106 protein-coding genes and 16 pseudogenes (2 of these 122 cut by a window edge) are annotated in these 115,343 nt (G+C 39.7%); 78 read left to right on the forward strand and 44 right to left on the reverse strand.

Annotation, left to right across the window (positions count from 1 at the left end):
• Both A3K93_RS13395 and A3K93_RS13400 read left to right on the forward strand, forming a co-directional pair.
• A protein-coding gene (locus A3K93_RS13395) for a hypothetical protein (protein WP_067731792.1) crosses the window boundary here: on the forward strand, nt 1-600 show its final stretch. 5,640 nt of this gene lie to the left of the window's left edge; 600 of the gene's 6,240 nt are visible here — the last part of the coding sequence; its start codon lies off the left edge, out of view; its stop codon occupies nt 598-600.
• On the forward strand, nt 590-1,279 hold the full coding sequence (locus tag A3K93_RS13400) for a hypothetical protein (RefSeq protein WP_067731793.1): 690 nt from the start codon (nt 590-592) through the stop codon (nt 1,277-1,279). Before A3K93_RS13395 ends, A3K93_RS13400 begins: the two co-directional genes overlap by 11 nt.
• 179 nt (nt 1,280-1,458) lie before the next feature.
• On the opposite strand, the gene A3K93_RS13405 is transcribed toward A3K93_RS13400, so the two are convergent.
• A protein-coding gene (locus tag A3K93_RS13405) for an IS3 family transposase (RefSeq protein ID WP_101494814.1) occupies nt 1,459-2,618 on the reverse strand; the annotation gives its coding sequence in 2 pieces (ribosomal slippage) (nt 1,459-2,384 and nt 2,384-2,618; 1,161 coding nt in all).
• Between the two features lie 76 nt (nt 2,619-2,694).
• Here A3K93_RS13405 and A3K93_RS13415 point away from each other — a divergent pair.
• Nucleotides 2,695-3,276, forward strand: a pseudogene (locus tag A3K93_RS13415) (TauD/TfdA dioxygenase family protein); the annotation flags it as partial.
• Nucleotides 3,277-3,360: 84 nt separating this feature from the next.
• Here the strand turns inward: A3K93_RS13415 and A3K93_RS13420 are convergent.
• The 7 genes from A3K93_RS13420 to A3K93_RS13450 form a co-directional block, all read right to left on the reverse strand.
• Complete coding sequence (locus tag A3K93_RS13420; protein ID WP_067731794.1) at nt 3,361-5,163, reverse strand: ABC transporter ATP-binding protein; 1,803 nt, start codon at nt 5,161-5,163, stop codon at nt 3,361-3,363.
• Nucleotides 5,164-5,225: 62 nt separating this feature from the next.
• Nucleotides 5,226-5,726 carry a DOPA 4,5-dioxygenase family protein gene (locus A3K93_RS13425; RefSeq protein WP_067731795.1) on the reverse strand — a complete coding sequence of 167 codons (501 nt, stop codon included), beginning with the start codon at nt 5,724-5,726 and terminating at the stop codon, nt 5,226-5,228.
• A 13-nt stretch (nt 5,727-5,739) separates the two neighbouring features.
• Nucleotides 5,740-6,804 carry an amidohydrolase family protein gene (locus A3K93_RS13430; protein ID WP_067731796.1) on the reverse strand — a complete coding sequence of 355 codons (1,065 nt, stop codon included), beginning with the start codon at nt 6,802-6,804 and terminating at the stop codon, nt 5,740-5,742.
• Between the two features lie 10 nt (nt 6,805-6,814).
• A complete protein-coding gene (locus A3K93_RS13435; RefSeq protein WP_067731797.1) occupies nt 6,815-7,927 on the reverse strand; it encodes an ABC transporter substrate-binding protein in 1,113 nt (370 codons plus the stop codon).
• Complete coding sequence (locus A3K93_RS13440; protein ID WP_067731798.1) at nt 7,927-9,123, reverse strand: ABC transporter ATP-binding protein; 1,197 nt, start codon at nt 9,121-9,123, stop codon at nt 7,927-7,929. Before A3K93_RS13440 ends, A3K93_RS13435 begins: the two co-directional genes overlap by 1 nt.
• The gene (locus A3K93_RS13445) at nt 9,120-10,922 is read right to left on the reverse strand and encodes an ABC transporter permease (protein WP_067731799.1); all 1,803 of its coding nucleotides are present in this window, start codon (nt 10,920-10,922) and stop codon (nt 9,120-9,122) included. The genes A3K93_RS13440 and A3K93_RS13445 overlap by 4 nt, the downstream gene beginning before the upstream one ends.
• A gap of 12 nt (nt 10,923-10,934) precedes the next feature.
• Nucleotides 10,935-13,391 (reverse strand): TonB-dependent receptor plug domain-containing protein, encoded by a 2,457-nt coding sequence (locus A3K93_RS13450; RefSeq protein WP_067731800.1) that lies wholly within the window; start codon nt 13,389-13,391, stop codon nt 10,935-10,937.
• 348 nt (nt 13,392-13,739) lie between these two features.
• On the opposite strand from A3K93_RS13450, the gene A3K93_RS13455 reads away from it, so the two are divergent.
• From A3K93_RS13455 to A3K93_RS13470, 4 genes are all read left to right on the forward strand, one after another.
• Nucleotides 13,740-14,549: an energy transducer TonB gene (locus tag A3K93_RS13455; RefSeq protein ID WP_067731801.1), complete on the forward strand. Its 810-nt coding sequence runs from the start codon at nt 13,740-13,742 to the stop codon at nt 14,547-14,549.
• A gap of 10 nt (nt 14,550-14,559) precedes the next feature.
• Nucleotides 14,560-15,288 (forward strand): MotA/TolQ/ExbB proton channel family protein, encoded by a 729-nt coding sequence (locus A3K93_RS13460; RefSeq protein ID WP_442855661.1) that lies wholly within the window; start codon nt 14,560-14,562, stop codon nt 15,286-15,288.
• A complete protein-coding gene (locus A3K93_RS13465) occupies nt 15,288-15,695 on the forward strand; it encodes an ExbD/TolR family protein (protein ID WP_067731803.1) in 408 nt (135 codons plus the stop codon). Before A3K93_RS13460 ends, A3K93_RS13465 begins: the two co-directional genes overlap by 1 nt.
• A 199-nt stretch (nt 15,696-15,894) precedes the next feature.
• Entirely contained in the window at nt 15,895-17,304 is a 1,410-nt protein-coding gene (locus tag A3K93_RS13470) for a methylenetetrahydrofolate reductase C-terminal domain-containing protein (RefSeq protein ID WP_067731804.1), read from the forward strand.
• Nucleotides 17,305-17,450: 146 nt separating this feature from the next.
• Here A3K93_RS13470 and tnpA (A3K93_RS13475) read toward each other — a convergent pair whose 3' ends face one another.
• A complete protein-coding gene (tnpA, locus tag A3K93_RS13475) occupies nt 17,451-17,849 on the reverse strand; it encodes an IS200/IS605 family transposase (RefSeq protein ID WP_067731805.1) in 399 nt (132 codons plus the stop codon).
• 58 nt (nt 17,850-17,907) lie between these two features.
• Here tnpA (A3K93_RS13475) and A3K93_RS13480 point away from each other — a divergent pair, with 58 nt between their 5' ends.
• Nucleotides 17,908-19,212 carry an RNA-guided endonuclease InsQ/TnpB family protein gene (locus A3K93_RS13480; RefSeq protein ID WP_067731806.1) on the forward strand — a complete coding sequence of 435 codons (1,305 nt, stop codon included), beginning with the start codon at nt 17,908-17,910 and terminating at the stop codon, nt 19,210-19,212.
• 214 nt (nt 19,213-19,426) lie between these two features.
• Here A3K93_RS13480 and A3K93_RS13485 read toward each other — a convergent pair whose 3' ends face one another.
• Entirely contained in the window at nt 19,427-20,362 is a 936-nt protein-coding gene (locus A3K93_RS13485) for an alpha/beta hydrolase (protein WP_067731807.1), read from the reverse strand.
• 164 nt (nt 20,363-20,526) lie between these two features.
• Here A3K93_RS13485 and A3K93_RS13490 point away from each other — a divergent pair, with 164 nt between their 5' ends.
• The 6 genes and pseudogenes from A3K93_RS13490 to A3K93_RS13515 all read left to right on the forward strand — a co-directional run bounded on the left by A3K93_RS13490 (nt 20,527) and on the right by A3K93_RS13515 (nt 26,476).
• On the forward strand, nt 20,527-21,063 hold the full coding sequence (locus A3K93_RS13490) for a TetR/AcrR family transcriptional regulator (protein ID WP_067731808.1): 537 nt from the start codon (nt 20,527-20,529) through the stop codon (nt 21,061-21,063).
• A gap of 328 nt (nt 21,064-21,391) precedes the next feature.
• A complete protein-coding gene (locus A3K93_RS13495) occupies nt 21,392-22,390 on the forward strand; it encodes a putative oxygenase MesX (RefSeq protein ID WP_067731809.1) in 999 nt (332 codons plus the stop codon).
• 35 nt (nt 22,391-22,425) lie between these two features.
• On the forward strand, nt 22,426-23,469 hold the full coding sequence (locus tag A3K93_RS13500; RefSeq protein ID WP_067731810.1) for a methionine synthase: 1,044 nt from the start codon (nt 22,426-22,428) through the stop codon (nt 23,467-23,469).
• Between the two features lie 85 nt (nt 23,470-23,554).
• On the forward strand, nt 23,555-24,049 hold the full coding sequence (locus tag A3K93_RS13505) for a flavin reductase (protein WP_067731811.1): 495 nt from the start codon (nt 23,555-23,557) through the stop codon (nt 24,047-24,049).
• Between the two features lie 262 nt (nt 24,050-24,311).
• Nucleotides 24,312-25,229 carry a LysR family transcriptional regulator gene (locus A3K93_RS13510; protein ID WP_067731812.1) on the forward strand — a complete coding sequence of 306 codons (918 nt, stop codon included), beginning with the start codon at nt 24,312-24,314 and terminating at the stop codon, nt 25,227-25,229.
• A 91-nt stretch (nt 25,230-25,320) separates the two neighbouring features.
• Nucleotides 25,321-26,476 (forward strand): annotated as a pseudogene (locus A3K93_RS13515) (LuxR C-terminal-related transcriptional regulator).
• Between the two features lie 39 nt (nt 26,477-26,515).
• Here A3K93_RS13515 and A3K93_RS13520 read toward each other — a convergent pair.
• Nucleotides 26,516-27,703 carry a hypothetical protein gene (locus A3K93_RS13520; RefSeq protein WP_067731813.1) on the reverse strand — a complete coding sequence of 396 codons (1,188 nt, stop codon included), beginning with the start codon at nt 27,701-27,703 and terminating at the stop codon, nt 26,516-26,518.
• A 283-nt stretch (nt 27,704-27,986) separates the two neighbouring features.
• Between A3K93_RS13520 and A3K93_RS13525 the strand changes: the two are divergent.
• The 9 genes and pseudogenes from A3K93_RS13525 to A3K93_RS14765 form a co-directional block, all read left to right on the forward strand.
• Nucleotides 27,987-28,244 (forward strand): annotated as a pseudogene (locus tag A3K93_RS13525) (efflux RND transporter permease subunit); the annotation flags it as partial.
• Between the two features lie 86 nt (nt 28,245-28,330).
• Nucleotides 28,331-28,714: an IS66-like element accessory protein TnpA gene (tnpA, locus tag A3K93_RS13530; protein WP_067731815.1), complete on the forward strand. Its 384-nt coding sequence runs from the start codon at nt 28,331-28,333 to the stop codon at nt 28,712-28,714.
• On the forward strand, nt 28,711-29,046 hold the full coding sequence (gene tnpB / locus A3K93_RS13535) for an IS66 family insertion sequence element accessory protein TnpB (protein ID WP_067728626.1): 336 nt from the start codon (nt 28,711-28,713) through the stop codon (nt 29,044-29,046). Before tnpA (A3K93_RS13530) ends, tnpB (A3K93_RS13535) begins: the two co-directional genes overlap by 4 nt.
• Before the next feature lie 74 nt (nt 29,047-29,120).
• Nucleotides 29,121-30,740 (forward strand): IS66 family transposase, encoded by a 1,620-nt coding sequence (gene tnpC, locus A3K93_RS13540; protein ID WP_067731816.1) that lies wholly within the window; start codon nt 29,121-29,123, stop codon nt 30,738-30,740.
• Nucleotides 30,741-31,100: 360 nt separating this feature from the next.
• Nucleotides 31,101-32,534 carry an amino acid permease gene (locus tag A3K93_RS13545; protein WP_067731818.1) on the forward strand — a complete coding sequence of 478 codons (1,434 nt, stop codon included), beginning with the start codon at nt 31,101-31,103 and terminating at the stop codon, nt 32,532-32,534.
• A gap of 115 nt (nt 32,535-32,649) precedes the next feature.
• Entirely contained in the window at nt 32,650-33,063 is a 414-nt protein-coding gene (locus A3K93_RS13550) for a GNAT family N-acetyltransferase (protein ID WP_067731820.1), read from the forward strand.
• Between the two features lie 162 nt (nt 33,064-33,225).
• Entirely contained in the window at nt 33,226-34,671 is a 1,446-nt protein-coding gene (locus A3K93_RS13555; RefSeq protein WP_067731822.1) for a cytochrome ubiquinol oxidase subunit I, read from the forward strand.
• Entirely contained in the window at nt 34,664-35,668 is a 1,005-nt protein-coding gene (gene cydB, locus A3K93_RS13560) for a cytochrome d ubiquinol oxidase subunit II (protein WP_067731824.1), read from the forward strand. Before A3K93_RS13555 ends, cydB begins: the two co-directional genes overlap by 8 nt.
• Nucleotides 35,669-35,678: 10 nt before the next feature.
• Nucleotides 35,679-35,786, forward strand: coding sequence for a DUF2474 family protein (locus A3K93_RS14765; protein ID WP_081408567.1), 108 nt, complete (start codon nt 35,679-35,681; stop codon nt 35,784-35,786).
• A 153-nt stretch (nt 35,787-35,939) separates the two neighbouring features.
• On the opposite strand, the gene A3K93_RS13565 is transcribed toward A3K93_RS14765, so the two are convergent.
• Both A3K93_RS13565 and A3K93_RS13570 read right to left on the reverse strand, forming a co-directional pair.
• Nucleotides 35,940-36,269, reverse strand: coding sequence for a hypothetical protein (locus A3K93_RS13565; protein ID WP_335622353.1), 330 nt, complete (start codon nt 36,267-36,269; stop codon nt 35,940-35,942).
• A gap of 205 nt (nt 36,270-36,474) precedes the next feature.
• The gene (locus A3K93_RS13570; RefSeq protein ID WP_067731826.1) at nt 36,475-37,197 is read right to left on the reverse strand and encodes a GntR family transcriptional regulator; all 723 of its coding nucleotides are present in this window, start codon (nt 37,195-37,197) and stop codon (nt 36,475-36,477) included.
• A gap of 294 nt (nt 37,198-37,491) precedes the next feature.
• On the opposite strand from A3K93_RS13570, the gene A3K93_RS13575 reads away from it, so the two are divergent.
• From A3K93_RS13575 to A3K93_RS13595, 5 genes and pseudogenes are all read left to right on the forward strand, one after another.
• On the forward strand, nt 37,492-38,580 hold the full coding sequence (locus A3K93_RS13575) for a porin (RefSeq protein ID WP_227509909.1): 1,089 nt from the start codon (nt 37,492-37,494) through the stop codon (nt 38,578-38,580).
• Nucleotides 38,581-38,658: 78 nt separating this feature from the next.
• Nucleotides 38,659-40,119, forward strand: coding sequence for an NCS1 family nucleobase:cation symporter-1 (locus tag A3K93_RS13580; protein ID WP_067731830.1), 1,461 nt, complete (start codon nt 38,659-38,661; stop codon nt 40,117-40,119).
• A gap of 66 nt (nt 40,120-40,185) precedes the next feature.
• Nucleotides 40,186-40,884 (forward strand): aspartate/glutamate racemase family protein, encoded by a 699-nt coding sequence (locus A3K93_RS13585; RefSeq protein ID WP_067731832.1) that lies wholly within the window; start codon nt 40,186-40,188, stop codon nt 40,882-40,884.
• 213 nt (nt 40,885-41,097) lie between these two features.
• Nucleotides 41,098-42,060 (forward strand): allantoinase PuuE, encoded by a 963-nt coding sequence (puuE, locus tag A3K93_RS13590; protein WP_067731834.1) that lies wholly within the window; start codon nt 41,098-41,100, stop codon nt 42,058-42,060.
• 131 nt (nt 42,061-42,191) lie between these two features.
• Nucleotides 42,192-43,338 (forward strand): annotated as a pseudogene (locus A3K93_RS13595) (IS4 family transposase).
• 71 nt (nt 43,339-43,409) lie between these two features.
• Here the strand turns inward: A3K93_RS13595 and A3K93_RS13600 are convergent.
• Nucleotides 43,410-44,468 (reverse strand): RNA-guided endonuclease InsQ/TnpB family protein, encoded by a 1,059-nt coding sequence (locus tag A3K93_RS13600; protein WP_067731836.1) that lies wholly within the window; start codon nt 44,466-44,468, stop codon nt 43,410-43,412.
• A 222-nt stretch (nt 44,469-44,690) separates the two neighbouring features.
• Here A3K93_RS13600 and uraD point away from each other — a divergent pair, with 222 nt between their 5' ends.
• From uraD to A3K93_RS13615, 3 genes and pseudogenes are all read left to right on the forward strand, one after another.
• Nucleotides 44,691-45,194, forward strand: a complete 504-nt coding sequence (gene uraD, locus A3K93_RS13605; protein ID WP_067731838.1) for a 2-oxo-4-hydroxy-4-carboxy-5-ureidoimidazoline decarboxylase — start codon at nt 44,691-44,693, stop codon at nt 45,192-45,194.
• Complete coding sequence (gene uraH, locus A3K93_RS13610) at nt 45,191-45,511, forward strand: hydroxyisourate hydrolase (protein ID WP_067731839.1); 321 nt, start codon at nt 45,191-45,193, stop codon at nt 45,509-45,511. The genes uraD and uraH overlap by 4 nt, the downstream gene beginning before the upstream one ends.
• Before the next feature lie 30 nt (nt 45,512-45,541).
• A pseudogene (locus tag A3K93_RS13615) lies at nt 45,542-46,558 on the forward strand (nucleobase:cation symporter-2 family protein); the annotation flags it as partial.
• A gap of 53 nt (nt 46,559-46,611) precedes the next feature.
• Here A3K93_RS13615 and tnpA (A3K93_RS13620) read toward each other — a convergent pair.
• The gene (gene tnpA, locus A3K93_RS13620; RefSeq protein WP_067731805.1) at nt 46,612-47,010 is read right to left on the reverse strand and encodes an IS200/IS605 family transposase; all 399 of its coding nucleotides are present in this window, start codon (nt 47,008-47,010) and stop codon (nt 46,612-46,614) included.
• Nucleotides 47,011-47,068: 58 nt separating this feature from the next.
• Here tnpA (A3K93_RS13620) and A3K93_RS13625 point away from each other — a divergent pair, with 58 nt between their 5' ends.
• From A3K93_RS13625 to A3K93_RS13635, 3 genes and pseudogenes are all read left to right on the forward strand, one after another.
• Entirely contained in the window at nt 47,069-48,373 is a 1,305-nt protein-coding gene (locus A3K93_RS13625) for an RNA-guided endonuclease InsQ/TnpB family protein (protein ID WP_067731309.1), read from the forward strand.
• A gap of 60 nt (nt 48,374-48,433) precedes the next feature.
• A pseudogene (locus A3K93_RS13630) lies at nt 48,434-48,777 on the forward strand (solute carrier family 23 protein); the annotation flags it as partial.
• A gap of 123 nt (nt 48,778-48,900) precedes the next feature.
• Entirely contained in the window at nt 48,901-49,614 is a 714-nt protein-coding gene (locus A3K93_RS13635) for an outer membrane protein OmpK (protein ID WP_067732186.1), read from the forward strand.
• 52 nt (nt 49,615-49,666) lie between these two features.
• On the opposite strand, the gene A3K93_RS13640 is transcribed toward A3K93_RS13635, so the two are convergent.
• Both A3K93_RS13640 and alc read right to left on the reverse strand, forming a co-directional pair.
• Nucleotides 49,667-50,164: an ureidoglycolate lyase gene (locus A3K93_RS13640; protein WP_067731842.1), complete on the reverse strand. Its 498-nt coding sequence runs from the start codon at nt 50,162-50,164 to the stop codon at nt 49,667-49,669.
• A gap of 15 nt (nt 50,165-50,179) precedes the next feature.
• Nucleotides 50,180-51,184, reverse strand: coding sequence for an allantoicase (alc, locus tag A3K93_RS13645; protein ID WP_067731844.1), 1,005 nt, complete (start codon nt 51,182-51,184; stop codon nt 50,180-50,182).
• A gap of 207 nt (nt 51,185-51,391) precedes the next feature.
• Here alc and hpxO point away from each other — a divergent pair, with 207 nt between their 5' ends.
• Nucleotides 51,392-52,549, forward strand: a complete 1,158-nt coding sequence (gene hpxO / locus A3K93_RS13650; RefSeq protein WP_067731846.1) for an FAD-dependent urate hydroxylase HpxO — start codon at nt 51,392-51,394, stop codon at nt 52,547-52,549.
• 51 nt (nt 52,550-52,600) lie between these two features.
• Here hpxO and A3K93_RS13655 read toward each other — a convergent pair whose 3' ends face one another.
• Both A3K93_RS13655 and A3K93_RS13660 read right to left on the reverse strand, forming a co-directional pair.
• Nucleotides 52,601-53,653 (reverse strand): Rieske 2Fe-2S domain-containing protein, encoded by a 1,053-nt coding sequence (locus A3K93_RS13655; protein WP_067731848.1) that lies wholly within the window; start codon nt 53,651-53,653, stop codon nt 52,601-52,603.
• Nucleotides 53,654-53,828: 175 nt separating this feature from the next.
• Nucleotides 53,829-54,758, reverse strand: a complete 930-nt coding sequence (locus tag A3K93_RS13660) for a LysR family transcriptional regulator (protein ID WP_067732188.1) — start codon at nt 54,756-54,758, stop codon at nt 53,829-53,831.
• Nucleotides 54,759-55,025: 267 nt separating this feature from the next.
• On the opposite strand from A3K93_RS13660, the gene A3K93_RS13665 reads away from it, so the two are divergent.
• The 15 genes from A3K93_RS13665 to A3K93_RS13735 all read left to right on the forward strand — a co-directional run bounded on the left by A3K93_RS13665 (nt 55,026) and on the right by A3K93_RS13735 (nt 71,353).
• Entirely contained in the window at nt 55,026-56,081 is a 1,056-nt protein-coding gene (locus A3K93_RS13665) for an aromatic ring-hydroxylating oxygenase subunit alpha (protein WP_067731850.1), read from the forward strand.
• A gap of 119 nt (nt 56,082-56,200) precedes the next feature.
• Complete coding sequence (locus tag A3K93_RS13670) at nt 56,201-56,686, forward strand: nucleoside deaminase (protein ID WP_067731852.1); 486 nt, start codon at nt 56,201-56,203, stop codon at nt 56,684-56,686.
• A gap of 328 nt (nt 56,687-57,014) precedes the next feature.
• A complete protein-coding gene (locus A3K93_RS13675) occupies nt 57,015-58,106 on the forward strand; it encodes a BMP family ABC transporter substrate-binding protein (protein ID WP_067731854.1) in 1,092 nt (363 codons plus the stop codon).
• 102 nt (nt 58,107-58,208) lie between these two features.
• Nucleotides 58,209-59,810: an ABC transporter ATP-binding protein gene (locus A3K93_RS13680; RefSeq protein ID WP_067731856.1), complete on the forward strand. Its 1,602-nt coding sequence runs from the start codon at nt 58,209-58,211 to the stop codon at nt 59,808-59,810.
• A 41-nt stretch (nt 59,811-59,851) separates the two neighbouring features.
• Nucleotides 59,852-60,949, forward strand: coding sequence for an ABC transporter permease (locus tag A3K93_RS13685; RefSeq protein ID WP_067731858.1), 1,098 nt, complete (start codon nt 59,852-59,854; stop codon nt 60,947-60,949).
• 21 nt (nt 60,950-60,970) lie between these two features.
• Nucleotides 60,971-61,891: an ABC transporter permease gene (locus tag A3K93_RS13690; RefSeq protein ID WP_067731860.1), complete on the forward strand. Its 921-nt coding sequence runs from the start codon at nt 60,971-60,973 to the stop codon at nt 61,889-61,891.
• A 31-nt stretch (nt 61,892-61,922) separates the two neighbouring features.
• Nucleotides 61,923-63,302, forward strand: a complete 1,380-nt coding sequence (locus A3K93_RS13695) for an amidohydrolase family protein (RefSeq protein ID WP_067731862.1) — start codon at nt 61,923-61,925, stop codon at nt 63,300-63,302.
• 255 nt (nt 63,303-63,557) lie between these two features.
• The gene (locus A3K93_RS13700; protein WP_067731864.1) at nt 63,558-63,827 is read left to right on the forward strand and encodes a hypothetical protein; all 270 of its coding nucleotides are present in this window, start codon (nt 63,558-63,560) and stop codon (nt 63,825-63,827) included.
• A gap of 176 nt (nt 63,828-64,003) precedes the next feature.
• Nucleotides 64,004-64,684 carry a GntR family transcriptional regulator gene (locus A3K93_RS13705; RefSeq protein ID WP_067731866.1) on the forward strand — a complete coding sequence of 227 codons (681 nt, stop codon included), beginning with the start codon at nt 64,004-64,006 and terminating at the stop codon, nt 64,682-64,684.
• Between the two features lie 218 nt (nt 64,685-64,902).
• On the forward strand, nt 64,903-66,996 hold the full coding sequence (locus A3K93_RS13710; RefSeq protein ID WP_442855662.1) for a TonB-dependent siderophore receptor: 2,094 nt from the start codon (nt 64,903-64,905) through the stop codon (nt 66,994-66,996).
• The gene (locus A3K93_RS13715; protein WP_067731868.1) at nt 66,996-68,006 is read left to right on the forward strand and encodes an ABC transporter substrate-binding protein; all 1,011 of its coding nucleotides are present in this window, start codon (nt 66,996-66,998) and stop codon (nt 68,004-68,006) included. Before A3K93_RS13710 ends, A3K93_RS13715 begins: the two co-directional genes overlap by 1 nt.
• Nucleotides 68,003-69,019 (forward strand): FecCD family ABC transporter permease, encoded by a 1,017-nt coding sequence (locus A3K93_RS13720; protein WP_067731870.1) that lies wholly within the window; start codon nt 68,003-68,005, stop codon nt 69,017-69,019. Before A3K93_RS13715 ends, A3K93_RS13720 begins: the two co-directional genes overlap by 4 nt.
• A complete protein-coding gene (locus A3K93_RS13725) occupies nt 69,016-69,780 on the forward strand; it encodes an ABC transporter ATP-binding protein (protein WP_067731872.1) in 765 nt (254 codons plus the stop codon). The genes A3K93_RS13720 and A3K93_RS13725 overlap by 4 nt, the downstream gene beginning before the upstream one ends.
• A 2-nt stretch (nt 69,781-69,782) precedes the next feature.
• A complete protein-coding gene (locus A3K93_RS13730) occupies nt 69,783-70,271 on the forward strand; it encodes a GNAT family N-acetyltransferase (RefSeq protein WP_067731874.1) in 489 nt (162 codons plus the stop codon).
• Between the two features lie 119 nt (nt 70,272-70,390).
• Nucleotides 70,391-71,353 (forward strand): IS30 family transposase, encoded by a 963-nt coding sequence (locus A3K93_RS13735; protein WP_067728081.1) that lies wholly within the window; start codon nt 70,391-70,393, stop codon nt 71,351-71,353.
• Between the two features lie 81 nt (nt 71,354-71,434).
• On the opposite strand, the gene A3K93_RS13740 is transcribed toward A3K93_RS13735, so the two are convergent.
• On the reverse strand, nt 71,435-73,003 hold the full coding sequence (locus A3K93_RS13740) for a sigma-54 interaction domain-containing protein (RefSeq protein WP_227509910.1): 1,569 nt from the start codon (nt 73,001-73,003) through the stop codon (nt 71,435-71,437).
• A 4-nt stretch (nt 73,004-73,007) separates the two neighbouring features.
• On the opposite strand from A3K93_RS13740, the pseudogene A3K93_RS13745 reads away from it, so the two are divergent.
• From A3K93_RS13745 to A3K93_RS13760, 5 genes and pseudogenes are all read left to right on the forward strand, one after another.
• Nucleotides 73,008-73,621: pseudogene (locus A3K93_RS13745) on the forward strand (MSMEG_0568 family radical SAM protein); the annotation flags it as partial.
• Nucleotides 73,622-73,632: 11 nt separating this feature from the next.
• Entirely contained in the window at nt 73,633-74,232 is a 600-nt protein-coding gene (locus tag A3K93_RS13750) for an MSMEG_0567/Sll0786 family nitrogen starvation N-acetyltransferase (RefSeq protein WP_067731876.1), read from the forward strand.
• Nucleotides 74,233-75,240: pseudogene (locus A3K93_RS13755) on the forward strand (sll0787 family AIR synthase-like protein); the annotation flags it as partial. It abuts the gene before it with no gap.
• 30 nt (nt 75,241-75,270) lie between these two features.
• Nucleotides 75,271-75,564, forward strand: a complete 294-nt coding sequence (locus tag A3K93_RS15105; RefSeq protein WP_236761095.1) for an MSMEG_0570 family nitrogen starvation response protein — start codon at nt 75,271-75,273, stop codon at nt 75,562-75,564.
• Between the two features lie 10 nt (nt 75,565-75,574).
• Nucleotides 75,575-76,861, forward strand: a complete 1,287-nt coding sequence (locus A3K93_RS13760; RefSeq protein ID WP_067731880.1) for an MSMEG_0569 family flavin-dependent oxidoreductase — start codon at nt 75,575-75,577, stop codon at nt 76,859-76,861.
• Between the two features lie 79 nt (nt 76,862-76,940).
• Here A3K93_RS13760 and A3K93_RS13765 read toward each other — a convergent pair whose 3' ends face one another.
• On the reverse strand, nt 76,941-77,252 hold the full coding sequence (locus tag A3K93_RS13765; protein WP_067731882.1) for an ArsR/SmtB family transcription factor: 312 nt from the start codon (nt 77,250-77,252) through the stop codon (nt 76,941-76,943).
• A 124-nt stretch (nt 77,253-77,376) separates the two neighbouring features.
• Between A3K93_RS13765 and A3K93_RS13770 the strand changes: the two genes are divergently transcribed.
• The 3 genes from A3K93_RS13770 to A3K93_RS13780 are packed head-to-tail and all read left to right on the forward strand — an operon-like array spanning nt 77,377 to nt 79,086.
• Nucleotides 77,377-77,793, forward strand: a complete 417-nt coding sequence (locus A3K93_RS13770) for a YeeE/YedE family protein (protein ID WP_067731884.1) — start codon at nt 77,377-77,379, stop codon at nt 77,791-77,793.
• Between the two features lies 1 nt (nt 77,794).
• A complete protein-coding gene (locus tag A3K93_RS13775; RefSeq protein WP_067731886.1) occupies nt 77,795-78,211 on the forward strand; it encodes a DUF6691 family protein in 417 nt (138 codons plus the stop codon).
• Between the two features lie 2 nt (nt 78,212-78,213).
• Nucleotides 78,214-79,086: an MBL fold metallo-hydrolase gene (locus A3K93_RS13780; protein ID WP_067731887.1), complete on the forward strand. Its 873-nt coding sequence runs from the start codon at nt 78,214-78,216 to the stop codon at nt 79,084-79,086.
• A 233-nt stretch (nt 79,087-79,319) separates the two neighbouring features.
• Here A3K93_RS13780 and A3K93_RS13785 read toward each other — a convergent pair.
• Nucleotides 79,320-79,526: pseudogene (locus tag A3K93_RS13785) on the reverse strand (zinc ribbon domain-containing protein); the annotation flags it as partial.
• Between the two features lie 53 nt (nt 79,527-79,579).
• Nucleotides 79,580-80,512 carry an IS5-like element IS17 family transposase gene (locus tag A3K93_RS13790; RefSeq protein ID WP_081408561.1) on the reverse strand — a complete coding sequence of 311 codons (933 nt, stop codon included), beginning with the start codon at nt 80,510-80,512 and terminating at the stop codon, nt 79,580-79,582.
• Between the two features lie 218 nt (nt 80,513-80,730).
• Between A3K93_RS13790 and A3K93_RS13795 the strand changes: the two genes are divergently transcribed.
• Complete coding sequence (locus tag A3K93_RS13795; RefSeq protein ID WP_067731893.1) at nt 80,731-88,599, forward strand: Ig-like domain-containing protein; 7,869 nt, start codon at nt 80,731-80,733, stop codon at nt 88,597-88,599.
• 123 nt (nt 88,600-88,722) lie between these two features.
• Here the strand turns inward: A3K93_RS13795 and tnpC (A3K93_RS13800) are convergent, their stop codons facing one another.
• From tnpC (A3K93_RS13800) to tnpA (A3K93_RS13810), 3 genes are read right to left on the reverse strand one after another with little or no spacing between them, the layout of a single operon-like run.
• A complete protein-coding gene (tnpC, locus tag A3K93_RS13800) occupies nt 88,723-90,327 on the reverse strand; it encodes an IS66 family transposase (protein WP_067731895.1) in 1,605 nt (534 codons plus the stop codon).
• Nucleotides 90,324-90,551 (reverse strand): IS66 family insertion sequence element accessory protein TnpB, encoded by a 228-nt coding sequence (tnpB, locus tag A3K93_RS14770; RefSeq protein ID WP_157883285.1) that lies wholly within the window; start codon nt 90,549-90,551, stop codon nt 90,324-90,326. Before tnpB (A3K93_RS14770) ends, tnpC (A3K93_RS13800) begins: the two co-directional genes overlap by 4 nt.
• Complete coding sequence (gene tnpA, locus A3K93_RS13810) at nt 90,548-90,931, reverse strand: IS66-like element accessory protein TnpA (protein ID WP_067731815.1); 384 nt, start codon at nt 90,929-90,931, stop codon at nt 90,548-90,550. The genes tnpB (A3K93_RS14770) and tnpA (A3K93_RS13810) overlap by 4 nt, the downstream gene beginning before the upstream one ends.
• Before the next feature lie 99 nt (nt 90,932-91,030).
• Between tnpA (A3K93_RS13810) and A3K93_RS13815 the strand changes: the two genes are divergently transcribed.
• The 3 genes and pseudogenes from A3K93_RS13815 (at nt 91,031) to A3K93_RS13825 (ending at nt 94,085) form a co-directional block, all read left to right on the forward strand.
• Entirely contained in the window at nt 91,031-91,393 is a 363-nt protein-coding gene (locus tag A3K93_RS13815; protein ID WP_067731897.1) for a phenol hydroxylase subunit P4, read from the forward strand.
• A gap of 11 nt (nt 91,394-91,404) precedes the next feature.
• A pseudogene (locus A3K93_RS13820) lies at nt 91,405-92,465 on the forward strand (NADH:ubiquinone reductase (Na(+)-transporting) subunit F).
• Between the two features lie 294 nt (nt 92,466-92,759).
• Nucleotides 92,760-94,085, forward strand: a pseudogene (locus A3K93_RS13825) (ISNCY family transposase).
• Between the two features lie 302 nt (nt 94,086-94,387).
• Here the strand turns inward: A3K93_RS13825 and A3K93_RS13830 are convergent.
• A complete protein-coding gene (locus A3K93_RS13830; RefSeq protein WP_004668302.1) occupies nt 94,388-95,668 on the reverse strand; it encodes a cation transporter in 1,281 nt (426 codons plus the stop codon).
• 89 nt (nt 95,669-95,757) lie between these two features.
• On the opposite strand from A3K93_RS13830, the pseudogene A3K93_RS14775 reads away from it, so the two are divergent.
• Nucleotides 95,758-95,847 (forward strand): annotated as a pseudogene (locus A3K93_RS14775) (MerR family DNA-binding transcriptional regulator); the annotation flags it as partial.
• A 52-nt stretch (nt 95,848-95,899) separates the two neighbouring features.
• Here the strand turns inward: A3K93_RS14775 and A3K93_RS13835 are convergent.
• The 4 genes and pseudogenes from A3K93_RS13835 to arsC all read right to left on the reverse strand — a co-directional run bounded on the left by A3K93_RS13835 (nt 95,900) and on the right by arsC (nt 97,746).
• The gene (locus tag A3K93_RS13835; protein ID WP_081408502.1) at nt 95,900-96,832 is read right to left on the reverse strand and encodes an IS5-like element IS17 family transposase; all 933 of its coding nucleotides are present in this window, start codon (nt 96,830-96,832) and stop codon (nt 95,900-95,902) included.
• Nucleotides 96,833-96,887: 55 nt separating this feature from the next.
• Nucleotides 96,888-96,974: pseudogene (locus A3K93_RS15090) on the reverse strand (type II toxin-antitoxin system YafQ family toxin); the annotation flags it as partial.
• Nucleotides 96,961-97,221, reverse strand: a complete 261-nt coding sequence (locus tag A3K93_RS13840; RefSeq protein ID WP_005265047.1) for a type II toxin-antitoxin system RelB/DinJ family antitoxin — start codon at nt 97,219-97,221, stop codon at nt 96,961-96,963. The gene A3K93_RS13840 and the pseudogene A3K93_RS15090, both read right to left, overlap by 14 nt.
• Before the next feature lie 96 nt (nt 97,222-97,317).
• Nucleotides 97,318-97,746, reverse strand: coding sequence for an arsenate reductase (glutaredoxin) (gene arsC / locus A3K93_RS13845; protein WP_067731899.1), 429 nt, complete (start codon nt 97,744-97,746; stop codon nt 97,318-97,320).
• A gap of 82 nt (nt 97,747-97,828) precedes the next feature.
• Between arsC and A3K93_RS13850 the strand changes: the two genes are divergently transcribed.
• The 3 genes from A3K93_RS13850 to arsH are packed head-to-tail and all read left to right on the forward strand — an operon-like array spanning nt 97,829 to nt 99,898.
• Entirely contained in the window at nt 97,829-98,143 is a 315-nt protein-coding gene (locus tag A3K93_RS13850) for an ArsR/SmtB family transcription factor (RefSeq protein WP_067731901.1), read from the forward strand.
• Nucleotides 98,144-98,147: 4 nt separating this feature from the next.
• Entirely contained in the window at nt 98,148-99,188 is a 1,041-nt protein-coding gene (arsB, locus tag A3K93_RS13855; protein ID WP_067731906.1) for an ACR3 family arsenite efflux transporter, read from the forward strand.
• A gap of 5 nt (nt 99,189-99,193) precedes the next feature.
• A complete protein-coding gene (arsH, locus tag A3K93_RS13860) occupies nt 99,194-99,898 on the forward strand; it encodes an arsenical resistance protein ArsH (protein ID WP_034583466.1) in 705 nt (234 codons plus the stop codon).
• A 107-nt stretch (nt 99,899-100,005) separates the two neighbouring features.
• On the opposite strand, the gene A3K93_RS13865 is transcribed toward arsH, so the two are convergent.
• The 4 genes and pseudogenes from A3K93_RS13865 to A3K93_RS13880 form a co-directional block, all read right to left on the reverse strand.
• Nucleotides 100,006-100,296: a type II toxin-antitoxin system YafQ family toxin gene (locus A3K93_RS13865; protein WP_004676242.1), complete on the reverse strand. Its 291-nt coding sequence runs from the start codon at nt 100,294-100,296 to the stop codon at nt 100,006-100,008.
• Nucleotides 100,283-100,543: a type II toxin-antitoxin system RelB/DinJ family antitoxin gene (locus A3K93_RS13870; RefSeq protein ID WP_005265047.1), complete on the reverse strand. Its 261-nt coding sequence runs from the start codon at nt 100,541-100,543 to the stop codon at nt 100,283-100,285. Before A3K93_RS13870 ends, A3K93_RS13865 begins: the two co-directional genes overlap by 14 nt.
• A gap of 81 nt (nt 100,544-100,624) precedes the next feature.
• On the reverse strand, nt 100,625-101,134 hold the full coding sequence (locus tag A3K93_RS13875) for a DinB family protein (RefSeq protein WP_067731907.1): 510 nt from the start codon (nt 101,132-101,134) through the stop codon (nt 100,625-100,627).
• Nucleotides 101,135-101,157: 23 nt separating this feature from the next.
• Nucleotides 101,158-101,377, reverse strand: a pseudogene (locus A3K93_RS13880) (DUF6500 family protein).
• A 119-nt stretch (nt 101,378-101,496) separates the two neighbouring features.
• Here A3K93_RS13880 and A3K93_RS13885 point away from each other — a divergent pair.
• The 5 genes from A3K93_RS13885 to A3K93_RS13905 all read left to right on the forward strand — a co-directional run bounded on the left by A3K93_RS13885 (nt 101,497) and on the right by A3K93_RS13905 (nt 103,810).
• A complete protein-coding gene (locus tag A3K93_RS13885) occupies nt 101,497-101,817 on the forward strand; it encodes a type II toxin-antitoxin system RelE/ParE family toxin (RefSeq protein WP_067731908.1) in 321 nt (106 codons plus the stop codon).
• Nucleotides 101,810-102,082 carry a NadS family protein gene (gene nadS / locus A3K93_RS13890; protein ID WP_004641921.1) on the forward strand — a complete coding sequence of 91 codons (273 nt, stop codon included), beginning with the start codon at nt 101,810-101,812 and terminating at the stop codon, nt 102,080-102,082. The genes A3K93_RS13885 and nadS overlap by 8 nt, the downstream gene beginning before the upstream one ends.
• A gap of 920 nt (nt 102,083-103,002) precedes the next feature.
• Entirely contained in the window at nt 103,003-103,218 is a 216-nt protein-coding gene (locus tag A3K93_RS13895) for a cold-shock protein (protein ID WP_005237341.1), read from the forward strand.
• A 98-nt stretch (nt 103,219-103,316) separates the two neighbouring features.
• Complete coding sequence (locus A3K93_RS13900) at nt 103,317-103,544, forward strand: hypothetical protein (protein ID WP_067731910.1); 228 nt, start codon at nt 103,317-103,319, stop codon at nt 103,542-103,544.
• 68 nt (nt 103,545-103,612) lie between these two features.
• Complete coding sequence (locus A3K93_RS13905) at nt 103,613-103,810, forward strand: hypothetical protein (protein ID WP_005237334.1); 198 nt, start codon at nt 103,613-103,615, stop codon at nt 103,808-103,810.
• Between the two features lie 262 nt (nt 103,811-104,072).
• On the opposite strand, the gene A3K93_RS13910 is transcribed toward A3K93_RS13905, so the two are convergent.
• Nucleotides 104,073-104,618 (reverse strand): helix-turn-helix domain-containing protein, encoded by a 546-nt coding sequence (locus A3K93_RS13910; RefSeq protein WP_005176794.1) that lies wholly within the window; start codon nt 104,616-104,618, stop codon nt 104,073-104,075.
• 92 nt (nt 104,619-104,710) lie between these two features.
• On the opposite strand from A3K93_RS13910, the gene A3K93_RS13915 reads away from it, so the two are divergent.
• Nucleotides 104,711-105,589, forward strand: coding sequence for a DMT family transporter (locus A3K93_RS13915; protein WP_067732190.1), 879 nt, complete (start codon nt 104,711-104,713; stop codon nt 105,587-105,589).
• A gap of 78 nt (nt 105,590-105,667) precedes the next feature.
• Here the strand turns inward: A3K93_RS13915 and A3K93_RS13920 are convergent, their stop codons facing one another.
• The 5 genes from A3K93_RS13920 to A3K93_RS13940 form a co-directional block, all read right to left on the reverse strand.
• Nucleotides 105,668-105,961: a type II toxin-antitoxin system RelE family toxin gene (locus A3K93_RS13920; RefSeq protein ID WP_067731912.1), complete on the reverse strand. Its 294-nt coding sequence runs from the start codon at nt 105,959-105,961 to the stop codon at nt 105,668-105,670.
• The gene (locus A3K93_RS13925) at nt 105,951-106,196 is read right to left on the reverse strand and encodes a type II toxin-antitoxin system RelB/DinJ family antitoxin (RefSeq protein ID WP_000246756.1); all 246 of its coding nucleotides are present in this window, start codon (nt 106,194-106,196) and stop codon (nt 105,951-105,953) included. The genes A3K93_RS13920 and A3K93_RS13925 overlap by 11 nt, the downstream gene beginning before the upstream one ends.
• A 93-nt stretch (nt 106,197-106,289) precedes the next feature.
• Nucleotides 106,290-106,817 carry a plasmid pRiA4b ORF-3 family protein gene (locus A3K93_RS13930; RefSeq protein ID WP_000537572.1) on the reverse strand — a complete coding sequence of 176 codons (528 nt, stop codon included), beginning with the start codon at nt 106,815-106,817 and terminating at the stop codon, nt 106,290-106,292.
• 108 nt (nt 106,818-106,925) lie between these two features.
• Nucleotides 106,926-107,207 (reverse strand): addiction module antidote protein, encoded by a 282-nt coding sequence (locus A3K93_RS13935; RefSeq protein WP_000985610.1) that lies wholly within the window; start codon nt 107,205-107,207, stop codon nt 106,926-106,928.
• Nucleotides 107,208-107,510 (reverse strand): type II toxin-antitoxin system RelE/ParE family toxin, encoded by a 303-nt coding sequence (locus A3K93_RS13940; protein ID WP_000286964.1) that lies wholly within the window; start codon nt 107,508-107,510, stop codon nt 107,208-107,210.
• Nucleotides 107,511-107,757: 247 nt separating this feature from the next.
• On the opposite strand from A3K93_RS13940, the gene A3K93_RS13945 reads away from it, so the two are divergent.
• Nucleotides 107,758-107,961 carry a hypothetical protein gene (locus A3K93_RS13945; RefSeq protein WP_067731914.1) on the forward strand — a complete coding sequence of 68 codons (204 nt, stop codon included), beginning with the start codon at nt 107,758-107,760 and terminating at the stop codon, nt 107,959-107,961.
• A gap of 264 nt (nt 107,962-108,225) precedes the next feature.
• Entirely contained in the window at nt 108,226-110,196 is a 1,971-nt protein-coding gene (locus A3K93_RS13950) for a BCCT family transporter (protein ID WP_067731915.1), read from the forward strand.
• Between the two features lie 154 nt (nt 110,197-110,350).
• Here the strand turns inward: A3K93_RS13950 and A3K93_RS14780 are convergent.
• Nucleotides 110,351-110,479 (reverse strand): annotated as a pseudogene (locus A3K93_RS14780) (IS3 family transposase); the annotation flags it as partial.
• 380 nt (nt 110,480-110,859) lie between these two features.
• On the opposite strand from A3K93_RS14780, the gene A3K93_RS13955 reads away from it, so the two are divergent.
• Complete coding sequence (locus A3K93_RS13955) at nt 110,860-111,792, forward strand: IS5-like element IS17 family transposase (protein WP_081408502.1); 933 nt, start codon at nt 110,860-110,862, stop codon at nt 111,790-111,792.
• Nucleotides 111,793-111,845: 53 nt separating this feature from the next.
• Here A3K93_RS13955 and A3K93_RS13960 read toward each other — a convergent pair.
• Nucleotides 111,846-112,169 (reverse strand): annotated as a pseudogene (locus A3K93_RS13960) (NAD(P)-binding protein); the annotation flags it as partial.
• Nucleotides 112,170-112,557: 388 nt separating this feature from the next.
• Between A3K93_RS13960 and A3K93_RS13965 the strand changes: the two are divergent.
• The 3 genes from A3K93_RS13965 to A3K93_RS14860 all read left to right on the forward strand — a co-directional run bounded on the left by A3K93_RS13965 (nt 112,558) and on the right by A3K93_RS14860 (nt 114,982).
• Nucleotides 112,558-113,253, forward strand: coding sequence for a DUF1826 domain-containing protein (locus A3K93_RS13965; protein WP_067731917.1), 696 nt, complete (start codon nt 112,558-112,560; stop codon nt 113,251-113,253).
• Nucleotides 113,254-113,337: 84 nt separating this feature from the next.
• The gene (locus A3K93_RS13970) at nt 113,338-114,756 is read left to right on the forward strand and encodes an aminotransferase-like domain-containing protein (RefSeq protein ID WP_067731919.1); all 1,419 of its coding nucleotides are present in this window, start codon (nt 113,338-113,340) and stop codon (nt 114,754-114,756) included.
• 112 nt (nt 114,757-114,868) lie between these two features.
• The gene (locus A3K93_RS14860; RefSeq protein WP_101494839.1) at nt 114,869-114,982 is read left to right on the forward strand and encodes a hypothetical protein; all 114 of its coding nucleotides are present in this window, start codon (nt 114,869-114,871) and stop codon (nt 114,980-114,982) included.
• 93 nt (nt 114,983-115,075) lie between these two features.
• Here the strand turns inward: A3K93_RS14860 and A3K93_RS13975 are convergent, their stop codons facing one another.
• On the reverse strand, nt 115,076-115,343 hold the end of the coding sequence (locus A3K93_RS13975) for a TorF family putative porin (RefSeq protein WP_081408569.1). Its footprint extends 437 nt past the window's final position; 268 of the gene's 705 nt are visible here — the last part of the coding sequence; its start codon lies off the right edge, out of view — the gene reads right to left on this strand; its stop codon occupies nt 115,076-115,078.

Consider the following 115,343-nt stretch of genomic DNA (forward strand, 5'->3'; position numbering starts at 1 on the left):
GTACATAACTATGATCAAGCAAAAGACATTCGTATCCGCTCAAGTTTAGTGAATCCAAAAACATCTGAGGCTCTTTGGAGAAGTTTACAAAGTGCCGAGTCAAGCTACTCTTATCATTTACCTAGTGCTAATAATGAACAGTTTGAAATTGATGAAGATAATTTCAAATTAAAAGGATGGATTACTGAGACAGAAATTGATCTATCAAATTTTGATGATGATTTATGGGGGGCTTCATTAAGATATGAGATGACCCAACCATCTAAAGAGATTATTGCTTTAATGAACCTATCCTCCGATTCATTAGGAAAAAATTGGTTTCATGAAAATGAAAAAGTTATGAATCTTAAAATTTGGGGGCAGTATAAAAATGAACACTATGAGTACTCCAATGGTTATAAGCTAAAAGTAGATAGAAAATTTATTCTTGAACTTCTTGAGAAACTTGATATGGATATGATTATTTCTGTAGATATTGATCGTAGATATAAATATGGTAGTTATCAATCAAAACAAGATTCAAAGGGACTAGATGAGTATTTACCAAGCAGTAAAAGAATTTATTTAATGAAAAAGAATGGAGATATGTATGTCTACTGAAAATCTGATCGGACTAGGGAAAAGACTAGTAGAAGAATTTAAGTTAGAGGATAAAACCGATACATTATCTCAATGGATGCTTCACTATTTAGCAGAATTATTTGAACGATATAACGTACCTATTTCTCCTGAAGAAAAGCGTATAGCAGCTTTAGAAATCAAAGATACAATTTTTAAGTTATGGGAATTTCGTTATCAGCAGTCCCATTCCCAGAGTAGTTTGAAAAATATAGAGTCTTTAATTTCAACATTAAAGAAATTGAATTTAGATAATGACGATGTTTTCTACTCAGGATTAAGGGATTTTAGAAATGTAGAAAGTACTTTAGATCAGAGTAGTCCTGACTATTGGTACAGATATGCACTAGAGCTCGATAAAGCATCACACATCTTGATAAGAAACTGTATCCTCAAAGGCTATGCTATCACTGAAGCTGATAACCAAGAAATTGCTAATCTCATTAAGGAGTTTGAGACATTAGACTCGTATGAGAATTTACTGAGCCGTTTTTATAATGATCAATCCAGTGAAGATAAAGAAATTAGAAATATTAAAAATAACATTTCTAAAATAGAGGAATTGATGGATGGTTTAGCAGAGTTAAAAAAGGATTATGAGGAACAGCTAAAATCCTCTTCTGAAGCAGTCCAAGCAAGACAAGAACAGATGTCCAAGTAACTACAAGACTACCTGTTCAAATTAATAAGAATATTTATATTGGTACATTAGGAACAGGAATAGGTGGTGCAGTTGGAATAAGAATGAGTAGTACATTAATATAAGAATATGCAGCATACCGATGTGACCTTTGTCGATGCCTATCCAAAAATCAGTATTTTAAGAAGTGTGACCTGATCCTAGACAGTATCGTGGACAATCGATCCCTCTAAACTTTTAATATATTTCTGTTCAAAAGCTTCTGGACTTAACCAACCGTTTGCAGAATGCCTTCTGACCCGATTGTAATAAATCTCAATATAGTCAAACAAGACCGCATTCGCCTCTTTTCGAGTGACAAACACACTGCCATGCACCACATGGCCTTTCAATGTATGAAAGAAGCTTTCAGTCACGGCATTATCCCAACAGTTTCCTCGTCTAGACATACTTTGAATACAATCATTTGTCAGCAAGAGTGCTCTAAAATCACGACTACAGTACTGACTGCCTTGGTCCGAATGAACCATAACACCTGTTGGATAGCCCTGACGAGCCATTGAATAATGAAACGCATCACACACCAATTGGCGGTCTATTCGATGGCTGGTTTGCCATCCCACGATACGACGACTAAATAGATCCAGCATCACACATAAATACAGCCAACCTTGCTTGGTACGGATATAGGTAATATCCGTTGTCCAAACCTTGTTAGGCTGCATGACTGTAAATTGGCGATCTAACAAGTTTGGTGCTGTAGGCAAACGATGCTTTGAATCAGTCGTATACTTGTATTTACGTGCAATCTTGCTCCGTAGACCAAGTTTTTTTAGCATTCTTCCAACGGTTCGTTCGCTCATGGTGTACCCTAAATCATGCATGTCATGTACTAATGAAGGTGCACCCAATCGTGCATGATGCTGCCAATATACGGCTTTTAAATCATTATATTTCTGCGCTGGATTGGCCTGGCGTTTTCGCCAGGCATAATAGCCTGAAGTGCTGACACCCAGGCATTTACAGGCAGAAGATACAGTGACTTCATTCACATCCAGATCTTGAATTACCGTGTACTTTTCTTGGCATGATCTGTCAGAAAGTACACATGCGCTTTTTTTAAGATGTCATTGGCTTCCCTGAGCTGTTTGACTTCTTTCTCTAATTCTAAAATCCGCTGTTGTTCTGGTGAAAGTTGGCGTTTGCTTGAACCCGCCGGATTGATTTCACGAATCCATTTATCCAATGTTGAATAACCAACACCTAATTTCTGGGCGATTGCAGCTAAAGATTCGTGCGAGTTTGAAAGTGCATAATCAATTGCTTGCTGTTTAAATTCAGGACTAAAACGTTTAGCCATTTCTTGAATCTCCAAAGATTAAAGTTACGTTATCTTTAGAGGGACGTGCTGTCCATTATTTTGTCTAGGATCAACCATTCCTGAGCTCGGTGGTGATACCACCTGGGCCAATACTGAAGCGGCGTATGAAAAATTACCTGAAGGATTAAAACAATTTGCTGAAACATTAACAGCAACTCATTCCAATGAATATGACTACGCGGCGCATAAACAAGATCTTTCCCCAGAATTACTGACACAGTTTAGAAAAACCTTTGTTTCAACTAAATATGAAACCCAACACGCTGTGGTGGTCATCCATCCTGAAACAGGCAAGAAAAGTCTGCTACTTGGGCATTTCTTCACTGGTCTAGTCGGATATAGCCAGAAAGACGCTCAACGTATATTCAATATATTACAAGATAAAGTCACTGAGCCCGAAAATACAGTGCGTTGGCGCTGGCAGGAAGGTGATGTTGTAATTTGGGATAACCGCTCTACCCAACATTATGCAGTCAATGATTATGGCAATGAGCATCGTGTGGTAAGACGCGTCACTTTAGCAGGGGAAGTGAGTGTGGGTGCCAATAGTCAAAAAGGCACGATCATTGAACCGAAAGGTTTGACTGAGGAAGAATGGCAAACAGCTAAAATTAATGCAGTACTGAATTCTAACTAAGCTATTTTACTTATTCATCAGAAAAGCCAGGATTTCTCCTGGCTTTGATTTTTAATAGATAAATACTTATGAGGTAATCTAAACTTATGCTGCCGCACTTTGGTGATCCCAAAGGTTTTTAAACGCACCATTCGGACGATTCAGCAGCTCATACGGTGAACCATCTTCAATGACTTTGCCATCTTTTAAGTAGATAATACGATCGAGATTCATCACTGTCGAAAGTCGATGTGCAATGACAATACAGGTACGATTTTGCATTAAGTAAGATAAACTCTTTTGGATTTCAGTTTCTGTAATTGAGTCTAGACTGGCAGTAGCTTCATCCATAATCAGAATAGGGGCATCATGTATAAGTGCACGTGCAATGGCGATTCGCTGACGCTGACCACCTGATAAATTCACCCCACGTTCACCCGCAATAGTTGCATAGCCTTTATCAAGTTTAGAAATAAATTCATGCGCACAGGCTTGACGGGAGAAATGTTCAATTTCTTCTTGTGTCGCATCTAAACGCCCGTAGCGAATATTATCAGCCAGACTGCGATGGAACAGGCTTGAATCTTGCGGAATATAGCTAATGTGCTGATGCAAACTATTTAAAGTCACTTTATCAATAGCTTGACCATCAATCAGGATTTCACCTTGATTGACGTCATACATGCGCATAATCAGATTGATAAAGGTCGATTTACCAGATCCTGAAAAACCCACCAAGCCGACACGTTCACCTGCTTTAATTTTCAAGTTGAAATGGTCAAAAATATTTTTACCATTGTCATAACTAAAGCTGACATCACGAAATTCAATAGAAGGCTGCTCTACAACCAGTGCTTTTGCTGAAGGATGATCGACTAAATCATGCGGATGAATAATCGAGCGTACGCCATTTTCCACATTACCGATAAACTCAAAAATATCGAGAAAACGGCGACTGATATTCTTGGCTTCTGAAATAATGGCAAATGCCAGCGTAATACACATCACAAATTGACCTACACCAATTTTTTGATGTGACCACAGCCAAATTGCAATACTGAGAATACCAACTTTTAAAACCACGGCTGCAGTAAACTGGAATAACTGCAGTTTTTCGTTATAAGTAAAAGCTTTACGTGCAGCCCCCACTTCTTTGACTAAGTATTGGTGTAAAAAATGGCGCTCGAAGGCATTACGCGCAAAGTATTTCACCAATGATAAATTGGTCACGACATCGACAATACGTCCCACTGTTTCACTGCGTGCAGATGCAAACTGTCTGGAGTAAATTTGGCTTTTACGAGCCAGCTTATACGAAATAAATAGGAACAAGACACTCCATACACAGCTAAATAATGCCAATTCCACACTTACAAAATAGAGCAAAATTGTGGAGAACAGCATGGTCAAAACGACTGGGATAAAATCAAAAATGATCGCCCAGGTCACCATGTTGCATCCCATTGCGGTTTCAGAGATACGTGTCGCCAATGAACCAGCAAAATTCTGATTTAAAAAGCGTTGTGAGTGATGTTGTAAATAGGCAAACATCTCAGAAGATACCCATGACCGCTGAAAAGGTGCGACGTAGACACGCATAAAACCTGCAATACGGCCAAAGACCACTTCAGCAATATTGACACCAATAAATAAAAATAAAGGCGCCCATAGGGTAGACATTTCAAATTGATTAAAATCACTTTGAGTAATGATTGAAATAATTTTACCTAAGCTATAAGGGATGAGTACCGCACTAAAAGTGGCAATGATTTGCAAGGCCAAAATAATGACCAACCACCATTTGATACGTTGTAAAGTAAATAAAATAAACCGCCAAGGTGTATTTGGCAGTTCAGGGATTTGATGCAATTGATTTGGATTTAAATTTAAATGCGCAGCAAGATTCATAGTGTGTTACAGACAAATAGGCTGTGTCATACCTCCTATTTGTCTTATCCCAATATATAGAATTAAGGGTTTACGGGTGTAATACCACGGGTTTTATAAGAGTCATCGCCCGCTTTATAGCGGATTTTCCCTGCTTGACTAATATCGATCCCTGTCAGGAAAACATTTGATTTATGGTCAGTCACACCTTTGGCTTTTAATTCTTCAGAACGTTTACGCATAGGTTCTAAACCCAGTTCTAATTTTTCTCCTAACCAGAGCGTTAAATATGAGTGATCAACATAGTCATCACCTGTAATGGCATGCACAAGCACGTTAAGTCCTTGGCGACGCCTTAAAATCCATTCAACATAACGAGAAAAATCTTCTTTCAGAATTGCAAAACGGAACATTGGGGTTGGGTGTAGGCCATTGGCATAGTCTAACCAGCGGTAATCCCAAATCTTAAATAAATCTTGTAATTCTTCATTCAGTTCAACCGCGATATCTCGGGTTTCTTCAGTGAAGTAAATATGACTGTGATAAGCAACGATTGGGCTAATGTTTTCTGGAATTTCGCTCATGTAATCTCTCCGATTAAGCATTTTCAAGTTGTAAAGTGGGCACGTGAATGCCTTTTTGTTTTAAAAGATGAGCAGGGGTATCGAAATACAACTGCTGTTTTTCGTTTTCAGTTAAGTCTGTTTGTTCAATATGTTGAATAACGGTATTCACACTCGCTTGTGGCGCATAGTCGGTACCAAAAACCAGACGTTCAATGCCAAAAATATGGCGCATGGCTTCTATGGCATGTATGCCATCTCCAGCAGCACCGGTATCAAAGGTAATTTGACTTAAACGTTGTTGATACTGCTGTGGTAATGGATAACGCTGTTGTTTTTGCAGGATCTGTTCGATCAATAAGGCACTTATGCCACTGCCACCTAGCATTGCAATCTGAACGGTGACATTTGGATAAGCATCCAAGAAATCGGTAAATAACAACGTGAAGACAGCAGAGCTAAACACGTAACTGGTATTTAAAATTTGAAGTTGGACGGGAGTCGCCAATAACTCAGAGGATTTAACCTGTTGTTGCACTGTGTCATGTGCGCTACCGGTATGTAAGTAGATATGGCTACCCAGTTCATTCGCAGCTTTAAATAAATCGGCAAAATGTTGTGCTGAGGCATAACTGGAAAGTGCACCTACGGGTAGAACCCCACCAATAAAGCCTAATTCTTCATGCCCCCGTTTTAATTCATCGGTCGCGAATTCAATATCGCTGGTCGATAAATAACTTAAGGCAGAGAATTTTGCTGGATAAAGACTGAGTAACTCGCCTAGATCATTGTTATATAAACGACTGATATAACGTGACTCAGATACATCGATATTGCTATCAATCTCTAATGTGGTTGGCCAAGAAAGTAGTTGATGTACGACTTGGTGATGTTCAAGATGATCTAAACGTAAATCGATATCAAACCATTGAACGCCTAACTCAAACAGTTGAGGGAGTGCATCAATTTTTTGGCGATCTAATAAAATCTTGCCATTTTGTTCTATGAAGCGAATACCCGTCTTTTTACTCAGCAGGTATTGCGTAATCTTGGGTGAAAACCAATGACTATGTAAATCCACTTTAGCTAAACTTGTCATATGAATATCCTTATTGAGTCCACAGATCACGGAACTTCGGTACCCAGACTTTGAGTTGAGCTGAAAGCGCTTCTGGATAGAGTGCAGGATCGGTAATAGTGTTTTTAACACTCACAGGTACGCCTGCTGGACGAGGGGCGCCTGTCGTTGTGCCATACGAGAAAGTCTTCTCTGCAAAAAGCTGCTGAACATCGGGTGTCAGTAACCAGGTCACCAATAATTTAGCGGCTTCAGGATTGGCAGGCTGTTTAACGATAGCTTGCCCAAAAGGAACCAACAGGGTGAAGTCTTCTGGATAGACGATATCGATCGGAACCCCTAAAGCTTTTTGACGTGCCAAGGGTGGTAAATACACCCAAGGACTTACTGCAGTACGTGCTTGCGCAAGTGCAATGGTGCCCATTTCTTGGGTTGCACCTGAACCGCCATTATTTTTAATGGTTTCTAAGTCTGCTTCAGTCATCGCTTTACGATGCAAAAGCTGAATAAACGCTAAATCTGCAGTGCCTGCACCGCCGCCTGGTGCGCCATATTCAAACTTTTTCTTCCATTCATCTTTTAATAAGCTCTGAATATCTAAAGGAAGTTGTTCGGCTGAAATACGGTTTTTATTAAACCCAAGCCCAAACACTTTCAAAAATGAAAAATGGATGCTGTGATCAGGGCTTTGATAATAGTCAGGTAAACGTGATGCATTGACTGGCGTGAATTCACTCAGATAACCTTTATCACGCATGTCATAGATGTTATTGACAGGGTATGAAATTACATCTGCGTAGTGAGATTTCGTGACACGCTCAGTATCTAAACGATTAAAGACTTCAGCAGGTGACAGGTGCATATAATTAATTTTCAAGCCTGGGAATGCCTGTTCAAATGCCTGCCATAATGGCTGCCATTCATAGTCCATTGCGGCTTGATACACCACCACTTCATGCTGACCTTTTTGCAGCGCGGCTTGATAAAGCTTTTCTAACTCAGCAACTTCAGTTGGTGAACCTGTTAAAGCACGCTCACGCTTTTGAATACTAATGCCGAAGCTTTGTTGTGTACCCAACACAATCACTACAATCAGTGTAATGAGCGTACCGAGTATGGCAAAAGGATAGTGTTGACGTCTCATTAAGCCACCTGCGCTGTGGCTTCAGTTTGAACGGCTGTATTGACCACATCATCTAGAATTACCATGGCACCTTTTTGGATACTAAGTTCTAAATGTTGATGAATAAATGATGATACATACTGAATATCGCTGCCCCAGTATGACAACGGCAAATGCACTTGTAATACGGTATCTAGGGTATTGATCCCCCCTTTTTGATCATGCTGAACCAGCTTAACTTCTGCCAAGTAATAATCACCCGCATAACTCACGGCTTGCAGTTCACCAATGAGATAGTCATAAGCGGGATCATGCACATCTAAGCGCAGAGGTTTGCCAATAATCTGACTAGAGCGTAAAGCCACGTAAACCGACTGATTGAATGGCAAATTTGGAATATTATCGACTTCAATATCTGTCGCATGTTGTGCCAAATGCACAATGGTCTTTTCTGCTTTGGCTATAATTTTCGCTTCTAGAATATTTTCAAAGCCAACAAATTCGGCAACATATTTACTTTTAGGTTTTAAGAAAATCTCACTCGGTGTGCCGATCTGTTCTAAATAACCTGAACGCATAATGGCAATGCGGTCTGCAAGCGCTAATGCTTCAGAATGGTCATGCGTCACATAGATCGCGGTATAACCCACTTCTTTTTGCAAGTGACGTAATTGCATCCTTAATTTAATACGCAGACTTGCATCCAAATTGGATAATGGTTCATCAAAGAGTAAAACCCGTGGTTCATTGACCAAAGCACGGGCCAATGCAACGCGTTGTTGTTGACCACCCGATAACTCTGACGGGTAACGCTGAATAAAATCTTCTAAGCCGACCAGTTGTAAGGTTTTAAAAATCTGCTGCTTTTCTTTTTCAGCAATTTTGCGTCTGGTTTTAATTGGGTAAGCAACATTATCCCAAACCGTCATATGGGGCCATAAGGCATAGCTTTGAAAAACCATGCCCATTTCACGTTTTTCCGGCGGTACAAAGATACCTTGTTGAGGCGCTAGAACCAGATCATCAGCAATACGAATTTCACCAGCATCAGGATCTTCTAGACCCGCAATGCAACGTAAAGTCGTGGTTTTACCACAGCCACTTGGTCCGAGCAGGACAAAGAATTCTCCATCCTTTATCTGTAAACTGAGGTCTTTGATGGCATTGACACGACCATCAAATGCTTTATTAAGATGTTTTATGCTCACGCTACTCATGATAAATCCTGTTTAAAAAATTGTGCTGTTTTGCTTTTCTTATGTTGTTCTAAGAGGTATTGCAGACCTTTAGACAGTGCAAACAAGGTGAGACAGAACAACAGCGTTAAGATCAGTAGTGCTGAAGCCATACTGTAGTCACCAGCACTTTGTATGTTGTAGCTGACCATAGCGAGTGTGCTTAGACCTGGTGCTTTAAGGAGAAGAGGGACTTCTAAATTCCCTGCCACCATAATTGCAGTCATAAACCACCCCGCAACGAAGCTGGGTAAAACCAGACGTAAGCTAATTTCAAAGAAGCTTTGCACCCCCGATGCACCACAAATTCGTGCTGCTTCTGTGAGGGAAGGAGAAAGCTGACCATAAATGGCATTCATGAGTTGGCTTGCGAGTGGCATTCCCGTCACGATCAATGCCAAAATCACCAGCCAAATGGTGCCGTACATTTGTGTGAATCCAGGAATACTTAAATAAGCCCATGTCACTGCAACTGTAGAGACAATGCCAGGCATCGCCAGAGGAATCAGGGTAGAAAATTTCACTGCAGCCCAAGTTTTTGGTTTTAATTTTTGTCCAATCACTATGACACTTAACGCCAGAATCATGACCGCAAATCCCACTACAGTTCCCAGTGTGATAGTCACTTTAAAGGCAGACAAAATACGTGGCTGATCAAACAGGGCGATATAACGGTCAAATGAGAATCCTGTATATATCCCTGGGTAGGGCTGCACTGATGAAAATAGCAGTGCCCCGAGTGGTAAAATTAAAGCCAAGATCAAATAGGCAAATAGCAGAGATGACACTAACCATTTAATTGGTGAAGGTAACCGGATCAGACGAGATCGAGCACCTTTACCGCTGATGCTATAGAATTTTTTACGTCCTAAGGCTTTAATCTGTAGCAGATAAATCAGCGTGACAATCGCAACAAAAATGGTGGATAGAATGCTGGCTTCGGCATAGCTCGGCATACCACGTGCACCACTGACCAAATTCATTAAATGTGTTGAAATCACAACAATATTGTCTGCTGAGCCTAAAATCAGCACGGGTTCAAACACTTGCAAACCGCTAATCAAACCTAATAAGGCAATACTGGTTAAAGCAGGCAATAAGCTAGGTAAATTGATATAGAAAAATGTCTTTAGCTGTCCTGCGCCTGCAACATAGGAAGCTTCGTCTTGAGTAGCATCCAAAGCTTTAAAAGCACCGACAATAAATAAGTAGCTAAACGCGACTTTCTTTAAAATAATCACGCTGTAGATACCCAACCAACCTTTAGCATCCAGCCATGTCGTTTCAATACCAAAACTAAACGCTAAGAAATCATTAATTAGTCCCGTATATGGATTGGCTAATTGCGTGAAGGCAATGGTGTAAAACAACATTGGGATCACAAAGATCAGTGCCATGGTCGGCAGAATGACTTTTTTAATTTTTAAATCGGTACGCTCGGTAATAAAGGCAAAAATTGATGCAATAAAAAGTGCTGAAAGGGTGGTGATAAACGCCAGTTTGGTGGATGTCCAAACCGCTTTAATCAATCCTGGGTTGTCAAAGACCGTTGACCAAGCTGCAAGTGTCCAATGACCTTCCAAAAAAGGTGCAGTATCTTTAAACCCACCTGCAACCATCATGATTAATGGCCACACAAACAAAATAGCAATTAATAAGAAGAAAGGAATCAGCCACCACTTACGTGAATAAGTGCGTACAAATGCAATGAGTTGACTCATTGCACCCGTACTTGCCGTAGCTGAGTAATTATGAAGAATGACATCATTATTTTTACTCATGACGGCAACCTCTTAGAACTTATAGTTCAAGCTGGTGTAATAAAACGCACCAGATGCACCTGCAGGATGGATGAAGCCATAACGGTTAATCCCGTTAATTTGATTATATGATTCGTACTGTTCTGGGTAGCTGTTGAATAAGTTATTTGCACCTAGACCGAGTGTCAGTGCTCTATTCACTGCATATTTCACATCAAGATCAAGTACCCATTGAGGATCATAAGTTTGATCACGCTCAGGCAAAGTCGAATGGTTAAACTTATACTCGCCATAACGAGTAAGGTTTAAATACACATTCCATTGATTGAGCTGGTAGTTTGCAGAAAGATTGACTTTATTTTCTGGAATTGAATTTTCGATGCCTAAAGCCACATCACGGTTAAACAGCGTAGTACCTGTACGGGTCTCAACCTGACCTTGTTTTAAATTAGAAACTTTGGTGTCAAGTACACTTAGGCCTAGACCAAGGTTTAAACGACCATAATCATTCAGATCAAGGTTATATTTACCGACTAAATCAATACCTTTCGTTGTTGTGTCATAACCATTTACGAAGAATGACGCGCCTGTGTAATTGCTATAGCCAGCGGCCTCAAGGATATCTCGAACATTCGTTGAGCCAGATGCAGGATCTTGCAGCGTTGACGTTTGAACAATATTGCCATCTACTTTAATTTGATACGCATCCACCGTTAAAGAGGCATTTTTTAAAGGTTGCCATACAAATCCAGCTGAAATATTTTGCGACTTGGCAGGATCTAACTCTTTCGCACCAAAAGCAGCAACGGCTGGATCATTAGGTCTAAATAAGCCCGTACGTCCAGGTGCTGCAGAACCTCCGTCAGTTGACCAAGTCCCAGTATAAGTTGTACGTTGTTGGCCGAGCTGAGCCAAACTAGGTGCACGGTACCCTGTACTAAAAGTTGCACGCGTTGCAAATTCAGGGGTGAATTCATAGCGTGTAGAAATTTTACCGTTAAATGTGTCGCCAAAGTCTGAATAGTTTTCACCGCGAAGAGCGAGACCCAGTTCTAATTGATCAGTGACTTGACCTTCTAGACCGACGTATAAACCAAATACATCACGAGATACACTGCCTAAATCTTTAGGATTAATCCCGCCAATATCCACGGAGCCAAAACGCGCGGGTTGTCCGGCATTTAGTTGACCAGTAGGAATATTTTCACCACCAAAGTTCCATGACTGTTCTTCACCAGCTTTGACTGAACCATAACTTTCATGACGATAGTTCAAACCTGAAGAAAGTGTCCAATCTTTGGGTGCAAAAGCGAAGCTTAAGCCTCGGCTCCAGTCTAAATTGATATTTGTTGATTCGCTTTCTGTTGCACCCTGATAGAAAGAACGTTTACTGTTGAGACCGTAACTTGGTGACAAAGAATTAAATAAGCGATTTTCAACTGTGCTTTTACCCCAGGAAACGGAAGCGTCAAAGTTACCAATGTTTTCTTTATTCAATTTCAAACCTGCAACTACTGAAGTGTCAACACGATCTTCAAAGGTGCGTGGCTGATAGCCATTCGGATAAATCGCGATAATATTATCTTTAGACTGCGAATAGTTCGGGTTTACGTTGTTATAGTTTTCAATATCGGAATAATTAACATTTGCGTAAGCTTTTAACTCATCAGTTAAAGGCAATTCACCGTTCACAAGGAAGCTTAAGTGGTCACGTCCACCTTGCCCCCATTTCCCACGACGTAAATCACCAGCAGGACCCGCATTGACATACTGTAAATCTGGACCACTCCGGTCAACAGGCTCACTATCTAACCATTCTGCGCTAACTGTTAAGAAACCTTCTTCACCGAGTTGAAAACCAGCCCAAGCATTTGCAGTTTTCGTTTCACCATCACCTTTTTTGTATTCACCAAAACGTGCATTCACTTCACCGCCATTGTCTTTTTTCTTTAATACAATGTTGATGACACCTGCAATCGCATCTGAACCATATTGTGCTGATGCACCATCACGCAGGACTTCGACGCGCTCAATTGCACTTAGAGGGATGGTATTAATTTCAACATATTGATCACCCCCAAATGGGTCGGCACTCGTTAGCTTACCTGTCAGATTACGACGTTTTCCATCAACGAGAATGAGCGTATAGGCAGGACTTAAACCGCGTAATGATGCTGAACGTACCGCACCTGTACCTTTTGCTGCATTTTGTCCTTGCGGGAAGTTAAATGATGGTACCAATTGGCTGAGCGCCTGGTTTAGCGTTGCGGCACCACTTTGCTCTAAAATTTTATTACTAATGACTTCAATAGGTGCCAAGGATTCTAGTGCTTTGACATTGCTACGATTTGTACCAAGTACAACAACTTCACTTAATGTTTGTGCTTCTACTTGGGTTGCTACAGCTTGTGCCTGCGCAATGCCTAAAGGTAACGCTAAAGAAATTGCAGCAGATAACTGTGACAATTTAAAAAATTTGTTATGTGACATGGATGCCCTAAATTACGAAAAATTAAATTTGGAGCGATTCTAGTCACCTAAAAATGATGAAAATAAATACAAAAACGTTCTGAGCATATTCATTTTTATCTTTATGAAAAACCCGTTTATTTATTACGTATAGACAGATAAAGAATGTGCATTTATTCCAAAAAACACCCTTATTCGACTCATTTTATGCATTGTAAAGTCTATTTTTAAGCATATTTTTTCATATCTTTATAAAGAACTGATGTTTTTCTAAGCATTTGAAATATTAAAGATAAAGATATGGTAATTCTTCATTTATCAAACAAATGTGATCGGTTTAAAGTTTCCTCACTTTGTAGGAGTCTGGTCATGTCATCTATCAGTCGAAATAGAACAGCCCATATATTTTTTCAACATGCAGATCAAGCTGTGTCTGCTCATAGCACTTTGTATTCGCCACACCATATGAGCGCGACTGATACTCTATTACCAGTACCAACGCCTCGTAAACAATTATGGATCATCATTAGTGGATTAGTCGTTTTGCACGGTGCTGTCTATTACTGGTTTAACAACCAAGAGCCAACAAAACTTCCTGTGATCGACACGCCTGTTGTGGTTGAAATTACCAAACCTGAGCCACCTAAACCGATAGAACCGCCGAAACCCGTTGAACCACCTAGGCCTCTTGAACAGAAGGTCGCACCAGAACAACCGAAACCTTTGCCGCAACAACCTGTGGTACAGAATAAGCCTGAGCCAAAGCCAGTGACACCTAAAATGGTGACGCCAGCAATTAAAGCACCCGCAACACCTGTTCAACAAACGGTTGAAACACCAAAAATCAGTGAACCTGTACAACCTGCACCGGCACCAGCCCCAGTAGAGGAAAAAGTTACTGGCGCGAAAGGGTATATCGGCTACTTAAATAATCCAGCACCGACTTATCCTGAAGAAGCGATAGATCGTGGTTGGGAAGGCACTGTTCTGATGAGTGTGCGCGTTTCACCAGAAGGGAAAGCTTTAGACGTTCAAGTGAAAAAAAGTAGCGGCAAAAAATTATTAGACACAACTGCAGTCAACACCGTCAAACGATGGGCCTTTGTACCTGCAAAACAAGGCAGCCAGAACATCGAAGGTGTTGTAGACGTGCCTCTCACATTCAAATTACCAAATTGAGGAAATGACCATGGATCTTAATCACTTAATTCACAACTTTACCCTAATTACCCTCGTTGCATTATCAATTACAACTTGGGCTGTCATTGTCTGGAAACTTATACAGCTTAATAAAGCTAAAAAAGCGGGCGAAACATTTGTTGAAGGCTTTTGGAAAACTAAAGATTTAACAGATGCAGCTCGATACAGTAAAACAGCTGCACAAAGTGCTCAGCAGCGTATCGCATATCAACATTTTGCAACACTGTCAGAACTCAATGACAATGTGCACCAAGATTTAAATCACACATGGTCACGTCAGGATCTTTTAGAGCGTGTTCTAACGAAACAAGTTAAAAATGAACGTCATATCTTCGATAAAGGTTTAGCTCTTTTAGCTTCCATTGGTAACTCGGCACCATTCATTGGTTTATTCGGTACTGTATTTGGGATTATCGGTGCATTATCTGCCATTGCTGCTTCTGGTTCAGCAAGCATGGACGTGGTTGCAGGACCAATTGGTGCAGCTTTAGTTGCGACAGGGATTGGTATTGCTGTTGCTGTACCAGCAGTGCTTGCCTATAACTTCTTTATTCGTAGGACAAAAATCTTAGGTTCTGAACTCGATGATTTTGCCACAGATCTTGTTAATTTTGCACAAAAAACTGGTTTTCACGTTACATCGAATGTTACAGCCGTAAGTCCTGCAAAAACTGAACAAGCCGTTATTTCTTCGGCATCTAAAGGAGTGGCTGCATAATGGCGATTTCTACAGGACGAGAAGACGATGTCGTCAGCGAGATCAATGTGACACCATTGGTGGATGTGATGTTAGTGCTGTTGATTGTATTCATTGTCACTGCACCGCTTATGACCAACAGTGTCAAAGTAAATCTACCAAAAGCTGCACCAACACAGTCATCTCAGGAAAATAAGGCAGTTGTATTAAGTGTCAAACCTACAGGTGAGGTTTTTTTAGATAAGCAAAAAGTTGTTTTAGAGAATTTTGAAAATGATTTAAAACAGCTGAAAGCCACTAAGCAAGATCTAAGCTTAAGTCTGAATGCTGATGAAGGGGTGAACTATGGTACTGTCGCTAAATTATTAGCAAGTATTGAACGCGTCGGGGTTGATAAATTGTCAATTATCACTGTCCCGCAATCATAACTTTTGAAAACTAAGACTGATCTTATATACCTCAAGACAATACGGGTATATCTTCAGTCTTACCACCTAAGAGATATTGGAAGTTATATCGTCCGGTGTTTCAATTATTCATGGGCTACAAGCCTTATAACATGAAGTTTGAGCTTAACTTGTCTATAATATGGCACCTTAATTTTTAGTTGTTCTTCAAAATCTCCTTATGTCACAGTTATCACAATATTTAAACCAAGGCCAATTTTGTGTTTTAGTCGAATACTTGTGTACAAATAACTCTTTACCTGTAGCTCAGGAATTAGCAGGATTTCCTGCATTGATGACACTGGCTGACCGTGTCCATGCTGATGACGATATTTCCCCACTTGAAGCCAGCCGTTGCTATTCAAAATCGATCGATAAAATTTTACATTTTGCAGGTAAAGATCGTGATATTCAGGATTTTGAAAAATTCTTAGCACAAGCTCAAAATGAAAAAATCGAAAATCTCTTGTTACTGACTGGAGATAAACTTAAAAATCACCATACTGGTCATGACAAATATCCGCGTACACGTTATTTAGAGTCTGTGAATGCTGTGCTTGCAGCAAAGCAAAAAGGGCATTTTTATATAGGTGTTGCCTTTAACCCTTTTAAATATGCCGAGGCTGAACGCGATGCCCAGTATTTAAAATTACATAAAAAACTCAAAGTAGGCGCTGACTTTATCATCACGCAATTGGGTTATGATTTAACTGCACTGAAAAAAGCGGTGTCATTTTTGAAAGAAAATCACTATTCTCAACATATTCTTGCATGTGTAATGCCTTTAAATTTGGCACGTGCAAATTATATGGTGAAGCACAAAGTCGCTGGCATCGTCATTACGCCACATATGCTTAAAATTTTATCGCAGGAAAAAGAGCTCGGACTTAAAGAGAGAAGCTACCAACGCTGTGCGCTCCAAATTCTTATTTGTAAAAAAATGGGCTTTTCAGGCATTCATTTGTCTGCATGCCACAAACCTGAAGATCAGGCACTTCTAGCTCAATTTATAGAGCAATATCGTTCATATGATTTACCAAGTTTAGAAAAGTTGTGGGCGAGTTTATGGCAACTAAAAACGGGGAAAGAATTTATCCCTGAATTGAGCTACTTTTCAAAACCAGCACCTTCATCACAAATTATTAAATATCAACAGCTACATCTGCTGCATGACACTCTATTTGATTCAAAACTTGGGAAAGGTATCGGCCAAATTATTTTTAAAGCGCCTTTTTGGAATCAGAAGCTAGCACAGAAAACATTAATGGCAACTGAATACTTGAGTAAACATTCAGTGGTCGGTTGTGAAAGCTGTGGTGAATGTCGTTTAAGCGATACTTTATATATTTGTCCTGAGACTTGTCCTAAAGGCTTGGCCAATGGACCGTGTGGCGGAACACAACTTGACCGATGTGAGTTTGGCGAACGTGAATGTATTCATTCTATAAAAGCGAGACTAGCAAAGTCAGTCGATCAAACTGAAATACTTAAAACGAAGATCATCCCTACAGTTTCTATTGAAATCAGAGGAACCAGCTCGTGGCAACGTTGGTTCACCGATGATTATGAGGAAAGTAAGAATATAAATTAATTATATTTTTTTAAAATTTCTAAAAATTTGGTCAGCTCTTCTTGGTTATATTCACCTTGCAACACATGGCTTTTTAAATGTTCTTCTATCTTAAAGTGAAAGAGGACTCCACCCGACAGTCAGGGTGGAGGTGAATTTCAAGGATTTTAACCTTGTTGGTTTTCAATGTATTTTTTAATAATATCCAAAGGTGCGCCACCACAAGACCCTGCAAAATATGAGCGTGACCACAAAACAGGTTTTGCATAACTACTACGTAAATCCAAAAACTCATTTCTCATTCTTCTGCTTGTTACTGATTTTAAGTTATTTACCAATTTACTGAGTTGAACTGTCGGTGGGTACTGAATAAGCATGTGAACATGGTCAGCTTCACCATTACACTCCTTTAATTCCGCATCAAACTCTTTGCAGATTTCAGATGCACACTCAATAAAATACTTATGATGCAACTCACCTAGAATTTTCTTTCTGTACTTAGTAATAAACACTAAATGTACATGCAAATTAAAGGCTGAATGTCGGTTTTTATATATTTCTGTCATTGGTGAATGGCTTAATTAGTGGTAGTATTTATACATATTAACACATACACACTCATTTATGAAAATCAACAAAGCGTACAAATTTAGGCTTGAGCCTAATGCAGAACAGGAGCTTGTTTTAAACAAGTTGCTTGGTTCTGCACGTTTTGTTTGGAATCAGATATTGGCTGCATCATTCGAGATGCTTGCTAATAATGAGCGAATTAACAAAGTTAATTTAGTTAATAAAATCCCTGAATTGCGCAAAAAGCCTGAGTGTGCTTTTTTAGAAAACAGTTCAAATGGTGTCTCACTTCAACAAAAAGTTCGTGATCTTGGTGATGCTTGGGGTAAATTCTTCGATAAAAAAGAACAAGCCAAGCTAAAGCAAAAACCATTCAAAGCTAAGAAGCCAAAATTTTTTAAATTACCCGATGGTAATGAAATTCAACTTAGACCACTCATGCCACGATTCAAGAAAAAATCAGATGGTTATGATTCAATTCGTATTGTTCAATTTAATAGGTATTGTTGGGTTAAAGGCAACCAAGTTAAATTGCCTAGTGATATTGGCGTTGTAAAATTTAGAAAATCACAAGATATTTTAGGCGAGATTAAGAACGTCACAATCTCAAAGCATGTTGGCAAGTGGTATATCTCTTTTGGTGTTGAAAACACAATTGAAACACCAATTCACCCATCTAAATCAGCTATTGGTGTTGATCTTGGCATCAAGAAATTGGTCACAACCTCTAATGGTCAGGTATTCAACCCGATCAATAGTTTTAAAGCCAATCAAGTGAAATTAGCTAGACTTCAACGCAAGTTGAAAAAGAAAACCAAGTTCAGTGAAAATTGGAAAAAACTTAATTTAAAAGTTAACAAACTACATCATCATATTGCCAATATTCGGCATGACTACTTGCACAAAGTCACTACAACTCTCAGCAAAAACCACGCAATGATCGTAGTTGAGGACTTAAAAGTAGCTAATATGTCGAAGTCTGCAAAAGGCTCAATTGAGAAAAAAGGAAAGAATGTTAAAGCCAAAACAGGCTTAAACAAATCAATCCTAGATCAAGGGTGGTCAATGCTTGTTGATATGTTGGAGTATAAGCAACAATGGCGAGGTGGCTTACTTGTTAAAGTTGACCCTAAATATACAAGTCAGACTTGTAGTTCATGTGGTCATGTTGCAAAAGAAAATAGGCTCACTCAGGCAAACTTTAACTGTATTGAGTGTGGTTTTAGCGAGAATGCGGATATAAATGCTTCTCGCAATATTTTGGCGGTGGGACACACCGTTTTGTCTGTGGAGGGTGGATGCGGTAAAGGTCGCCTTGTGAAGCAGAAAGCAAGCGAAATCCGTGAGGGAGTCGCCTAAGAGCTTTTGCTTTTAGAATCCTCCACTTGAGCTAGTCGAAAGTGGTGGGAGTGTGTCAAGCTTCAGCAATGAAAACATCAGCTCAATCATCAGTGATAAACGGTAGGTCGTCCTAAAAACAGATCTAAACCTTTGCTTTAATAAATGCATATTTTAAAGACAAAAAGCCCCATCATTTGATGGGGCTTTTGAATATATTAGATTTAACAATTACTTAAGCACATGCACTTAAATGCTCTAAGCGATTTAAGAATGCTAATTGATAAGCCAAATTCTTAGAAAAAAACGGCTCAAAATAAGGATCAAAATGATCTGCATCAATCGTCTTTACTTCTATCAATGAATTATTAACTCGTTTTATTTTCTCAGCCACAAATGGTGCGACTGTATCTTGCGTTGCTCCTACGATTAACATCGGGATTTTTACGTGTTTTAGACGTTTCCATGGGCGGTAAAAACCCATGGTTAATAATGAGCGCGCTGTCACACGGTTATCGTAATCTATTTTGAGCGTGTCCTTAGCGAGTTGCATCGCATCCCAAGCACGATCACGATCCATCGCACCTAATTCACCTGGTTTTGCAACTGTTGGAATACAAATACGAGCACCTGGTTTAAGACGATCTACCATTCCATAGCCAAAAAATTTCATCATTTGAGGGAGGGGAACTGAACGTACAGTGCTGATACCGTCTAGCATAGGGACTTGAATAATTGCACCTTTAAGTTCCGGATGATCAACAACCAGATCTACAACATGCCCACCACCAAAAGAAGTTCCCCATACAATAATTTGATGAGCATTCACCTGCTGCTGATTTTTTAGATGTGCAAGTGCATTATGGGCAGTTTTAACGCGTTTCCATGGGTTAATGTCCTGACGTGGAAAACCACCGCTTAAACCCCAACCCGGATAATCAAATTCCATCACAGCATACCCTTGGGCAATAAAGTGGTTGATAAAGGAGTCAGTCAGCGCACCTTGAACACTTCCCCAGCCACCCACCATTAAAATCGCAGGTAATTGTTTTTTTTGTTGAGTGACAGGCACATGTAAAGTCGCTGAGCATTCAACGCCATCACTCAAAAAATTTGATTTACTGACATTTTTATCGATATGTGAAGTTTCAGGATATTGACGTACTGACATATTTTGACCTGCGTTTTTAATCTCGTTAATTTTTTTGCATCTATTTATTTTATGTATCTTGAATGTCATTCAAGATAGAGTTATTAAACTGCATTCTTGAATAGTATTCAAGAAAAATTTAAGATAGAAATATATGATTTCAAATAGATTAAATCGAGAAACCTATGGCACGTAATAAACGTGTACAAGACCGCGAAGAAAAAAGACAAGAAATTTTGCAGGCGGCCCGCCATTTATTTCTTACAGAAGGATATGACTCAACTTCTATCAGCCGCATTGCATCTGACGCTCAAGTGGCAGCAAATACCATCTATTGGTATTTCAAAAATAAAGATGAGCTTCTTGTGAGTATTTTAAATGATGATCTGAATAAACAAGTTCATGCTTATACCTCGCAATCATCAAAAAGTTTGGCTGAACGCTTGATATGGGTTGTAGATCAATTAATGCAAGTAAATCAGTTGGTCAGTACAGTCCATTCTCGAATCAAAGTATCACATGAAATTGCAGCTTGGCACGAACAGTTTCACATCATGGTTGAAGCAATGCTTCGATTAGAATTAAAGAATATCGGTTTTTCAGAACAACAGCTTGATGCCCGGGTGAAAATCGCAATTTTCACCATTGAAGGACTATTAACCCATCCATTAGCTGATGCAGAAAAATCTGAAATTTGTCACGCGTTAGTGAATCCAATTTAAATACAAAAGATTATGATCAATTCGTACAACACTCATGGCAGTTGTATAACTTACACATTTATATTTTTAAAATTGACTAATACATTGTTTTTATAAGTTATTTAATATCTTTGAAATTATTCTAGATCAATATTTTTTTTATTATTTGCCACCATTTTTTAATCGAAAGATAATTTTTCAATATTTCTGTTCCCATTATGAAAATCCACACAAGATGAATATTACTCATCTTTAATTGAAATTATATCGTTTTACTCATGTTCTGATTCACGTTTAAATAAAGTCATACAGAAATTGAAAACTTTATAAATTTTAGGTGGCAATCTCCATGAGCACAGCATTTCAATGTTCAATTCAACGTATTCGTTTTGACGAAAACTACGAGCCGGCAAATAACACACGTTTAACCACCAACTTTGCCAACTTGGCACGCGGTGAAAGCCGTCAGGAAAATCTGCGTCGTACATTGGCCATGATTAACAATCGTTTCAATAGCTTAGCAACTGTAGATAATCCAAAAGGTGATCGTTATTCACTTGAGATTGATATCATCTCAGCATCCATTGATATTGAAGGCAACGGTCAAACTTTCCCATTCATCGAAACCTTGAAAAGTACCATCATTGATCATCAAACAGGTGAACGTATAGAAGGCATGATTGGCAATAGCTTCTCATCTTATGTGCGTGATTATGACTTTAGCGTGGTACTGCCAGCACATGGTTGTAAATTCAATGAACAACCTGAAGGTTTTGGTGATCTACACGGTAAATTATATCTACACTTGATCAATTCAGATGTATTTAAAGCACAATTTAAAAAGAATCCTGTGATTTGTTTAAGTATTTCGACTACAAAGACCTATTACCAAACAGCGAATGTACATCCTGTACTCGGCGTTGAATACACCAATGACGACTACTCACGTACCGATGCTTATTTTGCCAAAATGGGTTTAAGCGTTCGCTACTTTAAACCACAAGGTGCCAATGCACCACTGGCATTCTACTGTGCAGGCGATTTACTGCGTGATTACACCGATTTTGAGCTGATCAGTGCCATCGCGACTATGGAAAGTTTCCAAAAAATCTATCGTCCTGAAATTTACAACACCAATTCACCAGCAGGCGTGGAATATCAGCCAAGCTTGAGTTATGGCGATTACTCTTTAACACGTATTGTCTACGACCGTGTTGAACGCGGCGAATTGGCGGTAAAACAAGGTAAATGGACCGAAGAACACTTCATCAAGCCCTATAAAGACATTTTGGATGAATGGGCTGTCAACTTTAAAGTGGAAACAGTAGCGCAAGACCACGCTGCTTAACACGATGAATTAATTAAAGAGAAAGAAGATTAGACATGGCACATACACAAGCAAAATTACTCCTTCCAACGTCAACAGCAGGTAGCTTACCCAAACCATCTTGGCTTGCTGAACCTGAAAAATTATGGTCAGCGTGGAAAATTGAAGGCGAAGAATTACTTGAAGCCAAACGCGATGCTTTGAAATTATCACTCCATGAGCAAGTGACTGCGGGCATTGATATCGTGAGTGATGGTGAGCAAACCCGTCAGCATTTTGTGACGACGTTTATTGAACATCTTGAAGGTGTCGATTTTAATCAACGCGAAACCGTGCGTATTCGTAATCGCTATGATGCCAGTGTGCCGTCAGTCGTGGGTGAAGTCTCACGTAAAAAATCCGTGTTTGTAGATGATGCTAAATTCCTACGTAGCCAAACCAATCAACCCATTAAATGGGCGCTGCCTGGCCCAATGACCATGATTGATACGCTGTATGATGGTCACTATAAGAGCCGTGAAAAACTAGCTTGGGAATTTGCCAAAATCTTAAACCAAGAAGCTTTAGAGCTTGAAGCAGCAGGCGTGGATATCATCCAATTTGATGAGCCTGCATTTAATGTATTCTTTGATGAAGTCAATGATTGGGGTATCCCAACTTTAGAGCGTGCACTTGAAGGCCTCAAATGTGAAACGGCGGTTCATATTTGTTACGGTTACGGTATTAAAGCCAATACCGATTGGAAAAAAACCTTAGGTTCAGAGTGGCGTCAGTACGAAGAATCATTCCCAAAACTACAGAAATCGAAACTGGATATTATTTCGCTTGAATGCCAAAACTCTCGTGTTCCGATGGACTTAATTGAACTGATCCGTGGTAAAAAAGTCATGGTTGGCGCAATTGATGTTGCAACCAATCAAGTGGAAACTGCAGAAGAAGTCGCAAACACCTTACGTAAAGCCTTGCAATTTGTCGATGCTGATAAGCTCTATCCTTCAACTAACTGTGGTATGACACCACTCTCTCGCCAAGTGGCTCGTGGCAAGCTTGAAGCCCTAAGCGCAGGTGCTGCAATGATTAGAAATGAATTAGCTTATTAAAAATCAAGATTTAAATTATCGGTCGAGCATGCAATCATGCTCGCCAATCAAATGAACCTAATGACTCATCAAGGATTAAAAAGCCATGATTGATGCAAATGAATATCGTAATGGTATGTCTTTACTCACTTCAGCTGTCAATGTAATTACCACTGATGGTGTTGGTGGCATGCATGGCTTTACCGCATCTGCTGTTTGTAGTGTGACGGATACACCGCCAACATTATTAGTGTGCGTGAATCAATCGACACGTTCACATGACTATTTTGTTCAGCATAAGGTTTTGGCTGTCAATGTACTGGCTGCACAGCATGAACAGATTTCAAATGCTTTTGCTTCAAGTAAATTCAGCTCAGAAGAGCGTTTTAAGTTGGGTGAGTGGGGTGCTTTAGAGACAGGTTCACCAATTTTAAAAGATGCTTTAGTGAGCTTTGATTGTGAAATTGAACAAATTCAGCACGTCGGTACGCATAGTGTATTGATGTGCCGTGTGGTGGCGATTCAACACAGTCAGCAACAAGAAAGTTTGGTGTATTTTAACCGTGCCTATCATCAAGTGGGACAGCCTGAATTGGTTTAATTTGTTTATACAGATTGAATAAAAACGTGGAACAATGATTAATAAATGATCGTTAAACATAGAAATTTGTATAAAAAAGCCCAGATCGGCAGATCTGGGCTTTTTAAATGGATATAAAACTATGATTTATATGAAATAAAAAATAGCTGTTAGAAACCATTTAAAGTGAAATTTATTCATCTTTAAAAATTATCAATGAATAATTTTATTTATACTGGTATCCTAGAGCGATACTGTAATTCGCAACACCTATGGACATCTGATGATTGAACTCCGCCATCTTAAAACATTAACAGCCATTCGTGAGCATGGTTCCTTGGTGGCAGCAGCCAACGATTTATGTTTAACGCCTTCTGCAGTGTCACATCAGTTGAGAGAACTTGATCAGTGGTTTGGTGTAGAGGTGGTGAATCGTAAAACTAGGCCCGTAAGCTTTTCCAATGTCGGATTACGCCTACTTAAACTGGCCGATGACATCTTGCCACAAGTGCAAATTGCGCAAAGTGATATCAGCCGAATTGTACATGGGCAAACAGGGCGTATTGTTTTTTCTTCAGAGTGCCATAGTTGTTTTGACTGGCTGATGCCACTGCTCAATCAATATCGTATGCAATATCCAGATGTCGATTTAGACTTTGCTTCAGGTTTTGAAGCCAATCCACATGAACTTTTGCAAAATGGTGAGTTTGATTTACTCATTACGGCAGACCCGATTGCGTTAAAGGGCATCGAGTATTTCCCAATTTTTGAATATGAATCACGTTTGGTATTGTCAAATACGCATCCATTAGTACGTGCCAAAGACATTACCGTACAAGAGCTTGCAGAAGAAACATTAATTACCTATCCGGTGGATAAGCACCGTTTAGATATTATGGCAAAACTCTTTATTCCAGCGAATATATTACCTAAGAAAATCCGCACCACAGATTTAACCCAAATGCTGATTCAATTGGTTGCCAGTGGTCGTGGTATTGCAGCGCTGCCAGATTGGGTCGTAAATGAATATGAACAAAAAGGCTGGGTGACATCGCGTCGTTTGGATTGTGTTGCAACTGAAGGTTTACGCCGCACGCTATATGCTGGTTACCGTGTAGATGAAAAACAAAAAGACTATTTTGAAGGTTTCTTAAAGCAGTTGGATCGGTTTTCAAAAAAACGCAGTCATTATTATGCTTAAGGAAAAATAGATAAATGGTTCAAAAATAATTAAATGTATGATGGGCTTTTGTATTAAATTGGTAGGGCTTAATGATTAAGCTGGGGGAGAGATGAAAGAACAAGAACACCAGATCATTGGGTTAATTTATGATGCCGCGATGGATACGCGTTTATGGCCGCAAGTAATTGAAGCCATTGTGCACTACACCAACAGTAAAACCGCGATTTTTACCGCTTTGGACCAATTGAGTCCAAGTTATGACTTTGTGCATACTTATAATATTCCGCAAGCCTGTATTGATGCCTATCAGGACGAACGGATTAAAGTCATTGATATGAAACTGCATGCGCCGTTATGGCAGCAAATCGGGGTGGGGGGATACTATTGAACAAAACTTGCAGTCCTATGGCCAGATGCCAGGCACAGATGAATATATCTTTTATGAGCGCTGTCTGGAACCAACCGGGATTTGTCATATCGCAGCTGTTTTACTCGATCAGGGGCAACATCGTTGGGCGGTCTTGGGTATTCACCGGGCGCCCGATGCTCAGCCTTATAGTCCGGAAGAGCATGAATTTCTTAAGCGGATCGGTAAGCATTTACGCCGGGCACTACAAATTCATCGGCAGCTTTGTCAGGCCAAGCAGCAGAAACTGGCTTTAGGTCATATTCTAGATCACTTAAAAACGGGCGTGCTGCTACTCGATCAGCAGTCCTGTTTAATTTATGCCAACAGTAAAGCTCAGGAAACACTCAATCGCTCCAGTCTGATTGAGCTGGACCGTTATAATCGTTTAAAGGTAGGACGCGATTTTCAGGCCAAACTCGATCAGCTCATTGAGGGGGCTGGTTCGGACTTAAGTCAATGGAATAAAGAACCAGGCGGGGTGATTGAGCTGACAGCAGCTGATCAGAGTACCTTAATGCTAACGGTGATTCCTTTTAATTTAAGCCAGCTAAAAAATACTGAAGGACTACCAGAACAGGCCTATGTCGCGGTTTTTGTGACTGAAACCGGGCAGAAATATTATTTAGCCAAAGATTATTTAAAGCAGCAGTATCACTTGTCGAATCGGGAAGTTGAGTTATGTGAGGTGCTGATTAATGGTTATAAACTTGAAGAGATTGCAGAGCATTGCAAGCTGACGTTAAGCTCGGTGCGTACCTATTTTAAGAATATTTATGAAAAAACCGGGTGTACATCGCAGATTGAATTGATGCATTTGTTGATGGGTTGCACTGTTCACTTTGAGCATATTGATTAAACCTGTCTAAGTTAAACTTAGACAGGTTGATTCGACAGCTTATTTGCTGCGTTGGAAAGTCACAGGATCTTCACCTTGAGGATGAAGGGTTAAGCTTGTTCCCGAAATACTGTAGGTCGCATTGATCATATTACCATTAGTAGAGTCGTGTAGCCCGCCGCATCCATTGGTATCAAATAAGTTTGCAGTTACTGCAAGCGTATTCGCTGTTGTTGAATATTTGCCATATTCAATACCAGGGGTAGCACAATCATTATCGCCTTGTAGATCTAAAAGGAAGTAGTGGCCTGACTCAAAGAAAGCAAATAGGTGGGTTTCATTTAATGCCCAGGTACCAACCAAACCTGTAGATTGTTCAATTCGGGTAAAGTTCGCTACGCCATCACTTCGAGTTTCGGTTACGACCAGATCTTTACCATTATAGTTTAAACGATATTGACCATTCTCATCCGGATGAGAGAGTCCATAATCGCCGTTGGTGTCTCTCATAATACTTGGGTTCAGGCCAGTGGTGACAGAGTCCCAGTTCAGGCTGCCGAATTCAATACCGGTAAATCCGGTTTCATCAGAAGGATATGCTTCGCCAATGGCATAACGACCGTCCGGAAGAATATGCAATACAATCGCATTGGTCTCGCCACGATCAAGTTCCCATGAGCCGGCAATATCTTTATAGAAGGTTGCCTGGAAATTGCTGGCTGCTTCTTCAGGAGTGATTAATTGGTCTTGGGGGATCCCCATCTTACTGACGATCTCATTGGAGAAGTCGGTAAAACTTTGATTAAAGTCTAGATTTACCGCAGTGAAGGCTGCTCGAGTGTCTTCAGTAATCTGAATACCATCGCTATGGTCGCCATGATCATCTAAAGATTGTAAAAACACCATCAGGTTGGTACGTGCTTCTGGAGTTTCTGCTAAATCTAATGGGGTAATGCGTTCTTTGGCTTCAACGACTTCACCCAGTTGCACATCTCCAATAAAGAAGCGAATTTCTTCACCTTCAATATATTGAAACTCTCCATCGTCATTAGTCATACCTTCAATGCTGTCAGTGGAGCTTGATCGGATATATTTCACACCACTCACTGGGCCATCGGTAAGTACCCCGGTTTGTGTGGTGGTTGCAGGAGGATTTGGTGACGGATGATCGTCACTTGAATCATTATCCGAACCGCCACATGCACTGAGTAAGCCTGCTAAAGTTAAGCATAATAAAGTTTTTTTCATCACGAATTCCTTGTTATTCAAATTGTCATGTCTGCAGTATAGAAATTAGATGAGTTTAGGTGCTATCCCAAAATTGGGAGGGTATAAGCCAAATATGTGAGGAATGATGGAGAAACAAGCATATTTTTGTGACAAAACTGCATTTTTTGATAGGTCGTCATAGAAGATCTATTTAGCTGTGGTAATTTGAGAAACCCTTTTAAGCTTTCTGATTTTGCTGATAAATTTGATGCTCTAGCAAGACTTAAATAACAACGCTGCCACCGAAAAGTGATCCTGTTTTATGCTGTCAAAATTTTTTATTGAACGTCCTATTTTTGCTGGAGTCCTGGCCATTATTGTCATGGCGTTTGGTATTTTTTCCATTTTAGGTTTGCCGGTCGAGCGTTATCCAGATATTGCACCACCCCGCATTACCGTGAGTGCCACTTATACTGGAGCTTCGGCAGAAACAGTGGAGGAGAGCGTGACCCAGGTGCTGGAGCAGCAGATTCGAGGGCTGGATCATCTGCTGTATTTTAGCTCGAGCAGTGATTCTTCGGTAAGCGTCCGCTGAACACACCTTATGAATTCATCCTATAAGCCTTAATTTAGTCCCCACTTAAAAACAAGTGGGGACTAAAATTTATGACTACAAATCACCAGACATCCATCGCATCTCTTGCGAAAAAACGAAGAACATACAGTGCTGAATTTAAACAGCAGATCGTTCAGGCTTGTAAAGCACCGGACGTTTCAATTGCTTCGGTCGCTTTGCAACATGGATTGAATACAAATCTTGTATCCAAATGGATTCGCTTAATTGATGGTAAGCCAGGGAATGATCGCTCACCACTACCGAATAAACCTGCATTTATTGCCTTATCTTGCTCTGCACCATTAGATCCTACTCCTACTGACATGTTAACGGTTCAAATTACTTTACCCCACTCAAAAGCAGAAATTGGCTTGAAATGGCAAGTATCAGAAATATCTACTTTAGCAGAATTACTCAAGGCACTTGCAACATGATCCGCATTGATGAAATCTGGCTTTCTACCCAACCTCTGGATATGCGAGCAGGGATGGATACTGTCATGGCTCAGGTGGTGAGAGCCTTTGGCTACATTAAACCGCATTGTGCTTACCTGTTCTGTAATAAACGTGGCCATCGCATGAAAGTGCTGGTACATGATGGACTGGGCATCTGGCTGTGTGCCCGGCGGCTGGAACAGGGAAAATTCCACTGGGCGCAGGTTCACCAGGGTGAAAGCATGGCGATCAGTCCGGAACAGTTACAGGCACTGATCCAGGGTTTACCTTGGCAGCGCATTGGACGACAGCAGGTGGTGACGATGCTTTAAACCAGGCTGGTCCATTCTGCTATTCTCCAAACGTTCTATTTCCTCTGCGTCATGACCTCAGGCATACTGCGGTCATGAATACGCTGCCAGACTTAAGCCAACTGACCCATGAACAACTGCTGGAATTTACCAGACAGTTGGCAATGCAGCATCAGTCTCTGGCACAATCAAATCAAGAATTAGAAAAATCAAACCAGCAATTGGATGCCAAAGTTCAACATCTTTCCATTCTCACGCAAAAATACGAGCATGAGCTCGCACTATTTAAACAGCACAAATTTGGCAGTAAAAACGAACATCTCACCGCAAAACAAATCCATCTCTGGGATGAAGCGGTTGAAGAGGATATCGCAGCAGTTGATTTGGAACTGGAGCGGCTGAATGCAGATAAAACCGATGCATCGACAGAGAAAGCCACAGTCAACAAACATAAACGTCGACTGCTGCCGGATCATCTACACACCATTCGTATTGAGCATGAACCAACATCAACCCAATGTGCTTGTGGCTGCCAACTCCGTCGTATCGGCGAAGATATCAGTGAAAAACTGCATTTCAGACCGGCACAGTTCTATAAGGAACAGCATGTGCGTGGCAAATGGGTCTGTGATCAGTGTGACACCCTGACTCAGCAAGCGATGCCCGCCTATGTGATTGATAAAGGTATTGCCAGTCCTGAACTACTGAGCCATGTGCTGGTCTCAAAATACGCTGATCATTTGCCGCTGTACCGTCAACGTCAAATCTTTCTACGCGCAGGAATTGATCTGTCCAGATCTACTTTATCTGACTGGATTGGTCGCTGCGGTGTAGAACTGGAACCTCTGGCCAATGCTTTAAAAGAGGTGGTGCTGCAACAGCGGGTGCTGCATGCCGATGAAACACCAGTCACCATCATGCGGATGGGTGAGAATGATAAAAAACCGAAGAAAGGTTATGTCTGGGCCTATGCCACTACACAGTACAATCCAGTTCAAGCGGTGATCTATGACTTTCAGGATAGCCGTTCAGGTCAGCATGCAGAAGAGTTCCTGAATGGCTGGCAGGGCCATCTGGTCTGTGATGATTACAGTGGTTATAAAGCACGCTTTAAATCAGGCGATGTCATTGAGGTGGGCTGCATGGCGCATGCACGTCGTAAATTCCATGAGCTACATGTGACCGGGAAAAGTCAGGTCGCTGAACAGGCATTAGTGCTGATTCAGAAACTGTATGAGATAGAAGCAGAACTCAGGAAAAAGACCGATGGTACAGCAGAACAGCGCCGCGAATACCGACAACAGCATAGTCAACCGGTGATGCAACAACTGTATGAATGGCTCAACCAACATCAACTGACTGTGCCATCGAGTTCTCCAACCGCCAAGGCGATCAATTACACTCTGAAGCGTTGGCCAGCTTTAAGCCGCTATCTGGATGATGGCAATCTACCTATAGATATGAGCAGCATTGCTGCGCAAGGGGTGGAAAACCAGATGCGCCCCTGGGCGTTGGGACGTAAGAACTGGTTATTTGCAGGTTCGCTGCGCAGCGGTCAGCGAGCAGCCAATATTATGACATTAATCCAGTCAGCAAAGCTGAATGGGCTGGATCCGTATGCCTATTTAAGTGATGTGCTGAAAAGGTTGCCGACACATAAAGTGACTCAGATTGAAGAATTGCTACCACACCGCTGGAAACCTGAACCGAATTAAAAAATAGGCATGGGGTTCAGCGGACGCTTACCTTTATGCGCGTAAAGCGGGATCTCAACATAGATTAATCTATATGAGTTTCAATATGTATTTCAATAAAACGTTCTGGCTTAACCAACACGCACAATTAGTAATCAAACCCAAATTAAGTTAAGAATAATTGAACAATAGTTCTACATATGAAAGCGCGATATATGCTTTTGAGTTTTTAATTTATGTACTATTAAAGTAAGCCAATAGCTGTTTACTTAATATTCAACTTAAGTCAGTCCTATTGTCTTTTTAAATTCTAGCTTCGTTTCTCCCAGCTTTAATACAAACAGCATCTTTTAATCAAAGGTGTTAGGAATTTTTTTATCCATGAATGAGAGTAATAACAAACAGCCTCCTCAAGAGGATTTTGTCATCAGCCATCCTTTTAATTCAAATCATGAAGAAAAATTAGAACGATCACTCTCAAACAGGCATATTCAATTAATTGCAATTGGTGGTGCTATTGGGACAGGATTATTCATGGGTTCAGGTAAAACACTGAGTGTTTCAGGAACCTCGGTTATTTTGACCTACATGATCATCGGTTTTTTCTTTTTCTTTGTGATGAGGGCGATGGGGGAGTTATTACTCTCAAATTTGAAATATAAATCATTCACTGATTTCTGTACCGCTTATTTAGGCCCATGGGCTGGCTTCTTTTTAGGTTGGTCCTATTGGCTTAGCTGGGTTGTTGCAGCGATTGCCGACATGATTGTCATTGGCGGGTATATGCAATATTGGGATCCCACGCTATCACCTTGGATTCCTGCCTTCGCCACGATTTTTGTCCTCACCGTACTGAACTCACTGACAGTCAAACTGTTTGGCGAGATGGAATTCTGGTTTGCACTGCTGAAAATTATTGCCATTGTGCTGTTCTTAGGGGTCAGTCTATATCTGATTTTCACACATTTTGTATCACCAAATGGTACAGCAGCATCGTTTAGCCATTTACTTGATGAAAAAGCCATGTTGCCGTTTGGTTTATCAGGCTTCTTTGCAGGTTTCCAAATTGCGATTTTCTCTTTTATTGGGATTGAATTGGTGGGTACAACCGCTGCAGAAACCAAAGACCCGCACAAGTCTTTGCCAAAAGCCATCAACTCAATTCCTATTCGTATTATGTTGTTCTATGTAGCTGCATTAATCTGCGTGGTATCGGTTACCTCATGGAGTCAGATCAGTACAGATCAAAGTCCATTCGTGCAATTCTTTACCCTGATTGGTATTCCTGCTGCAGCAAGTCTCATGAACTTCGTCGTAGCAACCTCAGCGATTTCATCTGCCAATAGTGGTATCTTTGCCACTAGCCGTATGCTCTATGGTCTTGCTGTAGAAAAAGATGCCGATAATAAGTTTGCAAAATTAACCAAACGTAAAGTACCCATGAATAGCTTGTTGTTCTCTATGCTGCTTGTGGTTTTAGGAACTTCAATTCTATTCATCGTACCAAATGTGATGACGGCCTTTACCATCATTTCGACCTTTGGTTCGATTCTAGTGATTTTCACTTTTGGTTTAATTCTCGCTGCGTACTTGAGCTACCGTCGTAAAGACCCAGTGTTGCATGAGCAATCCACTTATAAAATGCCCCTCGGTATTTTTATGTCTTGGGCAACCCTCGCGTTCCTAGTCTTTAGTTTGATTATTTTGGCATTAGATAAGCAAACATTCATTGCACTCGCAATTTCACCACTCTGGTTCTTGGCGTTATATTTCTTCTATTCACGCCGTCGTAAGAAATTCCAAGCAGGTCTCTAAGACTATCTGAATAAAAAAACCTCCGTAAAGGAGGTTTTTTTATTTTATCTATGACGTACCTAAACTCACGATTTCCGCTATATTCAAACTCAAAACAATTTGAACATAGACGACAATGACCAATACTCAAAATCTTATAAGCTACTGTGTGAATGAGTCCGTTACGCCAGAGCAATATATTGATTTACTGTCCAAGACCACGCTTGGAGCAAGACGTCCGCTTCACAATATTGAATGTATAAATGCCATGTTAAAACATGCGAATTTAATTGTGACTGCATGGATGGACAATGAATTAGTTGGACTTTCACGGTCCTTAACGGACTATCACTATTGTTGTTATTTGTCAGATTTAGCAGTCTCAGAAAAAGTCCAGAAAATGGGAATCGGTACAAAATTAATCGAAGTTACGACGGAGCAGCTCAAACCAGGCTGCAAAATCATATTACTGTCTGCACCACAAGCTGTAGATTATTACCCAAAGCTTGGCTTTGATTTACACCCTAGTGCTTGGGTAAAACAGGTCTAACTCATTTAAGCTTTTTTAATATCATTCAAGAGTGTAAAAAATGATCTATTTATAGAGATCAAAACACAACAGATTCATAACACTGTAAAGTCTTACTTAGTCCAAGCTATTCATTATTCAATTTTGAAGTTCACCGCATAATTTCACAATAAGGTGATGGACATGGATTTAGGGTTTACTGCACTAGAATTGGCACGTATTCAATTTGCCTTTACTGTATCGTTTCATATTATTTTTCCTGCAATCTCGATAGGTCTTGCGAGTTTTTTAGCTGTGCTGGAGTGGCGTTGGCTTAAAACTCAGGACCCCGTTTATCGTGATCTCTTTAAATACTGGATCAAGATTTTCGCTCTATCGTTTGGTATGGGCGTGGTCTCTGGTGTTGTCATGAGTTACCAATTTGGGACCAACTGGAGTGAATTTTCGAGAATTGCAGGTGGTGTTACAGGTCCGCTACTTTCGTATGAAGTGCTGAGTGCCTTTTTCTTGGAAGCAGGCTTTCTTGGCATCATGCTTTTCGGTTGGGGACGCGTAGGACCAAAAACTCATTTCTTTGCCACCTTAATGGTGGCTATCGGAACCTGTATTTCCATGTTCTGGATTTTATCTTCAAATAGTTGGATGCAAACGCCACAAGGCTTTAGCATTCAAAATGGCATTATTGTCCCAGAAGACTGGTTTGCTATTGTATTTAATCCGTCATTTCCTTATCGATTAGCCCATATGGCTATTGCTGCATTCTTGGTTTCTGGACTTCTTGTTGCAGCAACTTCTGCTTGGCATCTCCTTAAAGGACGTCGTGATGCATTGGTTAAAACCTCTTTTTCTATGGCAATGTGGATGATTCTTGTTTTGGCACCTTTGCAAGTCCTCGTTGGGGATATGCATGGTCTAAATACATTAGAGCATCAGCCCGCAAAATTAGCTGCCATAGAAGGACATTGGGAAACCAATAAAAATGAAGGCATGCCGCTTTATTTATTTGGCATACCTGACATGCAAGCAGAAGAAACCAAATATGCGATAGGAATTCCAAATCTCGGCAGTTTGATCATGACGCACACCATAGATGGCGAAGTCAAAGGCTTAAAAGAATTTGCACCAGAAGATCGGCCAAATTCACTGATTATTTTTTGGAGCTTCCGAATTATGGTCGGTATGGGCTTGCTCATGATTTTGTTAGCGTTAATGGGATTAATACTGCGTAAAACACAACGGTTTTATGAGTCAAAACTACTGCATAGATTTGCAGTACTTATGGGGCCATCAGGTTTTATTGCGTTGCTCGCAGGATGGTTTACCACAGAAGTCGGGCGTCAACCCTGGGTGGTATATGGTGTACTTAGAACTAAAGATGCTCTCTCGCCCGTATCAGCAGAGCAAGTAGGTATTACCTTAATTATTTTTGTCATTGTTTACTGTGTCGTTTTCGGTATTGGTATTTATTACATGTTGAAAATGATGCACAAGGGACCCGAATTTATTCATAGCACGCCTCATAGCGATCAGGATGTCATTCAGGCATCAAACAGACCTCTAAGTACCATTGATAATGAAAATACCCTAGAAAGACCTTCTCAAGTCAAACAGGAGCCCAAAGATGATTGATTTATCGTTAATCTGGATTGTCATCATTGCCGTTGGTGTCTTGATCTATGTTGTCTTAGACGGCTTTGATTTGGGAATTGGTATCTTATTTCCATTTTTTAAAGATGCCCAAGAACGGGATGTGATGATGAATACTGTCGCTCCGGTATGGGATGGCAACGAAACCTGGATGGTACTCGGTGGCGCCGGATTATTTGCGGCATTTCCTTTGGTCTATTCAACGGTGCTTTCCGCGCTATATATGCCAATTATTCTGATGGTCATTTGCTTAATATTTAGAGGTGTAGCATTCGAATTTAGGTTCAAGGCAAATCGAACCAAACACTTATGGGATAAAGCCTTTATCGGTGGTTCTATTATGAGCTCGTTTTTACAAGGCGTTATTCTCGGGGCCTATATTCAAGGAATTCAAACCACTAATGGAATATTTAGTGGTGGAGGACTCGACTGGCTCACACCATTTTCGTTATTTACCGGTTTTGCAGTCGTGGTGCTGTATGCCACGCTCGGTTGTGGCTGGCTGATTTTCAAGACGGATCATCATTTGCAAGACCGAATGTTTCACTTGATGCCCAAACTGATGATGGCTTTATTTATCATTTTTGCCGCTGTCAGCTTATATACACCTTTGGCACATGACGAAATTGCAATACGTTGGTTTAGTATGCCGAATTTACTTTATTTTAGCCCAGTGCCTATTTTAGTAGTGATATTTACGCTGCTTGTGCTCAAAGCTTGTAAAAACCGCCATGAATTTAAACCATTTATTTATACATTGGCATTGGTGATTTTAGCTTATAGCGGTTTTTTAATCAGTTTATGGCCTAACATCATTCCGCCATCAGTAACTATTTGGCAAGCAGCTGCACCAGCAAGCAGTCAACTCTTTGCTCTTATCGGAGCCTTGATTTTGATTCCAATCATTTTGTTCTATACCGGACTGTCGTATTGGGTCTTTAGGCATAAAGTTCGGGTGGGCGATGATGGATATCATTAAGGTGAAAGGTATGAAACTTAATCAAGCAGGTTGGTTTGTCGTACTTTGGCTCGGTGGCGTTTTGACATTGGCCGTTGTGGCTGGCTTTTTTCGATTATTAATTCAATGGGCCTATTGATCGAATAATCTGAAGATGACCAGATTTGGCTGAACCTACTTTAATTAAACACAATGGTTTCACCTAGTGTCTATAAGCTCATCACAGGTGATAGCTTGAAATAATTGGTCCGGCAGAGCCTACGAGATGATCTTCAGTTATATACAGATGCTTTTATCTAGCTAATGGAATTGCATCTGTCTTAGTTGAAAATTCTGTTTGCAAGTATGTGATAAAACCATCAATTTTCTCTATCACGTACAAACACACATGCAAAGGGCTTTTGCCGTATTGTTGATACTTTTCAACTCGATACTTTGCTCTTTCTAAAACCGCAATGAGGTAATCAATAGAAGTTTTAAGAATTTTTGTCGGGTCTTTCTTCGAATATACAAAACAATTTATTTTTTCATATGACAAATCATGGACCAATATTTCTAATATCGTTTCATTTATTTCCTTTCCGATGCATTGTTCCTGATGTTCTAATTCATAAGAATGCAATGCATCTGCTTATAACAATTTGAAGATTTTTCATTTTTTTAATTTGATATCATAAAAACTGGTGTTAAATATAATGCACGTTCTAAAAATATAATAAATTGATTTTATAGATTTTCTTATGTAATTTTTTGTAATCATGTTTTTGAATATAATTCATTTATCAATTTTTTTCCAACACAGTACAGCTACCTTACAAAGTATATTTTTAATCCCGTATATTCTTTTCTTGGAAAATCTCGAATAAATTGAACTGACTCGAAACTGGCGGTTTTTTCAAAAAAATACTCGCATAATCTTCTAAATGATCTTCCATAAGCTGAATAGCAAGTTGTTCATCTCCTTCCTCAATCGCATCTAAAATCGCCTTATGCTCTTCTACCGAGCAACTATGATGCGTTGGAGTATCATACATGCGGATTAATAGCGAAGTTCTAGCAATCAGAGTTTGAAGGTAACTTGTCACGAGTGGATTACTATTCACTTCACACAATTCAATATGAAAGTCGCCTGACAGCTTCACCCATTCTTGCCAATTTCCATTCGATAAGGCATTTTCCTCTTTTTTTACCAATTCCCTTATATTTTTTAAATTTACGCTTTTAGATTTTTTCGCCAATTTTTTTACTGTTCCCAATTCAAGCATACTGCGGGCTTCAAATACGGCTTTGGCTTCATCAATATCATATTCAGCCACAATCGCCCCACGATTAGGTTCAATTTTTATAATTTGATCATGTGCAAGTTTTACAAAAACACGGCGAATTACTCCTCTTGTAACTCCAAAGGCATTGCACAATGGTGCTTCGACCAAACGAACTCCGGGTTGTAGTTGGCGATTTAAAATCGCTTCGAGGATTGCATTATAAATGTGCAGATCGATATCTTTTTTATTAACAGAATTGTCTACAGTTTCATTACTTTTTGACACGAATTGAACTCCACTAGTGCATAGTGATCTTAAAATGGTGCACATTTCAAAACCTATTATCCTAAAAAAATGGATAACCATTTGGATTCTATCAGTGTATTTATTCGAATCATAGATAAATATAATTTAAAAATATCATAATTATTAAATACTTAAACAATTATTTTTTATTGATTGTTTTGTAATCATATTTACTTGGCTTGAATTTTGCTCATTGCAGATTGTACACAATCTTAATTTAAATAATCAACAATCTTGATTCAAATGAGTATCAACTTATCAGGGGTTTAGGTAATGCTGAAGAAAAATAGAAAAATTCTGTTGAGCGCAATGATGTTTTATGCAGGTGTGAGTTATGCAGGCGTCGAAATAAATACACCAGATTTTAATTTTCGTATCTCTGGTATGATTGATACGGGTATTGCCTCAGTAACAAATGTTAAAGAAGGCGCGCATACGCAAACAGAAGCTGTAGATAGTATCCTCGGTGTTTCCAATATCGGTTTAAGTGGCCAATACAAATTTGATCAGAATTATCAGGCATTTTTTAATTTACAGTCTGGTTTTAAACCATCAACTGGTGAGCAAAATAAAGATGGCGAGCTTTTTGACCGGAATGCCTATGCCGGATTAAAAACACCATATGGTGCTATAAGTATCGGTAAACAATGGTCATTAAATGATGATTGGTTCGTCGGTAGTGTTTTTAAAGGTGGTTACAATTCTGGAGCTATATTTAAACTTTCCGAGTTTGATGCCGTAAGCGAACTCTATAGTAAAACCTTTAAATATGTATCTCCTGAAATGACAGGTTGGCAGTTTGGCGCATTTTATGCGACCGAAGATTCATCAGCTAAAAATACGCATGGTCAAATCTTTTCAGGTGCGCTCAAATACACAACCGATCGTGCTCTTATCGGTGCAAGTTATGAAGATCATGCAGCTCAAGACACAAGCAATCATTATCGCTTAACGACTTTAGCCTCCCAATATAAATATGAAAATCTTACGACACGTTTAGGACTGGTTTTTTCCAACATTACAGGTCCAGGTCAATATGCTGCAATTGCGAGCAATTTAGCTCCACAAAACGCGTGGGCTTCTGAAATTGGTGTGGATTATGCATTTACACCTAAATTCACATTATCTGGTGACATTCTTTATAAGAAAAATACCACTTTCGATAGTAATACCATCATTTACCGCAGCTTAGCGGCGTATCAACTTTTCAAACCACTGAGCTTAATTGCCAATATCGCCTATTTAAAGAATGAAGATGGCTCAACAGAAAGTTTAGTGAATACAGATTCACCTTTTCAGGGTGGGGGTTATGTAAATCAAGATCAACTTTCCACAGCTTTAGGTATCCGTTTTTCATTCTAATCATAGTGCCAGACATGGGCTCCGTCTCCATCAGCGTAAAGCAAAAACCTTTGATATAAATTTTAGTGAGTCATCACAATGGATAATAAATTAGAAGCATTAATTAAACCTGAATATGATCCAGCATTAACCAATCAGGACTTAGCACCGCTCAAGAAACAGACTTGGGGCTCATATAATATTTTTGCCTTTTGGATGTCTGATGTACACAGCGTTGGGGGATATGTGACAGCGGGTAGCTTGTTTGCACTTGGTTTGAATAGCTGGCAAGTTTTAGTTGCATTACTCATTGGGATTATCATCGTACAATTCTTTGCCAATTTAATAGCCAAGCCGAGCCAAGTCACAAGTACCCCATTTCCTGTCATTTGTCGTGCGACCTTCGGGGTATTAGGAGCCAATATCCCTGCGATTATTCGTGGCTTAATTGCTGTCGCTTGGTATGGTATACAAACCTATCTTGCATCGAGTGCCTTTATTTTAGTCATTCTAAAGTTCTATCCAGAAATGGCAATTTATGCAGACGTCAATCAATATGGGTTTCTTGGTCTTTCATACTTAGGTTGGATCGGCTTCATGGCCTTGTGGGTTTTACAGGCTATTGTTTTCTGGTCAGGTATGAACAGTATCCGTAAATTTATTGATTGGGCAGGCCCTGCAGTCTATGTCGTTATGTTTGCAATGGCAGTATGGTTGGTTGCTCAAGCAGGTATTGCCAATATTGATTTAAACCTGGGGGGTGTGAAATACGAAGGACTTGAAGTTTTACCTGTCATGATTGGTGCTATCGCATTGGTTGTTTCTTATTTTTCTGGACCAGTATTAAACTTTGGTGATTTTTCACGTTATGGTAAAAGCTTTGAGGCTGTCAAATTTGGGAACTTCCTTGGCCTTCCAGTCAATTTCTTAGGCTTCTCAATTTTAACCGTTGTATGTATTGCAGCCACTTTACCGATTTACGGTAAATTGATTACTGATCCAGTTGAAATGGTTGGAAAACTAGATAATACCTTCGTGGTGATTTTGGGCTGTTTGACCCTCATGATTGCAACGATAGGCATTAATATTGTGGCCAACTTTGTTTCGCCTGCATTTGATTTTTCAAATGTATCACCTAATAAAATTAGCTGGCGTATGGGCGGTATGATCGCTGCAGTAGGTTCAATCTTTATTACACCATGGAATTTGTTTAATAATCCTCAAGTCATTCACTATACGATTGATATCTTAGGTGCATTTATTGGACCTTTATTTGGTATTCTGATTGCAGATTACTACTTAATTAAAAAACAAAATATTGTAGTCGATGATCTTTATACCTTAGAAAGCAAGGGCAGATATTGGTATAAAAATGGATATAACCCATATGCAATTTACGCTTTGATTCCTTCCGCTATTATTCCAATTCTCTGTGTGTTATTACCTCAACTTCATGCTTTAGCAAACTTTAGCTGGTTCATTGGTATGGGATTAGGCTTAATAACTTACAGTCTCATTAATATCAAATTCCCAGCACGAGTACCAAAATCAATTAATTAATCCATTTCCTACTCTGTTTATCTTGATAAGCAGAGTGGTTTTATTTTTTCGAATTTAAGGTTCATTATGCGTATACAAATTATAAATCCAAATACCTGTCAGGAAATGACAAACTCCATTGCTGCAAGTGCACAGAAAGTTGCAGACAGTTCTACTGAAATTATTGCGGTATCACCAAATCATGGTGTATTGACTATAGAAGGGCATTACGATGAAGCGATTGCCAGTTTTCATTTATTAGATCTCATCAAAGCAGGACAGACAGAAAAGTTAGATGGTCATATTATTGCGTGTTTCGGTGATCCAGGTTTAGATGCCGCACGAGAACTTGCCACCGCACCGGTAATCGGCATCGCGGAAGCTGCATTTCATATGGCAACATTTATCGCTACCAAATTTTCTGTGGTGACAACATTAAAACGCACCAAAATTATCACTGAGCATCTATTACATAAATATGGCTACCTGCACAAATGTGAAAAAATTCACTGCATTGATTTACCTGTGTTAGATCTTGAGACCAATGAACAAGCCACTTATGAAAAACTATTAAGTATGTGCTTATATGCAAAAGAGAGTGATGACATTGGAGCCATTGTTTTAGGCTGTGGTGGTATGTCTAAACATGTTGAACAACTGACTGATGAACTTAAAATTCCAGTTATTGATGGTGTTACAGCCGCAGTTAAATTATTAGAAGCATTGCATGGGTTAGGACTGACAACCAGTAAATGGGGTGATTATGCCTATCCAAATCAAAAATAATGAGATGTATTTCAATAATTTTGCGTCAAATTGATCAATATAGATTCATCATTCATTATCGCTTTATGTCCACCTCTGCACTGATGTGTAATTTTGATTTAAAAATCGTCATGCTAAAATAATCAATTTTCAAATGAATCATTTTGGCGCATAAATTGCTTAAAAATTTCACATAAATTTTGACTGTTTGATATAACAACTTAGGGAATAGATGTGACTACAACTTATTTACGTGGCCAAGAACTCATTGATCAAATCCGTAGTGAACCTTATTCACGTGACTTAATTGGCTATCATGGAGAGCCACCAAAAGTAGAATGGCCAAATCAAGCCCGAATCGCGGTGCAGTTTGTACTTAATTACGAAGAGGGCGGTGAAAATCATATCGAACATGGAGATGCTGGTTCAGAGCAGTTTTTATCCGATATTATTGGTGCAGCAAGCTTTCCAGATAAACATATGTCGATGGATTCGATGTATGAATATGGCTCGCGAGCAGGCTTTTGGCGTATCCATCAAGAATTCCAGAAACGCAATCTACCCATGACAATTTTTGGTGTTGGCATGGCTCTAATTCGCAATCCCTATATTGTTGATGCAATCAAACAAGCCAATTATGATGTCGTTTCGCATGGTCAACGTTGGTTACATTACCAAAATATGGATATAGAAACCGAACGCCAGCATATGGATCAGGCAATTTCAGTACTTGAGTCCCTTTTTGGTGCTGCACCAATCGGTTGGTATACAGGACGTGATAGCCCCAACACCCGTCAGTTATTGGCTGAGTTCCCTCAGATTAAATATGACTGTGATTATTACGGCGATGACTTACCATTTTGGAGCACTTTGACCAACCAAGCGGGGGGAAAACGCCCTCATTTAATCATTCCATATACACTTGAAACCAATGATATGAAATTTGCCTCACCAGGGGGCTTTAATAGTGGTGAACAGTTCTATCAATATCTAAAAGATGCTTTCGATGTACTCTACGCGGAAGGGGCGACTGCACCAAAAATGCTGTCCATTGGAATGCATTGTCGTATTTTAGGGCGACCAGCTCGCTTTAAAGCCCTACAAAAGTTCCTTGATTATATTCAATCACATGAAAAGGTATGGATATGCCGACGTGGAGATATTGCCGAGCATTGGTATAAAAATCATGCACAATAATTAACAAATTATATTTAAAAAGAGGGTCTTACGCCACTGCTGTCCCATAGTTTGCTTTAAATAAAAAAACCTGAGTCCTAACAGTTAAAATATGAGTGCAAACAAACACTTTAACGACTAGGATTCAGGTTTTGTCACATCAGAATACCGTATTTCATGAGCTAATTAAACCTGTTGTGCGACAGGATTTTGAACAACTTGCTAAAGTACACCATGTTGGACAGAAATTTAGAGCGGCTTCCCGGTAGGATCAGTTTATTGCCATATTGATGTCACAATTCTCTTGTAGGCAAAGTCTGAGAGATATTCAATCCAATTTGGAGTGCCAACAGGAAAAGCTAAGTCATCTCGGAGCAAAGTCTATTCCCCGAAGCACGCTGGCACGAATCAATGAGCAGCAGCCTGCTGCCTTGTATCAACAGCTATTTTACAAGTTGCTTAAATACTATGAACACTCAAAAGTAGCTCATAAATTTCGCTTTAAGAATCCCTTGTATTCCTTGGATGCCAGTCATATTGACCTGTCGCTTTCCTTATGTGAATGGGCCAAAGTTCACAACTCAAAAGCCAGCATGAAACTCAGCATAGGATTGAATCACAGCAATGATATTCCTGAGTTTGTTGCAGTTGAAAATGGCAAAGAAAATGACATGGTACAAGGCCGCAAATTCCAGTTTCCTGCTGGCAGCATTTTTTGATAAAGGCTATGTCGATTACCAATGGTATGCAAATCTGACTGCTCAAAACATTGGATTTGTCACACGTTTTAGGCCTAAATCTGTGTATCAGGTGATCCAGCAACATCCAGTGCTTGAATCCAAAGGTATTCTAAAAGATGAAACCATTCAGCTGAATAGCGCACATGCCCTAAAAAGAAAAGCCCCAGTGTTAAGAAGAATTGAATATAGAGATCAGCAAAGTGGCAAGCACTTTAGCTTTCTCAGCAATAACTTTCATTTAGCCGCCTCCACCATTGCGGCGATTTATAAAGATCGTTGGAAAGTTGAGCTGTTCTTTAAGGCGATTAAGCAGAATCTCAAATTAAAAGCGTTTCTAGGCCGCAGCAGGAACGCAATTCAGACACAAATCTGGATTGCGATGATCGCCTATTTATTGGTGAGTTTCGCTCAACATTTAGGGAAAACAGGTTGGACAGTTCAACGTTTACTCAGAATAATTCAAGTGAATTTGTTTGAAAGAAGAACTTTAAAAGCTTTATTTTCACCCGATAAAATACCCATAAAACAAGAGGAAGCTCATTTGAGCTTCCTCTTGTGAAAAATTGTGGGACAGCAATGGGGTCTTACGCCCTCTTTTCTATATCATATGTTGTTGACATCCTCCCCCAGCTAAAGCAAGGGGATTCCTACTGCTAGACGCTCATGCCCGAGCGCAAGAATATTCAGTGCGGAATTTACATCCCGATCCCATGAGCTACCACACTCACCACACTGCCACTCTCTTATTCCTAAACCTGCTCTACCTTTCGGACTACTAGAGCGTGAGCCACAGCACGAACAAGTTTGGGTGGTATAGGCTTCATTGACTTCTTCAAATAACACTCCAGCGTTCTCGCATTTATATCGAAGCATTGTTTTGAGTGCAGAAAAACCTGTGTCCAAAACAGATTTTGCCATTTTGGTTTTCACCAATTTTCTTGCACTCAAGTCACCTACAATGATTAGTGCATTATTCTTCACCAGCGCTGTGCTGGCTTTATGCAAATGGTCTTTACGACTATTGGCGATTTTGGCGTGTAATGCACGTACACGCTTCTTATTTCTCGCTCGTTGAGCAACACCTAGCTTCTGCTCATAGTGGCGATAGTATTTTGGATTTGAAATGACTGTACCATCTGAACAGGTGGCAATATCCTTTAAGCCCAAATCAATACCGATGGCTTTGGTCGTGTTAGCTTTTTCCGCTTTAGGTGTATCCACCACTAAACACACATACCAACGTCCACGACTATCCTCTACAAAAGAGCCAGTTCTTACTGTGTATTTACTTAAACCATAGCTATCCCATAGATTTAATCTATGCTTCCCATATTGGACATAGCCATCATCATACTTGATTGCAACCTTTTTAAACGGTATCCAACCTAGTGAACGTCTAGCTGATTTCTTATTACTGACACGCCATTTTAGTTTTGCTTTTTTGAACTGCTTGCGTCTTGTGACCAATTCTTCTGTCACTGCCTGAATAGTTTGACTGTGCAAGTTGCATTCTTTCGATGTGCCTTTCGTGTATTTTGCAATATTGTATGCTGAAAAGAATTGTTGTTGTTTTTGAAGATGTTTAAAACACAAATCATTGACATAATTCCAAACAAAATTTACTTCGGATGCTAACTGATTTAGCACCTTGCAATGTTTGTCTTTTATGCGTAATTTGAGTGTCTTCATCCAATTATTTTAACAGTATTTTTCTTAATAGTGACTATAGTGCAAGTATTTAAAACGACATTTCGTGTCGTTCATATGGTTTACTCTAGTCGCTTATATCCTCGTGCTGAACCACGAGGTTTTACGCTCCAGTGGATAAAAAATATTCCATGAATCTAATTTGGCACTTTTATTGCAAATCTAGTTTTGAATAAACATCAAAAATAGTCAGGCGATTTAATAGTGCGACTCGTTGAATTTAACCAAGCATCTGAACAAGAAGCTATAAGCTTTTTAAAACATTGTGTACAAATACCGAGCTGGTCAACCCAGATTGCTGCTCAACGACCTTACTCTTCTGTTGAAGCCCTTATTGAAGCAGCCAAGCAACAAACTGCCACATGGAAATGGGAAGATATAAAAGCTGCTTTGGATAAGCATCCTCGTATTGGCGAAAAGCAAGCTCAGGCTGAACTGAGTGAAATTGAGCAAAGTTTTTCAGAACGCGAACAATCATCTATTACAGCTGATGAAGAAACGCAACTGGCTTTACTTAAAGGCAATATTACCTATGAAAAAAAATATGGACATATCTTTTTAATTAAAGCCTTTGGTTTAAGCAGTGAAGATGTACTCCAAGCATTGAAGTACCGCTTAGTGAATGATCCAGAGATTGAAAAACGTATTGTCCATAATCAGTTAGCAGAAATTGCTTTGCTCAGACTTTCACAGGAGCTTACGGCATGATCAGTACACATATTTTAGATACCCATTTAGGTAAGCCTGCAGCAAGCGTAGCCATCAAACTTTATTCTGATGAAGGTATTTTACTCGGAGAGGCACTCACAAATGCTGATGGTCGAGTTTCAGATTTTGGCTTAACGGAATTTAAAACAGGTGCTTACAGCCTGGAGTTTTCAACATCTGCGTATTTCGAAAGCCTGGGACTTGAAACCTTTTTCCCTAAAGCAGTCATTCATTTTTATGTCAAAGATGCCTCACAGCATTTTCATATTCCTTTGCTAATTAGTCCATTTGCGTATTCCACATATCGCGGAAGCTAATTCAATTAATAATTCAAGGAGAGAAAAAGAATGACACAAGAACATAAAATAATTTCACCAGAACACGAATACTTAGGTGCAGGGAAAAGTGCTGCTTATGGCTTACAACATGTCTTAACCATGTATGGTGGAATCATTGCTCCACCTTTAATTGTAGGCACAGCAGCGGGATTGGAACCTTTTCAAATCGGTTTGCTTATTGCAGCAGCCTTGTTTGTTGGTGGTCTAGCCACAATTTTACAAACGATCGGGGTGAAATATATTGGTGCGCAATTGCCGCTTGTTCAAGGGGTATCATTTGCGGGTGTCGCGACTATGGTTGCCATTGTGACAACAGGCGGTGGTTTATCTGCGGTTTATGGCGCCGTCATCGTGGCATCTCTGATAGGCTTCTTCCTTGCTCCTTATTTCTCTAAAATTATTCGTTTTTTCCCACCAGTCGTAACTGGTTGTGTAATTACCATTATTGGTCTATCACTGTTACCTGTCGCTGTTCGTTGGATGATGGGTGGCAACAATAAAGCACCAGAATGGAGGAGCGTTGAAAACATTGGACTTGCACTCATGACACTGGGGATTGTCATCTGCTTGAACTTAACACGTAACCCTACAATTCGCCGCTTATCTATTTTACTTGCCATTGTCTTCGGTAGTCTTCTGGCTTATATCTTAGGCTTTGGAGATTTTTCTAAAGTTGCAAATGGTGCATGGCTTCAAGTACCAAGTTTCTTTGCTTTTGGTATGCCGACTTTTGAATTAACAGCCATCATTTCAATGCTTATTGTTACCTTGGTCATTATGACGGAAACCACTGCAGATATTATTGCGGTCGGTGAAATTGTAGGAACAAAAGTTGACTCAGAACGTATTTCAAATGGACTTCGTGCGGATATGTTTTCAAGTGCAGTCGCGCCAATATTCGGTTCATTCATGCAAAGTGCATTTGCTCAAAACGTTGGGTTAGTGGCAATCACCGGTGTAAAAAGCCGATTTGTTGTAGCCGCTGGTGGGATTATCTTAGTCGTTTTAGGCTTATTACCTATCTTAAAGTGAAAGAGGACTCCACCCGACAGTCAGGGTGGAGGTGAATTTCAAGGATTTTAACCTTGTTGGTTTTCAATGTATTTTTTAATAATATCCAAAGGTGCGCCACCACAAGACCCTGCAAAATATGAGCGTGACCACAAAACAGGTTTTGCATAACTACTACGTAAATCCAAAAACTCATTTCTCATTCTTCTGCTTGTTACTGATTTTAAGTTATTTACCAATTTACTGAGTTGAACTGTCGGTGGGTACTGAATAAGCATGTGAACATGGTCAGCTTCACCATTACACTCCTTTAATTCCGCATCAAACTCTTTGCAGATTTCAGATGCACACTCAATAAAATACTTATGATGCAACTCACCTAGAATTTTCTTTCTGTACTTAGTAATAAACACTAAATGTACATGCAAATTAAAGGCTGAATGTCGGTTTTTATATATTTCTGTCATTGGTGAATGGCTTAATTAGTGGTAGTATTTATACATATTAACACATACACACTCATTTATGAAAATCAACAAAGCGTACAAATTTAGGCTTGAGCCTAATGCAGAACAGGAGCTTGTTTTAAACAAGTTGCTTGGTTCTGCACGTTTTGTTTGGAATCAGATATTGGCTGCATCATTCGAGATGCTTGCTAATAATGAGCGAATTAACAAAGTTAATTTAGTTAATAAAATCCCTGAATTGCGCAAAAAGCCTGAGTGTGCTTTTTTAGAAAACAGTTCAAATGGTGTCTCACTTCAACAAAAAGTTCGTGATCTTGGTGATGCTTGGGGTAAATTCTTCGATAAAAAAGAACAAGCCAAGCTAAAGCAAAAACCATTCAAAGCTAAGAAGCCAAAATTTTTTAAATTACCCGATGGTAATGAAATTCAACTTAGACCACTCATGCCACGATTCAAGAAAAAATCAGATGGTTATGATTCAATTCGTATTGTTCAATTTAATAGGTATTGTTGGGTTAAAGGCAACCAAGTTAAATTGCCTAGTGATATTGGCGTTGTAAAATTTAGAAAATCACAAGATATTTTAGGCGAGATTAAGAACGTCACACTCTCAAAGCATGTTGGCAAGTGGTATATCTCTTTTGGTGTTGAAAACACAATTGAAACACCAATTCACCCATCTAAATCAGCTATTGGTGTTGATCTTGGCATCAAGAAATTGGTCACAACCTCTAATGGTCAGGTATTCAACCCGATCAATAGTTTTAAAGCCAATCAAGTGAAATTAGCTAGACTTCAACGCAAGTTGAAAAAGAAAACCAAGTTCAGTGAAAATTGGAAAAAACTTAATTTAAAAGTTAACAAACTACATCATCATATTGCCAATATTCGGCATGACTACTTGCACAAAGTCACTACAACTCTCAGCAAAAACCACGCAATGATCGTAGTTGAGGACTTAAAAGTAGCTAATATGTCGAAGTCTGCAAAAGGCTCAATTGAGAAAAAAGGAAAGAATGTTAAAGCCAAAACAGGCTTAAACAAATCAATCCTAGATCAAGGGTGGTCAATGCTTGTTGATATGTTGGAGTATAAGCAACAATGGCGAGGTGGCTTACTTGTTAAAGTTGACCCTAAATATACAAGTCAGACTTGTAGTTCATGTGGTCATGTTGCAAAAGAAAATAGGCTCACTCAGGCAAACTTTAACTGTATTGAGTGTGGTTTTAGCGAGAATGCGGATATAAATGCTTCTCGCAATATTTTGGCGGTGGGACACACCGTTTTGTCTGTGGAGGGTGGATGCGGTAAAGGTCGCCTTGTGAAGCAGAAAGCAAGCGAAATCCGTGAGGGAGTCGCCTAAGAGCTTTTGCTTTTAGAATCCTCCACTTGAGCTAGTCGAAAGTGGTGGGAGTGTGTCAATATGGGGCGCTTAATTGCCGCAATTCCTGTTCCTGTACTTGGTGGTGCTGGTCTGGTTTTATTTGGTACAGTGGCTGCAAGCGGTATTCGTACACTTGCTAAAATTGATTATAACGAGCAAAAAAATCTCATTATCGTCGCAACAGCGATTGCTGCAGGAATGATCCCAATTATTATCATTCATTTTATGCAAATTTCCCTAAATGGGTGCAAACATTATTCCATTCCGGCATCAGTTCAACTTGCTTGATGGCGATTGTGCTTAACCTACTCTTTAATCATGTTAATTTATTTAAAGGGAAATCAAGTCTTACAAACAATACTGTAGTTGATACCCAGCACTAAAGCGAAATTTAAACTTATCTCAGCCCACTCTATGTGGGCTTTATACCAAAAAATAAAAAACTTGGCTTTGTTTTTGCTTTATCTCAGTCGTGGTTTTTAATTATATTATTGGGGAAAAGTTTTATGAAATTGACAACATTATTCGCAACAACTGCATTGGCAACTACTGCTTTAACTGCTCAAGCAGCGCCTATTTGGCAAGATTTTAGTCTCTCAGGTTTATATGGCGATAACTATGAAGTTGTTGATAAAACTCAAGCAACATTAACTGTTGAATATGCTGCAAAAGTCAAATATGCCGATGTGTTCTTCTTTTTAGACCATATGCGTGGCGGTAATGACGGTAAGTCGAATTATTTTGAATTATCACCACGTCTGAGTTTAGGTGAAGTGTCAGGGCAAAAACTTGCATTTGGTCCTGTAAAAGACGTTTTAATTGCGACAACTTGGGAAGGTTCAGACTCTGCTGATAACTTCTTGTATGGTTTTGGGTTTGATCTAAACATTCCGTATTTCCAATATGCCAATGTTAATTTGTATCGTGTGAATAATGAAAATATTGACGATGATTACCAATTTACTTTTGTGTATGGCATTCCAGTTAAACTTGGCTCTGAAGATTTCTTAATTGATGGTTTCTTAGATTGGTCTACGGCAGAAGAGGATCATGCAAGTGAAATGAACTGGACCACGCAATGGAAATGGAATGCGGGCAAACATTTTTCTCCAAGCACACGTTTATATCTTGGTATCGAACATTCGATTTGGAACAATAAATTCGGTATTCCAAATGCCGATGAAAATAATGTCAGTGCATTAGTGAAATACCACTTCTAAGCCAACCAATACAATATTAAAAAGCCCTCATGAATGAGGGCTTTTTTTGAAACTAGTTTTCGATACAAACTTGTTGAGGAAAAGAATACACATCACAGTTAGGACCTGTGCCTATTCGATCGATAACCACAAAATCACTTGGTGCTTCTAAGGTGAGGAGTGGATGATGCCAAGTTCCAGCGCGATAATTAACGCCTTGTGTTCCATCACTAATAAATGCCTGCAATTTACTCAAATCTGGTGTGACTTGATCTAAGGCAGGTGCAACCACAATCAAAAATGACTGACCTTGCATCGGAATAAAGGCCTGAGAACCAACAGGATGACGTTCAAGCATCGAGACTTGAAATGGAATTTCAGTATTTTTAATATTTCGAAAAATACTAAGACCAACTTTTGCATCTGTTTCAGCCTCGGCCAAAGCATGATAGCGCTCTGTATGCTGATCATTGATATGAAAGAAATCATTGTCTTTACAGGCAATGACTTCACCGTACGGTGCAAAACTTTTTGCATTTAAGGGCTGTATTTTTATGGTCTGCATAGTCATATGATTCTTTTTTAATTACGCAATTTTGCCCCATAAACGAATACGACTGATTCCACCATCAGGAATCATATTGACTCGGATATGTGAAATTTTATCCTGTTTTAAGATTTCCTCAACATAGCTATGGATATGATCCATTTGCATGTCTTGTGCTTCTAACAAAAATGGCCAGAACATACTTTGTGGAATCAATTGTTGATCTGTTGCATCTTCAACATAAATCGCTTGAATAGAAATTTGTGCAGGATAGTTGCCTTTAAAATGCGCAGTATCGATGTCAATTTTTTCAATTTTTCCACTTTGGCCTAAAGCTAAAATACACCAGTCAAAACCAGGTGCCCGGCGACGTTTGGTTTCCCATCCATCCCCCATATTGATGCCACGGCCTGGATTTATCAAATTACGTGGATGACCAAAATGCGCATCACTATAGGCGATCACCCGACCACCATTTTCAAGCGCAAGTAGATCTATCGTTTGTGTAGCATCTTTTAATTGAATTTGAACTTCACCATACACTCTAAAGCGTGCAACCCCACCATCAGGATAAATATTGAGACGAATATGCGTAAATGCCTGATCATTCTCAATATCAAAAATATGATGATCACTTGGACCCAAAAGACTATTTTTTAAAATAGGTTGCCATTCCACCGTATTTAAATTGCCATCTGGTGCATAACATGCTTCTACTGCAGCTGAAGCGGGATAGTTTCCTGTAAAGAATGTCGTATCAATATCTAATGCTTTAATTTTACCTGCAACACCTAGTTTGATAATCGCCCAATCATAACCTGCATGGCGTTTACGTCGAGTTTCCCAACCATCCATCCATTTGCCATGGTCATCAAATTTATCTTCTACAAAGATCGGTGCACTGAATTGCAGCATACGTTTAGCTTCAGCAAAAAAATCATCCGAGCATTCAATAATTTCTGCACCAATTCGGTCATCTGCCAAATTCGTCAATTGCTGAATATGTGCTGGAACATCAAAAGTTGGTGCAAACAAAGTTGCCATAAATCCCTTCCATTAACTTTATTAATCAAATGAATAGACTCGTTTTTATACAGAATTCAATTTGAACATCCGATAAAAACAAGTTTTTACATATGTTTAGAAGCACAGCGTGTGCCAACTTTTGAAATTTTTAAGTGCGTAATCCAAAAAATGGCACGTTTTTAGCATTTTGTGGTGCAGATACTTAAATAAAGAAAGGAGTTATAGATGGAAATTACAATTATTGGTGCAGGAATGGGCGGATTAACCACGGGAATTGCACTAAAAAAGTTTGGACATCAAGTCACCATCTATGAGCAAGCAGAACAAATTTTACCCGTAGGCGCAGCGATTTCTTTATGGTCAAATGGGGTTAAATGTTTAAATTATTTAGGTTTAGCTGAGCAAGTTGCGAAGCTGGGTGGTCAAATGGATCATTTGGCTTATATGGATGGCTTGACTGGCGACGTCATGACACAGTTTAGTTTATATCCACTGATTGAAGAGGTCGGGCAACGTCCATATCCGGTATCACGTTCAGATTTACAAAACATGCTGATGGATGAGTTCGGACGTGAAAACATACGTCTTGGCAAAAAAATGGTGTCTTTTAGTGAACTAAATGATGTGGTTACAGTGCAATTTGCCGATGGTACTCAAATCGAAACTGAATTGTTAGTCGGAGCAGATGGCACACATTCCATTACCCGCACATATGTACTTGGTGAACAAGTCGAGCGCCGTTATGCAGGTTACGTTAATTGGAATGGTCTTGTAGATGTTTCTGATGACTATGCACCTGCAGATCAATGGACGACTTATGTTGGAGAGGGTAAACGTGTTTCACTGATGCCTGTTGCAAATAATCGTTTCTATTTCTTCTTTGATGTACCGTTACCTGTCGGACTGGAGAATAACCGTAGTCAGTATAAGACCTTACTCAAAGAATACTTTAAGGGTTGGTGTCCACAGGTTCAGAATTTGATTGACAACATTAATGAAAATACCACCAACCGAGTGGAGATTCATGATATCGAACCTTTTGCCCAGTTCTATAAAGGACGTGTAGTCATTGTGGGTGATGCAGCACACAGTACAACTCCCGATATTGGTCAAGGTGGCTGTCAGGCGATGGAAGATGCTATTTACCTTGCGCGTTCTCTACAAATTAATACCCTAGGCTTAGAGGACGCTTTAAAGCGTTATCAAAACAAACGTAATGAACGTGCCAATGAATTAGTTTTACGTGCCCGTAAACGTTGTGATGTGACACATATGAAAGATGAAATCGTCACTAAACAATGGTACGAAGAACTCCGTAAAGAACAAGGCCCACATATCATGAAAGGCATTATCAGCAATATTGTGGGCAATCCCTTAGACTAATCAAATCTATAAAAAAACCCTTCATTAAGAAGGTTTTTTTTATACAAAAATTTAAGCTGCAAATAATGGACTAAAACCATGCTTACGCAATAATTTCCGGTACATGCTAGAACTACGGTCTGCAGGGAAATGAGCTTCTAAAGACAAGTCCAGAGGTAGATATTCTGGTTTCTGGTTCTCAACAATCATGCGGTCTTCTTCAAAGATTTTTAGATTAAAGTCATATGCATCTTCGACGGGAAGATCTTTGTCATAGTTACGGCAGATTGGGGCAAACAGGCGAGTAGTACGTGCTGTCATCGGTGAAGCCGCATTCATGATCACCTGTTTGGCATCTTCTGGGAAATGAATGGTCAGTGTAGCTGTAAATGGTACAGTGATCTCAAAATGACGAAGCCATTTAAAATTTTCTGCTCCGCGTTGATCGAGTCCAATCGGGTAACGTCCAACAGTACTTAGATAATCAGCTGCAAAACCATAATCCGTTTCATAAGTTTTATAATCCGGAACTTCTGGATGATCTGGATCACCAAACGTATCCGAATGAACCCAAGCAAAATGCGCGACATCAATAAAACCTTCTAACTGACGACCCGCAAAGCATTTGATATCGACAGTAGGACAGACCAGTTGCTGATAATCAGGATCTTCCCAATAAGGCATATGCGGTATATTCGGTTCAGCATCTTTATCCGCCAATAGAGAACACCAGATCAGGCCATATTTTTCGACCGCAGCATAGGTTTTTAGATGGAATCGCTCAGAGATTTTGTGATCAGGATGGGCTGGAATACGGTTGCATTTTCCCTCAGCACCGAAGCGCAAGCCGTGATACGGACAGACCACACCTTGGCCATCATTTTTACCCAAACTCAACGCTACACCACGATGCGGACAGGCATCTTTGGCAACAATCACTTCTTCACCCATACTATAAATCACTAAGGGCATATCTAAGAGCATGGTGCTCATAGGCTGCTCTGTAACTTCACGTGCCAGTGCGACGGGGTACCAATATTTTGCCAGTAAGTGCCAGTCATGTTCTGCAAAAGTCATATGAACCGGCAAATCGGGATTATGTGTGAGGATGGTTTTACTGTTCATCATGGCCTCAAATTAGTCTATTTTCAATGAATATAGAGCAAGGACCCATTCACTGAAATTAGAGAAATCTGGACAACACATTAAGAAAATTAGAACACTCTCATCTGTTATAAATCTTCATTTTTTATTCCTGTAAAGTACCATTTATATTTTGTTTCCACATGGATTAAAGTCTTTAGACCGAATATTGCATTAACTGATTTTTCAATGCTTCCATCTGCTCGATAATATGTTTGATCATGAGTTGCGAGGCACGCGAAATTTGTCGTTTTGGCGCAACACATAATGCAATGGTTAAAGGATGTACGCCTTTTTCTGAAATTGGTTTAAAGATCAATTCATCACGTTGTAATTCTGGAAATACATCTAAATAGCTTAAGATTCCAATCCCTGTATTGGCTTTGATCATGCTATTCATCAAGCGAATATCATTAGATTCTGTTTTGCGTGCAGGAATAAACTGGTGGTGCTTATACATGGCCTGCACATAGTCATGGATAATCAATGGATCTGCAGCAATAAAATGATTGTCATTGATCGTGTCAGAAAAATAGATTTTTTCTGCAGTCGCCAATGGATGCTGTTTTGACAGCACAAATCCAATGGGTAACTCTAGAAAATGCATGACTTCAAGCTGATGATGGGCTTTGGGATTCAGAATGAGTCCGAAATCAAGTTCAGTGTCTATAATTTTGCGTGCAATGGCCTCACTATCTGCTACACGAATATTAAAATTAATCCACGGGTACTGCTCATACATATGCTGTAAGGACTGCATCACAAAGCCCTCACTTAAAGCAGAAATTAGTCCAAATTCTATACTTCCGCGTTTCAATCCCTGAATTTCATCAAAGCGAATACACGTCTGCTGGAAGTCCTTTTGCCATCTGAGGATGTTGGCGTAGAGCATTTCCCCCGCCAAGGTCAGTTTTAAACCATTGGGTAAACGCTCAAATAGATCAATCCCCAATTCGTCTTCTGCCAAAGTAATCTGACGATGGACTGCTGAAACAGAAATAAACAGTTGATCCGCCGCTTTACGCAAGCTGCCACTTTTTGCTACGGCAATAAAATATTCAGAAAAACGCGAAAAAGGGGTATTCAATAATTTACTCAAGCTGGAAAACCTGTTTTGGAAAAATATTCAACAGATATATGCGAGTTTTATGCCAATACACGCTGTGCAAACCCAATAAAATCAAGTATTACAGACTGATGTTCTAATTTTTAGAATGATTTATACGAAACATTCTAATAGACGAAATATCAAAAAAACCAGTAATTTCAATCATAAATAAGCCATCTAAAGACACTATAAGGTCGAATTTAAATCGCTTAATCAACTTCAAAAAATTTAGAAACAGGGTTTGATATGAACGCTATTCCAATGATCAATGTATTTAGCAAACCATGCTACAGCCAGTTCGACGATCGGGATTGGGAAATTCTAGCGCATCATTGGTATCCAGTTGCACGTATTCAGGACATAACCGAAAAACCGCAACAAGTTACCTTGTTGGACATCAAACTTGCCATCTATAAAACTGAAAGTGGTGCGATTCATTTGGTTCGAGATATTTGCCCTCACCGTGGTGTACCGCTTAGTAAAGGCTGGGTGTCTGGCGAAAGTATTGTCTGTCCTTATCATGGGCTTGAATATAATGACCAAGGGAAATGCGTCAAGATTCCCGCGCAACCTGAATTAACCAAAATCTCAGATCGATTTTCACTGACTAAATTTCCAGTGGTTGAAAAATATGGTTTGGTGTGGACCAGCCTGTTTAATCGAGATGAGTCGACTGCGAATTTTCCAGTACTAGATACCTGGGATACTTCTGAACATCAATCGATTTTGCCACCTTATGTTGATATCGCAGGTTCAAGCGGCCGTCAGCTTGAAGGCTTTATTGATGTCGCACATTTTGCCTGGGTACATCACAATGCTTTTGCGGATCGTGATAATCCCGTCGTGCCTAAATACAATACCGAACGTACCCCGTATGGCCTGCATACCGAATATGTCAGCAATGTCAGTAACTACCCACATGGCATGCAACACTTAGCACCTGAAGGCTTCTTATGGAAGCGCGTTTTTGATGTCTATCCACCATTTTCAGCCATCTTAACCGTACATTTTCCAGAGGATGGTGTTTTAAAAATTTTAAATGCTTGCTGTCCGGTATCTCATAACCAAACTCGTTTATTTGTTCCTTTGACCCGCAATTTTGATACCACTGGCGATTTGCAAGCCGTTTATGATTTTAATGCGCAAATCTTTGCTGAAGATCAAGAACTGGTGGAAAGCCAAAAACCTGAAGAATTACCCCTCGATATATCTATGGAGGCACATTTTGAAGCTGACCGTTCATCAACAACATATCGACGGATATTAGCAGAATGGGGATTAAGTAAACGTTATATTGTTTAATATAAATTGAGTTGTAAATAAAAAAATAAAAACTGCATTTTAAATAATATCTTTATTTTAAATGCAGTTTTTATGTGTTAATTATATTTAATAGATAATCATAAATTGGAAATAATTTAATGTGTCGTCCCAATCAAGAACAGATATTAAAATTTCTAAAACTTTCAAATGATGTCGGACGGCGTGCAACCGAGCTTGGACATCATCCTTTTGGTGCCGTATTGGTGGCACCTGATCATGAAACGGTGCTCCTCACCCAGTGTAATATTGATACTGTCAACCATGCAGAATCAACATTAGCCCGAGTTGCTGCGACCAATTATCCCGCAGAATATTTATGGCAATGTACGTTATATACCGCAGTTGAGCCATGCTGCATGTGTTCTGGAACCATTTATTGGGCGAATATTGGACGCGTGGTTTATGGTATGACTGAAGAACGTTTACTTGAGTGTACTGGAAACCATCAGGAAAATCCGACCATGAGTGTCAGCGCTGCTTATGTCTTTAGTCATGGACAAAAAGACATCGATTTAATTGGCCCTATCCCTGAAATTGAAGCTGAAACCCTTAAGCTACAACAGCATTTTTGGCAAAATAGATAAATTTTTCTGCATCAAAATCCCATTTTTAATGGGATTTTTTTATTTTAATTGATTTATATTTTTAAAAATAACTGCACGATTAAATCGCATTTATTTTTAATTTGCACTTATTTAAATCACACTTAATTAATACCTTAATATAAACATCATGAAAATATTTTTATTATTTTAAAAAATCACTTTATTTTAAAATAAATAAATTAAATAGCGCATTTTTAAATTAAATTGGAATAGTTATTGCTAATTATAAAAGGAACCAACCGGACTCATTTGAGTCAAGTTATTAATGAATGTGCATTAGGCACACTGACAAAAAGAGCAGAAGAGAATGAACGATAAAAAGACCTTTAAAACTGGATTCAAGACACTGATGGGGATGTTGTGTGCAGGTGGCCTGATGGCTGCATCCATGACGCATGCAGTAGATAAAGCCGCTTTTGTCTATATTGGACCTACAAGTGACCATGGTTGGACATACTCACATGATCAGGGGCGAATCAAAACTGAAAAAGCTTTGGCTGGCAAATATAAAACCTCTTATATCGAAAATGTTCCTGAAACTGCCGATGCAGAACGCGTTATTAGAAACCTGGCACAGCAAGGCAATAAAGTCGTATTTGCGACCTCTTTTGGCTATATGAATGCTATGGAGAAAGTAGCTAAACAGTTCCCAAATACCGTATTTATGCATGCTACGGGTTATAAGCAGGCAAAAAACCTCGGTGTATACGACGTACGCACCTATGAAGGCGCTTATATGCTGGGTGTGGTTGCCGGTCAAAAAACTAAGAATAACGTTTTAGGTGTAGTGGGATCATTCCCGATTCCCGAAGTGGTACGTAACATCAATGCTTATACTTTGGGTGCACAAAGTGTCAATCCGAAAGTGAAAACCAAAGTCATTTGGGTCAGTTCATGGTTTAACCCAGGCAAAGAACGTGATGCAGCTTTAGCACTGATCGCACAAGGTGCGGATGTATTAATGCAAAATACAGACTCACCAGCGGTCGTCCAAGCTGCTGAACAAAAAGGGGTGTATGCATTCGGATGGGACTCAGATATGAGCAAATTTGGTCCGAAAGCTCATTTAGCAGCATCAGTCTTACACTGGGAAAAAATTTACACGCCAGTTATGACGCAAGTAAGTAATAAAACATGGAAACCAAGTGCACTTTGGTACGGCGTAAAACAAAAAGCAGTGGATATTGAGAACTTCGGACCAATGGTCACCGCTGATGAGAAAAAGAAAGCTTTAGCTGCTCGTGATGGCATTTTAAAAGGTGCACTGCATCCATTTACTGGTCCCATCTATAAACAAGATGGCTCACTTTTAGTGGCTAAAGGCAAAACACTTGATGATGCAACTTTAGGGAAAATGAACTATTACGTGAAAGGTGTTGAGGGTGCCTTACCAAAATAACTAATTCTAAGATTTCATCGATCCAAAAACAGGTCTAAACACTCATTTGAATCTTTAATGAAACAGATGAGTGAGATGACCACATAACACAGGGCACTGACAATGAACCAAACACAAGATCTGTCTGCACATTCGCCCAAGCGGAGTCCAGTGTCAAATCGCGAGGTTCCACGTCTGGAACTGATTAATATATGTAAACGTTACAATTCTCTGAAAGCCAATGACCAAATTAATTTAACAGTTCACTCAGGACAGATTCATGCAATTTTAGGTGAAAATGGGGCGGGTAAAAGTACCCTGATGAAAATCATCTATGGTGCTGTGAAAGCAGATCAGGGGCAAATTCTTTGGAATGGTAAAGAAGTAAAAATCGACAGCCCATCCTTTGCGAGAAAAATCGGAATTGGCATGGTCTATCAACACTTCTCATTATTTGAGACGCTGACGGTTGCAGAAAATATCCTCCTCGGGCTGGATGAAAAAGTAGATTTATCTGAACTCAGTCAAAAAATTATTGCGGTCTCTGAGCAGTATGGTTTACCTGTAGATCCACGACGAGAAGTCCATTCACTGTCTGTAGGTGAACGTCAGCGTGTCGAAATCATTCGTTGTTTGTTACAACATCCCAAACTGATTATTCTTGATGAACCCACTTCAGTATTAACTCCACAAGCTGTACGACAGCTGTTTAAAACCTTACGTGTACTTGCATCACAAGGGGTCTCGATTCTATATATTAGTCATAAGCTACACGAGATTAAAGAGCTTTGTGATGAAGCGACCATCTTAAGAAATGGATCTGTCACAGGTAATGTCAATCCACGGGAAAAATCGACCAGTGAATTGGCACGCCTGATGATTGGGCGTGATTTACCGACCTATATTCGAGCAGAGTATACAGGCACACCTGACACCTGCTTTGAAGTCAAAAACCTGAGCTTTGAATCTGAAGATCCTTTTGGTGTATCGCTTAAAAATATTAATCTCAGCGTCCAAGCGGGTGAAATTGTCGGGATAGCGGGTATTTCAGGAAATGGTCAAGCTGAGCTTCTGTCCTTACTTTCGGGCGAAGCAAAAACCATAACTGGAGAACTTTATTTAGAACAGCAAGACATTACTGCGCTGAGTGCTGGACAAAGACGCAATGTGGGACTTGGCTTTGTTCCAGAAGAGCGTTTAGGGCGCGGTGCAGTGCCCAATATGACCCTGTCACAAAATGCTTTATTGACGGCGTATCGGCAAAAATTCACCCAATGGGGATTGATTAAATTTTCAGAAATTCAATCTTTTGCAGAAAAAATTATCGAAAAATTTGGTGTGAAAGCCAGCGGTGCCAGTGCGGAGGCTCGCTCACTCTCAGGTGGTAACTTACAAAAATTCATCGTGGGACGTGAAATCCTACAAAACCCAAAATTTCTGGTGGTGGCACAGCCTACTTGGGGCGTCGATGTCGGTGCATCTATGTTCATTCGCCAAACCTTGATTGATCTTTCTCGTCAGGGGGTAGGCATCTTGGTGATTTCTGAAGAACTTGAAGAGCTGTTTGAAATGAGTGATCGGATTTGTGTTCTGGCGAATGGTGAACTATCTCATCCTGTACCCACACAAGAGACCAATGCAGAAAATATCGGTTTACTCATGTCTGGCATTGAGCAACATGCAACACCTTCAGTAGGTACAGAGGAGCAACGTGTTCATGCTTAAATCCGTATTCAAATTAAACCCTTTACCCGGAGGATGATCACATGCATTTACTCGAACCTCGTGAACATCCTTCTCAACTGATGAAATGGCTATCACCCATTATTGCTTTAGCGGCAATGCTAGTGGTCGGCAGTATTTTATTTTTAATGCTGGGCATCAGTCCAACCAAAGCGATGTATGTGTTCTTCATCGAACCGCTCATAACCTCCTATGGCTGGAGTGAGCTGGCGGTAAAAGCCGGGCCACTGATTTTGATTGCACTGGGGCTTGCTGTAGGCTTTCGCGCCAAATTATTCAATATCGGGGCTGAAGGCCAACTGATCATGGGTGCCATTTTTGGTGGAGGCATTGCGCTTATTTTCCACGAACAAACAGGCTGGTGGATTTTACCACTGATGATTGTGATGGGTGCTTTCGGCGGTGCCTTATGGGGTGCCATTCCTGCCTTACTGAAAACCCATTTCAATGCTGAGGAGACACTCACTACCTTAATGATGAACTATGTGGCGCTATTTGTATTGCTTTATCTGGTCAATGGTCCTTGGCGTGATTCAGAAGGCATGAATTTCCCGCAAACGGTGATGTTCAGTGAAGGTGCGACTTTGCCGATGATACTTGAAGGTACACGCGTTAATGCATCGATCTTCATCACCATTGTTGCGGTAATTCTGTTCTGGATCTTTATGCGCAAAAGTCTGACTGCATTCAAACTTGAAGTCAGTGGACAAGCCCCTTTAGCGGCTAAATATGCTGGTTTTTCATCATCTAAAGCGATTTGGCTCAGTTTGGTCATCTCTGGAATGATGGCGGGTATTGCAGGGATCTGTGAAGTTGCTGGTCCAATTGGACAACTCAATCCAAACTTATCACCTGGCTATGGTTATGCCGCGATCATTGTGGCGTATCTAGGACGTTTAAATCCTATTGGGATCGTACTGTCAGGGTCGTTGATGGCACTGATTTATTTGGGCGGAGAGATGGCACAAATGCAGCTCCAGCTTCCAGTCGCAATTACAGGTATTTTCCAAGGATTGCTCCTGTTTTTCCTATTGGCTTCTGATGCCTTGATTGAAAACCGTTACCGCTTCGCGAAAAAACGCGTATCTCCTGTGGCAGATCCTGCTTCAGCGAATGCTTAAACAAGATAAGAGGAACATAATATGGCTATAGAAATGACGGCAATTTTGGCAGGAACCATTGCCGCAGCAACACCTCTCATCTTTGCGGGATTGGGTGAGCTGGTAGCACAGCGCACAGGCGTCATTAACTTAGGCGTTGAAGGTATGATGCTAGTCGGTGCGATTGCTGGTTTTGCTTTCGCTGCACAATATGAAGCGAGCGTGCTGAGTTCGCTCTTGATCGGAGGCTTGGCAGGCATGATGATGGCACTGATCTTTGCCTTTTTCACCTTGTCCCTCAGTACCAGTCAGTCTGCATGCGGTTTAGCCCTGACGATTTTCGGGATTGGTATATCTGCATTCTTAGGACAAAACTATGTCAGCATGGCTCTACCTGGGTTAGGTAGTCTTAATATTCCCGTATTAGCTGATATTCCACTGATTGGTCCAATCCTGTTTCAACAAAACTATGTGGTATATCTGTCTATCATTGCATTCTTTGCTATTTGGTACGTACTCGCAAAAACCCGTCTAGGTTTGTTACTAAAAGCTGTCGGTGAATCACCTGAAAGCGCACATGCCATGGGTTACCATGTTCTTGCGATTCGCTACGGGGCAGTGTTATTTGGCGGACTGATGGCAGGCATAGGTGGGGCTTTCCTATCCACAGTTTACACCCCAATGTGGATTGAAAACATGGTTGCAGGTCGTGGCTGGATTGCAATTGCACTGGTAGTCTTTGCTGTTTGGAAACCAACACGGCTGATGCTTGGTGCTTATCTTTTTGGTGGGGTAACGATTCTACAATTTCATGCACAGGCGCTTGGAATCAAAGTACCCAATGAGTTCTTAGCAGCACTGCCTTACCTAGCAACAATTGTAGTTCTGGTGGTGATTTCCCGAGACAAGAAACTTTTAAAGATGAATTTACCAGCGTCATTAGGCAAAACATTTGTGCCTTAAACCTTATAATTTAAAAGATGAATGACCACGAATGAAAATTTTAGCAGCAGCCTACGTGCTGACGATGAATAGACAAAACGAATGCATTAAAAATGGCGCTGTATTGGTTGAGGGAGACAAAATCAAAGCCATTGGCACTAAAGCTGAACTGAAGCAGCACTATCCCAATGTGATGGTGCATGATTATCCCGAAGCTTTGCTGATGCCTGGCTTAATCAATACCCATTGTCATTCAGGTCTTTTAAGAGGGACTGCCGAAGGTCTACCTGTGTGGGATTGGCTGCAACAGTTTATCGATCCAATGCATCGTGTTCTTTTACCCGAAGATGCCAAGGCTGCATCCTATCTCTGTTATGCAGAAGCATTACTTTCTGGTACCACGACGATCGTAGATATGTGGCGTTATATGGATGGCAGTGCAGAAGCGGCAAAAGACTTAGGGATTCGTGCTGTTCTAGTGCCTTATGTGGCTGAACATCCAGATCATGACTATTTTGAAACCTTAAAAACCAATGAAGACCAGATTAATCGATGGCACCAGCAAAATCATGGTCAAATCCAAGTTTGGGTTGGTTTAGAACATTTATTTTATGCAGAACCGCATGCACTAAAACGGATTCAAAGCTTATGTCATGATTATCAGACAGGTTTTCATACTCACAGTAATGAGAGCCAGTTTGATGTTCAGGAAAACTTACGCCGTCATGGTATTCGCCCTATACACACCTTAGAAAAGGTGGGATTGTTAGATTTACCAAAGACACTGCTTGCACATTGTGTATGGGCTGATGCTACAGAAATTCAAATCATGAAACAGCACAATGTCGGCGTGGCTCATAATCCTATTTCTAATATGAAACTAGCATCCGGTGCTGCACCTGTGCTTGAGATGCTCAAACAGGGTATTGCAGTTGGCTTGGGTACAGATGGCGAAAAGGAAAATAATAATCTGGATATGTTTGAGGAAATGAAAACGGCGTCCTTGTTGGCGAAATTCTCTAATTTAGATGCCGCAGCATTGGATTCATTATCTATTTGTCAGATGGCGACGTATACTGGTGCAAAAGCCTTAGGTATGCAGAATCAGATTGGCAGTCTTGAAGTCGGAAAATCAGCAGACATCATTGCTGTAGATATTGCGACACCACGTATGACACCATTGGTCGATGAAGGTCGACTCTTCAATTTATATACCAACCTAGTGCATGCTGTACAAGGACAGGATGTGGTGATGACCATGGTCGGCGGTAAAATTGTTGTTGAAAATGGCAAATTGTTAAATGCAGATTTGCAAAAATTAATGGATGATGTGAACCGAGTGACACCTTTACTGTTCGAACGCCGTGATACATGGATGGCGAATCAAGGAAAAGTCATCAATGAATTACAGCGCGAAAAAGCTGAAATATAATTGCTTAAATTGAACCTCCAATTTGAACCAGCTAATGCCATAACAGTCCTCGTCTCATCATTCAAGACGAGGCTTTATGATCTATGCACACGCTTGGTAAGCTCATAACTTTACAAAAATGATCTCTCAACGCTGAAAATATATGTTGAACTTGGAGATGTATTTGACTGAACATCTTTTGCGATTATATTTTCTAGATAAATTAAACCATAAATGGCTAGATCCTAATCGGGCCAAAATGAAATGGAAAAGCCCATGTTAAACACCACACTAGATGAAGAACGTGACATTGCCAAAATGGCGGGACATGCATTATCTGAAAAATTCATCGAAGGTTACCTACATAAAAGCATCATATATGTGAAAAATGACCATTTAATGCTTAAAACACCAAATTGTGAGCCTGTTTCAATCCGTGCTTTAACCAGTCGAAATCAAGAAACATCAAAGAAATTCAGCCAGCGAGGCAAGGTTTATAAACTCAAAAAACGCCTTAGCAGTGAATGCTCAGATCATACAGTTTGAAAGATCAGATTATTTAAAAAGCTTTTCACTCCAGCCTAAGGCTTTTAACGTCTACGTGAACGTTTTTAAAAATTTTATATTTAAAATTACAATTGAATTCCACGCACAATTACAATTGCATCATATTGATTTTTAAATCATTATATAAATATTCAAATAATATGTAGAGATAAAGGGTGTCTAGTCAGGTTGTTCCAAAGCCATCGCTCAATTTAGCAAATGCGATTTATACTCAAATTAAAGATGATATTTTTAGTTTTCAGCTTAAACCTGGTCAACGCTTTACCGAAACTGATCTCTCTGAGAAATATCAAGTTAGCCGCACGCCCATCCGACAAGCCCTATATCGACTTGAGCAAGAAGGTTATGTCAATGTTCATTTTCGCAGTGGCTGGGAAATCAAAGCTCTAGACTTTAATTTTTACAAAGACCTCTTTGATCTGCGTATGATTCTTGAAAAAGAAGCTGTTAAACGCTTATGTGAAATGGATCAAGACCAATCTGAAGAACTAAAAGAATTGAAACGACTGTGGTTAGTCGATCAGGATAACTATAACCAAAATACAAAAGAGCTCATGCTACAAAGTGAAGATTTTCATTGCGCTTTAGTGAGAGCTGCAGGCAATAGCCAAATGGCAAAGATCCATCATGAAATCAGTGAAAAAATTCGAATCGTATTGAGTTTAGGGGCAATGCATGAATTCAATATTGAGCATGCCTACCAAGATCATGCATCCATCTTAAAATGTATCCTGCAACGTGATGTCGAAGGTGCAATTCATCTGGCTGAACATCATGTTCTACATAGCATCGACGATGTTAAAAAGATTACTCTGCATATGTTATTAAATCTCTAAAACATTATAAATTTATGATTTTTAAAGCTAATTATAAAATTTGGCATCTTCCTTGCATAACCTTTATCTTGTATACAAGAACGTATACATGAATGTAAAAAAGGCATTTATAGCTTTTAATTGCGACAAAATAGTGCATTTATCACATGATTTTGCACTAGTTTTGCTCATAAATATTAAATTGCTGTAAATATGCGAATGTTATTAAGGTCAATATGTTGAAGTTCCGTTTCGCTTATCTAACCAGTTTGGTATTTATTAGCCCTGTGGGTTTTTCAGCTGAACCGTTGCATATTTTAGATATCATTTATGTGGCTAGCCCTTTAACAGAAGAATCTTTGCGGCAATCTCAAGTACTGACTAAATTTCATCATGATTTGCTCGATATTCCTTTTCAGAAAACTCATCTCTCCACACAAATCATCCAGCAGCAGGATATCCAGCGGATTGACCAAGCATTAAACCTTGTCAGTGGGGTATTCCATCAAAATAACTATGGCGGTGGATTCTGGGATAATTATTCATTCCGAGGTTTTCAGGGTAATCCAAATACAGGCGTAGATACAATTCGTAATGGGCTTAGTGTCAATCGTGGTATTACTGCACCGCGAGATATGGTCAATATTGAATCATTGGATTTTTTAAAAGGACCCAGTGCTGCACTGTATGGACGTGGTGAGGTCGGTGGGGCATTGAATGTCACTACGAAAAAACCACAATGGACGCCTGAAACAGTACTCAATCTTCGTGGGACAACACAAGATGAATATCGTTTGAGTTTAGAACAGACTGCGCCAATCAGCGATGCGCTGGCGTATAGAATGGCAGTTGCAATTGAAGATAATCAGTCTTTCCGTGATCATGTTAGTAGCCAACGTTTATTTGTCGCGCCACAGTTATCATGGAAATTATCTGAAAGCACCCTAATCGATCTGGATACTGAGTTTACGCAGCATTTAGGGACATTTGACCGTGGTATCACGGCCGTGAACAACCACTTATTGATGGATCCCAAGACCTTTACGGGTGAACCTTATGATGGGGATATGCGAGTCAAAGACAATCTCTATCAACTTCGCTTAAAGCATGAGCTCAACGATGCATGGCAGATGAATGCTGCTGTCAGTTATAAAGATGCCCAAATGGTGGGCTATTCAACAGAACCACGCAAATTACAAGCAGATTTAGAAACATTGGAACGTCAGCGTCGTCATCGAGATTATCAGACAGAAGATATTCTGCTCCAAGGTGAAGTCCTAGGACAAATCCAACTTGGTTCTTTATCGCATGAATTGGTACTCGGTGCAGAAACAGGGCGTTTAGACTTTATGCAACGGCAGCGCCGCCTTAATCACTCCGCTGCTCAGCCCAATTGGATCAACATTTATGATCCCACTTATGGGCAATTTAGCCCTGAAATACCTTTACATACCGATTCGAATGAACGTCAGCAGTATTTCGCTTTCAATTTTCAGGATCAAATCTTCCTCAACCATCAATGGAATATTCTCCTGGGTGGGCGCTTTGAGCATGTAGATCAACGTTTTATTAATCATCGAACTCAACTTAAGGATGAAACCCCTGCACAAAAGTTTAGCCCACGCATAGGTCTTAATTATCGTCCTACAGAAGCACTGTCTATATATAGCAATTATGGTGAAGCATTTTCCATGAATAATGGCATGGGCCGCACAGGGGAGACGTTTGCGCCTGAAACGGCAAAAAGCTATGAAATCGGCGCGAAATACCAATGGCAAGATCACAGCATGCTCAGCATCGCTATGTTCGATATGACCAAAAAAAATGTCCTAATGACGGATGCCAATGACCCAAATTTTGAAGCTGCGGTCGGTGAAGTGAAAAGCAAAGGACTTGAAATTGATCTGCATCATCAAATCAATGATCGTGTCAATGTCACTGCTGGTTATGCCTATACAGATGCGAAAGTCAGCAAGGATGATATTTTACCTATAGGCTCACCCCTCACCAATGTACCTAAACATACAGCTCATCTCGCGACAAACTATGATTTTTGGAAAAGTGGCCAACAAGCGACAGGGGTTCATTTAAGCCTGAACTACGTGGATGAACGTAGTGGGGATAATCCAACCAATGTCGCAAATGGTTTTAATTTACCTGCATATACCTTAGTGAACATAGGGGGCTATTATCAGGCCAAGCCAAATCTGCGCTATCAACTCAATATTCATAATCTATTTGATGAAAAATATTATCTATCCAGCTATAGCAATGTATGGGTACAACCAGGAGAGCCAGTTAAAGCATCGTTATCGCTACAGTGGAAATACTGATGAAGGCTTTGCTGATTTCTCTTTTAACCTATTGTGTGGTCGGCTGTAGTGCAACCACGCCTCCGGTTGCTTCTGAAAAAAAAGGCACACGTTGTGTCATAGATAGTTCCAATACCCAAGTATGCCTAATACGACCTGCCAAAAGAATTGTATCCCTGTTTGAATCTGGGCTAGATGGGTTATATATGTTAGGGCAGGGAAATAAGGTGATAGGTATTCCGGCTGAAGTCTATTTGCAACCTTTACTCTTCAATGCATATTCAAAATTAGATCCACGGATTGCACAGCAGCAACTGGCGACCCCATCACAAGGCTCTAATGCGACAAATATTGAAAGTTTGGTTCTGCTTAAACCAGATCTCGTAATTTTGGGAAGTGGTCAGACCCAGACGATCCAGTTGCTTAGACAATTTGGAATTGCAGTTTATGTGATGCAATCTGGAACGTACCAACAAGTTAAAGAAGAGTTGTATGAAATTGCACGACTGACCGGTGCTGAGCAACGTGCCAAAGAAATTTTAGATTACTCCGATACGATTTTGGCTGAAGTCGCACTTAAAACTTCACAACAAAAACATAAACAATCGGTGTATTACGCGTGGTCAGGGGGAAGAATTTATTCAACTTCAGGCCGCCAGTCGATTACCAATGATTTTATTGAATTGGCAGGGGCATATAACGTCGTCAAAACTGATACCAATCAGCCGAATGTCAATCCAGAAACGCTGGTTGAGTGGAATCCTGACAATATCGTGCTATGGAATACTGACCCAGCATTAATTTATCAGCGTAAAGAATTGCAAGGCTTAAAAGCAGTACTACAGCAAAAAGTATTTAATCTGAGCCCTGCATTTATCTATAACCCACACACCATCAAAATTATAGTGACGGCAATCTATCTCCATCATCATATGTACCCTGAGTCTTCAGATTTACCTGTAAAAAGCTTACAACTTCAGATTTTACAGAAGCTCTATGGCAAAAATATCGCCAAGGAACTGATGTCATGAGCCATACACAACTGAAATATTATTGGTTTTACCCACTACCCATCATTTTAATTTTTTTATCACTGTTACTTGGACCAAGCCAAACCTTAAATGCAACTGATTATGCACGTTGGTTTATGCAGTGGACTATAGGTACCCCGTATTTTGATGAAGAACAGTTCGGCTTAATGCGTAATATCGTTTTAAATATTCGTTTACCGCGGATTTTATTGACCTTTATGGTCGGTGCTGCTTTAGCTACGGCAGGTAACGGATTACAGGCATTATTTCGCAATCCTCTGGTCGATTCTTATGTACTGGGTATTTCATCAGGTGCTGCCTTTGGTGCAGCACTAGCACTTTCACTTAGTTGGCTTTCACCGAATTTATCAGCCTTTGTTTTCGGGGTATGTGCGGTTGGATTGACTTATTTATTTGCCCATCAAAAACATGAAAGTCAGACCTCTTTAGTCATGGTGATCCTCTCAGGAATGATCGTTTCAGGTTTATTTTTGGCAGGACTCACGATTATTCAATATTTAAGTGATCCTTTTAAATTGCAAGCGATTGTGCAGTGGACCATAGGCAATTTGCATCAAGCATCTTGGGAAAAAGTGCAATACGCCGTATTTCCAATTACCGTAGGCTTGATCGGACTATTTGCCATGCGTTGGCGTTTAAATCTGATGGCACTCGGCTCAGAAGAAGCTCAAGCAGTCGGGGTGAATCCGAAGTGGGAACAATTGCTATTGATCGTACTGGTGACCTTATGTACATCAACCTCTGTGGCTGCCGCAGGCATCATCAGTTTATATGGCTTATTTATGCCACATATCGTGCGGATGTTGGTGGGGCCTGATCATCGCTACAGTATTCCTGCCAACATGATTTTAGGCGGCAGTTTTTTATTGTTAATCGATAATTTTTCTCGCGTCCTACTGACTTTTGAAATACCGATCGGTATTTTCACCATGTTACTCGGTGCACCCTTCTTTTTACTCTTGATGAAAACTCAAAGGACACATTGGGCATGATTCGTATTGAACAGTTGAATTATGCCTATGGGCATAAACAAGTTTTAAAAAATATTCAGCTTGAGTTTCCACCCCATCAATTTTCAGTCATTTTAGGGCGAAATGGCAGTGGCAAATCTACTCTGTTTAAACTCATGGCGGGACTAGAACCGGTAAAAGATGGACGTGTACTCTACGCAGGTCGGGAACTATCAGGGGTTAAAGGTAAAGATCGAGCCGCTTTACTTGGCTTTCTACCGCAGTTTCATAAAACAGTTTTCCCTTTTTTAGTCAAAGATGTCGTCATTACAGGTCGTGCAGCCTTTAGCCGTTTTCGTCCATCTAAAGAAGATTGGGCAATGGTAGATCAAGCTCTGATCGACCTTGATATCGAACATTTAAAAGAGCGCCCTTATACCGAACTCTCTGGTGGCGAACGTCAGTTGGTCATGATCGCTCGTATTTTAGTACAAGCACCTAAAGTTATTTTGTTAGATGAGCCGACCAATCATTTGGATGTGTATTACCAGTCGTATTTGATGAAGAAATTACGTCATTTATCACGGCAAAATTTCACCGTGATCGCCATTATGCATGATCCCAATTTAGCTTTTTTATTTGCCGATCATCTGTTCTTCATGCGTGAACATGAAGTGATTAAGCCTGATTCCAAAGCACGTATTACCGACCCCATATTTCTCAAAAGCGTCTACGATGTCGAGTTTCATGAGGCCATGATTAAAGATAAAACCATCGTAATCCCTGATCATTCTTGGTTGTAAAAATGAAATTAAAATATGAAATATTAAGACCTTCAGATTTTGAGTCCGCAATTCAATTTTCACTGCAATCACGTCAGTTATTATTTCCTGAGCTCTATCACACCACTACTCCAAAAGATATCGAGTATTTTGAACAATATTATATCGACAGTCCTTTAGGCTGTTTTATTGTCGTGAAAGATCAAGGTCATATTATTGGCACGATTGCTTATCGGGCTTATGATGAACGCTTTAACTTGGACATACCAAGTGGGGCAGTTGAAGTCGTAAAACTCTTTGTACTGCCTGAGTACCGCCGTAAAGGAATTGCCAGCCATTTATGCGAATGCTTATTTGAACAGGCCCAACAAAAAAGTATTAAGACGCTTTACTTACATACGCATCCATTTTTACCTGCAGCAGAGCATTTTTGGACATTGCAAGGGTTTAAACTCATTCGACGAGAACAATTAAAAACCTATGACACCATTCATATGCAACGTAACCTTTAGATTTATTTTTTGATTCGCAGATTCAAATCCCAAGTGCAACACATTTGTAGTTAGTTGAAAAAGTTAGGTGTATTCATAGAATCATTAGACTTTTTCAACTCGCAATTGGAAAGCACACAATGAAGAAATACACCCAACTTTCTCAAGATGAAAGATACGAAATTTATGCTACTTTGAAAAGTAAAAGTTCAATCGCTACCCTTGCTCGGGAGTTAGGACGTTCACGATCAACCATCTACCGTGAAATAAAAAGAAATACTGGGCAACGTGGATATAGAGCTCAACAGGCAGCTAAATTTGCAAGTCAAAGACGGTACCGTCCTTCATCATCAATGACAGCATTTGCCTTCGCTTATATTGATTATTTGATTGGTTTGGACTGGTCACCAGAACAAATTTCAGGTGCTTTAACACAACGCGGTTGGCTGGATGTACCTTCACATGAGTGGATTTACCAGTACATTTATCAAGATAAATCACAAGGAGGTAAACTCCATCTACACTTAAGGCATCAGAAGAAATATCGAAAACGCGGTTACAAAAACACGGATCGTAGGGGGCAAATCATTGATAAAACAAGTATTCACTGCAGAGACCAGGTCATTGATCAACGACAACGTTTAGGAGATTTCGAAGGTGACACGGTGATTGGTAAACATCATAAAGGTGCTTTATTGACACTCGTTGATCGAAAGAGCCTGTATGTACATATTGTTCATTTAGGGCCAACGAGAGCATCCTCTCAAACGATTACTTGTGCATTAGATCGTTTACAAATGAGCCATGCTTATAGTGTGACATTTGATAATGGCAAAGAATTTTCCGAACACAAAAGAATTACTAATGCTGGGATAGAGACGTATTTTGCTGATCCTTACAAGTCTATTCAGCGAGCTAGAAATGAAAATACGAATGGTTTAATCCGTCAATATCTGCCAAAATCATCATCGTTTGATGATGTGTCAAACGAACAAATAGAGCAGATAGAATTTGCACTCAACCATCGTCCTAGAAAAACACTAGGTTGGTATACACCGAGTGAAGTTATGGCTGGTTTTTATACTGTTGCACTTGCCGTTTGAATCCGCCTATTAAAAAAAAATGCTTTTCTCTTAATTCTTTAATAATTTTGATCTTATATTTTATCTCGCTCATACAAGAACCTAATATTTAATGCCAAACTTCTTCAATCGTGAAATTAACGTAGTTGGATTCATACCGAGCAAATGTGCAGCGCCGTCTTCACCAAAAATTTTACCTTCGCAGCGTTTTACTGCATTTTTTAAATTCTGAATCTCGAGTTGTTTTAGATCTTCTACGGTCATGATATCTGGTTGCATTGGCGCTTGATGATTCATATGTGTTGGAGTTGAAGCAGTCGTCTGTCCATCTTGTTCAAGTAAATACTGAAAGGAAACTGTACCCTGACGTGCAGTGATCATGGCCCGTTCTAATACATTTTGTAGTTCACGGATATTACCTGGCCAGTTATAACGTTGTAATTCTTGAATATGCTTCTGACTAAAAGGCAAATACGGAACTTTACGCTGTTCACTAATGACTTTAGAAAAATGGCTAACAAGAAGTGGAATATCTTCTTTTCTTTCACGCAATGCCGGTGAAAAAATCGGGAATACATTCAGACGAAAATATAAATCCTCTCGAAAACGCTTTTGCTGTACTTCCGTTTTTAAATTGCGATTGGTGGCTGCAATGATCCGTACATTGACTCTACGAGTATATTCTTCTCCGACGCGTTCAAAAGTTCCTTCTTGCAATACACGCAATAACTTGCTTTGTAACTCTAGGGGAATCTCACCGATTTCATCTAAAAATAGGGTGCCTTGATCAGCTAATTCAAAACGCCCAGCACGATCTCGAATTGCACCTGTAAACGCCCCTTTGACATGCCCAAAGAATTCACTTTCAAATAATTCAGCCGGAATGGCTGCACAGTTCACTCTAATTAATGGCTGTTGTTTTCGATGGCTTGATTGGTGAATGGCCCGAGCAATCAACTCTTTACTGGTGCCTGATTCACCATAAATCATTACATTGGCATCAGTCATTGCTACGACTTTAATTTTCTCAATAATCTCACGAATTGAGCTGCTATTACCCACAATTTCATGGTATTGATTTTCCTGTAAGATCTCTTCTTGCAAATATTCATTCTGCTGTTCAAGTCGACTTTTCAGGCTTTGTAGTTCATTCAGTGCTTGTGTCAGTTTCGTTTCGGTATTTAATCGCTCTGAAATGTCACGGAACACAACAACTGCCCCAATGATTTCTCCATCCCGAATGACAGGCGTACTGGTAAACTCCACAGGAAAATAACTACCATCAACTCGCCAAAAAATTTCCTGAATCCCTTCATGAATGACACCATCTTTTACTGCTGCATAAATTGGACACTCGTGTACAGGATAATGCTGACCATTTTCATGAGTATGATGATGGATGAGATGAATATTTTTACCCAATACATCTTCAGGCTTTAAACCGAGCATTTTGGCACCCACAGGATTAATGAAGGTACATAAGCCTTGTGGATTAATACTATAAATTCCATCCCCCACAGAACTCAGCAATAAATGTTTACCCGTATCAGAATCAATAAACAGCTCTTGTAAAGTCTGCCACTCTAAGAGTCCTGCACGAATTGCCTTGTCTGCATTTTTATTCAGTTGACGCAATTCCAAATCTTTCACATCGACTAAAGACCAAATCACATAAGTCGCTAAAGCTGCGGTTGAACTGGACGGCGTTACTCAAATGATTTTAACCACGGGTACACCCAATACTCCAGATCGTGGTGCAGAGATTTTATATGACTCTGTTATGGCCATCCGTGAGGTTGTTGAATTACCGATTCAAGTTCAATGTGAACCACCTAGTGATTTTTCTTGGTTCCAAAAACTTAAAGATGCTGGTGCTGTTTCAATTGGTATGCATTTAGAAGCTGTAAGTGAGCGGGTACGCCATCAGATTATGCCTGGCAAAGCAGAAGTTTCTTTAAACACCTATTTTGAGGCATTTAAAGCAGCTGTAGAAGTATTCGGAGAGGTCAAGTCAGCACTTACATTTTAGCTGGGCTTGGGGATACTGAAGATGAAATCATAGCAATGACAGCACAGCTAACAGCTTTGGGAGTTTATCCATTTGTAGTGCCATTCGTACCCATTCAAGGTACTGCACTTGAACATCACCCAAAACCTGATCCAAGTTTCATGCAAGCACTCTATCCCAAAATTGGAGCTCAGCTTAAACAACATGGCCTAAAGTCTGAAGATACCCAAGCGGGCTGTGCCAAATGTGGTGCATGTTCTTCACTGAAAGCTTATGAATAGGAGCATAACCTATGTACCTAGATGATGATCTTTCAAATAACAAATGGCTTAAACAGGTCAATTCTGACTTACAACAATATTTAAATGATGATTTTATTAGTGCAGATATTGTCATTAAGTTGGTCAGTGAAGATTGGGAACGCCGTCAATACTATCGTTTACGTGAAGCCACATTTCGCGATGAGCAACAGCTCTTAAAAGAAGACCGTGATGAATATGACTTTAAAGCCCTCGGAATTGTTGCAATAGGACAAATGTTTGGTGAACCTGATCGTGTGATTGGCGCTGTACGGATTTTCCCTGAGGGCAAACAAATTTGGTGGGGTGGACGTCTCTGTGTAGATCCACTTTATCGCCACCATCGCGCTATAGGTAAAGCCTTAATTAATGCGGCTGTGTCGACTGCAAAAAAACTTGGCTGCCAGTGCTTCCTTGCCACAGTACAACAGCAGAATGAAAACTATTTCAAGCACTTACACTGGTATAGCCAACGTCAGATTGAACTTGCAAATATTCCACATGTGTTAATGCAAGCAGATCTTGCACATTATCCACTGCAAAACATTAGTCAGGCGTATATGCAACATGCATCGACTAAAGAGGAGGTCTAAATGACAGTTTTAGAACTGAAACAGTTGGTGCAAGTCCTTAAGCAAACACCAGCCATGCAATCTAAGATCAATATTGGACATAGCATTGCTGCCAATACCACTAGGGCCAAAAAATTAAGTGATTTTTATGCCTTGCCGGGTGATGATGCCGCGGCAATTCAAATAGCACAGGGTTATTTGCTTCACGCTTCAGAAGGCATGATTCCCAGTTTTGTAGATCAGCATCCTTATTTCGCTGGATGGTCAGCTGTAATGGCAAATGTCAGTGATATTGCTGCCATGGGTGGTCGCGCAACCTCCATTGTAAATAGTTTTTGGCATACCAGTCATGAAAAAGCGCGTGAATTGATTCAAGGAATGCAAGATGCATGTGCACATTATGCTGTCATTTTTGCGGGTGGGCATACTCATATTGATCCTCATTTCCAACCTGCATTATCGGTTGCAATTCAAGGACAGGCACAACAGCTATTGTCTGTAATGCATGTACGACCTCAACAAAAAGTTGTGCTTGTTCTGAATATGAATGGCAAGTTTCACCCTGATACAACATATTGGAAATGCTTTGAAGGTGTAGCTCCCCATGTCTTGAGAAGACAACTTGAACTATTACCGGAAATTGCCGAAGAAGGCTTGGCAGTTGCCGCACGGGATATCAGTAATGCTGGAATTTTAGGTAGCTTACTCATGCTTTTAGAAGCAACAGGTTCTGGAGCAGATATTCGTCTCGATGATATCCCTAAACCAGCGGAGACCAGCTGGGAACACTGGTTACAACTTTTTCCAAGTTATGGCTTCCTATTAACTACAGATGCCGCGAACTGTGACCATTTAACTGCACTTTTTGCAAACCATGATTTGCATTGTGTGGTGATTGGAGAAGTCAATTCGACTGGATGTGTAACTGTAGAAATGGATACACATATCACCCAATTTTGGAACTTTAGAGAACAGGCATTTACCGGTTTAAGTTATGCCGAACAACTTCAAAATTTGCATCTGAATTCAACAGAATCTAGACAACAGGAACAGATCCTAATGCCAAGCGTAAACTTTACAGTGAAATGGCCAAACGGTCAGCACGATAATTTTTATTCACCAAGCACTATTGTCTACGAATACTTTCAAAAAGGTCAAAAAATGTTGGGTAATGAATTTCTAAATCAAGTGGACAATGCATTACATGCTGCATCGGAGCGTGTACGTGCTCGCTATGGATTTGCCTGCAGTTCTGCGATGGACACCTTAAATCGTATTCAGATCAAAGCTCAGCACATGGCTATTCAACCCACAGATTATATTGAAATTACAGATATCTATAACATCGATTAAGGAGATCATTATGTTTCAGCCTACAGCATTAAAATCACATTATGATGTCGTTATTGTCGGTGGTGGCCAAGCAGGCTTATCAGTCAGCCATTACTTAAAACAGGCCAATATTAATCATGTTGTACTTGAAAAAGAGGATAGCTTGACTCACAGCTGGCGTAAAAAACGTTGGGACAATTTCACCTTAGTTACGCCAAACTGGCAGTGTTTATTACCCAATCATCCTTATCAAGGTAATGATCCTGATGGATTTATGAAGCGTGATGAAATTGTTGAATATTTAGACGATTTTATTGAGAAATTAAATCCGCCTGCGGTACTCAATATTGCAGTACAGCACGTTCATAAAATTGCTGAACAGCATTTTGAAATTCTGACTACACATGGCAAAACTACAGCCAATCAAGTGGTGGTCGCAGCAGGGGGATATCACACGCCAATCTATCCGAAACTTAGCTCAACGTTACCAGACTCGGTCTATACCATTCACTCGGAACAGTACTTTAATGCGGAACAATTACCTGAAGGGAATGTTTTGGTTGTCGGTTCGGGTCAGTCTGGTGCTCAGATTGCTGAAGACTTACATTTGGCAGGTAAGAAAGTCTATCTTTCTATTGGTGATGCACCACGTTGTGCACGTTTTTACCGAGGTAAAGATGTGGTGAAATGGCTTTTTGACATGGGCTATTATGAAACCACTGTCAAAGATCACCGCTATAGTGAAGAGGTTCGTAATAGTACCAACCATTATGTCACTGGGCGCGATGGTGGACGCGATATCGACTTACGTAAATTTGCCTTGGAAGGTATGCAATTACTCGGTCGTTTTGCCGACTTTAAAGATGGAACGCTCCATTTTCAGCCGAATTTAAAGCAAAACCTAGACAGTGCTGATGCGACCTATAACCGGATCAATGCATCGATTGATGCTTATATTAAGAATAACTCTATCGAGACTGTAGAACCTGCGAGCGTCTATACGCCTGTCTGGGAGCCATCCTTTGAACTGACCGAAATTGATTTGGCTAAAGAAAATATCACTGCAATTATTTGGTGTATTGGATTTAGACCAGACTATAGCTGGATTGATTTAGATATATTCGAAGCAAGCGGTTACCCTAAACATGATCGCGGCATTACGATTGATGCTGATGTCAGCTTTATCGGTTTACCATGGCTGTATACATGGGGTTCTGGACGCTTTCTAGGGATCGACCAAGATGCAAAATATGTAACCGAACACATTCTGTATCGACATAAATTATTTCAAGAGAAGTATGCAGAAATGATTGCTTGAGCCAGATTTTTTGCCCTGTGTTTAATTAGACTGTATACCTTTACAGTCTAATTACATCACGTACTGTAAAGGAATCGTATTAACCCTGACAATAAATTTGATGTAAGGTTTCCATAATAGTAAGAACGTTTTTATCAGACAATTGATAGAAAATCTGCTTACCTTCACGCCGTGTCGAAACCAGTGCATTTTTTCGAAGAACTGTGAGCTGTTGTGATAGTGAGGGTTGATGAATCTCTGTACTGTTCTCAATTTGTTGTACATTCAGCTCACCATTGATTAACACACATAGAATCTTTAATCGGTCAGGATTCGCTAAAACCTTTAAACGATTTGCAACGTGGTCTACCTGTGTAAATTCGATTTTTAGGTTTTTCAACGCACTATTCATACATACGGTCCTTACTCTAAAGATCTAAGAGATCGGGAATTTCATGCATCATAACATAATATCGCTTGAATAATATATAAAGTTATATAATATAAATTTCAATATTATTGATGGCATGTTTGCTATGCATGATTTTGTGACGGCATTTATTGGTGGTGCTCTATTAGGGATCGCAGTGGTCGGTTACCTATATGTCCATGGACGTATTGCAGGCATCAGCGGCTTAATTGCTCAGGTGCTAAATCCACAAACGATCTTTAAAACGCCAGCGATTTGGTTTCTTTCAGGTCTGATGATTACGCCGTTTATTTATAGTCTGTTTGTTCAAACTGAGATCGTGTTGTCAGCCAGTCCATTCATGATGGTAATCGCAGGTTTATTGGTGGGTTTCGGCACTCGTTTAGGATCGGGTTGCACGAGTGGTCATGGTATTTGTGGCATCAGCCGATTATCGAAACGTTCCATTGTGGCTACCATGACTTTTATGTTTGCCGGCTTTGTTACTGTATATATCGTTCGTCATTGGATAGGAGCATTCTAAAATGAAAAACATTTTGGCTTTTGTATTTGGTTCGCTCTTTTCAGTAGGCTTGATGTTCTCTGGTATGTCTAATCCGCAGAAGGTCATCGACTTTTTGGACGTATTTGGTAATTGGGATGCAAGCCTTGCATTTGTGATGATGGGCGCGATTGCCGTGGCATTTATTCCATTCCAAAAAGCGGTGCGTAGCAGTACACCGACCACGGTATTTAATCAACCGATTGATTTACCAAGCAACAATAAAATTGATGCAAAACTGATTATAGGTGCTTTAATGTTTGGTGCAGGATGGGGAATTGCCGGTATTTGCCCAGCGCCAAGTTTGACCTTAATTGGTCTAGGGCATTATCAAGTGCTGTATTTTATTGTGGCGATGCTTGCAGGTGTATTCATTCACCGTAAATGGTCAGGAGCTTAAGCATGCAAAAACCAATTGTTCAAGATTTTTTTGACCAAGCGACCAATACCTTTAGTTATGTGGTGAGTGATCCGATGACTAAGCACTGCGCCATTATTGACAGTGTTCTGGACTATGATGCGGCATCAGCTACTACCTCTACCACGCATGCTGATCAAATCATTGCGTATGTCAAGGCACAAAATTTGAAAGTGGAATGGATTTTAGAAACCCATGTGCATGCCGATCATTTAACTGCAGCGCAATATTTAAAATCAGTATTGGGCGGCAAAATTGCCATGAGTCATCATATTGCTTTGGTACAAGAAACCTTTGGTGCCATCTACAATTTAGACATTAAACAGTTTAATACTCAGCAACCGTTTGATTATTTATTTGATGATCATGAACATTTTAAGATAGGTGAGCTAGACGCGCATAATATTCCTACACCAGGTCATACACCTGCATGCTTAAGCTATGTAGTGGGAGATGCTGTCTTTGTGGGTGATACCTTGTTTATGCCGGACTATGGCACAGCACGTTGTGATTTCCCACGCGGAAGTGCAGAGACCTTGTTTGATTCGGTGCAAAAGTTATATCAACTCCCATCGTCTACCCGTGTTTTCTTGTGCCATGACTATTTGCCAAAAACACGTGATGAATATCGCTGTCAAACCGATATTCAAACGCAAAAGCAGCACAACATTCATATTCATGAGGGAACAACCAAGGCTGAATTTGTTCAGATGCGCAATCAGCGTGATGCAACTTTGAGTATGCCTAAACTGATTTTGCCTGCGATTCAAATCAATATGCGTGCAGGGCAATTTCCTGAACCTGAAGAAAATGGTGTGTCGTATTTAAAATTACCGCTTAATTTCTTTAAAGCTTAGCGATATAGGTGATTCTTATCTGGGAAGATCAAACCAAAAATCACACCGCCGTCAAGGTTTTTAACAAAAACTTGCCCCTCATGAAGCTGCATAATCGATTTCACAATCCCAAGCCTAAACCTCCTGTACGACCTGAAGCATGACGGCTGCTTTCGACTTGATAAAAACGCTCAATTGACACACTCCCACCACTTTCGACTAGCTCAAGTGGAGGATTCTAAAAGCAAAAGCTCTTAGGCGACTCCCTCACGGATTTCGCTTGCTTTCTGCTTCACAAGGCGACCTTTACCGCATCCACCCTCCACAGACAAAACGGTGTGTCCCACCGCCAAAATATTGCGAGAAGCATTTATATCCGCATTCTCGCTAAAACCACACTCAATACAGTTAAAGTTTGCCTGAGTGAGCCTATTTTCTTTTGCAACATGACCACATGAACTAGGCTTTGTTGCACAAAGATTTGAAATGCAAAGCGCCCCTAATTGAGCCAAATTTAAGGCGTAACTTGGGTAAGTGGTCGACCTAATTCCGTAAATCTGTTGAGGACTGCTACACGTGCATGAATTTCATTCACCTGACTAGGAAAGCTTCTTGCCATTAATTTATCGCCTAATAATTTGATGCAATGCATCTTGGTTTCCACCAAACTGCGGCGATGATAGCCTGACCATTTTTTCCATAATGTCCTGCCTAAACGTTTAACTGTTCGAAGTAATTCATTTCGCTCTAGCGAGCTACTTTTTGTATCTTTCCATGGTTTCGCATTTTTTCTAGGTGGAATCACCGCATGTGCTTGCCGATCTGCAATAACCTGACGGCATTGCTTGGTGTCATAAGCTCCATCGGTATAAACAGAGTCAATCTGCTCATCTTGTGGAATCTGATTAAGTAAATCACCAAGCACCTGTGAATCACTGACATTATTGGTTGTGAGCTGAATAGCGCGTATTTGTAGGGTTTTGGCATCTATACCAATATGTAGTTTACGCCATTGGCGACGATATTCAGCTCCATGTTTCTTGCGTTTCCATTCGCCCTCACCTAGAAACTTCATGCCTGTAGAGTCTACAAGTAGATGCAGCCCCTCGCTACTTTTTTGGTAGCTGATTGCAATATCAATATGCTTTTGTCTTCTACAAAGCGTACTGTAATCTGGTGCGGTCCAATTTAATCCGCAAAGTTCAATCAGACTTTGCACAAAGCCAGTGACCATACGTAAAGATAGACGGAATAAGGATTTAATCATTAAGCAGCATTGGATAGCTGCGTCGGAGTAGGTTTGATTTCGCCCTTGTTTACCTTTTGATGGAGCATACCATTGCGTAGCAGGATCAAGCCAAATGGCAATATTTCCGCGACTCATGAGTACTCGGTTATATGCGGGCCAATTGGTTGTGCGGTAGATTTTCTGTGTAGGCTTATTCATTTGGAAATTATATCGCTGAAAAAGCCTTTATAGATAGGTTTGTGCAACAAAGCCATTTATAGTCTATTTACATTTTTCTTTAATATGGTAATACTTAAATAAAACAATAGTTTTACAAGAAAGAAAACAATAGTTTTACAAGAAAGAAAACAATAGTTTTACAAGAAAGAAAACAATAGTTTTACAAGAAAGCTGCTAAATAACGAATGGAGTGTAAAATGAGTGATCTTATAATATTATCGCAAGGTGCAAATAGTGAGTTTCAGGAAAAAATAATATCCAATAACCTAAATGGAACAACTCAAGTAAGTTTACAACAGGGAGAGTACTTAAAAGTTAGCGCAACTCCAGATCAAGTTGAAAGTATCCTTCAAGAAGGAAATAATCTAGTGATACGTTTAAAAGACGGTAGCAAGATTATTATAGAAAATTACGATTTTTTGAATGATGCACAAGTTATTTTTGGGGATGGAACTAATTTATGGATGACAGAAATCTCACAAGGAGTGAATGGCGAATTAATTATTAATTACAATCCAACGTCATCAATTATAGAAACATCAAGTACTGCAACTGCACCCACATTTTCGTCAACGGCCCTTAAAACTGGTTTAGGTATAGCTGCCATCGGAGGCATTGCAGCAGCTAGTAGTGGAGATTCAGGTGATTCAAAATCGGTTGATCGTGAACCTCCTGAATCTGGTGCACTCCAATTCAGTGAGTTCTCGGATTCTGGAATTTCTAATAGTGATAAGATTACCCAAGATAAAGCATTCAAGCTAGTATTAAATGGTCAAGAACCAAATACATCTGTGTCTTTTTGGATATCCGATGATCAGGGAAAAACTTGGAAAGAAACGACAGCAGATCAAGCGAACCTGGCAGACGGGACCTATCAGTTTAAAGCGGTGGTGACGGATGTTGCAGGAAATACCGCAGAAACAACTGTTCAAACCATCACAATTGATACTTCAGCCGTGGCAGGATCCCTCAGTATTGGTGAGTTTGAGGATACAGGTCGTTCAACCACCGATAATATTAGTCAGGACCAAAGCTTTAAACTGACGCTCACTGGTCAAGAAACTGATGCTTCAGTGCAGTATATGGTCTCTGAAGATCAAGGGGCGACATGGCAAGCCACCACAGCAGATCAAGCGAATCTGGCAGACGGGACCTATCAGTTTAAAGCAGTGGTGACGGATGTTGCAGGAAATACCGCAGAAACAACTGTTCAAACCATCACAATTGATACTTCAGCCGTGGCAGGATCCCTCAGTATTGGTGAGTTTGAGGATACAGGTCGCTCTAGCACAGATGGCATTAGTCAGGACCAAAGCGTGAAACTGACGCTCACTGGTCAAGAAACTGATGCTTTAGTGCAGTATATGGTCTCTAAAGATCAAGGGGCGACGTGGCAAGCCACCACAGCAGATCAAGCGAACCTGGCAGACGGGACCTATCAGTTTAAAGCGGTGGTGACGGACGTTGCAGGAAATACCGCAGAAACAACTGTTCAAACCATCACAGTTGATACTTCAGCCGTGGCAGGATCCCTCAGTATTGGTGAGTTTGAGGATACAGGTCGCTCTAGCACAGATGGCATTAGTCAGGATAAAAGCTTTGATCTGACACTTGCGGGTCAAGAATCTGGGAGTGATCTGGAATATCTGGTTTCAACTGATGGTAGCCAGACCTGGACAGCCACTACGGCAAGTCAAACTGACTTAGCCGATGGCACATACCAATTTAAAGTCAAAGTGACGGATGCGGCAGGCAATAGCAGTGAAACTGCAGTCCAGACGGTGACGGTCGATACCACAGCACCGATTGCTGGCACATTAAGCCTGAGCAACCTTGAGGATACCGGACGATCAGCCACTGACTTTATTACCCAGGATAAAAGCTTTGATCTGACACTTGCGGGTCAAGAATCAGGGAGTGATCTGGAATATCTGGTTTCAACTGATGGTGGCCAGACCTGGACAGCCACTACGGCAAGTCAAACTGACTTAGCCGATGGCACATACCAATTTAAAGTCAAAGTGACGGATGCGGCAGGCAATAGCAGTGAAACTGCAGTCCAGACGGTGACGGTCGATACCACAGCACCGATTGCTGGCACATTAAGCCTGAGCAACCTTGAGGATACCGGACGATCAGCCACTGACTTTATTACCCAGGATAAAAGCTTTGATCTGACACTTGCGGGTCAAGAATCAGGGAGTGATCTGGAATATCTGGTTTCAACCGATGGTGGCCAGACCTGGACAGCCACTACGGCAAGTCAAACTGACTTAGCCGATGGCACATACCAATTTAAAGTCAAAGTGACGGATGCGGCAGGCAATAGCAGTGAAACTGCAGTACAGACGGTGACGGTCGATACCACAGCACCGATTGCTGGCACATTAAGCCTGAGCAACCTTGAGGATACCGGACGATCAGCCACTGACTTTATTACCCAGGATAAAAGCTTTGATCTGACACTTGCGGGTCAAGAATCAGGGAGTGATCTGGAATATCTGGTTTCAACTGATGGTAGCCAGACCTGGACAGCCACTACGGCAAGTCAAACTGACTTAGCCGATGGCACATACCAATTTAAAGTCAAAGTGACGGATGCGGCAGGCAATAGCAGTGAAACTGCAGTACAGACGGTGACGGTAGATAATCAAATCAGCGTGGTATTCTTACCATTAGGTGCAGAAGATACGGGTATTTCAGATACTGACTTTATTACCAAAACCAACACTTTTGAGTTAAAACTTGGGGGTGATGCACTTGTTCCAGAGTTGATTGATTATCTTATTTCGACAGATGGTGGCCAGACCTGGACAGCAACCAGAGCACAGCAAAATGGGTTAGCAGATGGGAATTATTTATTCAAAGCGATTGCAACAGATGTAGCTGGAAACCGTGCTGAAACAGTGATTCAACAAATTATCATCGATACCACAGCACCGATTGCTGGCACATTAAGCCTGAGCAACCTTGAGGATACCGGACGATCAGCCACTGACTTTATTACCCAGGATAAAAGCTTTGATCTGACACTTGCGGGTCAAGAATCTGGGAGTGATCTGGAATATCTGGTTTCAACCGATGGTAGCCAGACCTGGACAGCCACTACGGCAAGTCAAACTGACTTAGCCGATGGCACATACCAATTTAAAGTCAAAGTGACGGATGCGGCAGGCAATAGCAGTGAAACTGCAGTCCAGACGGTGACGGTCGATACCACAGCACCGATTGCTGGCACATTAAGCCTGAGCAACCTTGAGGATACCGGACGATCAGCCACTGACTTTATTACCCAGGATAAAAGCTTTGATCTGACACTTGCGGGTCAAGAATCAGGGAGTGATCTGGAATATCTGGTTTCAACTGATGGTGGCCAGACCTGGACAGCCACTACGGCAAGTCAAACTGACTTAGCCGATGGCACATACCAATTTAAAGTCAAAGTGACGGATGCGGCAGGCAATAGCAGTGAAACTGCAGTCCAGACGGTGACGGTCGATACCACAGCACCGATTGCTGGCACATTAAGCCTGAGCAACCTTGAGGATACCGGACGATCAGCCACTGACTTTATTACCCAGGATAAAAGCTTTGATCTGACACTTGCGGGTCAAGAATCAGGGAGTGATCTGGACTATCTGGTTTCAACCGATGGTGGCCAGACCTGGACAGCCACTACGGCAAGTCAAACTGACTTAGCCGATGGCACATACCAATTTAAAGTCAAAGTGACGGATGCGGCAGGCAATAGCAGTGAAACTGCAGTACAGACGGTGACGGTCGATACCACAGCACCGATTGCTGGCACATTAAGCCTGAGCAACCTTGAGGATACCGGACGATCAGCCACTGACTTTATTACCCAGGATAAAAGCTTTGATCTGACACTTGCGGGTCAAGAATCAGGGAGTGATCTGGAATATCTGGTTTCAACCGATGGTAGCCAGACCTGGACAGCCACTACGGCAAGTCAAACTGACTTAGCCGATGGCACATACCAATTTAAAGTCAAAGTGACGGATGCGGCAGGCAATAGCAGTGAAACTGCAGTCCAGACGGTGACGGTCGATACCACAGCACCGATTGCTGGCACATTAAGCCTGAGCAACCTTGAGGATACCGGACGATCAGCCACTGACTTTATTACCCAGGATAAAAGCTTTGATCTGACACTTGCGGGTCAAGAATCAGGGAGTGATCTGGAATATCTGGTTTCAACCGATGGTAGCCAGACCTGGACAGCCACTACGGCAAGTCAAACTGACTTAGCCGATGGCACATACCAATTTAAAGTCAAAGTGACGGATGCGGCAGGCAATAGCAGTGAAACTGCAGTCCAGACGGTGACGGTCGATACCACAGCACCGATTGCTGGCACATTAAGCCTGAGCAACCTTGAGGATACCGGACGATCAGCCACTGACTTTATTACCCAGGATAAAAGCTTTGATCTGACACTTGCGGGTCAAGAATCAGGGAGTGATCTGGAATATCTGGTTTCAACCGATGGTAGCCAGACCTGGACAGCCACTACGGCAAGTCAAACTGACTTAGCCGATGGCACATACCAATTTAAAGTCAAAGTGACGGATGCGGCAGGCAATAGCAGTGAAACTGCAGTCCAGACGGTGACGGTAGACAATACTCCTCCAGAGGCAGGTACATTTAACGTTATTGCGCTTGATGATACAGGACGCTTTGCAACTGATTTTATTACCCAAGATCGAAGCTTTGAGTTGGGGCTGAGTGGTTATGAGCTGGGTACGGACATTAAATATTTTATCTCAACTGATTTGGGTCAAACGTGGACAGCTACGACTGCAACACAAACTGATTTAACGGATGGTGAATATCAATTCAAGGCGGTGGTCACAGATGTTGCTGGTAATTCAACAGCAATCACGCAAACAATTGTGGTCGATAATGTAATGGCTGCTGTTTGGGATCTAACAAACTTTGTAGATACAGGAAAGTCAGATACAGATTTGATCACCTTTACAGATAGTTTTGAACTGAATATTTCAGGTGAACGCTATGTAGAGGATGATGTTCAATACTATGTCTCAACAGATGCAGGTCTGACTTGGCAGTCAACAATAAAAGTGCAAATAGATTTAGCAGACGGCACATATCTCTTTAAGGCTGCTGTCACAGATTTAGCAGGCAATAGTGCTGAGCTGAATATACTCACGATTACGGTAGATACAGTTCCACCTGTAATTGGTGAATTGGTACTATCTGGCTTTGAGGATTTGGGGCAATATGGCGACTACGTTTCGAAGGATGGTATCTTCAATTTGGCGTTAACTCGCCAAGAATACAATACTGCACATCCATCTCAGTACAGTGATTTGGTGTATTACGTTTCGATTGATGGTGGTCAAACTTGGAAAGAAACCACAACTCATCAAAATCTAGCGGATGGTGAATATCAATTTAAAGCCGTAGTGACAGATACCGCAGGAAATGTCTCTGAAAGCAATATTCAAAGCATTGTAGTCGATACAACAATTTTAGGTGTTACCGATCTTAGCTTTGAGTTAAATCATGCTGGTTATTATTCTTACCTTCGTGGCGTTGCACTTGAGGAATATGCCTATATCGAGGTGTACGATGAAGCTGGTAATAGATTATCATGGACTTCTAGCTATGAATCGAATGATCTAAACTTTACAGCTTATATATATCCTTATGAAATAGGTCAGTCTTTGCATTTAGTGCTCATCGATAAAGCAGGAAATAAGAGTGAAGCAATAAAATACGCTCCTGAAATTGATATGACAGCTCCACAACCGATTCAAAATTTTATGGTTGAGGAATATACTTCATATATAGTGGTGTCGGGACAAGTTGGACAAAATATGATTATTGAAGTCTATACCCAAGACGGCTTTAAAATTCAGGAAAGTTCTCCTTTAAGGGAGGATATAAGTTTTTATGTTGATGCTGCAGCATATGCTGGACAGGAATTGAGTTTTGTTGTTCGTCATCCAAATGGTTTGACCAGTACACCAGTTACCTATCAGATTGCAGAAAATCTAAATGCGGCGGATGCACCTTGGAACCTGAATTTAAATGATGATGGCATTATCTTGACTGGAGAACTTGCTCAAGGGGACGTATATCTAATTATCAAAGATCCTCAAGGCAATACATTATTTAGTGAGTATATGTATGATGCAGGTGCATTTAGTGTTGAGTTATGGAATTCCTACTTAAACGGTGGGGAGCTTTATGCTTATGTGTATGATCCATATACCTATCAAACCAGTAGTGCTGTTAAGTTCCCTGCTCCTTTAGATGTTACACCGCCACAGATAGATAATCTGAGTCTCGACGAAAATGGTTATCTGTATTTAGAGACGGAAGTTGGAGCAAAAGTTAAAGTCTTAAATGGAAATGGTAAAATCCTAGTAGAACAAACCGTCTATGGCAGTGGAACTTTTGATGCTTATCTGAATAGTATAGTAGGTCTCGAAGGACAGAATGTTTTAGTTCAAGTTGAAGATTCGAGAGGAAATATAGCCGAGCAACAGATTCTTTATCCAATCTCGCCTGAGGCACCAAATCCAGCCATTAACCTGCAATTAGCAGCAAATGGTTTCGAGCTCACAGGAGAACTGACTTCAATCCCAGATGGTGATTATGTCCATGTTTATGTGCGGGATATTCAAGGTAATTATCTAGGATCTTCATTATGGAATAGTGAAGCTGGCACATTCCTTATCCAATTGCATACACCTCAACTTAGTGGTCAAACTCTGTATGTGCAGACAGTGTCGTCTTGGGGAGGTAAAACGGGTCAAGCGGTTGAAGTTATTGCGCCAATTGATATGACACCACCTACTGCTATTTCAGATATTTTTATTGAGACAACTCAAGATTATCAATTCATTGTGACAGGGAAGGCTAAGCCACTTACAACGATCACGTATAAGTATACAGATCAGCAATATTCTACTTCGACTGATGTTAATGGTGACTTTAGAACTAGTATTTCTAAATACGGTATTGCGAATGGTGAGTTATTAGAGCTGTATGTACTTGATAGTAATGGTAACACTAGTCCTATAAAACACGTACAACTCCCAGTGGATGATACATCTCCATTGGCTGCATCTGATTTTAAAATTGATGAGAATGGTTATCTTATTGCCTCTATGGAAGCAGGCAGTATCTATCATATGACTGTTTATTACACAGATGGACAGATGCTAGATGCAACGTATTATGATTGGAGTTATACAGGACAAATCAATCATTCATTCTTATTAGGAGATACTACACTAGTAAAATATTTTGAAATTACAGTAGAAGATGCATTTGGTAATTATAGTACGACAACGACAGTGCAATATGCAGACTTAGCCAGAATTTCAGTGGATAGTTTGGTGGGTAGTAGTGCTGATGATGTCTTTGTAGTAGACCATTATCTTGACTACGTACAAGAGTATGATATCCAATGGACAGATGGTGTATATCATACGATCGATCGTGGCGGATATGACCGTGTTGAAACTTATATCAGTTATGATTTATCCAGCTATCAGAGCATCCAAATTGACGGTGCCGATTATTGGTTGCAAAAAGGTCAATATGTCGAAGAAATCGAGCTGATTGGGCAAGCGAGAATTGATGCTGTTGGTAATGATCTAGACAATGTCATCATTGGAAATATTGCTAATAACCGACTGGAAGGGCGTGAAGGCAACGATATCTTTATCGGCGGTTTAGGCTCTGATACGGTCATCTATAATGTGTTAAATAATTCTGCTGATGATGGTGGTATAGGTCAAGATACATGGAAAGATTTCCATGTAGGTGATACTCGTATCGATTCCAATGCAGATGTCATTAATCTTTCAGGCTTCTTAAAAGGTTATGACAGTAGTTTAGGAAAACTAGATGACTTCTTGGATGTTGTGCTACAAGGGCAAGATACAATGATTCGTATAGATCGTGATGGTATTGCAGGAACGGATCATGCATTTACCGATTTGTTAGTGCTTGAAAATACACAAACTACATTGGATGAGTTGCTACGTAATCATCAAATTTATATTTAATTGATCCGTTTAGGTTTCTACAAAGTCAGCTCAATTGAGCTGGCTTTTTTATAAGTTTGTAAGCCACTATAGATTTCCCGATAACCCATTTCGTAAGCGTCCGCTGAACCCCATGCCTATTTTTTAATTTGAGTTGGATTTCCAGCGATGTGGTAGTAATTCTTCTATTTGGGTCGCTTTATGCGTCGGCAGCCTTTTCAGCACATCACTGAGATAGGCATACGGATCCAACCCATTCAGCTTTGCTGACTGGATTAAAGTCATGATATTTGCCGCTCGCTGTCCACTGCGCAGCGAACCTGCAAACAACCAGTTCTTACGGCCCAATGCCCAGGGACGCATTGAGTTCTCTGCCCAGTTATTGTCAATGGGTAGATTGCCATCATCCAGATAGCGGCTTAAGGCTGGCCAACGCTTCAGACTGTAATTGATGGCCTTGGCGGTTGGAGAACTCGATGGCACCGTCAGATAATGTTGGTTGAGCCATTCATACAGTTGTTGCATCACCGGTTGACTATGCTGTTGTCGGTATTCGCGGCGCTGTTCTGCTGTACTATCGGTCTTTTTCCTGAGTTCTGCTTCTATCGCATACAGTTTCTGAATCAGCACTAATGCCTGTTCAGCGACCTGACTTTTCCCGGTCACATGTAGCTCATGGAATTTACGACGCGCATGCGCCATGCAGCCCACCTCAATGACCTGACCTGATTTAAAGCGTGCTTTATAACCACTGTAATCATCACAGACCAGATGGCCCTGCCAGCCATTCAGGAACTCTTCTGCATGCTGACCTGAACGACTATCCTGAAAGTCATAGATCACGGCTTGAACTGGATTGTACTGTGTAGTGGCATAGGCCCAGACATAACCTTTCTTCGGTTTTTTATCATTCTCACCCATCCGCATGATGGTGACTGGTGTTTCATCTGCATGCAGCACCCGCTGTTGCAGCACCACCTCTTTTAAAGCATTGGCCAGAGGTTCCAGTTCTACACCGCAGCGACCTATCCAGTCGGACAGGGTTGATCTGGATAGATCAATGCCCGCCCGCTGATAGATCAGGCGCTGACGGTACAGCGGCAAATGATCGGCATACTTCGATACCAGCACATGGCTGAGCAGTTCAGGACTGGCAATACCTTTATCAATCACATAGGCGGGCATCGCTTGCTGAGTCAGGGTGTCACACTGATCACAGACCCATTTGCCACGAACATGCTGTTCCTTATAGAACTGTGCCGGTCTGAAATTCAGTTTTTCACTGATATCTTCGCCGATACGACGGAGTTGGCAGCCACAAGCACATTGGGTTGATGTTGGTTCATGCTCAATACGGATGGTGTGTAGATGATCCGGCAGCAGTCGACGTTTAGGTTTGTTGACTGTGGCTTTCTCTGTCGATGCATCGGTTTTATCTGCATTTAATCGTTCTAATTCCAGATCAACTGCTGCGATATCTTCTTCGACAGCCTCATCCCACAGATGGATTTGTTTTGCGGTGAGATGTTCGTTTTTACTGCCAAATTTGTGCTGTTTAAATAGTGCGAGCTCATGCTCGTATTTTTGCGTGAGAATGGAAAGATGTTGAACTTTGGCATCCAATTGCTGGTTTGATTTTTCTAATTCTTGATTTGATTGTGCCAGAGACTGATGCTGCATTGCCAACTGTCTGGTAAATTCCAGCAGTTGTTCATGGGTCAGTTGGCTTAAGTCTGGCAGCGTATTCATGACCGCAGTATGCCTGAGGTCATGACGCAGAGGAAATAGAACGTTTGGAGAATAGCAGAATGTACCAGCACTTTCATGCGATGGCCACGTTTATTACAGAACAGGTAAGCGCAATGCGGTTTAATGTAGCCAAAGGCTCTCACCACCTGAGCCATGACAGTATCCATCCCTGCTCGCATATCCAGAGGTTGGGTAGAAAGCCAGATTTCATCAATGCGGATCATGTTGCAAGTGCCTTGAGTAATTCTGCTAAAGTAGATATTTCTGATACTTGCCATTTCAAGCCAATTTCTGCTTTTGAGTGGGGTAAAGTAATTTGAACCGTTAACATGTCAGTAGGAGTAGGATCTAATGGTGCAGAGCAAGATAAGGCAATAAATGCAGGTTTATTCGGTAGTGGTGAGCGATCATTCCCTGGCTTACCATCAATTAAGCGAATCCATTTGGATACAAGATTTGTATTCAATCCATGTTGCAAAGCGACCGAAGCAATTGAAACGTCCGGTGCTTTACAAGCCTGAACGATCTGCTGTTTAAATTCAGCACTGTATGTTCTTCGTTTTTTCGCAAGAGATGCGATGGATGTCTGGTGATTTGTAGTCATAAATTTTAGTCCCCACTTGTTTTTAAGTGGGGACTAAATTAAGGCTTATAGGATGAATTCATAAGGTGTGTTCAGCGGACGCTTACGGAGTTTAGGGATATGCCAGTAAAAGCAATTAACAACCAATATGATTTTGAACCGCGTGATCTACAAAAACATTATGGCGACAACATTCTGATTTATGTGGGATGGGATCATCACACCTTATATTGTGCGGCGCATGCCATGTTGGCATCATCACAGCAAAGCTTTCAAGATTTAATCGATCAGCAAATTAAAGGTGGATTTCACCAACATCCTGAGTTTGAGGAGATTGATTGGTCAAAAGTCGAATATTTGTTGGACGGTCAACCATTCCAGCCACAGCTGGACCAAAGTCTGGCGAGTCAAAATATCGGACATAAATCACTATTGCGCTTCGTAACACCTGGGCTGGATGACTACCAGCATCGTCATGTTTAAGGAGCGATGAAATGAGTTATCAAGTCACGATTGAACCGATTGGAACCACCATCGAAGTAGAGGAAGATCAAACCATCTTGGATGCAGCTTTACGCCAGGGTGTATGGCTTCCATTTGCCTGTGGTCATGGCACCTGTGGTACCTGTAAGGTACAAGTAACCGACGGATACTATGATGTCGGTGAAGCATCTCCATTTGCATTAATGGACATTGAGCGTGAAGAAAATAAAGTTCTCGCATGTTGCTGCAAACCAGAATCAGATATGGTCATTGAAGCAGATGTGGATGAAGATGAAGACTTCCTTGGCTATCTTGTTGAGGATTTTCAGACTGAAGTGATTGAAATCAAAGACCTCTCACCGACAATTAAGGGTGTACGTCTAGCTTTAGACCGTCCAATGCAATTCCAAGCTGGGCAATATATCAATATACAATTCCCTGGAATTGAAGGTACACGCGCCTTTTCGATCGCCAATTCCCCAAGTGAGGAAGGTATTGTTGAATTACATATCCGCCAAGTACCGGGTGGCGCAGCGACTACTTATGTCCATGAATTATTAAAGACGGGCGATAAACTTGATATTTCAGGGCCATATGGACAATTCTTCGTACGTAAGTCTGATCCTCAAGACGTAATATTTATTGCAGGCGGTTCGGGCTTATCTAGTCCTCAATCGATGATTCAGGATTTACTAGAACTGGGTGATCCACGCACAATCTATTTGTTCCAAGGTGCACGTGATGTGGCAGAGCTATATAACCGTGAAATATTCGAAAACTGGGTAAAAAATATCCTAATTTTCGCTATATTCCAGCTTTAAATGCGCCTAAAACTGAAGATCAGTGGACTGGTTTTACAGGATTTGTGCATGAGGCAGTAGCTGAATATTTTGAAAATAAATGCTCAGGACATAAAGCTTATCTATGCGGTCCGCCACTTATGATTGATGCAGCGATTTCTACGTTAATGCAAAGTCGTCTCTTTGAGCGTGATATTCATACTGAACGTTTCCTGAGTGCGGCCGATGGTGCGTCTGGTCAATCACGTTCAGCATTGTTTAAACATATTTAATAGAATAGATAGAAACTCTGAAATTTTATTGAGTGTCACTGATGTATGATGCATGAGTGACACTTCTTCATAATTCATTAGCCGGTCAATTCTTAAATGCTTTGTTATTATTTACGATACTTATATTGAGTAGGCTACAACAATCTATATCTTATTTAACATAATCTATATTATACGAAATTAGATTTGTAAGCCCAAAGTAGAAATGTCCGGTTTCTCCAAAGTAAAAATGTCCGCTTTTAGAATATGTGCTTTTGCAATTATCGAAGCGGACGGTTTGATATGTTGGTGTCTATGTCGGATAAAGAACTTAAACGATCGTTAGTCTTGCAGGAAATCTGTGATCAACGCTTAACCCAGTCCCAGGCTGCTCAGCTACTTCATATCTCAGAACGTCAGATCAGACGCTTACTGCAGAAATACAAAGCTCAAGGTCCCGCTGCATTAGCCCATGCCGGTCGTGGCCAAATTAGCAATTCCAAACTTCCTGAAGAACTCAGACTCAAGTGCCTCAATATTGTTTCTGACCAACTCTATGGTTTCGGACCCACTTTAGCGCATGAAAAGCTCACTACCGTACATGGATTCGATCTTTCAGTAGAAACCCTGCGTTCTTAGATGATTGCAGCTGACTTATGGATTCCTCGATCCAAGCGCCTGAAATGCCCGTATCAGCCTCGTTACAACCGGGATTGCTTTGGTGAACTGATTCAAATTGATGGCTCACACCATGACTGGTTTGAAGGACGCGCTGCTAAATGCTGTCTGCTGGTGTTTATCGATGATGCTACAGGAAAATTGCAGCATTTACGCTTCTGTGAATCAGAATCAACCTTTGACTATATGATTTCGACACGCCTGTATGTCGAACAGCATGGCAAACCTTTAGCATTTTACAGCGATAAACATTCAGTGTTTAGGGTGAATCAAAGCAGTAAGAAAGACACCAAGATTACCCAGTTTGGACGTGTACTCAGCACCATAAATATCGATATCATCTTCGCCAATTCACCACAGGCCAAAGGCCGTGTGGAACGTGCCAACAGAACCCTTCAGGACCGTCTGATCAAGGAGATGCGCCTGGAAGGCATCTGTTCGATTGAGCAAGCGAATGCCTAGCTACCCTGCTTCATTGAGCAGTTCAATCTCAAGTTTGCAAAGATGGCCTTTAATCCCAAGGATCTGCATCGGACTGTCATTGAAACAGCCGAAGAATTAGATGATATTTTTACCTGGCGTGAACCCCGCAGAGTCACGAACAGCCTGACGATCACTTATGATAAATGCGTATATATCTTGGAAAACATAGAAGAAAATCAAAGGTTAATCGGCAAGTATCTTGAGTTCCTAGAATATCTGGATGGTACTGTAGCCATTGAATATCAGGGAAGAAAAATCAATTACAGCATCTTCGATAAATTAAGTCAGCTCAATCAACGAGAGATCGTTGAGAATAAACGTTTGGGTTCTGTGCTGGCACATATTCAACAACAGCATGAACAATTGGAACAACAAAACAAACGCAATCGTTCTCAAAAGATGCCACGTAGACGAGCACAGAAAACAGCAATTCAACAACGAAATCTGAATCCTGTACTTGACTTGGAAATGTCCATATAGGACATTTCTATTTGGTTATTAGGTAGGACATTTCTACTTGGGAATAACATGAAAAATTAAGACTATAACCTTAATTTTTATGTATTTTTTTAAATTTAAGACCTAGGCCGGTGCCTAGGTTTTTTATTTCATATAAGAGATTTTATGTTAAATAGCCCTCAACAGAGGGCTATTTTTAATACTAAAAATTACATGCTTTTAAGACATAAGGATTCATATGCTGCACCTTTAGCTAAAACAGTCTTCAGCTTACCATTCGTGGTTATTTGCAATAGTGCCAAATAGATTCATTTTCGATACTCTTACTTCAAAGCCAAAATTTTTCGGGCACCATTAAGTACGAATAAAGAAACCAGTATGCCAATGATTAAGTCTGGATAAGCTGATCCCGTCCACGCCACGAGTACACCGGCAAATATAACGCCCATATTTACGACAACGTCATTCGCCGAGAAAATCCAACTGGCTTTCATATGTGCGCCATCTTCTCGATGACCAGAAATAAGATATAAGCATGTCACGTTAGCTATAAGTGCGAGCAGGCCAATAACAATCATGAGCGTTGATTCTGGCTCGCTTCCAAACATGAATCGTCTAATGACATCAACAATCACGATAACAGCAAGTAATAACTGAATCCAACCTGCGAAATGGGCTGCTTTTATTTGATATTTCGCAGCTTTTCCGACGGCATATAGCGCAATACCATAAACGGCTGCATCGGCAAACATATCTAGAGAATCAGCAATCAATCCTGTAGACGCAGCAATAATACCGCTGATGAATTCTATAAAGAAAAGTAGAGCATTAATACCTAATAACAGTTTAAGTACTTTAGCTTGTCTCACAGGATCAGGTTCATTAGGTATATCGCCTGAAGAAAGCTGTGTTTCATCAAGTTTCGCCCCAAAACCCAGTCCTTCGAGTTTAGCCGTAATTTGCTGAATCCCTTCATTATGGAAGACTTTCAGTTTTCGATTGGGAAGATCAAAAGTAAGACCTTTAACTGCTTCAATATCTGCAAGAGCCATACGGACCATTTGCTCTTCAGCAGAGCAATCCATTTTAGGAATGGTGTAGGTACTTGTTTGCTTAGCCTGTTGATTGCTTATATAAGTTTCAGTCTTCACAAGCTTTGCACCAAAACCCAAAGCTTCAAGTTTGGTGGTTATATTTTCATCTTTTTGATTATGTAGAACCTTTAAAGAACGGTTAGGTAAATCAAAGATGAGTTTTTGAACACCATCAATTGAAGATAGCGCCATACGAACCATCTGTTCTTCCGCAGAACAATCCATTTTGGGAACTAAGTATTCACTCATGTAGTGCGAATCTTTTAAAACGTCTTCAGTGCTTAAATTTTCTTTGGGATCAGAACCATAACAGGATTGAGCGGTATCTTCACAACTGTTTGAAGTGTTACAGCAAGGAGATGAAGATTTTTTTTCTTCCTCTTCACCACAACAGCTAAGCGTATTATCACAATTCTTTGAATTGTTTGCTTCTGCAATTGATGGATGATTTTCTTGTTGAGATTTCTTATCTTCGCATGGTGTTTCTTTACTACATCCACAACCACTCATAATTATACCCATTAAAAAAATTATAAACTTTGAATATTAGAATCCCTATAGTTACTATAGAGTCAAGAATCTTTGGAAATACTAACTCAATGCATTTAAAAATTGGTGAACTCTCTAAAAAAACCTCATGTTCAGTATTAACAATTAGGTTTTATGAAAAGGAAGGTTTAATTCCGGAAGGCTTTGTTGCACAAAGATTTGAAATGCAAAGCGCCCCTAATTGAGCCAAATTTAAGGCGTAACTTGGGTAAGTGGTCGACCTAATTCCGTAAATCTGTTGAGGACTGCTACACGTGCATGAATTTCATTCACCTGACTAGGAAAGCTTCTTGCCATTAATTTATCGCCTAATAATTTGATGCAATGCATCTTGGTTTCCACCAAACTGCGGCGATGATAGCCTGACCATTTTTTCCATAATGTCCTGCCTAAACGTTTAACTGTTCGAAGTAATTCATTTCGCTCTAGCGAGCTACTTTTTGTATCTTTCCATGGTTTCGCATTTTTTCTAGGTGGAATCACCGCATGTGCTTGCCGATCTGCAATAACCTGACGGCATTGCTTGGTGTCATAAGCTCCATCGGTATAAACAGAGTCAATCTGCTCATCTTGTGGAATCTGATTAAGTAAATCACCAAGCACCTGTGAATCACTGACATTATTGGTTGTGAGCTGAATAGCGCGTATTTGTAGGGTTTTGGCATCTATACCAATATGTAGTTTACGCCATTGGCGACGATATTCAGCTCCATGTTTCTTGCGTTTCCATTCGCCCTCACCTAGAAACTTCATGCCTGTAGAGTCTACGAGTAGATGCAGCCCATCGCTACTTTTTTGGTAGCTGATTGCAATATCAATATGCTTTTGTCTTCTACAAAGCGTACTGTAATCTGGTGCGGTCCAATTTAATCCGCAAAGTTTAATCAGACTTTGTACAAAGCCAGTGACCATACGTAAAGATAGACGGAATAAGGATTTAATCATTAAGCAGCATTGGATGGCTGCGTCGGAGTAGGTTTGATTTCGCCCTTGTTTGCCTTTTGATGGCGCATACCATTGCGTAGCAGGATCAAACCAAATGGCAATATTTCCGCGACTCATGAGTGCTCGGTTATATGCGGGCCAATTGGTTGTGCGGTAGATTTTCTGTGTAGGCTTATTCATTTGGAAATTATATCGCTGAAAAAGCCTTTACAGATAGGTTTGTGCAACAAAGCCGTTCAGCATCTACTGTATTTCGATGCTGCCCTTTTTTCTCACGTTTATAGTCTTTCTTGAATGCTGATGTGTACTTAATCGTCCGCATTTAGATCAGCCATCAAATCTTTTACAGAAGTGAAGCTCTTTGCTTTGCTTAGATCTTCTTCCATTGCAGCAATGGTTTCAGCACTGGGTTGCCAAATTTCAAAAGGCAGAGCCTTTTCTTTCGCTACTTTGGTTAACAACAAGCGAACGGCATCTGAGACAGTTAAGCCCATTGTTGCAAGAACTTCAGTTGCTTCATGCTTAATGTTTTCGTTAATGCGAGTAGTTACTAGTGCATTTGAAGCCATGTTAAGCTCCTGTGATTAACATTGTTAATCACACTATATTCTTAGATGAAGAAAAGTTCAATTCGTATAACCGCCATTATGTTAAATGGGGCGGATTTATTTAATCCGCTTACCATTTTTATCGATGATTATTTCACCATCCTCTTTGATAAAAGCTCCTAATTGAGGTGCAGACAAAATATCTAAAACGAGTTCAGATGGTCTACAAAGTTTTACACCGATCTCAGTTACTACGAATGGACGATTAATCAAAATTGGATACTCAAGCATAAAATTAATGAGCTGTTCATCTGTCCAGTGTGGCTGATCCAATTTATGTGTTTCAAAAGGTTCTACATTTTTACGAATAGCTTCATGTACAGAAAGACCTGATTTTTCAATTAAATTAATCAGTTCTCTCTTGCTCGGAGGGTTGAGAAGATACTCAATAATTTCAGGTTCCTCTCCGGTATTTCGAATTAAAGCCAGTGTATTTCTTGATGTTCCGCAAGCAGGGTTGTGATAGATCTTAACTTTTGATGACATTGGATTAACTCAAAGCTTAGTAATATTGCATTTATATATGGATATGCGTATATTCGCAATAGCATATATTTGAGTGTAGATTATGGATCAAGCAGATTTCTTTAAATGCCTATCTGACCCGACACGTCTAGATATTTTAAAAATTATTTTAGAAAGACAAAATGTATGTGTTTGTGAAATCACAGAGATATTACAACTGAGCCAACCTAAAATTTCTCGTCACTTGGCTTTACTCCGTAACCTTTCAATTTTGCTAGATGAGCGCAAGGGACAATGGGTGTATTACCGATTAAATCCTGATTTACCAGAATGGGTAAATGCAGTGTTCAGTGTTTTGAATGATGAAGTATTAAATAAACCTACGAGCAACTTATCTATCTCTATGCAATGCGAGTAATTCAATGTCCGCATCAAAGCTCTCATTCTTAGATCGAAACCTAACTCTATGGATTTTCATTGCCATGGCATTAGGCGTAGGTATTGGGGTGTTTTTCCCTCAAACATCTGTTGTATTAGATCAATTAAGCATTAATTCAGTGAATATCCCTATCGCAATAGGGCTTATTTTGATGATGTATCCACCACTTGCCAAAGTTAACTATGCAACCTTGCCTAAAGTCTTTGAGGATAAGCGTACCCTTACATTATCTCTTGTTCAAAACTGGATCATTGCACCTTGCTTAATGTTTGGCTTGGCCATTATTTTTCTGCACGCCTATCCTGAATATATGACTGGCCTAATTCTCATAGGCTTAGCTCGATGTATTGCGATGGTCCTCGTCTGGAATGGTCTGGCATGTGGGGATAATCAATATGTTGCTGCCTTGGTTGCGTTTAACAGTATCTTCCAGATCTTATTCTTTAGTACTTATGCCTGGTTATTCTTAACCTTCTTACCACCATTCTTTGGGGTAGAAGCACAAATCATTAATGTGAGCTTTTGGACAATTACCCATGCTGTTCTTATTTATCTAGGTATTCCGTTCTTACTTGGGTTTTTAACCCGATTGATTTTGGTTAAAAAGAATGGTTTGGCTTGGTATCAGGATAAATTTATCCCAAAGATTAGCCCAATCAGCCTTATTGCCCTTTTATTCACGATTGTGGCCATGTTCAGTCTTAAAGGTGGTGAAGTGATTAGCCTTCCTCTAGACGTGCTTAGAATAGCTATTCCTTTGACGATCTATTTTGTTGCAATGTTCTTCCTCAGCTTCTTTATGAGTAAGTGGATGGGCAATGACTACCCCAAAACGACTGCTATTTCCTTTACAGCCGCAGGCAACAATTTTGAATTAGCACTGGCTGTAGCGATTGCCACTTTTGGATTAGCTTCACCTGTAGCTTTCACAACAGTAATTGGACCGCTTGTTGAAGTGCCTGTATTGATTGCCTTAGTGACAGTTTCGCTATGGCTTAGAAAAAAAGTTTTTAAAGAGGTATGAATCTAATGAACTTACCAAATATTGATCTTAGTCTTTTAGAAAAACCGACTTTAGAAAAAGTTCAGGCAAAGAACCTTGAACATCCTCCAAGAATACTGCTTCTGTATGGCTCAAATCGTGATAGATCCTATAGCCGTTTAGCTATTCAGGAAGCTGGTCGAATCCTTGAATATTTTGGTGCGGAAGTGAAAATTTTCCATCCAAAAGGACTACCTCTCCCTGAAGATGGTGATATGCAACATCCAAAGGTTAAAGAACTACATGAACTCTTAGCATGGTCAGAGGGCATGGTTTGGTGCTCTCCCGAGCGTCATGGCTCAATGAGTTCGATATTGAAAGCTCAAATTGACTGGATTCCATTAGCAGCAGGAGCAATACGTGCCACGCAAGGTAAAACCTTAGCTGTAATGCAAGTATGTGGCGGCTCTCAGTCCTTTAATGCAGTAAATCAGTTACGTATTTTAGGCCGTTGGATGCGTATGATTACGATACCAAATCAGTCCTCAGTTCCTAAAGCATTTCTTGAGTTTGAAGAGGATGGTCGTATGAAGCCTTCTTCTTATTACACGAGGATCGTTGATGTGATGGAAGAACTTTATAAATTTACGCTTTTAACTAGAGGACAGTCCGCATATCTCACTGACCGTTACTCTGAACGTGTAGAAAGTGCGGAAGAGCTTTCAAAGCGTGTGAATCAAAAGAGTATTTAGATTTTCCTAAAATTAACATAATACACGTTATACGAAGTTAAAAATTGGAGCTTAAGCTCCCATTTTTTAAAGATAATTTTAAAATTTACTGCTGAAAATTAGGTCACTTAAATTGCCAATTCACTATGACTACCTAACCTAACTAATTTCAAAATTAGTAGTTCGCCTTCCTCTGTTTTTTTATAGATCAAAACAAGATCTGGTTTGATATGGCAGTCACGATGACCTACCCAATTACTGACCAAAGCATGGTCACGATACTTTTCAGGCAAGGCTTCATCAGCTTGCAATAACTCTAAAACAGTTTGTAGTTCAGCATCTACTGTATTTCGATGCTGCCCTTTTTTCTCACGTTTATAGTCTTTCTTGAATGCTGATGTGTACTTAATCGTCCGCATTTAGATCAGCCATCAAATCTTTTACAGAAGTGAAGCTCTTTGCTTTGCTTAGATCTTCTTCCATTGCAGCAATGGTTTCAGCACTGGGTTGCCAAATTTCAAAAGGCAGAGCCTTTTCTTTCGCTACTTTGGTTAACAACAAGCGAACGGCATCTGAGACAGTTAAGCCCATTGTTGCAAGAACTTCAGTTGCTTCATGCTTAATGTTTTCGTTAATGCGAGTAGTTACTAGTGCATTTGAAGCCATGTTAAGCTCCTGTGATTAACATTGTTAATCACACTATATTCTTAGATGAAGAAAAGTTCAATTCGTATAACAGTCATTATGTTAAGTAGGCTTATTTTCTTCAATTAGCATGTAGACCAAGTCGATCTCAGGACAAAGATATCCCATTGAAGTTAGAGCTGCTGTGATTTGTCCTCTGTGATGAGTCCCATGATTAAAAACATGCAATAGAGTGGCTGCATAAGGCAACTTCATATCTTTACCTGTAGATGTTTTGTACTGTAAATCATATTTAAATTTTTCTACATCAACATCTTTTAAAAAACCTATCCAGTTATGAGCCTTGTCCTCTAGCTGAGAGATCAGCTTGTCTTTATCATTTTCTATAATGGTATTTAATTTGAGTACAGGTGAAGGTTTCGCTAAAAAACGAGGAAACCACAGATAGTGTTCACCAACAAGCAAATGATTTAAAGTTCCAGCGATACTTTTGAAATAAAGTCCACAATTAGCATTAAAATCATCATTAGAAACATTCTTCAAAGCCTGATTTAATTTGTGAGTAGACCAGACGTTATATCGAGCTAATAATTCAAAAGTTTTTAAATCCATTCACTTCTACTCTTTAATTTAGACTACGACTCACTTAAAACAAGTGCTTTAATTTTTACGGCTTTTTCAAAATGATCTAGTTTATGTTGCATGATCCACCAATTAGCTGCTTCCATTAAAAGCTCAGGATTATCGTTTTTATTCTTAAAAAAAGCATAGAAAGATAAACCAACATTATCTCCTTTTTTTTTCAATTTTCTCATTACATCCATGAATAAATATTTCTTTTAACTCTTTTCTCATAGTTTTAATTTCCTCTAAAATTAACATAATACAGATTATGCGAAACGAGAGCCTACAGCTCTCGTTTTTTTATTCTAAAACTGCTAAAATTCTTATACGCCATTGACGTACTTAAACCTATGTTATTCATTGAGACCAGTATTTTTACTAAGCAAATCAAAGGGCTTGTGAGTGGTGAAGAGTATCGTCAGCTCCAGCAAGATCTCTTGGTACAGCCTGATAAGGGCGACTTAATCAAGAATGGTGGTGGAATTCGTAAAGTACGTTGTGCTCAGGGCAATAAAGGCAAAAGTGGCGGTATCCGTGTGATCTATTATTGGGTTACAGAAGATGATCAGATCTTTTTCCTGGTGGCTTATCCAAAGTCTGTGAAAGATAATCTGACAGACAAAGAAACCTCGATTCTACGTCAATTAGTAAAGGAGCAATTTCATGGATAACAACTTATTTGATGACCTGGTTGCTTCAATCAAAGAAGCTGGTGCCATCAAGCGTAATGAGATAAAGGCAAGTCGAGTCACAGAGCTTGAATTACCGGATATTAAAGAAGTACGTGAGAAAACAGGCTTAACCCAGGCTGAATTTGCTGCACGTTTGCATATCAGCGCGAGAACCCTGCAAAACTGGGAACAAGGCCGTCGCTATCCGACTGGTCCTGCAGCGACTTTAATTCGTATTTTAGATGCTCATCCAACTTTAATTTAAGAAGTTTAGATAATAAAAAACCCCAGCATCCTGCCGGGGTTTCTCATATTGGGTTGCTAGGTATGACTCCTGTCTTACCTCACGCTCCTGGTGCGATCTTTCTTATTCTTGTTGTTTGGAACATCCTGTTCTCTATGGCTTCATCATAGGAAAATTCACCTATCCTGGATAGCCGCAAAGGGCCGAGTTTTATGTGAGCCAAAGCGTACAAAATAGCCTAAATTTTATCCCCAGCAATTGGGGATAGTTTTGGAACCTGGATCCACATGAAATGGGCACTGATTGCTAAATTGATCATTTTTTAGCCGATTTTCTTGGCAAAAACTATCAAAAACGATCATAAAAAAGCCGACTTGTTTCAAAATCGGCTTTTCGGTCATTTTTAGATTTTTCTGGTTTTATTAAGTGTTTGATAATTATATTAATATACAAGTGTACTTCGTATAATATCCATTATGTTAAATATTATTATTTAGTAGTAAATGAAGTGTTCAAATTTGGAGGTTTATACATGCCTTGCATATAGGAAAAAATCATCATTCCAGAAATTAAAAACATCAATATTGTTATCACAGAGCTATATAAACGCATTCATTACTTATCAATCTTACTAGAAACCCATGTTAACTTTATATTGTTATACTTACGATATAAAACTGATTTCATTGAAAATAAATTTTTATAAATGAGTTATTTTTATCTTTTTATAAAATTATTAAATATATATATAAAAAAACTTGATTTATAATATTTTTAGTGTATAGTTAATTTAACTAGAAAAAAGTCTTGTTCCGGTAAATCTTCTTTAAGTATCGCAGTTTTAGTCATAATCCTTCGTTTTTTCAGATTTTAAGTCGTTCTTTATTATTTTCAAAGTTATACCCAGTCAATAAATTGATTAAAAATTAGTAGGATATATTATGTCAAACTCAAATGTTGTTAAAGGTACTGTTAAGTGGTTTAACGAAACTAAAGGTTTTGGTTTCATTCAACAAGAATCAGGTCCAGACGTTTTTGCTCATTTCAGCGAAATCGCGAGTTCAGGCTTCAAAACCTTAATGGAAGGCCAAATGGTTGAATTTAGTGTGGCTCAAGGTCAAAAAGGACCGAATGCTGTAAATATTGTTGCTATCTAAGTAATAATAGACAGTAATAAAAAGCACTCATAAGTGCTTTTTTTATACTTTAAAATTTGTTTTATAAATTGAAAAATCTCGAAGAAATAGGATATAAGTTGTTAAAAATAAATAATTTAATTGCAAAATCTAAAAATGGTACTGAAATTATTGTTTCATTAATTCCCCTTCATAAAATGCAAAATACACGTCAAGGTTTTAAAGAAATTGAAGTCGGTAAAAGAGTTCTGCTGGAATCCGGAATCGAAGTGGATTTAAATTTAGATGGCCGTACATTTTATACTTCTCTAAATCAGCTATTTAAATTAAACCATAAAGTTGCTTAGATTTAAAATTAATAAACATCAATAATTTAGGTTTATTTTTTCACTATAATTTTATTAAAAGGCTATATATGTTTAAACAGAGTCTCAGCGTGAAAGATCAGTTTGGGGTTAAACACATGATTCAAGCAACAGTGGATCATCAGTTTGCCAATACGCAATCTCATTCGAATATAAAACATATCACCGTTGATGGTGAAGATATTCGACCTAGTTTTGAAATGCTTTTTCAAAGTACCTTAAGTGGAAAAATATTCAAAATCATCTAGAAATATAGTTTTTATAAAATCTATAGTCTGAATGAAATATCAGAATCTACTCGCTAGAATGCGGGTTTTTTTATACCGAATTGAATAGCCACTAATTTGTAGACACTTTATAGTTCTTCTAAAATTAACATAATACACGTTATACGAAGCTCTAAAACTGAGTTTATAACACTGATTTTTATGTATTTTTTTAAAGTTTAAAGCCTAGACCAGTGTCTAGGCTTTTTCATTTCGTATAACAACCATTATGTTGAATGATCTGCTAATGAATAACATTTCTCACAAATTTTACCTGTTCATCACTTTTATTATGATATGAGTACAAAGTAGAGCTGGAAAAAATAAACGAATCTTCAGGGCCTAGAATCTTAAATTGACCTTCAATTTCAAGTGTTAACTCTCCATGGATGATATAGAGCATTTCTTTCCAGCCTTCTGGATCAGGTTCAGCTATATAAGAATCGCCAGCTGCTAGTGACCATATCCACATTTCTGTCTGTGTACCGTTATCCACTGTACCCAGTAAATTTGCATAGCTTTCTGTATGATTGCCTTTCCAAGCTAAGATATTTGTACAAGAGTGTTGAATTTTTGAATCTAGCGGACTAACTAAAGTACTAAAACTAATATTTAGGGCATTTGCTATAGCATCTAATTTAGCCAAACTAATATTTATTTGATCTGCTTCTAAAGCAATTATTGTACGTCTGCTTACCCCTGAACGATCAGCAAGCTCTTGTTGAGTCAGTTCTATTTTCTCTCGAAAAAAACGAATATTTTTTCCTAAAAATTCAAGGACAGTGTTCATTCTGAGTATTCACAAGTTTAATGTGCAATATATTGCACTATAAACAAGATGGATGCAATAATAGTGCAGTATATTTCACTTTAGATTTTGTAATGTCCTTAATTCATGTCTTAAAAGAAAGATTACCTCCTGAGATCGTACTTGTATTTATAACTATGATTTGGGGAGGAACCTTTTTAGCTGTTCACTATGTCCTTAATTACACGACTCCTATTTTCTTTGTTGGTTGCCGATTTCTGGTTGCTGCTATGATTTTGCTTATTTTTACGTTTAAGTATCTAAAAAAGATAAGTAAAGATGATGTTATTGCGGGTATTTCGATAGGTGCCGTACTAGCACTTTCATACGGACTTCAAACTATAGGTTTAAAGACGATAACAAGTAGTGAGTCTGCATTTTTAACAGCACTATATATTCCTCTTGTACCAATATTAATCTGGATTTTTTATCGGAAGCTTCCAAATATCTTTATTTGGATTGGAATATTTTTTTCCTTTATTGGTTTGATACTTCTAACAGGGAATGATTTTAGGGGCGTTAACTTTAATTTAGGACAAATTTTTACTCTTTTGAGTGCGCTGGGAATAGCCCTTGAAATCATTTTGATCAGTAAGTTTGCAGGTAGAGTCGATTTAAAGAATGTCACTATCATCCAATTAGTAGTAGCGTCTATTTTCTGTTTTTTTATCATGCCTTTCGCAGGAGAAACGGAAATTCCTAATATTTCATGGCAACTCGTAGTAGTTACATTAAGTCTGGGATTTGCCAGCACACTCATTCAATTTGCTATGAATTGGGCACAACGTACTGTAGATCCTTCTAGGGCCGCTATTATCTATTCAGGTGAGCCTGTTTGGGCAGCAATATTCGGAAGGCTGGCAGGAGAGCGTTTACCCTTTTTAGCTCTTATTGGTGGGCTTTGTGTCATTTTAGGAATATTAATTAGTGAGATAAAAACTAAAAAGAAATAGTTTTATTATTGAGTTTCTCTAAAATTAACATAATACACGTTATGCGAAGTTAAAAATGGGAGCTATAAGCTCCCATTTTTAATCTTTAATTCGCTTTTTCGCTTCGTCATAAACTATGCTATCAGCTCGTTTTTCGACGGTAATGAGCAGGATAACTACCTGATCATCTTTAACTTGATAGACAAGTCGGACACCCGCTTTTAATAATTTGATTTTATAGCAACCTGCAAGATCGCCTCTAAGCATGTTCTTTGGAATATGTGGCTGCTCTATGACTTTAGCTAGTTTCTTTTTAAATTGATCTCGTATAGCAACAGGGAGTTTTTCCCATTCTGCTGTAAAGTCCTTGTGACGTAAAAGCTTATAAGTCATCTAATGTGACTTCCTCAAACATCTCTTTAGGATCGTTAATGCGCTTACGGACAAGGGCTAATAATTCTTCATCTTCTTCCGAAAGCAAAGCTTTTTTGACGGGCAGTTTCCCAGTCGTAGCAACATACTCAAGAATACTAGTAAAGAAATCCGTAGGTGCAATACCTTGCTCTTTAAGGATTGAATAAGATTTTTCTTTAAGGGCTTCATCGACCCTGAAGTTAACAGTAGCCATCATATTTCCCAAGTGTTTAATGTACTAGGATTAGTGTAATGCAAATTGCATTACAAGTCGACTTCGCATAACAGCCCTTATGTTAAATCAGGTTTAAAACTTAATATCATGTGAATTAAAGTAGGTCGGATCAAACTCTATCTCTCCTATTTCATCCTCGATAATTTGCATGTAATCGTCATATCTTGGATGTTTGGGGTCTTGTAATGCATCTAAAATATCAAGATATCCAAAAATTCCTCCAATATCTTCAAATGGAGCATGATTTTGACCATCTATACAACATGGATATTTTTTATTTAAATCAGGAGATTGTCTGCTTTCTACAGTAATCAAATGTTCCCAACAATCGCCAAAATCATATGTATATATAATTTTTTTACCTACACGTAGAACTTCTTTCAATTTTTGTCTTTTATTGATCTTTTCATGCTTAATAGTCGTGAATTCATGTAAATGGCTATCTTCCCAATCAAAAGCAGATTGAATTGCCTTATGGAGCCTAGATAAAGTAGCTGCCGATGAAATTTGAATAGTTCTCCAGATTTCAGGATCACTACCTAGCAGACTAATTTTTAATTGAAAAACTTCATCAGAAGATTTGAGCTTTACAGTTCCCATAACAGCCTAGTTCTCAAAAAATAGTTTTAGTAAATCTAAAATTAACATAATACACGTTATACGAAGTTGAAAAAGGGAGCTTAAAGCTCCCTTTTTTACTAGTTTTTTTTAAATTGCTAAGCGTAAATTCAGTGCTTTTACGACTTTAATAACAGTATCAAAGCTTGGATTTACATCGCCAGAAAGTGCTTTATAAAGACTTTCTCGACCTAAACCAGTGTCTCTTGATAATTGAGCCATTCCTTTAGCTTTAGCAATATTACCTAAAGCTTTTGCAATGAATGCCGCATCACCATTAGATTCATCGATACAGGCTTGTAGGTAAGCTTGCATATCTTCTTCTGTTTTAAGATGTTCAGCACTGTCCCATTTACGAAGTTTGATAGCCATTTACAGCTCCTCCTCTAAATCTTGTGCTAATTGTAGGGCAAGTTTTATATCTTTACTTTGCGTAGACTTGTCTCCGCCTGCTAAAAGAATAACGACCCTTTGCCCTTGCTTACAGTAATAGATCCTGTAGCCAGGTCCAAAGAAGAAACGTAATTCAGAAACACCTTCACCTACTGGTTCAGTATCTCCAAAGTTTCCATCTTCAACCCGATCAATTCGGACTTGTATACGTCTTTTTGCCTGCTGGTCTTTTAACTTAGTAAACCAGTCATCAAAGACTTCAGTGGTATATATTGAGTACATAAGAGTAATGTATCCTATAGGATACATTCATGCAAGAAATAAACTTGAATGTATGGGGCTACAACAGAATTTCGTATAACCGCCATTATGTTAAATATGGTAATTAGATGAATAATAATGCTTTCAATTGGGTAAAGCTTGCAGAATCCTGCTGAATTTGTAATCATTGCGCCCAAGGGTGTCTAGCTGAATTAAGACAGGTGTTTGTTGTAGTCGAGCCGCTACAATACTGATAAAGAGCACCTGCATGTTTAATTTAAAGAGTTGTAATAAAGCCTCTACGGAAGTATTGACTATAAAAAATGATCTCGAGCTTAATTCTGAGCTGCAATTAATTAATAAATATAAAACTTCTACTTCTGAAGATTACAGACAGGCTATTGTTTTGATCTTTAAAGAACGTGGTTACACAAGGTTAGAAATAGGTCAATTATTTGAAAGTGAATATTAACGGTTATTCTTTGCTAGTATATAAGGGAAATATGATTTCGATAGTAAAGCTCTTTATTTCTAAAAATTTAAAGAGTAATTTTCTTCCTCCATGAAATCACCCATAGTTATTAAGTCTGTTAGAGTAATTTAACAGTTTATTATTTTTTAAAATTCTAAAATGGTTCAAAGTTTAGCTAAACAATTTAACTTGTTCTGATCATTTTTAATTAATAATAACTAGTTGATTTTATTTATCTCTTTTTTCTTTAAAAACGGAGGATATATGCCTTCTAATAAATCATCTTGGTTTTCTAATATTAATCCAAATGTTTTTCTCAGTACTGTAGCAATTATTGCTATTTTCTTGGCTTTAGTTATTTTTGCCCCGAATTCATTCGAACTGTTAACCCAAAAAATGAACCAGTGGGTTATTAACTCATTTAGCTGGTTTTATGTCCTTTCAGTAGCAGTATTTTTGGTCATGCTGATTTATATTGCCTTGTCTGATATGGGGAAAATCAAACTAGGACCCGATCATAGTGAGCCGAAATACGGCAATACTTCCTGGTTTGCAATGTTATTCACTGCCGGTATGGGGATCGGGCTGATGTTCTTTGGGGTGGCAGAACCAGTAATGCATTATGTCACACCACCAGCGGGTGAACCAGAAACAGTACTAGCTGCGCAACAATCGCTTAGAGTGACTTTTTTCCATTGGGGCTTACATGCCTGGGCCATTTATACCTTGGTTGGTCTGTCACTGGCTTATTTTGCTTATCGGCATCAGTTGCCTTTAAAAATTCGTTCGGCACTATATCCACTGATTGGAAAAAAGATTTATGGTCCAATTGGAGATAGCGTAGATACTTTCGCTACCATTGGAACTGTATTTGGTGTTGCTACGACATTGGGTTTTGGGGTCACTCAGATTAATTCAGGGCTAAATTACCTATTTGGAATTGAACAAGCACCAAGCACCCAAGTAGTTCTGATTATTGTAGTCAGTACTATGGCAGCTATATCGGTATTTTTTGGCTTGGATAAGGGAGTTAAACGTCTCGCTGAATTGAACCTGGTACTTGCACTTTTACTCTTAATATTTGTGTTTATTACTGGTCCAAGTATCTACCTGCTCCAGACCACGATTCAGAATACTGGACAGTATGTTTCTAATCTTTTTGTGATGACATTTAATCTTTATGCTTATCAGCCAAGTGGTTGGATTGGTGGTTGGACCATTATGTATTGGGCTTGGTGGATTTCTTGGTCACCATTTGTAGGCATGTTTATTGCCCGAGTATCTGAAGGACGCAGTATCCGTGAATTTATCGTCGGTGTACTACTGATTCCGACTGGATTTACTCTTATATGGATGGGCTTTATGGGTAATGCTGCGCTCTTCAGTATTATGCATGAAGCAAATACTACTTTATTAGATGCGGTTCAGCGTGATTCTTCAGTTGCCTTATTTGAATTTCTCAACAACCTACCCCTCAATTCAGTAACTAGCGTTATTGCGACTTTACTAGTAATGCTATTTTTCGTTACCTCAGCCGATTCTGGATCATTAGTCATAGATTATCTGACTGCAAAAAATGAGAACTCACCAACTTGGCAGCGGTTATTCTGGACAGTACTCATAGCATTATTGGCGATTATACTATTGTTGGTTGGTGGGCTTGAAGCTTTACAGTCAGCCACCATTATGAGTGCACTGCCCTTCACCATAATCATGTTATTGATTTGTTGGGGATTAATTAAAGCTTTGCATCTAGATGTTACCAAAATGCATGCTCTGCAGGCAGCGAGAATTACCCCACGTGCAATTCAAAATCCACGTAGCTGGCAGCAGCGATTGGGCCTTATTATGCATTATTCGCATACTGAAGAAGAGGTACAGGCATATATTCAATCTACTGTGAATAAAGCATTTGTCAGCTTTCAAAGTGAACTAAAACGTCGACAGTTACAGGTCAAGCTGACTAAGTTAGAAAATGGTATGCAGCTGCGAGTGGATCACCAGAATGAAATGAATTTTATCTATCAGGTCATTGCGACTAAGACTTTAAGTCCAAGCTTTATGTCTGATATGGGTACTAATGAAGATAACTCCTATCAAGCTGAAGTTTTTTTAAGAGAAGGTGGTCAGGGCTATGATGTAATGAAGTGGACTGAAGAAGACTTATTACAGGACATCATCGATCAATATGAACGTCATTTACACTTTTTGAGTTTGGTACGCATATCGGAATAAACTTTTATAAAAAAAGACGCTACATTGATAACTTCCCCCCTATATTTTTAATGAAAGAAGGGGGGGAGGTAATCCCGCGTAAAAATTGATTATTTTTCTATAAACTCAACATATAAAGCTGGACTGCTCCCAGTATCCTAGACATTAGACAGCCTCATTTTGAAGCTGCCTCAAAGGCTTCTGGACTCATCCCATCGAGATGCGAATGACGCCTGATTCGATTGTAAAACATCTCGATATAATCAAACACATCTGCACGTGCCATTTCTCGTGTTTTATAGATCAAGTGCAAAGTCTTAATGATGAGATACAGGTTAAGTAAAATAGTTAAGAGTTTCTATTATTAACATAATACACCTTATACGAAATCGAAATGTAAGCCCAAAGTAGAAATGTCCGGTTTCTCCAAAGTAAAAATGTCCGCTTTTAGAATATGTACTTTTGCAATTTCCTTAGCGGACGGTTAGATATGTTAATGTCTTTGTCGGAGAAAGATCTTAATGGTCAGGACCAAAAGTAATGATCCTGGTTGGGTCTTAAGCTTTGACTAAAGCCGCTAGTTTGGCAAAAGCGTAACTATTGATCCTGTACTTCACATTAAAGAATAAAGGCTTTGTTGCACAAACCTATCTGTAAAGGCTTTTTCAGCGATATAATTTCCAAATGAATAAGCCTACACAGAAAATCTACCGCACAACCAATTGGCCCGCATATAACCGAGCACTCATGAGTCGCGGAAATATTGCCATTTGGTTTGATCCTGCTACGCAATGGTATGCGCCATCAAAAGGCAAACAAGGGCGAAATCAAACCTACTCCGACGCAGCCATCCAATGCTGCTTAATGATTAAATCCTTATTCCGTCTATCTTTACGTATGGTCACTGGCTTTGTACAAAGTCTGATTAAACTTTGCGGATTAAATTGGACCGCACCAGATTACAGTACGCTTTGTAGAAGACAAAAGCATATTGATATTGCAATCAGCTACCAAAAAAGTAGCGATGGGCTGCATCTACTCGTAGACTCTACAGGCATGAAGTTTCTAGGTGAGGGCGAATGGAAACGCAAGAAACATGGAGCTGAATATCGTCGCCAATGGCGTAAACTACATATTGGTATAGATGCCAAAACCCTACAAATACGCGCTATTCAGCTCACAACCAATAATGTCAGTGATTCACAGGTGCTTGGTGATTTACTTAATCAGATTCCACAAGATGAGCAGATTGACTCTGTTTATACCGATGGAGCTTATGACACCAAGCAATGCCGTCAGGTTATTGCAGATCGGCAAGCACATGCGGTGATTCCACCTAGAAAAAATGCGAAACCATGGAAAGATACAAAAAGTAGCTCGCTAGAGCGAAATGAATTACTTCGAACAGTTAAACGTTTAGGCAGGACATTATGGAAAAAATGGTCAGGCTATCATCGCCGCAGTTTGGTGGAAACCAAGATGCATTGCATCAAATTATTAGGCGATAAATTAATGGCAAGAAGCTTTCCTAGTCAGGTGAATGAAATTCATGCACGTGTAGCAGTCCTCAACAGATTTACGGAATTAGGTCGACCACTTACCCAAGTTACGCCTTAAATTTGGCTCAATTAGGGGCGCTTTGCATTTCAAATCTTTGTGCAACAAAGCCCTTTGGTATTAAAGGTAATGTCTTTTCTGAGATCAAAACGATCGGCGACATGATTAAGGTATTTTAAAATTTCTGGCTGTGCTGCGAATTTTTCACTCCAGGTCCATTCCTGCTGTAACTGTGGATCAAATGAATAAGAATAATGCACACTCTCGATATCACAGCGGGCACCTAGATAGTTATTCCAGTACCACGTCCCACCAACATCAGGGGCGCTCTCAAAAACTCGAACAGGAACTTTCATCTGATCACGCAGTTTATGTAAGGCGTATAAGCCTGTAAAACCTGCGCCAACTACCGTCACTAATGTATCGACACCTTTCATTAAAATATTTAGATTGTCCATCAACGTCTCCAATGTTTTTGAATTATCCTTTTGCTTAAATTTCCTATCTAAGCTTCTAGATACTTCGCAAGGAGTGTGCCAATTATCAACATATTGTTTTTTATATATATTTAAAGAATATTGTTTGATAAGAATTTATGATTTCAAAAAATTTTAAAAAAAATTGCTGATTTGAAGAATTATTCTTGATCGATCGAAAAGTTCAGATTTCAGTTTGAAAAATATCTAAAGGTTATATTGGCGTTGATAAGAATGTAGCCGTTGTAGTACTTATTAAGGTGAGTTCAAACCATGATGATAAGCCCATATGCTATATAAATCGTTATAAAGCGTATATGATACAGCTACACTAAAGTACATATCTGTCATGCATCGTCTCGAACAATTTCCACAAATCATCTCTGCGCCCACTTTCGAAGATTTAATCCATATAAAATTTACGGACACTAAAAATGCAGCATGTTGGCAACGAAATTTAAGCGGTGATTTCTCTGAAATAATTGAAAAATTTAAATTTGAAGAAAATCTAATTGATATTTCTATTGAAGAATTAATGCAATTAGATCTTACAAATGCAGGAAAGCAAGCACGTCAGACAATTATTGATGACATCAATAAATTGTCTAAACTCGGTTATTTACCACAGTTAAATATCATTAAATATTATGAGCGTGATGAGGAATTAGATTTCATCTCAACCGACGTCTATTCTTATCATGTTGATCGTTCACCCATTGCAACAGATACCTTTCTGTGTACGTATTTCGGAGCTGCAAGTGACATTCTACCAAATGATCAAGTTCAACAAAAAATCTTGATTCCTGAGATTCGTGACAAACTAAAAGCACTGTATCGGGGACCTGAATCAGAGTTTGAATTTTTTTTGCAAGAATACTTTTTTGACTTACATTACCAAGCACTTCCTCATGCCGAGCCTATTAATCTAGGTATTGGAAACATGTGGAAGCTTGCAGTCGATCACCCTGACCAAACTGTCCCACCATGTGTGCATCGCGCACCACTTGAAAATCCGAATGAACCAAGGTTACTTTTAATTTGTTAAAAAGAATCCATAATATTTAATAAAAGAAATATTTATCTTGAATTTCAAAACAATATTGTTTTGTTAAGTTAGTAGTCTATATCAATGTACAAATCCGAGAAACTTGCCCAAAGTCTAACTGCACTCATTCACAATGGAACGTGGCAACCACACGACAAACTTCCCTCTTTAAGATTTCAGTCAGAACAATCTGGATTTAGTCTCATTACCGTTTTGCATGCTTACCGAAAACTTGAAGCACAAGGTCTGATTTATGCCAAGGAGAAATCTGGCTATTTTGTCTCAGATCTCGAGCGCTCACACGAACATCAGCATAAATTGAATGTAAACGATAAAATTGAAATAAATTCAACAGTATTCCATTATCTAAAATCCATTCAAACCGAAAATATCACACCATTTGGCTCTGCATTTCCAAATAGCCAAATCACTTATTCAGCACCGCTCATCAAAACACTTGGACATATCGCACGATCTCATTCCAATCGTGAACAAATGCCGAGCCTTCCTCCAGGTCACTTAGAATTACGAAAAATTATTGCCCAACGCTACTGTCTGCAAGGTATTCCTACAGATCCATCAGATATCGTCATCACCTCTGGTGGACTTGATGCCCTTAATCTTGCTCTGCAAGCGCTGACACGATCGGGGGACTATATATTATTACAGGAGACCGTGTTCTATGGCGCATGGCAAGCGGCTGAACGGCTTGGGTTAAAGGTGATTACCATTCCTGAACATCCCGAATTTGGTATCGACTTAAAAGCATTTAAGAGAGCGATTCAAATCTATCCGATTAAGGTTTGCATGTTGATGCTGAATGCCCAAAACCCAATTGGGTTTACCGTACCAGATGAGGTGAAACAACAGCTTGCTCTTATACTCCAAGAATCAAATATTCATCTGATTGAAGATGATGTCTATGAAGAATTGTATTTTGGTGCCAAAAAGCCCCTCTCTATGAAATTCTTAGATCAAGAAAATGGGGTATTACACTGTTCATCATTTTCAAAAACGCTCGGCTCTGGCTTTAGACTAGGTTGGATTCATGCAGGTAAATATTCAGAAAAAATTCAACATATTCAATTAATGAGTACACTCTCGGTCAATTTATTTATTCAAAATGCATTAGTTGAATACCTTTCAACTCGTCACTACGATAAACACCTGAAGCATTTACGTGCCAAACTCGAAAAAAATAAACAAATGATCTATCGCTATCTGTACGATCATTTACCTCAAGACTGTTACATACATTACTATCCTTCGGGCTATTTTTTATGGTTAAAGCTCCCCGAAAATATCAACAGTATGCATCTATACGAAATATTACTTACAAAGAATATCAGTATTGCACCGAGTCAACTCTTCAATGCGAATGCATCCAAGGATCATCACCATCTCCGTATAAATTGTTCCTTTGACTGGGATGAAAAGATTCAAGCTGGACTCGATCAATTGATTGATGTCATTCAAAAAGCTGTTGAACAGCAAAAACTATAACAGATTACATTTCAAGCAAATCTGTTATAGTTTTTTTGCTAGAATGTGTATCTATACAAATCACATCTATTATTCATAATGTGATCGTTATATTTCAAACAGAGGATTACGAATGAGTTTTTTAAGAAAGAAAAATAAAGCGAGTTTTGTATTCTTCATCATTACGCTTTATTCATTTTTAGGTTTCGGGATTGGCTACGTGATTTGGGAATATTTTTTAGCATAATCTAATGTCTTTAAGCACTATTGAAGGAACTCATCCAAATTTTGCTTTACTGCAATTATTTGTACTTTAGATGAGTTTCCTTATTGCTGAGCTTTAGAATGCGTAACTTATACCGAACACACCCAGATCTTTTTGCTTGTCGTCATAACGATCGTAACCACCGAGTATATATTGACCTGTCACACTGACATTATTCAGGAGCTGATAGGCTAGTCCTACTGAAGCATAGCGAAATGCATAATTTCGCGCGGTCACACCAAGTTCATTGTTTTCATATTTCCCACTATCACTAAAACGACTTGCTGCCACTTCTATATTGGTTGCCCATTTGTCATTCAACTGATGTTGAAGTTGTAATGTG

The organism is Acinetobacter sp. NCu2D-2 (assembly GCF_001647675.1).
In the GTDB taxonomy this organism is placed as follows: domain Bacteria; phylum Pseudomonadota; class Gammaproteobacteria; order Pseudomonadales; family Moraxellaceae; genus Acinetobacter.

Coding starts and splice junctions, on each gene's coding strand:
- A3K93_RS13400 (WP_067731793.1), top strand. CDS start 590: ATGTCTACTGAAAATCTGATCGGACTAGGGAAAAGACTAGTAGAAGAA.
- A3K93_RS13420 (WP_067731794.1), bottom strand. CDS start 5,163: ATGAATCTTGCTGCGCATTTAAATTTAAATCCAAATCAATTGCATCAA.
- A3K93_RS13425 (WP_067731795.1), bottom strand. CDS start 5,726: ATGAGCGAAATTCCAGAAAACATTAGCCCAATCGTTGCTTATCACAGT.
- A3K93_RS13430 (WP_067731796.1), bottom strand. CDS start 6,804: ATGACAAGTTTAGCTAAAGTGGATTTACATAGTCATTGGTTTTCACCC.
- A3K93_RS13435 (WP_067731797.1), bottom strand. CDS start 7,927: ATGAGACGTCAACACTATCCTTTTGCCATACTCGGTACGCTCATTACA.
- A3K93_RS13440 (WP_067731798.1), bottom strand. CDS start 9,123: ATGAGTAGCGTGAGCATAAAACATCTTAATAAAGCATTTGATGGTCGT.
- A3K93_RS13445 (WP_067731799.1), bottom strand. CDS start 10,922: ATGAGTAAAAATAATGATGTCATTCTTCATAATTACTCAGCTACGGCA.
- A3K93_RS13450 (WP_067731800.1), bottom strand. CDS start 13,391: ATGTCACATAACAAATTTTTTAAATTGTCACAGTTATCTGCTGCAATT.
- A3K93_RS13455 (WP_067731801.1), top strand. CDS start 13,740: ATGTCATCTATCAGTCGAAATAGAACAGCCCATATATTTTTTCAACAT.
- A3K93_RS13460 (WP_442855661.1), top strand. CDS start 14,560: ATGGATCTTAATCACTTAATTCACAACTTTACCCTAATTACCCTCGTT.
- A3K93_RS13465 (WP_067731803.1), top strand. CDS start 15,288: ATGGCGATTTCTACAGGACGAGAAGACGATGTCGTCAGCGAGATCAAT.
- A3K93_RS13470 (WP_067731804.1), top strand. CDS start 15,895: ATGTCACAGTTATCACAATATTTAAACCAAGGCCAATTTTGTGTTTTA.
- tnpA (WP_067731805.1), bottom strand. CDS start 17,849: ATGACAGAAATATATAAAAACCGACATTCAGCCTTTAATTTGCATGTA.
- A3K93_RS13480 (WP_067731806.1), top strand. CDS start 17,908: ATGAAAATCAACAAAGCGTACAAATTTAGGCTTGAGCCTAATGCAGAA.
- A3K93_RS13485 (WP_067731807.1), bottom strand. CDS start 20,362: ATGTCAGTACGTCAATATCCTGAAACTTCACATATCGATAAAAATGTC.
- A3K93_RS13490 (WP_067731808.1), top strand. CDS start 20,527: ATGGCACGTAATAAACGTGTACAAGACCGCGAAGAAAAAAGACAAGAA.
- A3K93_RS13495 (WP_067731809.1), top strand. CDS start 21,392: ATGAGCACAGCATTTCAATGTTCAATTCAACGTATTCGTTTTGACGAA.
- A3K93_RS13500 (WP_067731810.1), top strand. CDS start 22,426: ATGGCACATACACAAGCAAAATTACTCCTTCCAACGTCAACAGCAGGT.
- A3K93_RS13505 (WP_067731811.1), top strand. CDS start 23,555: ATGATTGATGCAAATGAATATCGTAATGGTATGTCTTTACTCACTTCA.
- A3K93_RS13510 (WP_067731812.1), top strand. CDS start 24,312: ATGATTGAACTCCGCCATCTTAAAACATTAACAGCCATTCGTGAGCAT.
- A3K93_RS13520 (WP_067731813.1), bottom strand. CDS start 27,703: ATGAAAAAAACTTTATTATGCTTAACTTTAGCAGGCTTACTCAGTGCA.
- tnpA (WP_067731815.1), top strand. CDS start 28,331: ATGACTACAAATCACCAGACATCCATCGCATCTCTTGCGAAAAAACGA.
- tnpB (WP_067728626.1), top strand. CDS start 28,711: ATGATCCGCATTGATGAAATCTGGCTTTCTACCCAACCTCTGGATATG.
- tnpC (WP_067731816.1), top strand. CDS start 29,121: ATGAATACGCTGCCAGACTTAAGCCAACTGACCCATGAACAACTGCTG.
- A3K93_RS13545 (WP_067731818.1), top strand. CDS start 31,101: ATGAATGAGAGTAATAACAAACAGCCTCCTCAAGAGGATTTTGTCATC.
- A3K93_RS13550 (WP_067731820.1), top strand. CDS start 32,650: ATGACCAATACTCAAAATCTTATAAGCTACTGTGTGAATGAGTCCGTT.
- A3K93_RS13555 (WP_067731822.1), top strand. CDS start 33,226: ATGGATTTAGGGTTTACTGCACTAGAATTGGCACGTATTCAATTTGCC.
- cydB (WP_067731824.1), top strand. CDS start 34,664: ATGATTGATTTATCGTTAATCTGGATTGTCATCATTGCCGTTGGTGTC.
- A3K93_RS14765 (WP_081408567.1), top strand. CDS start 35,679: ATGAAACTTAATCAAGCAGGTTGGTTTGTCGTACTTTGGCTCGGTGGC.
- A3K93_RS13575 (WP_227509909.1), top strand. CDS start 37,492: ATGCTGAAGAAAAATAGAAAAATTCTGTTGAGCGCAATGATGTTTTAT.
- A3K93_RS13580 (WP_067731830.1), top strand. CDS start 38,659: ATGGATAATAAATTAGAAGCATTAATTAAACCTGAATATGATCCAGCA.
- A3K93_RS13585 (WP_067731832.1), top strand. CDS start 40,186: ATGCGTATACAAATTATAAATCCAAATACCTGTCAGGAAATGACAAAC.
- A3K93_RS13600 (WP_067731836.1), bottom strand. CDS start 44,468: ATGAAGACACTCAAATTACGCATAAAAGACAAACATTGCAAGGTGCTA.
- uraH (WP_067731839.1), top strand. CDS start 45,191: ATGATCAGTACACATATTTTAGATACCCATTTAGGTAAGCCTGCAGCA.
- tnpA (WP_067731805.1), bottom strand. CDS start 47,010: ATGACAGAAATATATAAAAACCGACATTCAGCCTTTAATTTGCATGTA.
- A3K93_RS13625 (WP_067731309.1), top strand. CDS start 47,069: ATGAAAATCAACAAAGCGTACAAATTTAGGCTTGAGCCTAATGCAGAA.
- A3K93_RS13635 (WP_067732186.1), top strand. CDS start 48,901: ATGAAATTGACAACATTATTCGCAACAACTGCATTGGCAACTACTGCT.
- A3K93_RS13640 (WP_067731842.1), bottom strand. CDS start 50,164: ATGACTATGCAGACCATAAAAATACAGCCCTTAAATGCAAAAAGTTTT.
- alc (WP_067731844.1), bottom strand. CDS start 51,184: ATGGCAACTTTGTTTGCACCAACTTTTGATGTTCCAGCACATATTCAG.
- hpxO (WP_067731846.1), top strand. CDS start 51,392: ATGGAAATTACAATTATTGGTGCAGGAATGGGCGGATTAACCACGGGA.
- A3K93_RS13655 (WP_067731848.1), bottom strand. CDS start 53,653: ATGAACAGTAAAACCATCCTCACACATAATCCCGATTTGCCGGTTCAT.
- A3K93_RS13665 (WP_067731850.1), top strand. CDS start 55,026: ATGAACGCTATTCCAATGATCAATGTATTTAGCAAACCATGCTACAGC.
- A3K93_RS13670 (WP_067731852.1), top strand. CDS start 56,201: ATGTGTCGTCCCAATCAAGAACAGATATTAAAATTTCTAAAACTTTCA.
- A3K93_RS13675 (WP_067731854.1), top strand. CDS start 57,015: ATGAACGATAAAAAGACCTTTAAAACTGGATTCAAGACACTGATGGGG.
- A3K93_RS13680 (WP_067731856.1), top strand. CDS start 58,209: ATGAACCAAACACAAGATCTGTCTGCACATTCGCCCAAGCGGAGTCCA.
- A3K93_RS13685 (WP_067731858.1), top strand. CDS start 59,852: ATGCATTTACTCGAACCTCGTGAACATCCTTCTCAACTGATGAAATGG.
- A3K93_RS13690 (WP_067731860.1), top strand. CDS start 60,971: ATGGCTATAGAAATGACGGCAATTTTGGCAGGAACCATTGCCGCAGCA.
- A3K93_RS13695 (WP_067731862.1), top strand. CDS start 61,923: ATGAAAATTTTAGCAGCAGCCTACGTGCTGACGATGAATAGACAAAAC.
- A3K93_RS13700 (WP_067731864.1), top strand. CDS start 63,558: ATGTTAAACACCACACTAGATGAAGAACGTGACATTGCCAAAATGGCG.
- A3K93_RS13715 (WP_067731868.1), top strand. CDS start 66,996: ATGAAGGCTTTGCTGATTTCTCTTTTAACCTATTGTGTGGTCGGCTGT.
- A3K93_RS13720 (WP_067731870.1), top strand. CDS start 68,003: ATGAGCCATACACAACTGAAATATTATTGGTTTTACCCACTACCCATC.
- A3K93_RS13725 (WP_067731872.1), top strand. CDS start 69,016: ATGATTCGTATTGAACAGTTGAATTATGCCTATGGGCATAAACAAGTT.
- A3K93_RS13730 (WP_067731874.1), top strand. CDS start 69,783: ATGAAATTAAAATATGAAATATTAAGACCTTCAGATTTTGAGTCCGCA.
- A3K93_RS13735 (WP_067728081.1), top strand. CDS start 70,391: ATGAAGAAATACACCCAACTTTCTCAAGATGAAAGATACGAAATTTAT.
- A3K93_RS13750 (WP_067731876.1), top strand. CDS start 73,633: ATGTACCTAGATGATGATCTTTCAAATAACAAATGGCTTAAACAGGTC.
- A3K93_RS15105 (WP_236761095.1), top strand. CDS start 75,271: ATGCCAAGCGTAAACTTTACAGTGAAATGGCCAAACGGTCAGCACGAT.
- A3K93_RS13760 (WP_067731880.1), top strand. CDS start 75,575: ATGTTTCAGCCTACAGCATTAAAATCACATTATGATGTCGTTATTGTC.
- A3K93_RS13765 (WP_067731882.1), bottom strand. CDS start 77,252: ATGAATAGTGCGTTGAAAAACCTAAAAATCGAATTTACACAGGTAGAC.
- A3K93_RS13770 (WP_067731884.1), top strand. CDS start 77,377: ATGCATGATTTTGTGACGGCATTTATTGGTGGTGCTCTATTAGGGATC.
- A3K93_RS13775 (WP_067731886.1), top strand. CDS start 77,795: ATGAAAAACATTTTGGCTTTTGTATTTGGTTCGCTCTTTTCAGTAGGC.
- A3K93_RS13780 (WP_067731887.1), top strand. CDS start 78,214: ATGCAAAAACCAATTGTTCAAGATTTTTTTGACCAAGCGACCAATACC.
- A3K93_RS13790 (WP_081408561.1), bottom strand. CDS start 80,512: ATGAATAAGCCTACACAGAAAATCTACCGCACAACCAATTGGCCCGCA.
- A3K93_RS13795 (WP_067731893.1), top strand. CDS start 80,731: ATGAGTGATCTTATAATATTATCGCAAGGTGCAAATAGTGAGTTTCAG.
- tnpC (WP_067731895.1), bottom strand. CDS start 90,327: ATGAATACGCTGCCAGACTTAAGCCAACTGACCCATGAACAACTGCTG.
- tnpB (WP_157883285.1), bottom strand. CDS start 90,551: ATGATCCGCATTGATGAAATCTGGCTTTCTACCCAACCTCTGGATATG.
- tnpA (WP_067731815.1), bottom strand. CDS start 90,931: ATGACTACAAATCACCAGACATCCATCGCATCTCTTGCGAAAAAACGA.
- A3K93_RS13815 (WP_067731897.1), top strand. CDS start 91,031: ATGCCAGTAAAAGCAATTAACAACCAATATGATTTTGAACCGCGTGAT.
- A3K93_RS13830 (WP_004668302.1), bottom strand. CDS start 95,668: ATGAGTGGTTGTGGATGTAGTAAAGAAACACCATGCGAAGATAAGAAA.
- A3K93_RS13835 (WP_081408502.1), bottom strand. CDS start 96,832: ATGAATAAGCCTACACAGAAAATCTACCGCACAACCAATTGGCCCGCA.
- A3K93_RS13840 (WP_005265047.1), bottom strand. CDS start 97,221: ATGGCTTCAAATGCACTAGTAACTACTCGCATTAACGAAAACATTAAG.
- arsC (WP_067731899.1), bottom strand. CDS start 97,746: ATGTCATCAAAAGTTAAGATCTATCACAACCCTGCTTGCGGAACATCA.
- A3K93_RS13850 (WP_067731901.1), top strand. CDS start 97,829: ATGGATCAAGCAGATTTCTTTAAATGCCTATCTGACCCGACACGTCTA.
- arsB (WP_067731906.1), top strand. CDS start 98,148: ATGTCCGCATCAAAGCTCTCATTCTTAGATCGAAACCTAACTCTATGG.
- arsH (WP_034583466.1), top strand. CDS start 99,194: ATGAACTTACCAAATATTGATCTTAGTCTTTTAGAAAAACCGACTTTA.
- A3K93_RS13865 (WP_004676242.1), bottom strand. CDS start 100,296: ATGCGGACGATTAAGTACACATCAGCATTCAAGAAAGACTATAAACGT.
- A3K93_RS13870 (WP_005265047.1), bottom strand. CDS start 100,543: ATGGCTTCAAATGCACTAGTAACTACTCGCATTAACGAAAACATTAAG.
- A3K93_RS13875 (WP_067731907.1), bottom strand. CDS start 101,134: ATGGATTTAAAAACTTTTGAATTATTAGCTCGATATAACGTCTGGTCT.
- A3K93_RS13885 (WP_067731908.1), top strand. CDS start 101,497: ATGTTATTCATTGAGACCAGTATTTTTACTAAGCAAATCAAAGGGCTT.
- nadS (WP_004641921.1), top strand. CDS start 101,810: ATGGATAACAACTTATTTGATGACCTGGTTGCTTCAATCAAAGAAGCT.
- A3K93_RS13895 (WP_005237341.1), top strand. CDS start 103,003: ATGTCAAACTCAAATGTTGTTAAAGGTACTGTTAAGTGGTTTAACGAA.
- A3K93_RS13905 (WP_005237334.1), top strand. CDS start 103,613: ATGTTTAAACAGAGTCTCAGCGTGAAAGATCAGTTTGGGGTTAAACAC.
- A3K93_RS13910 (WP_005176794.1), bottom strand. CDS start 104,618: ATGAACACTGTCCTTGAATTTTTAGGAAAAAATATTCGTTTTTTTCGA.
- A3K93_RS13915 (WP_067732190.1), top strand. CDS start 104,711: ATGTCCTTAATTCATGTCTTAAAAGAAAGATTACCTCCTGAGATCGTA.
- A3K93_RS13920 (WP_067731912.1), bottom strand. CDS start 105,961: ATGACTTATAAGCTTTTACGTCACAAGGACTTTACAGCAGAATGGGAA.
- A3K93_RS13925 (WP_000246756.1), bottom strand. CDS start 106,196: ATGGCTACTGTTAACTTCAGGGTCGATGAAGCCCTTAAAGAAAAATCT.
- A3K93_RS13930 (WP_000537572.1), bottom strand. CDS start 106,817: ATGGGAACTGTAAAGCTCAAATCTTCTGATGAAGTTTTTCAATTAAAA.
- A3K93_RS13935 (WP_000985610.1), bottom strand. CDS start 107,207: ATGGCTATCAAACTTCGTAAATGGGACAGTGCTGAACATCTTAAAACA.
- A3K93_RS13940 (WP_000286964.1), bottom strand. CDS start 107,510: ATGTACTCAATATATACCACTGAAGTCTTTGATGACTGGTTTACTAAG.
- A3K93_RS13945 (WP_067731914.1), top strand. CDS start 107,758: ATGTTTAATTTAAAGAGTTGTAATAAAGCCTCTACGGAAGTATTGACT.
- A3K93_RS13950 (WP_067731915.1), top strand. CDS start 108,226: ATGCCTTCTAATAAATCATCTTGGTTTTCTAATATTAATCCAAATGTT.
- A3K93_RS13955 (WP_081408502.1), top strand. CDS start 110,860: ATGAATAAGCCTACACAGAAAATCTACCGCACAACCAATTGGCCCGCA.
- A3K93_RS13965 (WP_067731917.1), top strand. CDS start 112,558: ATGCATCGTCTCGAACAATTTCCACAAATCATCTCTGCGCCCACTTTC.
- A3K93_RS13970 (WP_067731919.1), top strand. CDS start 113,338: ATGTACAAATCCGAGAAACTTGCCCAAAGTCTAACTGCACTCATTCAC.
- A3K93_RS14860 (WP_101494839.1), top strand. CDS start 114,869: ATGAGTTTTTTAAGAAAGAAAAATAAAGCGAGTTTTGTATTCTTCATC.